Source organism: Streptomyces sp. NPDC051286, from assembly GCF_044455345.1.
Lineage (GTDB): Bacteria > Actinomycetota > Actinomycetes > Streptomycetales > Streptomycetaceae > Streptomyces.
The window spans coordinates 57917-172727 of sequence record NZ_JBITER010000014.1 but is presented as its reverse complement, the minus strand read 5'-3'; the positions used below and the strand labels follow the sequence as shown (position 1 = coordinate 172727).

Here is a 114811-nt window from a genome sequence, read left to right as displayed (position 1 = left end):
TAGGTGTGCGTCGCCGTGGCGCCCTCGGGCCCTGCGGGCTTGACGTTGTCGCCGAAGTCCCAGTGGTAGGAGGTGATCGTGCGCCCGGCCGCCGGCTTGACCGCACTGCTCAGCGAGACGGCGAGTGGCGAGCTGCCGGTGGCCGGGTCCGCCATCACTGTGACTCGCGTGCCGGGATTCTTCTCGACGGCGGACCCGTTGAAGTGCAGCCAGTCCACGGCGAACAGGTCGGCCTTGTCGCTCGACCACTCCGGGTTGGTGAACACCGCGTACAGCTTCACGCTGCTCCCCGGGTCCTCCAGGGCCGTGGTCGGCGAGACGACCTTGCCCCAGTCCCCGGTGTTCGGCACGGTCACCTTTCCGAGCAGCTGCCCCGTCGGGGAACCGGCCCGGAACTCGACACTGCCACCGATCCCGCCGGAGGCCGCGCCTACCGTCACCGAGTCGATGTTCTTCAGATGCACCGGATCGAAGCTGATCCAGTCACCGTCCTCGATCTCCGTCAGCCGCTTCCCGCCGGACGCGTCGGTCCTGTTGCCGACCACCACTCCGCCGTGCGCGCCGCCTGTCGCCGTGAAGTGTTCCGCCTCACGGAACGCGGTGCGCAGCGTCAACGAGGTCGAGCCGGTGAGCGCCGGGGCGTCCGGGGCGCCCTTGTCCTCGTAGCGGGCGGTGATCCCGTAATACAGATTCTGGCCCGGGCCGTGGCTGTCCCCGGCATCCGTGACGATCTCGCCCGCGCAACCGGTGTAGTTGTCGAGCGGATGCAGATGCGAGTCATGGCCGAGCTGTGACTGCACGACCACCCGCGAGCAGTCGATCGGCAGTCCGTTCCTCCCGTCCTCCTTGTCCTTCACCTGCACCGTGAACGGGATGGTGTCGCCGAAGCTGAACATCCCTCCGTTCGGCGGTTGTTTGATCGTCACTTCGGGCCGGGCGTTGCCGACGGTGATGTCCCGCACCGCCTGCGCGGTCAGACCACCGGGCCCGGTGACGGTCAGCCGGGCCGTGGTGAGACCCTTGGTGCGGTATGTGTACGAGGGGTTCGGTTCCGTCGAGTCCGTGGTGCCGTTGCCGTCGAAGTCCCAGGCATACGTGACCGCCCGGCCGTCCGGAAGCCCGGAGCCGGCACTGGAGAACGCGACGGTGAGCGGCGCCGGACCGTTGTCCTGGCTCGCGGTGATCTTCGCGTCGGGCAGCCGTCCGTCACCGACGTAGTCGATCCGGTAGATGCCCGCCCCCTCGTTGCTGCCGCCGCGGCCGGTGCCGCTGCCGCGCCCGAAGTCGATGACGTACAGCGCCCCGTCGGGACCGAAATCGGCATCGAACGGCTGATTCCACTTCATTTCCGCGAAGACACCGTTGATCGACTGGAGTTCACCGGCCTTGACGGGAGCGAACCGCGGATCGGTGAAGGTCTGGTCCTTCTGCTGGAGGGAGAACGTCTTGAACCACTGCCGGGTCAGCTCGTAGGTGAACCACTTCCCCTCGAAGTACTCGGGGAACTTGGTGCGGTACGTGTTGTCGGGGTCGTAGTCGTAGACCGGACCGCTCATCGGGCCACCGCCGCCGGTCCCGAGCTCCGGGAACTCGGCGGATGCGGAGTAGGCGTACCAGACCGTCGCGGGCTGCGCGGGCGGCAGATTCCGCAGCCCGGTGTTGTTCGGCGAATCGTTGACGAGCGCCGCACAGTCGAACTTCGGACCGGAGGTCCTCGTTGTGAAGTCGTAGTCGTTGAAAGGGGTGTTGTTGCCGATGCAGTACGGCCAGCCGAAATTCCCCGCCTTGGTGATCCGGGTGTACTCGACCGTGCCTTCCGGCCCGCGATCGGCGACCGCGGCCGTGGCGTCCGGGCCGTAGTCGGCGACCATCAGCGCGCCGCTCAGCGGATCCGTGGTGATCCGGAAGGGGTTGCGCATCCCCATCGCGTAGATCTCCGGACGGGTCTTCTCCGTACCGGGCGCGAAGAGATTGCCCTCGGGGACGGTGTATGTGCCGTCGTCCTTCGGGGTGATGCGCAGGATCTTGCCACGCAGATCGTTCGTATTGCCCGCCGTGCCCTGGGCGTCCCAGGCGCGACGGCCCTCGCGCTCGTCGATCGGGCTGAAACCGTCCGAGGCGAACGGGTCGGTGTTGTCACCCGTCGCCGCGTACAGATTCCCGTCCTTGTCGAAGGCGAGCGAACCGGCCATATGGGAGTTGGCCCGGCCCTCGCCGCGCCAGGTCGGAATGGTCAGCAGCCTCTTCTCCGAGGCGGGGTCGACCGTGTTGCCGGTGGCCGTGAAGCGGGAGAGGTTGAGCCGTTTCTCGGTTTTGTCGGAATGCAGCAGATAGAGCCAGTTGTTCGTGGCGAAGCCCGGATCGAGCGCGAGACCGAGCAGCCCGTCGGACTGGCTGGTCATCTCCGGCGCGTACGCGAAGTCCAGCGCCGTCGTGACCTTCATGGTCTGCTGGTCGATGACCTTGAGCTGCCCGGTGCGCTGGGCGAAGAACACCCGGCGGTCCGGGGCGACCGCCAGCTCGAACGGGTCGGCGAGGTCGCTGGTGGCCAGTGCCGTGCGCTGGAAGGAACCGGTTCGAGTTGCCGTGCAGTCACCGGACTTTGCGCCCGCGGCCCACTCGATGCCGCCCAGCAGATGCTTGACGAAGCCCTCCTCCTGGAAGGCGGACGAGGCATGGCCGCCGGCGGTGAACCAGGAGCGGCCGCCGTCGTAGTTCTGGCACCAGGACCATGGATGGTCCACACCCTCGTCCAGACCGGTGATGCCGTCGCGTACCTTGATCTGCGCGAGCGTGTGCACCTTGGAGGTCGGATTGGTGCGCCAGTTGTACCACTCCTCCGTACGCTCCCAGAGGTCCGGAAGGCCCTTGGTGGAGGGGTGCGCATGGTCGAGCACCTTGACCCGGCCGGTCTGCACGGCGGGATGCTGGTCGAAGATCGCGCCGACCAGGCCCTCGTACCAGTCCCAGTCGCGCTCACTCGCCGAGGCGGCATGCAGCCCGACCCAGCCGCCGCCCGCCCGGATGTACTTCTGCAGGGCGGCCCGCTCGTCGGCATTCAGCAAGTCACCCGTCTGCGGAGTGGAGTTGGTGTTGTTGAAGACGATGGCCTGGAAGCGGGCGAGATCGGTGTCATTGAAGACGGCCGAGTCGTCGGTGGCCTCCACGTCGAAGCCGTTCTCGGCACCGAGCTTCTTGATCGCTTCGATCCCTGCCGGGATGGAGTCGTGCCTGAAGTTGGTGACCTCGGAGTAGACCAGGACCCGGAACGGGGCCGCGTGGGCGCGAGGCGGCGAGGCCACCAACAGGCCGAAGATCAGGGCGAGAAGTGCGGTGAGGGCGAGGACAGGTGAGGGTAATCCTCGCGACGGATCTCTGCTGAACGGATGGTGACTCATGGGCGCTCCCTGTGCGGTAGATGCCGGCTGCGGGATATAGAAAGCGCTTTCTGGAGTACGCCGTTCAGAGTAGGTTCTCGTCTTCCGCGGGGTCAATGGGTCGGCAGGGCCCTCTGTGACTCTGCTGTGGGGCAGGTGCGGCTCCGCTGCGGACTGCCCGGCCCCGGTCAGGCGCCCAGGAATCCGGTGATCCGCCCCCGCAGCCCGTGCGGATCGAGTCCGTGTGCGGCGAGGTGTTCGTCCATCTGTCCGTACCGGCGAAGCTCCGCCTTACCCACCCCGAGCCCCAGCACCCGGTGCGGCAGATCGGCGAGCGCATCGTTGGCGGCGCCCGTCGACGTGCCCGCCAGGTACGGCTCGACGATCACCACATCCGCCGTCTTCCGGCCGCCGGCCGCGCGCCGGAGTCCCGCCGCGTCGAAGGGGCGCACGGTTGTCGCGTACAGCACCGTCACATCCAGGCCGTCCGTCGCTGCCAGGACGTTGTCGAGCATGGGGCCGACGGCGATCACCACCCCGCTGCTCCCCTCCCGCACCGGCGTGAACCCGGCACCGGCGCCGACCGCCCGGGCCCGCTCGTTCTGCTGGAGCGAGAGCCGCAGATAGACCTTGTCCTCCCCGGAGGCAGCCTGCCGCAGCAGCGCCTCCGCCTCGTCGGGGTGGCCCGGCACCTGCACCGTCCAGCCGTCGAGGGTGTCCATCAGTGCGACATCGCCGGGGGCCATGTGGGTGACGCCGCCGGCGGGCCAGTCGTACGAACCTCCGGCGCTGACCAGCACCCCGGACACGCCCTGATGCCCGAAGTCGAGATTCACCTGCTCGAAGGGCCGCTCCACCAGGAACGGGGCGAACGTATGCATGATGGGTCGCATCCCGGTCAGTGCCAGTCCGGCCCCCGCGCCGACCAGCAGCTGCTCCCGGATACCGACATTGATCACCCGGTCCGGATGGGCGCGCGCGGCGCGGTCGAAGCCGTCCCGGCTGATCTCGGCCAGCACCACGGCCAGCCTGGGGTCGTCGTCCAGCAGCCGCGACGCGGTGGTGATGAAGCGGTCACGCATGGTGTCCATGGGTCGGTTCTCCCTTGTTCTGAATCGCCGATTCGTTGGTGTGCGGTGGTGCGGGGGTCAGTTCTTGGGGGAGACGCGGGCGACCACGGCCCGTGGCTGGCCGGGATGCGGTGCCGTGTATGCCGCATACAGCGCCTCGTGGTCGCGGCCGTCCACGGTCGCGGCCGACCAGCCGGCCGCCTCGAACCGGGACGCGATGCCGCCGGGCCACCCGAAGGTGGCGGAGGCGTTGTCGATCACCAGGGTGTGCAGCTGCTCGAGTCCGGCCGGTCCGGCGTAGGCGATCGCCTCATGGTTGCTGCCCTCGTCCAGCTCGGCGTCCCCGATCAGCACCCAGACCTGGGGGCGGGTCAGCCCCTGTGCCCGGAGCCCGAGCACACTGCCGACAGCAAGCGGCAATCCGTGTCCCAGCGAACCGCTGCCGATCTCGGCGCCGGGGACGAGCACGCGGTCCGGGTGATGCCCCAGCGGTGAGTCGTACCCCCCGAACCCGGGCAGCAACTCCTCGTCGAGGAAGCCGTGTGCGGCGAGGACGGCGTAGTACGCCATCGGACCGTGCCCCTTGGAGAGCAGGAACCGGTCCCGGTCCGGGGCGTCGACGGTGTCGGGGGTGACGCGCAGCACCTGGTCGTACAGAACCCAGAGGGCGTCGAGGGTGGAGGTGGCGGCGGGCCCGTGCTTCTCGTCGCCGGTCATCAGGCTCATCAGGCGGTTCAGGTCACGGTATGTGTGCGCCGGAGCGGTGGTCTTGATCGTCATGCGTCCAGAATTCAACCTCAAGGATGGTTGAGGTCAAGCGTGGAAACGGGTTCGTGAGCACCCACTCAAGTGCGGTATTGTTCTCATGCGCGTTCGGCCAGGGGAAAGCCCAGGTCAGGCGAGCATCGGGACGTGGCGCAGCTTGGTAGCGCACTTGACTGGGGGTCAAGGGGTCGCAGGTTCAAATCCTGTCGTCCCGACTGGAGTTCGCTCCATTGTCGCAGGTCAGAGGCCGTTTTCTCCTTCGTGAGGAAGCGGCCTCCGGCGTGCTCCGGGGTCTGCCTCTCACACTCGTCTCACGGTTTCATGGTTCGACGCCGGGCTCGGGGGCTGCGCGGCGTTGTGAGCTGGTGACGATACGTTCCTTTCCTTCCTGCATGTCCGATCTGTCGATTACTGCATGAGATCAATGGTTGCTCGCCGTGATCACAGGTTCTGGCCGGCGGGTTTGCACTTGACGCTTTTGCCAGCGATCAAGTGCGCGCCAGTCAGGTCGAGCGGCTGCCTGAACGCCGGATGAGTCGGGCTACGGGGTGGTATCGCTGCGGTCGCGCAGGGTCCGTTCGAACAGCTCGGCTCCCGCCAAGAATGACCTTCTCGAACCGGGTTGTGCCGCCGGCAAGCGCACGCGAAAAACCGGGTGCCGTGCCATGTCCGCTGGGCACAATCATCGCCGATGCCTCAGCTGATCGCCGACCGGCTGCTCGCCGCCGTCGAACCACTACCCCACCCACTCCGGCTGCGCGAGGTGGCCCGCACCGCCGCCGTCCTCGCCTCCTCCGACCTCCTGGTCCTGTTCGCCGAGCTGGACGGCCGTGGCCTGTATGAACGTCGGTTCGCCGCGCTGGCCGCCTTCGCCGGACGGCAGGTACGCCATCTGATCGACCGGATCGACGACCCCGACCCGCTGGTGCGTCGCTACGCGCAGCGAGCGATCGGGGAGCTACCCTTCCCGGGCGACGACCTCGAGTTCACGATGCTCACCGCCCCGAAGGCGGTCCGCGACGAGTTGGCCCGCGCCATCCTGCGGGCCGGGCGCACGGCGGTGGCCGAGCGGTTGGTGCCCGTCATCCGCAGACGCTGGGGCGCCGCCGAGGCGGCCCGTCTGCTGCCGGTGTGCTCGGCCGAGGTCGTCGCCGCCGAACTGCCGATGCTGGGACACGCGATCACCTTGGACTCGCTCCCGGCCTGTTCGCCGTAGCACTGACAACGGCCGGGGCGCAGCTCGGCTGGCCCACCGCCTGGCGGGAGGTGCTGCACACGCTGCGCCGCCATCCGCGGCCGGTGGCCACAGCCCACCAGGCGGGCTGGACGGCTGTCATGTCGCACCGCTCGGGCGAGACGGAGGACACCACCATCGCGGATCTAGTGGTGGCGACCGGCTGCGGTCAGATCAAGACCGGCTCGCTCTCCCGCTCCGAGCGCACGGCGAAGTGCAACCAACTGATTCGGATCGAAGAGGAGTTGGGCGACTCGGCGTGCTTCGCGGGCCACTCCGCGCTGCGTCGGGCGTGAACAGCAGGCAGAGGTAGAGGCCACGCGGGCCCCCGATCACGATCGGGTGGCCCCTCGCGTGGCGGGAGAGTCCTTCGATCCCGCCGAGCAAGCCCTGTGGGTGCCGATACATCATCCGCGCAGGTAGGCGGCTTGTGAGCTGTCAACTTCGGGTGTTCGCCCGATGGTGAAATCGAACGTGTTCGGCCATCGAGTTGCGAGTCGCTGAACGCGTTCAATCTCTACCTGTGTCACGCACCGCCGTCAGCCGTTCACAAGCCAGTGATCTGCGCGGATGAATTTTCGGCAGGCGCAGTGTCCATCTGGTTGGCCCGTCGCGGGCAGCCTGTGCGGGCCGGCAGTCGATGTGCGGTGCCGGTGGATGTCACAATCGCGGGCCCTGCGCCGTCTTGATGTGCGAAATGCACACGTGCAAGGAGGAAGCCATGGCGCAACGCGTTCCGAAGACGGAGCCCGGCACCGAGACGAGCGAGAACGTGATCTCATGCGACGGTGCCGTGCCCGAGCCGGTGGTGCCGCAGGGCGAGTCCGCAGTGCGCGCGCCACTGCCGACCGCGTACCCGCGACGGGCAGTGTCGCAGGCCGGTATGCAGCTTCCGATCTGTGCTACGTGCGGTGTGCAGTATGAGGCACCGCGCGACGACTGCCCGGTTTGTCTCGATGAGCGTCAGTACGTCGGCTGGAACGGCCAACAATGGACCACACTGGCCGAGTTGAGCGCCGGCGGCCGCCGCGGTCGGCTCGACGAGGAAGGCCCCGGCGTGATCGGGGTCGGCGCGGAGCCGTCGGTGGCCGTGGGCCAGCGTGCGCTGCTGATCCGCTCGCCGTCCGGCAACGTGCTGTGGGATTGCGTGGGGTACCTCGACGACGATCTCGCCGCCGAGATCGAGGATTTGGGTGGAATCAGCGCGATCGCCGTCAGCCATCCGCACTTCTACGGCGTGATGACCGAATGGGGTCGGGTCTTCGATGCTCCGGTGTACATCCACGCCGCGGACCGCGAATGGGTCGGGCGGCCCGATCCGCTGATCGAGTACTGGACAGGCGACACCCACCGGATCGCGCCGGGCATGACGCTGATCAATGCGGGCACGCACTTCGCCGGGGGCACCGTGCTGCACTGGGCCGACGACCCGGAGGGGAGCGGTGCGCTGTTCAGTGGCGATATCTTCATGGTGGTGATGGACCGCCGGTGGGTCAGCTTCATGTACAGCATCCCCAACTTCATTCCCGAGCGGCCGAGCACCATCCGCCGCGCACTCGAACTGGTCGAACCGTTCGAGTTCGACCGCATCTACGGGGCGTTCTGGGGACGCGTGGTCAGCGCCGACGGGTCGGCCGCGGTGCGCCGTTCCGCGGACCGCTACCTGCGCTTCGTGCGGGACGAGGGGGCGTAGCGGAGCAGGGCTGGAAGGGCGCCCGCCGGGCACGCCAAGACGGCCGGAGGGGCCTGTCCGCACGATCCGCGGCAGGGGTGGCCGTCTCACGCCCCTGCCGCGATCCGGCACCCGCATCGAAGCCATCGATCACCGCGGGGCGGTCCGGGGCCGGAAGTCGCGGGGACTCGGTGGGTTTGTCCGGGGCGCCGATGCGCGGCCCGTGTGACGCGGGCTTCTGATTGAGCGTCACATCGCCGGAATCGGTGCTCCCACAGAAGGAAGAACTTGCTCGGCCCATATGATCTTGCCGCCGCGGTCGTAGCGGGCGCCCCAACGGGAGGCGAGCTGGGCCACGAGGAACAGACCGCGTCCGCCCTCGTCGCCGGTGCGCGCGCGGCGCAGATGCGGGGCGTTGAGGCTGCCGTCGGAGACTTCGCAGATGAGGGCCGTGGCGCGGATGAGACGCAGGGCGATGGGGCCGCGCGCGTGCCGGATGGCGTTGGTGAGCAGCTCACTGACCATCAGTTCGGTGCTGAAGGTGAGTGGTTCCAAGCCCCAGGTGGCAAGCTGACGGGTGGTGAGCGCGCGGGCGTGGGCGACCTGCGCGGGGTCGACCGGCAGCTTCCAGGAGACGACCCGGCCTGCTTCCAGTGCACGGGTGCGGGCAAGGAGCAGGGCAGCGTCATCGGATCGGTGCTCCGACAGCAAGGGGGCCACTACGGCATCGCAGAGCTGTTCGAGCGGTCGGGTGGGGCCGGCCATGGTGCGGGACAGTTGGTCGAGTCCGGCGTCGATGTCCCAGCCCGGTGCTTCGACGAGGCCGTCGGTGTAGAGCGCCAGGACAGAGCCGTCCGCGAGACGGCGTTCAGCGGTTTCGAAGGGGAGACCGCCCAGCCCCAGGGGCAGGTTGGGCGGGATGTCGTCGAGGACCTCCACCGCACCATCGGGCTGCACAAGGACGGGTGGGGGATGGCCGGCGCGCGCGAAGGTGCAGATGCGGGAGATGGGGTCGTAGACGGAGTACAGACACGTGGCGCCCTCGCAGTCGGGATCCTCCTCGGTGAGGCGGATGACGAGGTCGTCGAGCCGGGTGAGGACCTCGTCGGGAGGGAGATCGAGGCCGGCCAGTGTATGGACAGCGGTGCGCAGCCGTCCCATGATGGCCGCGGCGTGCAGGCCGTGGCCGGTGACATCTCCGACGACCAGAGCGACACGGGATCCCGACAGGGGCACGACGTCGAACCAGTCCCCGCCCGCTCCGGCATGGGCGGCAGCGGGCAGATACCGGTGGGCGGTCTCGACGGCGGGGAAATCGGGCAGATCGTGCGGCAGCAGGCTGCGCTGCAGGGCCAGGGCGGTGTTGTGCTCGCGGGTGTAGCGGCGGGCGTTGTCGATGCATACCGCGGCGCGGGACGAAAAGTCCTCGGCGAGGAACAGGTCCCCTTCGTCGTAGGGTCGCGGATCCTGGTGGCGGCCGAAGGTGGCCACACCCAGCGTGATGCCGCGGGCCCGCAGCGGCACTGTCATGTACGAGTGGAAATGGAACTCGCGGACTTTCTCGGCCCGCCGGGCGTCGTGGGCGAACCACTCGTCCGCGTCCAGGTTCCGCACCAGTACCGATTGCCCGGTGGCCAGGCTCCGGACCTGTGGCGTGCCCGGGTGGAATGCCACCGTCTCGCCCGTCACGAACACGGCCTCCGGGGCGTGCTCGCGTACGGAACGGAGTCCTGATCGGCGGGTCTGCACCTCCCCGGCCACCGGCCCGGGGGCCGGTTCCTCGCCCCGCACCGTCGCCTCCAGCAGGTCGATGGCGACGAAGTCCGCGAGTTCGGGAACGGCCGCGTCAGCCAGTTCCTGCGCCGTGCGCATCACGTCCAGTGTGGTGCCGATGCGCACGCCGGCCTCGGTCAGCAGCGCCAGCCGTTGCTGGGCCTGATAGCCGTCGGTGACGTCGATGTACATCTGGCACATCCCCAGGACCCGGCCGGCCGGGTCGGTCAGCCGGGAGGAGGAGGTGGAAAACACGTGCTCGCGGTCCGGATCGGATGCCAGGCGGATGTGCAGCTTGAAGTCGACCACCGGCTCGCCGGTGTCCCGCACCCGCCTCAGGACCCGGTCGATCGTCGGGGGCGAGTCCGGTGATTCATCGCCGATGCGCCGGCCGATGAGCCACTCGGCGGGCAGGGCGGTCGCGCGCTCCGTCGCGGCATTCACCCACAGGTACCGCAGCTCGGTGTCCGTGACGGTCACCGGGATCGGGGACTGGCTGAAGAGCGCCTCCAGGATCGCGCGATTGACCTCCTCGCGTTCCACCTCGCGCGCGTCGGCGGCGCTTACGGACCAGCCGGCCTGGCCCTCCCTGCTGAGCACGGGCCGCACACGCACCGCTACCGACACCTCGTGCCCGTCGCGGTGCCTCATGCCCAGTACGCCGTCCCAGCTCTGCCCGGCTTTATGCCGTACCTGGGCAGCCACCGCCGCTTCCCGGTCCTTCCGGGTGGTCAGCAGATCCACCGCCGGCTTTCCGCAGACGTCTTCCGCGGGGTATCCGAGAAGTGCTTCCGCCTGCGGGCTCCACAGGGAGATCGCGCCGTTGCCCGCCACATATGCGATGGCCGTGCACGCACCCGGCAGTGAGTCTCCCGCCCCTGCGTCGAGGCCCCCGGAAACCTTGGTTACGCGCACCGGCACCACCTCGTCCCAGGCCTCTCCCTGCCCATGATAGGGACCGGGGTGGCGCCTGACTCCTTGAGCGCACCGTGCCCGGCGGGCCGTGGCCCGGGGGCCGGGCCGGTCGGTGGGTGCCAGGGGGACGGATCAGTCGCCGGCCGGCGCGCCCCGGTGGGTTATGACCTCGGCCGCGCTCCGCACCGCGGAGTACATGGCCGCTCACCGCTCCGCAGAGGTGGCATCGCGATGACCGACCAGAGCACGCCCACCACTGCCGCCGAGCGGCAGATCCCGCGCGGGCCGCTGTACATCCAGGACCTGACCCTGTGGGACGGCATGCATGCCGTAGGCCACCGCTACACCGTAGAGCAGTCGAGCAGGGTCTATGCCGCGATCACCGCGAACATCCTGTCCAACCTCGTCTCACCCGGCCCAGACGATGTGATGCTGCACGCCGCATCGCTCATCCACACCAGCGGCACCTTCGTGCTGCCGTACTGGGTGCGCGGTGGAGCCTCCGTCGTCCTCGGCGGCTTCGACCCGGACGAGTCCCTGGCGGCCATTGCCCGCTACGGGATGACCGCAGTCAACCTCGTCCTCACCATGCTCTTCGCCGACGGGAACGCCGAGCGTGCCGACCTCGCCCGGCTGCACACCGTCGTCTACGGGGCCAGCCCGATGCCGCGCCCGCTCATCGAGCACGCACTGGACGCCTGGGGCCCCAAGTTCGTCCAGTACTTTGGACAGACCGAGGCGCCGTTGTGTCTGACGGTGCTCGACAAGGACAACCATGCCGAGGGCGGTGAACTGCTCGGCGCCGCCGGACACCCGGCGGTCGGCCCCGCGCCGCAACGTCGAAGTGTCCAAGACCGTGCACTTCGTCGAGACCATCCCGTACTCGCCCGTCGGGAAGATCCTTCTCCGGGCCCTGCGCGACCCCCTGTGGGAGGGAAAGTGACGACCGAACACCCCACCGTACGGATCGAGCGCGACGGCCGCGTTTTCACGGTGATTCTCAGCCGCCCCGAGGTCCGCAATGCCGTCGACAGACCGACAGCCGATCAACTCGCGGATGCCTTCCGCGAGTTCGAGTCAGACCCGGACGCAGCTGTCGCCGTGCTGTGGGGCGAGGGCGGCACCTTCTGCGCCGGAGCGGACCTCAAGGGCATCGGCACGGAACGCGGCAACAAGGTCCACGCCGAGGGCGACGGACCCATGGGTCCCACCCGGATGCGGCTGAGCAAACCCGTCATCGCCGCGGTCTCCGGCCACGCGGTGGCCGGCGGCCTGGAACTCGCCGTCTGGTGCGATCTGCGCGTCGTCGAGGAGGACGCGGTCTTCGGTGTCTTCTGCCGCCGCTGGGGCGTGCCTCTGGTGGACGGCGGCACGGTGCGGCTGCCGCGCCTGATCGGTGTGAGCCGCGCGATGGACCTGATCCTCACCGGCCGCCCGGTCTCGGCAACGGAGGCGTACGACATCGGGCTCGCCAACCGGCTCGTCCCGACCGGTGAAGCACGTCGCGCGGCGGAGCAACTCGCCCGGGAGATCGCCTCGTTCCCCCAACTCTGTCTGCGTCACGACAGGCTCTCCGTCCGCGAACAGCACGACCTCTCCGAACCGGACGCCCTGGCGGCCGAGTACCGACACGGCCTGGTTCCGCTGACCGCGGGGGAGACCCAGGCCGGTGCCGACCGGTTCGGCGGCGGCGCCGGTCGTCACGGGTCGTTCGACGAGTGAGCCGAAACCCGGCTGACACCGGGAACGGGCTGGCCCTACGCTCGCCGGATGATGACACCCAGCTACCCGGACAAGCCCCGCCCCGGCGACCGCGTCGCCGTCATCTCCCCGTCCGCCGGGCTGCCCGGAATCCTGCCTCTGCCCTACGAGTTGGGGCTGCGCAGACTCCGCGAGGAGTTCGAGCTCGAAGTGGTGGAGTATCCGGCGACGCGCACCATGGGGTCGACCCCGGCCGAGCGGGCCGCCGATATCCACGCGGCGTTCGCCGACCCCGAGATCAAGGCGGTGATCGCCAGCATCGGCGGTGACGACCAGATCACCGTCCTTCCACACCTGGACCACGAGCTTTTGCGCGCCAACCCCAAGCCGTTCTTCGGGTACAGCGACAACACCAACCTGCTGGCCCTCCTCAGGAACCTGGGCATCGTCGGCTACCACGGCGGGTCGGTGATGGTCGAACTCGGACGCCCCGGCGCGTTGCACCCCCTGACCGCCGACTCCTTGCGAGCGGCCCTCTTCACCCGTGGCACCTACGAACTGACTCCCGCCAAGGAGACCGACCACGTCAACCGCCCCTGGGAGGACCCGCGAACCTTCGACTCCGAGCCCGAGATGCGACCCGCCGACGGCTGGTCCTGGCACAACGCCGACCGGGTCGTCGAAGGGCCCGGCTGGGGAGGCAACCTGGAGATCCTGGCGTGGCTGCTCATGGCTGACCGCGAGATGCGGCCGGTCGGCGACTACGCAGGCAGCGTGCTCTTCCTGGAGACGTCCGAGGAGATGCCCTCTGCCGACGAGGTCTACCGGATTCTGCGGAGCATGGGAGAGCGTGGGCTCCTGCAGCAGTTCCCGGCGCTGATCATGGGGCGGGCCAAGTGCTGGTCGTTCGCACAGCCGCTCAGCGCCGAGGAGGGGGACCGGTTCCGTGCGGAGCAACGGCAGGCGGTCCTGCGCGCGTTGAGCGAGTACGCCCCCGACACGATGGCCGTCCTCGATGTCGACCTCGGCCACACGGACCCGCAGGTGGTGATCCCGTACGGCGGACACATCCGGGTCGACGGGACCGCCTGCCGCATCGTCGTCACCTACTGAGGCCTCACCTGCTGAGGTGGGCACCTTCCCCTTCGGCGAAGTACGCCGAAGGGGTCGTGCCCAGCGCTCGGCGGAACATCGCCGTGAACGCACTGGGTGTCGCGTAGCCGAGGCCGGTGGCGACCGCGGTGACCGGGGTGTTCCGGGCGAGCAGTGTCACCGCATGGACGAGCCGGGCCTGTTGCACCCAGCGGGCCAGGCTCAGACCGGTCGCCGCGGTGAACCTCCGTTGCAGACTCCGCGCGCTCATGTGCGTGTACGCCGCGGCCTCCGCGGTCGTCCACGTCCGGCCCGGCGCCTGTCGGATCGCCTCGCACAGCCCGAGCAGCTGGGGATCGGCGCAGGCCGGCAGATGCAGCGCGGGGACGGGGTGGGGTGCGAGCAGCAGGAGCAGCAGGTCCATGACCTTGCCGTCCCGGCCCTCGCGTTCGTACGCCACGGGGAGCCGGGTCGCCTCGTCGATGAGTTCACGCAGCAGTGGGGAGACCGAGACGACGGTGGGGTCGGCCGGCAGCCGCCAGTTCCGCTGCGGCTCGATGTAGAGGGTGCGCATGGCGACCGCGCCCGCGCAGGTCATCGCATGCGTGAGACCGGCCGGGACCCAGACACCGCGGGTGGCGGGAACCACCCAGGCCCCATGACCGGTGACGACCGTGATGGCGCCGGTCGTGCCGTAGATCAGCTGCGCGCGCCGGTGTTCGTGCGGCGGGATGTGGTGCCCGTCGAGCAGATCGCGCGCCATCGCGGCAACCGGCCTGGGGACATCCTGGTAGTCGTCGCGCTGCTCGCTCTTTCCGTACATTGGCGCACTCTCGACAGATATTGGCACTCCGGCGAAAGTCTGCCAGTGCGGGGTCCGCCTAGCGTCGGCGCATGTGACCCGGAAACTGACTGTCCTGCTTGCCACCACCAGCGCCGTCACGGCGGCGAACGTCTATCTCAACCAGCCGTTGCTGGGAGCCGCAGCCGCCTCGTTCGGCCTGGCGCCCGACGCGCTCGGGACCGTACCCACCGCGACCCAGCTCGGTTACGCGGCAGGCATCCTGCTGCTCGTGCCCGCCGGTGACAGCCATGACCGGCGGCGGCTGATCCTCGGCCTCGGTACGGCATCCGCGCTCGCCCTCGCCGCCTGCGCGCTGTCGACCGGTGCGGCGGCGCTGACCGTGGCGAGCTTCGCCGTCGGGTTGCTCTCCCCGGTTCCGCAGCTCGTCACCCCGCTGGCCGCCGCGTTGGCCGGCAAAGACGGTGTGGCAGCCGGCCGGGGGCGGATCGTCGGCGTCGTGCAGGGCGGGCTGCTGGTCGGTGTGCTCGCCTCCCGTGCCTACGCGGGGGCACTGGCTGAAATGGTCGGCTGGCGGGCCGTGTACGGGTGTTCCTGCGTACTGACCCTGCTGCTGATGCTCGTCCTGCGAAGGAGGCTGCCGTACGTCCCCGTCGTGGGCGGCATCGGCTACCGGGCCGGCCTTGTCTCCCTGCCGGGGCTCTTCGCCACCTATTCGCTGGTCCGCCGGATCACCGTCTCCGGTGCGCTGGCCGGGATCGCGTTCGGCGCGTTCTGGACCGCGCTCACCTTTCTCCTGGAGGCGGAGTACGGTCTCGGGCCGAGCGCGATCGGGCGTCCGGGCCTCGCGGGCGGCGGCCGACAACGGGGGCAGCCACGGTGCGCCGAATCTTTGGTCCGACCACATGGCGTGTGTGACATAGTGGGAGGAAATTCGAGGCAGGGGGTGAACGGTGCCTGTCGAGTGGCAACCCGTACGGCAGTCCCGAACGCATGAGCTCGTGCTCCAGAGCATCGAGGAGCGGGTGTTCGCGGGAGAGCTCAAGGCGGGGGACCGTCTGCCGCCCGAGCGTGAACTCGCACCGGTGCTGGGAGTCAGCCGATCCGCCCTGCGTGAGGCGCTGCGGGTGCTGGAGACGATCGGGGTGCTCGTCGCCCAGCCCGGGCGCGGCCCGGACGCGGGGGCGCGGATCGTACGCAACCCCGACGACGCTCTCGGCCGGTTGCTGCGGCTTCACTTCGCCCTCGGCAGCTACAGCCTGGAGGACGTCCTCGAGGCGCGCGTCGTGCTCGAACGGTCCAGCTTCGAAGCGGCGGCCACCCACGCCTGTGCCGAGGATCTGGATGAGGCGGAGCGCCTGCTCGTACGGATGGGGGAGCCGGATGTCGGAGTCCTTGAGTTCAACGACCTGGACACCCGGTTCCACGTGCAGATCGCCCGCAGCTCCGGCAACGAACTGACCTCCACCCTCACCTCGGCCGTGCGCGAGTCCGTACGTCCGCTGATTCTGCGGGCGCTGGAGGCGGCCGAGGACTGGCCGGCCATGGCGGGCGGGCTCAACGCCCAGCACGCCGAGCTGCTGCGGCTGGTGCGCGCGGGCAAGGGTGCGAAGGCGGCCGATCTGGTCGAGCGGCACATCCGCAGCCTGCACGGCACGCTGGTGGACGAGAAGGAATAGCCCGCAGGGTGTCGGGCGGCGAGTGGGGCGGTGCGCAGGCGCACCGCCCCCCTCGCGCGTGTCCTTCCTGTCCCTTCCGGACCGAGGCTAGTATGGTCCGACCATACAAAGGCCAGAGAATCGATCGGAGAGGCTCCATGCGCATCGGACTCTTCGCCACCTGTCTGGGAGACACGCTCTTCCCCGAGGCGGTGAAATCCACCGCGGTCCTGCTCGCCCGGCTGGGACATGAGGTGGTGTTCCCGCCGGAGCAGACCTGCTGCGGCCAGATGCACGTCAACACCGGCTACCAGCGCGAGCCCGTCCCCCTGGTGCGGAACTTCGCCGAGCAGTTCGGCGACCCGTCCATCGACGCCGTCGTCATGCCCTCGGGATCGTGCGCCGGATCGGTCCGCCACCAGCACGAGATCGTGGCCGAACGGTACGGCGACGCGGCGTTGCGCGCGGGCGTCGCCACGGTCAAGGCCAAGACGTACGAGCTTTCGGAGTTCCTCGTCGACGTCCTGGACGTCACCGAGGTCGGCGCGTACTTCCCGCACCGCGTCACCTACCACCCCACCTGCCACTCCCTGCGGATGCTCCGCGTCGGCGAGAAGCCGCTGAAGCTGCTGCGCGCGGTCGACTCCATCGACCTCGTCGAGCTCCCCGAGGCGGATTCCTGCTGCGGGTTCGGCGGTACCTTCGCCGTGAAGAACGCGGAGACGTCGACCGCGATGCTCCAGGACAAGATGCGCGCCATCGGCACCACGGAAGCGGATGTGTGCACCGCCGGGGACTCGTCCTGCCTGATGCACATCGGCGGCGGACTCTCCCGTATCAAGTCGGGCACGCGCACCCTGCACCTCGCGCAGATCCTCTCCTCCACCCGCACCTCGCCGTACGTCCTGACGGAGGCCGTCCGATGAGCAGCACCTTCCTCGGCATGCCCGCCACCCCGCCCCGCTCCCCGTACGGGACCGGAAATCTGCGAGGCGACCGCACGTTTCCGGCGGCCGCCCACGACGAGCTCCGCAACGAACAACTGCGCCGCAACCTGGGCAGGGCCACCCACACGATCCGCGCCAAGCGCCTGAACGTCACCGGCGAACTTCCCGACTGGGAGCAGTTGCGCGACGCCGGCTCGGCCATCAAGACCGACACCATGAACCGGCTCCCCGAGCTCCTGGAGCAGCTGGAGCAGAAGGTCACCGAGCGCGGCGGCACCGTTCACTGGGCGCGCGACGGCGTCGAGGCCAACGAGATCGTCACCCGGCTCGTCCGGGCGACCGGGTCCACGGAGGTCATCAAGGTCAAGTCGATGGCCACCCAGGAGATCGGTCTCAACGAACACCTGGAATCGGCCGGCATCACCCCGTACGAGACGGACCTCGCCGAGCTCATCGTGCAGCTCGCCCACGACCGACCGTCACACATCCTGGTGCCCGCGATCCACCGCAATCGCGACGAGATCCGGCAGATCTTCCTCAAGGAGATCCCCGGCGTCGACCCGCGGCTCGACAACGTGCCCGCCCATCTCGCCGCCGCGGCCCGCGCCTATCTGCGCGAGAAGTTCATGACGACGAAGGTGGCGGTCTCGGGCGCCAACTTCGGGATCGCCGAGACCGGCACGCTGTCCGTCGTCGAGTCCGAGGGCAACGGCCGGATGTGCCTGACCCTGCCCGACACCCTGATCACCGTCATGGGCATCGAGAAGGTGCTGCCGCGCTATCAGGACCTCGAAGTCTTCCTGCAGTTGCTGCCCCGCTCATCGACCGGGGAGCGGATGAACCCGTACACCTCGATGTGGACGGGTGTGACCCCCGGCGACGGACCGCAGGAGTTCCATCTGGTTCTCCTCGACAACGGAAGGACCGCCGCGCTGGCCGACCGGATCGGACGCGAGGCCCTCAACTGCATCCGCTGCTCGGCCTGTCTCAACGTCTGCCCGGTGTACGAACGGGCCGGCGGTCACGCGTACGGATCGACCTATCCCGGACCGATCGGCGCGGTCCTCACGCCGCAGCTCGCCGGGATGCACGCCGCCAAGGACGACCCCAACAGCTCCCTGCCGTATGCCTCCAGCCTCTGCGGCGCCTGTTTCGACGCCTGCCCCGTCAAGATCGACATCCCGTCACTGCTGGTCGAGCTGCGCCACCAGCACACCGAACAGTCCGGTACGACAGCGGAGAAGCTGGCCATGAAGGCGGCGGCCGGCGTGATGAAGCGGCCGAAACTGTTCACGGCCGCGCAGAAGGCTGCGGGGCTCGGCCGGGTGCTCGGCGGGCGGGACGGGAAGATCTCGCATCTGCCGCCGCCGTTCAGCGGATGGAGCGACAGCCGTGACACCGCGGCGCCGCCGAAGCAGTCCTTCCGGTCGTGGCTGGCGTCGGAGGAGGGTGCCGCGACCATGCGGGCCGCCGCTGACGAGTACGACAGGAACCAGCAGAAGGAGGAGAAGTGACGACCGCTCGCGCCACGGTGCTCGGCCGGGTCCGGGACGCCCTGGCCCTCGCCCCCACCCCGGACACCACCATTCCGCGCGACTACCGGACCGGCCGCACGCTCCCCGACGACGAGCGACTCGCACTCTTCACCGACCGGCTCGTCGACTACAAGGCGCAGGTGCACACCTGCACGGCCACCCGCACCGCCGAGGTGATCGCGGAGGTGCTGGACGGGCTCGGTGCGCGGAGGATCGGGGTGCCCGCCGGGCTCGACGAGCAGTGGCTCTGCGCGTACGACGGTGCTGTCCAGCAGGATTCCGCCGGCATTCCGGCGCCCCGGCTCGACGCGCTGGACGGAGTGGTCACCGCGTCGGCCGTCGGCTGCGCCGAGACCGGCACGATCTTCCTCGACGGCTCGCCCGACCAGGGGCGGCGGGCGCTGTCGCTCGTCCCCGACCTGCATGTGTGTGTCGTCGATCTGTCGGCCGTCGAGGTGGGGGTGCCGGAGGCGGTGGCGCGTTTGGTGCCGGAGCGCCCGACGACGCTGATCAGCGGGCCGTCGGCCACGTCGGACATCGAGCTGGAGCGGGTCGAAGGGGTACACGGTCCGCGCACGCTGGTGGTCGTGATCCGCGTCGACGCGTAGGTCCTGTCCTGCCGATCTTCGTGGGCCCGGAACGCCTGGCACGGCACCTCGCTGGGTTGTCGGAGTCGCCCGAGTACGTCCAGTACGAGGACGATCCTCCGCCTTGCGATGCGCCGCACCAGACGCCCCGGGCTGATCCACGAAGATCGACAGGACAGGACCGAGGAGGCGTGGGGGGGGGGGGGGGGGGGGGGGGCGCGGGGCCGGGGGGGGGGGGCGGGGGGGGGGCCGCACCGCGGCGGGGCCAAGAGCGGGGGAGGCCCCCCCCCCCCCCCCCCGGGGTTCACCCACTATCTGCCCCCGCCCCGCCCGGGGGCGGCGCCCCCCGCCGGGCGGGGGGCCGGCCGGCCGGACCGCACGTTCAGCGGTGCTCGACCGTCAGCGGTTCGAAGCCGATACGGGTCGTCGACCCGTCGTCGGCCCAGCCGACCTCGACCGTGTCGCCGTTCACGTTCACCCCGCTCACGGCCACCGCGAGTGCCGTCGGCTCCGGCTCCGCCGTCAGCGACGCGAGCGACACCAGCAGAACCGTTCCCTCCGCGTCCGCGCCCAGCCTCGGCAGCACCGCCCACCGGGCGTACGCCGTGCCCTGCGGAGCCCGTACCTCGTCCTGGGTCTCCCAGCCGTGCAGGCCGTGCAGGCCGGACCGTACGGAGTCGTCCGGGCCGGTCGCCCAGCCCGTCTGCTCCACCCGTGCCCCGGCCGGGGCGCCCAGCACTCGGTGCACCCGCAGCTCGTACCGGCCGCGGACCACCGTGACGCTCTCCACCCGCATCCCCGGCACCATCGGCGGACCGGAACTGAAGACAGGGCGGTGCCAGGACGCCGCCCAGCCCCAGCCGTCGCCCTCTCCCGCGCCCAGCGGGTGGATGCTGCGACGGCTGCTGCGTACTCCGTCGACGACGACGGCCAAGTGGTTGTCCGCAGCGTTCATCCTCGACGTGGGGCCGGTCACCGTGGAGTACGACCAGCGGCTGTACAGCGGGTCGTCCTGGACACCCGACTCGCCCTCGTGCGGCCGGACATGGTCGCTGCCGTGGTTGTGCAGCCGCACGATGCCGTCCGTCCGGGTGGACTGGATCAGCAGGCCGGGGGCGGGCAGCGCCAGCACGCGGTCGGGGCCCTCGCTGGGCGCGGGCTCCTCGGTCGCCGTCCACAGCGGATGGCCGTCCGGGGCGAGCAGCGCGACGAACGCCTTGGACGCCCAGTACGGCGACGCGGGGCCCGAGTAGTGCTGCAGCGTCGCCTCGTGCGGGCCGTGCCAGCCCAGGCTCAGCAGCCTGTCCGTGCCTGTCGCGCCGCGGTCCAGGAAGTAGCGCAGCGATCCGCTGATCACCCGCCGCGAGGCGCCGGGGGAGAGCGGGGTGTGCCCGGTGACGGCGCCCAGCGCGACCGCTGAACCGGCCGCGAACCGGTAGGTCAGCGAACGCCCGAAGTGGACCGGGGCACCGTCGCCGCCGAACAGCAGCGTGTAGTTGTCCAGGTGCTCGCGCAGCCGGGAGCCGTAGTGCGCGGACAGTTCCGGGTCGCCCGACAGATGCGCGTCCAGCATCGGGTAGAGGTGCAGCGCCCAGCCGTTGTAGTGGTCGAAGGCGCGGTGGTCCCCGTCGGAGTACCAGCCCTGTCCGCGGTACCAGCCCTCCAGCAGGTCCAGCGCCCGTTCCTTCGCCCGCGACGTCTCGGCGTCACCGCGGCCCACCGACTCGAGGAACGCGGCCACGGAGTAGGGGAACAGGTACCAGTTGTTGGGCGAGGGCGTGTGCCGCAGCGCGCCGCGCAGCCACTCCTCGGCGCGGTCCTGCACACCGGCGTCCAGCCGGTCCCACAGCCAGGGACGGGTCAGCCGCAGCCCGATGGCGACCGAGGCGGACTCGACCATCGGCTGGCCCTGCACATGGTGGTCGAGGATCAGCGGCCAGGACTCCAGGTCGTCCCGGCCCGGCGTCCGTGTACCGGCCGTGAGACCGTCCGCGTACCGGTCGAGCCAGCCGTGCGGGTCCTTGCCGTCCGCGCCCGCGACCCGGAACGCGGCGGCGAGGAACGTACGGGCATAGCCCTCCAGACCGTCCGAGCGCACCCCGGAGGCGGATGGCCGCCCCGGCAGGTCGAGCAGGGCGCTGCCGGGGGTGGACCACTGCCAGGCAGCCCGCAGCATCCCGTCCGCCGCCGCCTCCCAGTGCGCCCGGGTGTAGCCGGTGTGCGGGCTCAAGCCGCGTTCTTCGGAGGGGAGTTCAAGAGGAGAGGTCATGCGGGGAATGCCAGCCTTTCGCGTCGTACGAGGTGGGCGAAGCCGTCGCCCGCGGTTCAGCGGTCCATCTCGCCGACCGTCAGGTCGACCAGCCGAGTGCGGCCAGGGCTCCGGGGGTGAGGACGGCGGCCGCGGCGTCCGGCTTCATGGCGACGGCGGTGCGTGGCGTGCGGCGTGCGGCGGGGGTGGTCGGGACGGCAGGGATGGCGCTGGGCATCATGCTCCTGGTCGGGGAGTGGTGCGGACCTGATCCGGCCGGCCCGCTGCTTGACGGAGCCCGCGGTGAGCCCCGACTTCCAGAACCGCTGGAGCAGCGCGCTTCGCACCGGTGCTGATGGCGTTGCTCGTGCTGCCCGACTGCGATGCGCCGTCGCTGCTGCAGGCGTTGAGCGCGCCTGTCAGAGGCAGGGCCGCGATTGTGCCGAGCACGGATCGACACGGCATGGGTGCCTCCCGCGGCTCCTGATTCAAGACACGGGGAATCCTGATCGATTGATCGGTCTGGGTCAATAGATCGCTCAGAAGAAAATGAAAGCGGTCAAACGCTCAATCCTTGACGGGGGATGACATCCTGGGCCGAACCGCGCACCGTCAGCGCGGGCAGCAGCTCCGTTCGGCGCACCGGTCCGGTCGTACCGGCGGGCCCGGTCAGCCGGTGCAGCAGCAGTTCGGCCGCCGCCCGCCCGATCTCCGCTTTCGGCGGCGCCACCGCGGTGAGCGACGTACTGCCAAGGGCCGCGACCACGTCGTCGTACGGCACCACCGAGCAGTCCCGCGGCACTTGGACCGATCATGTCCGTCGCGTACGCGCCACCAGCCCTGCGGCATCATTGCGAGCTCTGCTCGACGACCGCACCCCATGGCATGACGAAACCCTCCTGGACCGGACGGTCCAGGAGGGTTCGAGGCGAAACCTGAGGGGAGCGCGGAAGCCGTCGTGTCAGACGATGTCCGCGGCGATCTCCGCCTGTTCACGGGCGTTCCCGTACGCCGACGGCGTGCTGTAGGAACGGCGCGCGACGAACCACCAGACGGTGGCCAGAACCAGTACGGCGACGAGCGCGACCGACGCGTAGTTCATCGAGTCGATGGTCACCGGCGACGACTGCGGGAGCAGGAACAGTACGGTCACGATGGCCACCCACACCACGGCGATCCAGCCGATCGGCTTGGACCAGCGGCCCAGGTGCCAGGGGCCCCGCTCGAAGCGGTCCCCGGCGCGCAGCTTCAGGAAGATCGGGATCGCGTAGGCGGGCGTGATACCGATGACGTTGATCGCGGTCACCGCACCGTAGGCGGTGGCCGAGTACAGCGACGGCAGCGCCAGCAGTCCGGCGACGGCGACCGACAGCCACACGGCGGGGACGGGCGTCTGGGTGCGGGCGCTCACCTTGCGCCAGAGCGCCGAACCCGGCAGCGCGTTGTCGCGGCTGAACGCGAACACCATCCGGCTCGCGGCGGCGACCTCGGCGTTTCCGCAGAACAGCTGGGCCGCGATCACGATCAGCAGCATGGCGGTGGCGCCCGAGGTGCCGAGCGCGTCGATCAGGATCTGGGCCGGAGGCACACCGGTGGCACTCTCCTGGGTGCCCACGTAGTCCTGGATCGCGAACGTCAGACCGGCGAGCAGCACGAAACCGGCGATCCAGGAGACCCAGATCGCGCGGACGATGCCGCGGGCCGCCGACACCGAGGCGTTCGAGGTCTCCTCCGACAGATGGGCGGAGGCGTCGTAGCCACAGAAGGTGTACTGCGCCAGCAGCAGGCCGATCGCCGCCACATAGAGCGGGTTCTCCCAGCCCGTGTCATTGACGAACTCGGTGAAGACGAACGACGGCGACTGGTGGTGGGAGGGAACGATCGCCAGCACGGCGACGATCACGGCGACGCCGGCCAGGTGCCACCACACGCTGATCGAGTTGAGCACGCTGACCAGACGTACCCCGAAGAGGTTCAGTACGGCGTGCAGCAGCAGGATGCAGAGGAAAATGATCATGGTCTTGCCGGGGGTGGGGGTGAAGCCCCACTGCAGGTTCATCAGCGCGCCGGTGAACAGCGCGGCACCATAGTCGATACCCGCGATCGCACCGAGCAGGCCGAGCAGGTTCAACCAGCCCGTGTACCAGCCCCACTTGCGGCCGCCGAGCCGGTCGGCCATGTAATACAGCGCCCCGGACGTGGGGTACGCGCTGGTGACCTCGGCGAGGGCCATGCCGACGCAGAGGACGAACAGGCCGACACCGGCCCATCCCCACAGCATCACCGACGGGCCGCCGGCCGACATGCCGAAGCCGTACAGGGTCATGCAGCCGGACAGGATCGAGATGACGGAGAAGCTGATGGCGAAGTTGCCGAAGCCGCCCATGCGACGGGCCAGCACCGGCTGGTAGCCGAGTTCGCGCAGCCGCTGCTCCTCGTCCTTCTGGGGAGCGGCCTGCGCTCCCGGCTGGGTCGAGGTGGATATGGACATGAGGGAGGCCTCCGTGAAGGGGAAGGGGAAGGGGAAGGGGAAGGAAAGGGGGTCGGGGACGGTTTGTGGTCGGGGAGAGAACGTGCCGGGGTCAGTCGTGCGGCCCCCGGCCCGGTGCGGGTGCCGCGGCGAGACAGCGGGTCCGGGCGCGGAGATACACGTCCTCGGCGCCCGAAGGGTCGCGGGGGTCGGGGGCGCGACAGGCCCAGGGAAGCGTGGTGTAGTACGGGCCGAGTGCCCGGAACACCGGTGCCGCGTCGGCGAATTGCAGGGCACCCCACAGGGCGTGGGCGAGATGGTTGACGTCGAGCAGGGAGTGCCTGGCCGGATCCGTTCGGTGGAACCAGAGGCGGAGGGCCCGTGTAGCGTCCCGCTCGGCGTCCTCGGTGACCCAGTGGAGATCCAGCGCCTTCTCGTGACCGTGCTCACGGCGGTAGCGCTCGACCCGCACGTACAGCGGAAGAGCGTGGAGCGCGGATCCTTCAGGCGCCGAAGATACCGCCCACTGTGCGAAGTTGACCGCCTCGGAGAGGGTTCCGCCGGCCTGTCGCGCGTACACGAACTGGAGCATCCGGTGGTAGGCCTCGCGGTTGCAGGGATCGCGCCGGTCGGCCTCCGCCAGCAGCCCCCACGGGCCGGGAAAGAGCATGGGCCCTGGTGGATGCAACCGGTGCTCCTGCAGTTCCTGCCGCTCGTCCAACTGGGACAGGGCCAGCAGACACACCCAGGGCACCGGGTCGGCGGGGGTGGTGTGGGCGGCCGACCTACAGGCATCCCAGGCCTCCCGCCACAACTCCTGTGCCCGGCGATGCCCCTCGCGGTGGGCGCGCATGGCACGCTCCACCACGACCCGTGCGTGCATCACGGCAACCGCGGCACTCCGGGGTTCCTCGGCCCGCCAGGCCTGCACCGCGTCGGAGCCTGCGGCGACGGCGCCGAGCACCTGGGTGCGCTGGGTCCACAGCGTCCAGTCCTGGGTGCTTTCCAGCAGATTCCGCATGGATACCCAGCGGCCGGTGCGCAGGTCCTGTAACGCCGCACGTAATTCGTTGTCGTGCCCGGCCGGGTGATAGACCGGCCGGAAATCACTGGTCGCCATGGAATCGCCCCGCCCCCGTGCACGGCAGTGTATCCGGGCATAAGCCGATGGCCCGGGACGTGCGATGTCGGCGCACGCGGGATGGTGTTGGTCTCATCAATCCTCAAGGACGGGGTGAAGCGGCTGTTGAAAGATGAACTGCGGGAAGCGTCGTCCGGTTGTTGCTCGGCGGTGAGTGTAGAGCGCGCTTCGTCGATCTCTCGGCCGATTCGCGGATCTTACTCAAGTCTTTTGAGATGGAAGGATGTTGACCATCATTTGGCCATTCCGCAAGGTGTGGAATGCAGGCGCTTGACGTCCGCGGTGGTCTGCACCAGTCTGTGCGTGAGAAACCGTTGATCACGATTCCGTTCAAGCCGCAGAACTTCCGCACAGCAGGAGTGTCGATGACAGGCCCGGTGCTCGCCGTGGACCAGGGCACGTCCGGCACCAAGGCGCTGGTGGTCTGCCCGGAACGCGGTGTGATCGGTTCCGGTGCGGCCCCGGTGCGGCCTCGATACGGGCCCGGGGGAGTGGTCGAGGCCGACCCCGCCGAGCTGTTCGGATCAGTCGTCGAAGCCGGCCGGCAGGCGGTGCGCGAGGCAGGTGAATCGGTGGTCGCCGTCGGGCTCGCGAACCAGGGCGAGACCGTGCTCGCCTGGGACCCGGCAACCGGCAAGCCGCTCACCGACGCAATCGTCTGGCAGGACCGCCGGGCCGAAGCGGTCTGCAGCGAACTCGCCGGACATGACGACGAGTTGAGACAACTCACCGGGCTTCCGCTTGACCCGTACTTCGCCGCCCCGAAGATGGCCTGGATCCGCCGTGAGTTGACCCGCGAGGGTGTCGTCACCACCAGCGACTCCTGGCTGGTCCACCGGCTGACCGGGGCGTTCGTCACGGATGCCGCGACCGCCGGCCGTACCCAGCTGCTCGACCTGGACCGAGTCGGCTGGTCACCCGCGGCTCTGGACATTTTCGGCCTCTCCGGCGAACAGCTCCCCACTGTCGTCGACGCCGCCGGCCCGGTCGGTACGACGACAGTGTTCGGCGGCGAACTCCCCCTGACCGGACTGCTCGTCGACCAACAGGCCGCCCTGCTCGCCCAGGGCGCCCTGCAGGCCGGCACCGCCAAATGCACCTACGGCACCGGCGCCTTCCTGCTCGCCCAGACCGGGCCCACGCCCCGCCGCGGCTCCACCGGACTGGTCAGCTGTGTCGCCTGGCGGCTCGGCGGCCGTGCCAGCTACTGCCTCGACGGGCAGGTCTACACCGCCGCGTCCGCCGTCCGCTGGCTCACCGACCTCGGAGTGATCTCCGGTGCCGCTGAGCTCGACCCCGTCGGCGCGGGCGTCCCCGACTCCGGCGGTGTCACCTTCGTACCGGCGCTCGCCGGACTCGCCGCACCGTGGTGGCGCAGCGATCTGCGCGGCTCGGTGACAGGACTCGGACTGGACACCACCTCCGGCCACCTGGTACGCGCCCTGTGCGAGGGCATCGCCGCCCAGGTCGTCGAACTCGCCGACGCCGTCGCCACCGATCTCGGCGAACCGCTGACCTCGCTCCGTGTGGACGGCGGCCTGACCCGCTCCGCGCTCCTCATGCAGACCCAGGCCGACCTGCTGCAACGGCCGGTCGAGGTGTCCGCGCTGCCGGACGTCACCGCACTCGGGGCCGGGGCCGTCGCCCGCCTCGGCGTCGACCCCAAGCTGTCGCTCCAGCAGGCCGTACCCGCGTGGGAGCCGGCCGCCGCGTACGAACCCAGGATCGGTGCGGACGAGGCCGCCGAACGCCTCGCCCGATTCCGCACCGCAGTGGAGACCCTGCTGGACCGCGCATGACACCGCCGGTCACCACGGCCGGAGACCTGGTCCACAGCCTGCCCGACGGCGGCGTACGACGTCACCGTCATCGGCGCAGGGGCCGTCGGCACCGCCCTCGCCCGTGAGCCGGCCCGCTACCCGATCCGTACCGCCCTCGATGCTCGACCCCGACGGCGCCCGGCCGCTCCACGGCCGCTTCATCCTGCGCACCGCCCGGCGACTGGCCCGCCCGCACCTCGTCGTCGGACAGGACGGACACGTACTCCACCGGCAGCGACTGCTGCCCGCCGAACCGCACCGGCCGTTCCGGCTGCGCGCCGACCGGGTCGACCGCGTCGATCCGCACGGCGGAACCGTGCGGATCACAGCAGTCTGAACCGGCGGGACGTCAGGGGATCAGCAGCCAGTCCGAACCGATCGCCGCCACCAGACCGACGGTCAGCAGCCAACTCCCCAAGCGCGTACGGCCGTTCCGGCTGAGCTCGATCACGATCCCGCACAGGATCAGCGCCAGCCCGTACACCCCGACGACCAGAACGGACGACCGGCTCGCGATCCGCAGCGCCAGCACGACCGCCATCGCCGCCATGCCGACCGAGGAGAGCACGACCCGCAACCGTCTGGCCTGACGCGGCGTCAATCTGCGGTCCCCGGCCCCCGCCCCCTCGACCTCGGCGGCGGTCTCGGCCCCGGCGTCGGTCTCTGTGCCGTTCGTGTCGCTGTCGGGGGCGGCTATCGGGGTGTCCACGGACTGGTCCTGGTCAGAAGTGCTCATGACGCGGGATGGTAATAGTTTCGCGGCGCCGTGTTCACCGCTCCTCCCGACGGTTGCCGAAAACGAACGCCGCCATCCGGCTCATCCACCCTCCCGTCGCAGCCGGGGCGACTCCTCGGCCGCGTCCACCGTCCGCCCGCCGCCCGTCTCCACCCGCCCGGCCAGCTCCTCCGCCCAGCCGGTCAGCGCATCGATCCCGATCCCGTGCGCCGACGCGTCCCCGTACGCCGAGAGGGCCGCCGCGCCCCGACGCAACAGCCGCGCCCCACCCGTCGCATTGCCGCGCGCGGCGTGCGTCAGCCCCACCGCCAGCTGCGCGAGCCCGCGCCACAACTCCCGTTCCGCCTCCGGACCCGACTTCCACGCGTCCTCGAACACCTCGTGCGCGTGGAACGGCATCCCCGCGTCCAGCAGCCGCTGGGCCTCCCGCAGCGTCTCCTCGGGGGAGCGCACCACACCCTCCGGCTGCCGCGCCACCCCCGGAACCCCGTACGGCAGGGGGCGCCCCAGCCCGTCACGGGGGCGCGCACTGCGCGCCCGGCCCTCGGCATCGCGGTCCCTGCGAGTCTCGTCCACCCCTCGATTGTGCCCCGCACCTGCGGCGAGCTGTCCGAACCACTGTCCGTGGGCCGCCGCGCACGACTAGTGTCGGCAGTAATCCGTACCACTAGGGGAGGGTAGGCATGAAGCCGTCCCGGCCGCTGTATGAGCGCGAACCGGAACTCGCTGCCGCCGCACACGCCGTGGACGCCCTTTGCGGCGCCCAGGCAGTCGGCGGGCTGCTGATCTTCAGCGGTGAGGCAGGCATCGGCAAGACAGCTCTGCTCACCGAGATCCAGGCCATGGCCGCGGACCGCTGCACCGTCTGGTCCGCACGCGGCGGCGAGACGGTCACATCCGTGCCGTTCCACGTCGTACGCCAACTCCTGCAGCCCGCGCTCGACCAGTTTCCGCCCGACGAGGTACGCGAGCTTTTCGGCGCGTGGTTCGAGATCACCGCACCCGCCCTCGGACTTGCCGAGCCCAGCGGTCCGCAGCCCGACCCGCAGGGCGTGCGCGACGGACTCGACCACGTCGTGTCGCAGCTCGCCTCCCGGCTGAGCCACCGTCCGCCGCTGCTGATCATCGACGACGCGCACTGGGCGGACGGCGAATCCCTTGCCTGGCTCGCCTCGTTCACCGCACGCCTCGGTGAACTGCCCGTCCTCGTCGTCCAGGCGCACCGCCCGGAGGAACTGGCGGCGCGCGAGGGGGGCGGCGGCAGCCACCCCGCCCAGGCCCGGGTCGCGCTGCGCGCGCTCACCCCCGAGGCCACCGCGGAACTGGTCCGGGCCATTCTCGGCAATCACGCCGACGACCCGTTCTGCCGCGAGGTGTGGGCCGTCACCGGCGGCAACCCGTACGAGGCGGTCGAACTCGTCGCCAAGGTGCAGGACCACGAACTGGCACCCCTGGACGAGTCGGCCGGGCTGCTGCGCGAACTCGGCGCCTCGGCCCGCGGCAGCGGACTCGTCGCCCGGCTCGAACGGCTCGGCACCAACGCCAACCGGTTCGCCTGGGCCGCCGCCGTCCTCGGCACCGAGATTTCCCAGGACCTCGCCGCCACCCTCGCCGGAATGAGCCCCGCGGAGGCCGCCGACTGCACCGCGCGGCTGCGCGGCGCCCGTATCGTCAGCGGCTTCGACCCACTGGAGTTCGTCCACCCGCTGATCGCCACCGCCGTGTACCGCTCCATCCCGCCGGCCACTCGCACCGCCATGCACGGCCGCGCCGCCTGGGCGATCACCCGTGCCGGACTCGGCGCCGCCGCGGCCTCCCGCCATCTCCTGGAAGTCCACCCGGACGACGACCAGGAACTGGTCGAGCAGCTCCGCGAGGCGGCCGGCCAGCATCTCGCGGTCGGTGCCCCCGAAGCCGCCCGCCGCTGCCTGGAACGCGCCCTGCAGGAACCGCCATGCCACCAGATGCGGGCCACGCTGCTGTACGAGCTGGGCTGCGCGACGCTACTCAGCTCCCCTCCCACCACCGTCCAGCATCTGCGGGCCGCCCTCGATCTGCCCGGACTCGCCGACGAGGTGCGCGTCGACGCCACCTTCCGGCTCGCCGCCGCCCTCTCCCACAACAACCAGCTGAAGGAAGCGGCACTGGCTCTCGCCGCCGAGACCGGGCGCACCGCCCCCGGACCGGGCCGGATGCGGCTCCAGGCCGCGCACTTCATGTGGGAGGGCATGCAGGCCGCCGAGGACGACGGCCCCGGCCGCTCCCGAAGGCTCGCCGCCAACGCCGACCACCTCACCGGCCGCGACAACGCCGAACGCGCCCTGCTCACGCTCCGCGCCTTCGACGCCATGCTCCGGGGCGAGGACTCCCAGCTCGTCGTCGATCTCTGCGAACGCGCCCTGGTCGACGGTCGCCCGGCCCGCGGTCTCGGGTGGACCGACACCGAATGGGGCTTCGAGTTCCCCACCACGGTAGGGATCACCTATGCCTTCACCGACCAGCTCGACCGGGCCGAGGCACTGTTCAGCGAGGCCGTCCGAGCTTTCGAGATCTCCGGCTGGAGCGGCGCGCACCTCGCCTTCGCCCACACCCTCCTCGGTCTCGTCCACCGGCGTCGCGGCAGGCTGGCCGAGGCAGAGGGCTTCCTGCGCGAAGGACTGCGGCTCGCCGACCGTGTGGGCAGCGGCCTGCCCGTCAACTGGATCGCCGCCTGCCTGCTCATCGACACGCTGCTGGCCCGGGGCAGGGTCGCCGAGGCCCGCACGATTGCTGACCGGTACAACTTCGGGATGCCCTATCCCAGCGCGATGGTCATGCCGGACGCACCGTGCGTTCGTGGCCGTCTCCTGCTTGCCGAAGGCCGTACGAAGGAAGCCGTCGCCGAACTCGAAGCGGCCGGCCAGGCTCTTGAACCGCGCGGCCGGTTCAACGGCATCTGGGCTCCATGGGCGGGCGACCTCGCCCGCGCCCTGGCCGAGGAGGACCCGGGCCGCGCAGCCCAGCTCGCCGCCTCGGCCCGGGTGCACGGCGAACGCTTCGGCACGGACACCGCAATCGGCGAGGCCCTGCGCTGCGTCGCCCTGTTCGCCCGCCCCGAGGAAGCCCGCCATCTGCTGGCCGACGCGGTCCGGCACCTGGAGGCGTCCCCGTCCGCGTACGAACACGCTCTGGCCCGTGTCGACTACGGCATCGCCATCCGCTCCACGCGCGAGCTCGCCCGGGCCCAGAAACTGGCCACGGCGTGCGGCGCCGAAGCACTCGCGACCCGCGCCCATCAGGCACGGACGTCGATCTGGTCCGCGGAGTGAGGTAATGTTTGTCCTGCGAGGCCGCCCGGGAACACCGGGAGGGAATCGCATCGGGACGTGGCGCAGCTTGGTAGCGCACTTGACTGGGGGTCAAGGGGTCGCAGGTTCAAATCCTGTCGTCCCGACGTGAGTCGGAAAGGCCGTTGGCCGGGTTAACGCCCAGGTCAGCGGCCTTTTGTGTGACGCCACGTCAGAACCGGGGGAATTGGTTCGCATACTGGCCGGGACCAGTTGGGGACCAGGCTGCCCATTCTGAGGCCATACCCTTTCCCAAATGCCCGATTTGCCCGAATTTTCAATCACCCTCAGTGACTGAGATCGGATCGTAATAAACGATGATTTTCGGCCACGTTTTCGCGTGAATCCAGCCGGGTGCGGCGAGAGTTGGCCACAGGTGATGGCTGCACAGATGGCGGGCTTGTGTCCGGATCGACACCTTTATCGTTTCGTGGACCTGACGGCGCCCCAGCTGAGGCCCTCAGTTCCCTGTGCCTGCGGGGCCGGCGGAGACCACCCATCCGTGCCGCTGGCCCTCGACGTGTCCGACCGCGAGGCGGTGTTCGCCGCCGTAGCTGCGGCGCACGAGGCGTTCGGCCGACTCGACGTCGTCGTCAACAACGCCGGCTACGGCCTGTTCGGCGCGATCGAAGAGGTCGGCACGGAGCAGTTCCGGCAGCAGCTGGAGGTCAGTGTCCTCGGTCCCTTCCACGTGACCCAGGCAGTCCTGCCGGTCCTGCGCGAGCAGGGCCACGGGCACATCACCCAGATCTCCTCCATCGGCGGCGTGGTTGCCTTCCCCCTGCTCGGCACCTAGGGCGTGTTTCGAAAGGAGCGTCGTCCGCCCGTAGGGCGGGCTTGGCGGCGTCTGGTGCGTGCGATCGCAAGGCGGAGGGTCACCCCGATGCCGGGCGTATCGGGGTGAGCCCGACAACGCGGCGAGCGTGCGTGCCAGGCGTCGCCAGGCAGGCGGGACTTTCGAAACACGCCCTAGCACGCCTCCAAGTGGGCACTCGAAGCCTTCAGTGAATCCCTCGCCCGGGAGGTCGCCGGCTTCGGCGTCAAGGTGACCCTGGTCGAACCCGGCGTCTACGGGACCGATCGGAGCGGCCCCAGCGCCGTCTGGGCCCAGGGGCAGCCGCAGTACAACCCAGCTCGCAAGGCGATGACCGCAGCCGCGGCCGGCTCCACCCGCAGCAATCCCGCCCACGTGGGAGCCGCAATCCTCGTCCTCGCCGACAGCGACGAGCCGCCTTGAAGGGCCTGAGAGACAGGCCGGTCGGGCCGCCTCGGTCAGGACACGACACCCACGTGCGCCAGCGCCTGCTTCAGCAGCACCCCGTGCCCGCCCGGCATCTCGTTCTGCACGGCCTCCGAGGCCGCCTCCTGCGGGCTGAACCACACCAGGTCCAGGGCGTCCTGCCGGGGCCGGCAGTCACCGGTCACCGGGACGACGTAGGCGAGGGACACCGCGTGCTGGCGCGGGTCGTGGTACGGCGTGACGCCCACCGTCGGGAAGTACTCGGCGACCGTGAACGGCTGAAGCGAGGCGGGCACCCGGGGGAGGGCCACCGGGCCGAGGTCCTTCTCCAGGTGGCGCACCAGGGCGTCGCGGACCCGCTCGTGGTGCAGGACGCGGCCGGATACCAGCGTCCGGCTGACCGTTCCGTCCGGGCCGATGCGCAACAGCAGTCCGATGCTGGTGACTTCGCCGCTGTCGTCCACGCGCACGGGCACGGCCTCGACGTACAGGATCGGCATGCGCGCCCTGGCCATTTCCAGGTCGTCCGTGGTCAGCCAGCCGGGCGTGGTTTCGATCATGTCAGACATTGCTTGATCATACTTTCCGGGTGGGGCGCCCGCTGGGGTCGCGGGCCGGTTCGGTTTCGGGCAGTCCGTACAGTCGGCGGGCGTTGTCGCGGCTCGTCCAGGCTGCGATACGCAGGGCGTCGGGCAAGCTCAACTCGTCAGTGTCGAGCCGGGCTTGGAGTATCGAGGTCAGCCCCTGCCGGAAGGAGAGCGCGCCCAGGTGGTGGAACTCGGCCACACCGTAGGCGTCGGAGCTGTACAGCAGTTTGCGGAACGGGGTGATCTCCAGTGCCTCCTCCAGGATCGCCCGGGAGCGGGCCGGACCCGCGTAGTGCAGGGCGAGTCCGACGTCAAGGTGGACCTGCTCGAATACCGTTGCCAGATAGGCGGCTTGGCGCTGATAGGGCCAGCAGTGCAGCAGCAGGACCGGGATCGTGCCGACCGTGAGGTGCAGCCAGTCGGTCAGCAGGGACGGGTCGGCGCGGTGAAGGCGTACGTCGAAGTCGCCGAATCCGGTGTGCAGTTGGAGCGGCAGCCCGAGGTCGACGGCCGTCCACAGCAGGTGTCGTACGAGGGCCGGGTCGGTCAGGCGGCCGCCGTGCGCGAGCCACTGGCCGGCCGCGGACGTCACCTCGGCGTCAGTGGGGCGTGCCGGGTCCAGGGAGAAGCCGGTGCGGTAGGCCGCCACCGACTTCACCGCCACCACGCCGGGCCGTCGTACGGCCTGTTCGGCGGCCGCCCGGAACGCCTCCGCGTAGGCGCCCGCCTCCACACCCCGCGCGGCCACCGCCTCCGCCACCTGTTCCAGGCGTACGACTTCGTAGGCGGTGGCGCCCGCGGCCTCGGCCAGCTCGGCGGGGGAGGTGACGGGGTGCGGGGCGTAGCCGGTGTCCACGCAGAACACCTCGGCGCCGGCGGCGGTCAGGAAGCGGCGGTTGACCTCGCGCCAGCCGAGCGCCGAGCGCCGGGCCAGGTAGTCGGCCGGGGAGGCGTGCCGGGGGAGGTCCAGCAGGGGCGCGCAGTGCCGGCGTACGGCCACGCCAACCGGGCTGTCGAACGGGGAGACGCCCGGCCATGCCTCGCCCTCGGTGATCAGCGACTCGAACTCCCCGGGGGTGAGGTCCGAGGTCACGGCGCCGTGGCAGTGGTGGTCCACGAGCGGCTGCGCGGCGAGTGCCTCGTGGAGCGGGCCTGGTCGGGTCATCGTCAGTACGTCCAGCGGTAGGCCGCCGCCACCCGCGCGTCGTCCAGGCCCTCGACGACCGCCGTCTCACCGAGCCGTACGGCGGTCACCGCGTCCGCCAGGACCGGGCCCAGCGCGTCCCACAGCACCTGGTCGGCGCGGAACTCCTCGACGGCCTGCGGCAGCGACTCCGGCAGCCGCCGCACCCCGAGGGCGGCCGCTTCGTCCGGCTCGTACCGGGCCGGGTCCCCGGTGATCTCCCCGGACAGGGGGCGGCCGGCCGTGATGCCGTCGAGGCCGGCGGCGATGACACAGCCGAGGGCGAGGTACGGGTTGGCGGCCAGGTCGACCGGCTTGACCTCCAGGTTGGCGTCCTGGTCCTGGCGGCCCGCCGTGCCGGTGACAACCCGCAGCGCGGCCTCGCGGGTCTCGCGGCCCCAGGCGGTGAACACCCCTGCCCACTGGGAGGGTTTGAGCCGCAGATAGCTCGCCGGGCTCGGCGCGGTCACCGCCGTCAGCGCGGGCAGATGCGCGAGCACTCCGGCCAGGAACGACTCCGCCTCGGCCGTCATGCCGTACCGGCCCTCGCCGCCCGCGTGCAGGTTCGCCCCACCGCGCCAGCAGGACAGATGGAGATGGCCGCCGTTGCCGACGCCTTCGGCGAGGACCGCCGGGGCGAACGACACGCGCAGGCCGTGCCGCGCGGCCACCGCCCGGATCGTCTGCCGCACCAGCACGCTCCGGTCGGCGGCCGCCACCGGGTCCAGCGTGCCCACAGAGATCTCGAACTGCCCGGCCGCGTACTCGGGATGGATCTGGTCCACCTCCACGCCCTGCGCCGCGAACGCCGCCAGCAGATCGGCCGTGCAGTCGCTCAACTCGACCTGCCGGACGGCGCCGTACGCCGGACCGGTCACGGCCGGCACGAACTCGCCGTCCGGCGCGGAGGCCAGGCCCACCGCCCACTCGACCTCCACGGCCGCCTTGAAGGCGAGGCCGTGCCGCGCGGCGGCGTCCGCGACGATCCGGCGCAGAAAGGTGCGGGAGCATCCCGGGTGCCGGGCGCCCTCCTGGGTGATCCGGTCCACGGGCGCCCACGCCCAGCCGGGCTGCCCGGCCAGGACGGTCAGCTGGTCGAGGTCGGGATAGAGGCGCAGGTCGCCGTCGGGGGAGCCGAGGACGTCGGTGGTGACGATGGAGTCGTGGGCGAGGAACGTGTCGAAGACCGGTGACATGCCGATCCCCCAGGTCACGGCCGACTCCAGCCGCGCCGTCGGGATCGTCTTCACTCTGGAGACGCCCGCGGTGTCCACGTACGCGAGCACGATCCCGCGCACGCCCCGCGCGGCCAGGTTCGCGGTGAGCTCGGCGACCCGCCGCAGGTCACCGGGGCGGCCGCCGGGCACGGGATCGGCAAGGGTGGTCATACGTCCTCCTCGACGGCTCGGCTCCCGCGTGGTCGGGAACGGACCCGGGCCCCTGTGGTGTCGGGGTCAGCGTTTCACGGCCACTACGCCGAACTGCGGTATCACGGCGGCCGAGTCGAACGCGGCGCGCCACCGCGAGCACGGCACGGGACCCGGCTCGACCAGGTCGAGGCCGTCGAGGAAACCGGCGATCTCCGCACGGGAGCGGGCGGTGATCGGCGGGGGCACGTGCGCGTTCCAGAACTCCATCGCGGCGATGCTGCCCTCGCCGCCCAGACCGGCGTCGCCCAGGACTGCGCCAGGGACGTGACGTCCGCGGTAATCCAGCCGTCCGCGGTGCACGCTGCGTTCCCTTCGTCCCGGTGGACGTCGCGTACTCCGTTCCCCGGGTCGGCTGCGCCGTCCAGCGGCTCGGGGTGGTGGCGACCGGCGTGGAGAAGCACTCAGGATGTGTTCAGGTTCGCCGTGCCAGCCTCACCTTTCATGACGAACGAAACAGCTGCGTTTCCGGCACGCGCCGGGGCTCGGCAGATGCTGAACAAGGTCCCCGAAGTCACGATCTACTTCTGGGTGATCAAGGTGCTGTGCACGACGGTGGGCGAGACCGCCGCCGATCTCCTCAACGAGAACCTTGGTCTGGGGCTGACGAACACGTCGCTGGTCATGACCGTGCTGCTGATCGTCACGCTCTGGTTCCAGTTCCGGGCCAAGAGGTACGTCCCCGGGCTCTACTGGCTCGCCGTGGTGCTGATCAGCGTGGTCGGCACGCTGGTGAGCGACAACCTCACGGACAATTTGGGGGTCGCGCTGGAGACGACGACGGCCGTCTTCGCCGTGGCGCTCGTCGCGGTGTTCGCCGCTTGGTACGCGAGTGAGCGGACGCTCTCCATCCACTCCATTCACACGGTCCGCCGTGAGGCGTTCTACTGGGCCGCGATCCTCTTCACGTTCGCGCTCGGCACCTCGGCGGGCGACCTCACGGCGGAGCGGATGGACCTCGGGTACTGGGTGTCCGCACTGCTGTTCGCCGTGCTCATCGCGGCCGTGGCCGCCGCCCACTACGGGCTCGGCCTCGCCGCCGTCCCGGCATTCTGGATCGCGTACATCCTCACCCGACCGCTGGGCGCCTCGTTCGGCGACTACCTCTCGCAGGCGCGCGCCGACGGCGGTCTCGGCCTCGGTACGGTCGGCACCAGCGCGATCTTCCTCGTCCTGATCCTGGCCCTCGTCAGCTATCTGACGGTGACCCGGCGGGACGCGAACCCCGCTCCCGTCAGCCCGTCGGAAGGCTGACCACGAACCGTGCTCCGGTGGCGGCCGGGTCCCACTCGATGTCGCCGCCGGAAGCGCGGGCCAGCCGCCGGGCCAGGGCCAGCCCGAGACCGGCCCCGTCATGACCGTCGTCCGGGTCGGCGCGGCGGCCCGGCTCGAAGACGTCCGCCCCGGTCTCCGGGGGCACACCCGGGCCGTCGTCGGTCACGGCGAGCTCGACACCGGCCGGGGTCTGCGTGTACGTCAGGGTGACGGCGGTGGCGGCGTAGCGGCGGGCATTGTCGAGCAGCGGCATGAGCATGCGTTCCACGAGCGCGGGGGAGACCCCTGCGGTGACGTCGGCGCCGCCCCGTACGGACAGCGGCGGGGCGTCGGGGTGCTGCTGGGCGTACTGCTCGGCCACGTGATGGGCCAATGCGGGCAGCCGGCAGCGGCCGGGCGGCTGCTCGGTGCGCGCGCGGGCTTCGGACAGCAAGGTCTCGCAGATGTGCCGCATGCTCGTGGCGGCGGCAGCGATCGCCTCGTGGGAGGCGTGCTGCCCGGCCGCGTCCCGTGGCCGGGCGGTGAGCCAGTCGGTCTCGGCCACGATGCGGGCCAGCGGGGTGCGCAGCTCGTGCGAGAGCTCGGCGGTCCGCAGTTGTTCGTGGCGCAGTACGGCGGCCAGCCGGTCCAGGAGTTCGTCGAGGTTGGTGGCGAGCGAGGCGAGCTCGTCCGGGCGGTGGCCGGTGCCGAAGCGTTCCGCGGCGCCGAGCTCACTCCAGCGGGCCGCCTGGGTGCTCATCTCGGCGACCGGGCGCAGGGCCCGCTCGACGATGGTGCGGGTGAGCAGATACACCCCGGCCAGGAGCAGCAGCCCGAGGATCGCGGAACCGGCGAGGGCGGCGTGGGCGGTGCTGCGGTACGGGTCGAGGGAGACAGCGACGACGACGGTGCCGGTCTGCCGGTTGCTGGCGCGCACCGGCAGGGCGTACAGCCGGGAGGGATTCCGGCCGCCCGTTTCCTGGTGTCTGATGCCCTGGCCGGTGAGCCCGTCCGCCTGGCGCTGGAGCGCGGCGGGCGCGCTCGGCCGTTCGACGGCCGTGCTGCCGCGGTAGATCCACGTGCCGACATCCAGGGCACGGTCGTCGGCCGGTTCGTGGACGACGATCCCGCCGTCCGGGCGCGCCTCGATGGTGGCGGCCACCGCCGCGGCACGGGTCTGCAGCAGGTCGTCGGCCTGGCTGCTCAGCCGTCCGGCGAGGACTATGTTGAACGCGACGGTGAGCGCGGCGACCCAGGCAGTGGCGGAGGCCAGGGCGAGCAGGGCGAGGCGGCCCCGCAGGGTGCGAGGCAGTGCAGCGCGGAGTCGTCCGATGACGCGGAACCGCCTCATATCAGTCGGTACCCGACACCTCGTACCGTACTGATCTCCTGTGGGCTGTCCGCCTCGCGCAGCTTCCGGCGCAGCCGGGTCAGGTACTGGTCGAGCGTGTTGTCGCTGACCTGAGCCCCGTCGGGCCAGGCCGCGCGCAGCAGTTCCCGTCTGCGTACGGTGGTTCCGGGCGCCGCCATCAGTGCGGCCAGCAGGCGGAACTCGGTGGGGGTGAGCGCCACCGGCTTGCCGTGCACCTCCAGGAGGTGGCGTACGGGATCGAGCCGCAGCTCCGCCAGCTCGACCACGGGGTCCGGTCCGGCGCGGCGCAGCGCCGCGCGGATCCGGGCGGCCAGCTCGGCCAGGTGGAAGGGTTTGGCGAGGTAGTCGTCGCCGCCCGCCGAGAAGCCCGAGAGCCGGTCGGTGAGCGTGTCGTGCGCGGTGAGGAAGACCACCGGGGCCTGCAGCCCCGCCGAACGCATGGCCTGGCACACGTCCCGGCCGTCCGAGTCGGGCAGCCCGATGTCGAGGACGACGGCATCCACTCGGTCGTCGAGAGTGCGCAGGGCGCCGGCTCCGGTGGCGGCGGTCACGACGGCGAAGCTCTCCTCGCGCAGTCCGCGGGCGAGCACGTCGCGCAGCCCGTGGTCGTCCTCGACGACCAGGACGCGGCGTTGCAGAAGTTCCGTCACGGCAGTCGAGTCCTTCGTCGGGGGCCCGCAGCCCGGTCGCAGCACTTTCGTCTACAGGAATGTAGACGAAACCGGTCGGCTCATGTTCCGCCGTGATCGTCACCGGCACCGCCGGTCTCCAGACGGTAGCCGTGTGCTCGCACTGTGGTGATCCGCGGCAGGCGCAGGGCCGCCGCCGCGGCGGCGGCCGCGTGGAGCCGACTGCGCAGCGAGGCCATCGTCACATCGAGGTTCTTGGTCGGACCGAACCAGTTCTCGTTCGCACCTCCGAGGCTGTTGACGGTGGGGTTGTGCCGGCCACCGGGGCGGGATCGGCCGTGGACGGACTCGCGCGGACGACTGCTCGGTCGCCCCGTGGCCCGAACAGGTGCAGGATTTCCACGGCGCTCGTGCTCGCCGGACCGAACCAGTGGGGTTCTCCGGTGTCGAACTCGGCCACTTCGCCGGGGCCGAGGGTGAATTCGTGTTCCCCGAGAACGAGGCGTAGCTCACCTGCGAGGACGTAGAGCCACTCGTAGCCGTCGTGGGTGACCAACTTCGGTTCGCGGGGAGCCAGTACCTGCTTGAACACCTGCACTCGGCCCGGGTACTGCGTCAGGGGCACGAGGGTGCTGCCGTGCCCTTTGCGCAAGGGGGTGAGATGCACCCGTGGGTCACCGCTGGCCGGTGCGGCCACCAGTTGGTCGAGTGCGATTCGGTGCGCACGAGCGAGCGGGATGAGCAACTCCAGAGTCGGGCGCCGTTTGCCTGACTCAAGACGAGACAGCGTGCTCACCGAGAACCCGGTCATAGCGGCAAGCGCCTCCAGCGTGAGTCGACGGTCCCGGCGCAGCGCGCGCAAGCGGGGCCCGATGCCGTCGAGTATCTGCTCCAGTTCTTCGTCCATGGAGACCATTTTGCGGTCTTCGCAAATCTGCTGGGCAGTGGTCGTCCTCCGGCCCGAGCATGGCCGGGCAGATGCTTCCGGACTTGAGAGGTAGGCCGTGACCGCGACGATCCACGCTGTTCAGCCCGTTCTGAGCGCACGTAGGCGCTGGACGGTGCTGGCCGTCTGCTGCTTGAGCATGTTCCTGGTGGGTCTGGACACCACCATCATCAACGTGGGCCTGCCGGCCATCGGCCGCGGCCTGGATGCCGGGACTCGCCGGCTCGAGTGGACGGTGGACGCCTACACCCTGGTCCTGGCCAGTCTCCTGATCTCCTCCGGTGCGCTGGCGGATCGCTTTGGACGCCGACGGGTGTTCCAGTTCGGGTTGGTCGTGTTCGGCGTGGCCTCGCTGGTCTGCGCGATCGCCCCTTCGGTGGGCGTGCTCATCGCTGCCCGTGCTCTCCAGGGAATCGGCGCCTCGATGCTCAGTCCCGTGGCTCTCGCGATCGTGGTGAACGCGATGCCCGACCCGCGGGAGCGAGCGCAGGCGATCGGTGTCTGGGCGTCGGTCTTCGGGCTCAGCATGGCCGCTGGTCCTGTCACAGGCGGCGCTCTCATCGCGGGTATCGGCTGGCGCTCGGTGTTCTGGGTCAACGCGCCGGTCATCGTAGTCGCCCTGGCGCTGAGCGCGGTGTTCGTGCCGGAGTCCCGGGCGAAGCGGGCGCAGCGGCTCGACATACCAGGTCAGGTCCTGCTGACAGCGGTCATCGGGGTCTCGGTCGGTGTCCTCATCGAGGGGCCACACATCGGTTGGACGTCGCTCGCGGCGCTTTCCGCGTACGTGATCGCCGCCGTGGCGGCGGTCGGATTCGTGTGGGTCGAGTCCCGCCGGCGCGAGCCGCTGATGGATCCGGGGCTCTTCCGGAGTCCGGTCTTCAGCGGTGCGGTCCTGGGCGCCGTGGCGGTCTTCGTCGCCTTGAACGTGACGCTGCTGCTCAACACCCTCTACCTGCAGCACACCCGGGGATGGACGCCACTGGCCGCCGGGGTGGCGACTTTGCCCATGGCTGCCGGAGCGACCGTCTGCGCACCCCTGTCCGGTCGGCTGGTCGGTCGTCTTGGAGCGCGGACGCCGCTTGTCCTGGCCGGTGGCTTCATCACGGCAGGCGGACTCTGCCTGGTCAGGCTCGACCTGCACACGAGCGTGCCACTGCTCCTGCTTGCCTACTTGCTCATCGGCATCGGGTTCGGGTTCGCCAACGCCCCGATCACCAACACCGCAGTGAGCGGACTGCCTGCGACCCGTGCCGGCGTGGCCGGAGCGATCACGTCCACCGCACGGCAGTTCGGCTCTGCGGTCGGCATCGCCATCGCCGGCGGACTGGTCGCCGGTACAGGCCCGGCAGGGCTGGCACACGCATCCCGTCCGGGCTGGATCCTGGTCGCTACCTGCGGACTGTTCCTGGTCCTCGTGGCCCATGCATCGCGGCTGCCATCACGCTCGTGACCCGGCGCCTCACCCGGCGAACCACCCGCCTGCCAGCAGTGGTTCTCCGGCCGACCGCCGACCGTACCAGCGAGTGGTCCGGAACCGCTGCGCTCCACTCACACTCCGGAAGCCCTTCATCGCCCGTTCACGCTGCCGGGTGGGCTGGTGGGAATTCTCCGCCCGGTTGTTGAGACCCTTGTGGGAGCGGTGCTCGACCGAGGGCATGACCTCGGTCGGGGGCGCCATAGGAGCGGAGATTGTCCGTGACGACCACCCTGGGCACCGCGCCCGTGTTCTTCAGCAGGCGGCGGAAGAACCGCCTGGCCGCGGCGGTGTCCCGGCGGTTCTGCACGGGGGTGTCGAGGACGCTGCCGTCCTGGTCGACGGCCCGCCACAGATACTTCTGCTCGCCGTTGATCTTGATGAAGACCTCGTCCAGATGCCACGTGTCCCCAGACCGGGGCTGCCGGCGGCGCAGCGCGTTGGCGTAGGTCTGCCCGAACTTCACACACAGCGGCGGATCGTTTCGTGGGAGACGATCACGCCGCGCTCAAGCATGAGCTCCTCTACCTCGCGGAACGACAGCGGGAAGCGGAAGTACAGCCACACGCAGTGCGAGATCACCTCGACCGGGTACCGGTGTCCCTGGCACCACGGCGACGCGCTCCCCACCGACGATCCCCTCCACCATGATCAACCCGACGATCCTCCCACGCCATCCGCCAACGTGACAGTGCCCTTTCCACGCTTCAGTGTCGTCCACCAGCTCCACCAGCTCCAGGAGCTCGGGGACGCGATCAGTCTCGAAGCGGCAGTCGCGTATCTGCGCCCAGTTCACCACTTGGGCATTGAACCGTCCTGAGGCGGCCAGGGGCGACTCCGCATTCCCGGATCTGTCCTGGGCGCCACCTCCAATCGGCCCACTGGACAGGCCCCAGGCCCATCTTCTGGTGAGCGGTGGCCTGGCGGCAGCCGGGGTCGCGAGGCTGCTCGTCGTCCGGCCCGCCAACCCTGCGCTTGACAGCAGGCGGGATGCAGATCCGGCAACGCGCAGGACGGAGGAGGGAGCGGCCCGGTCGTGGGCGTCCCCTGAACCCCTCCCGCTATCGGCCCTTCGCGGCGAGGAACCGGGCCGGCACCTCGCCGCCGCCGTGCACCGCCAGATCGGCGCCGTTGACATACGCCGCGAGATCGCCGGCCAGGTACAGACAGGCGCGTGCGACATCGTCCGGCACCGCCATCCGTCGCATCGGGATGACATCCGCCACCGCCGCATCCCCGTCCTCGCCGTACACCGACGCCGCGCTCTCGGTGCGGATCAGTCCGGTCGTGATGTGGTTGACGCGCACCTTCGGCGCCCATTCCAGGGCCAGCGCCCGGGTCAGTGCCAGCAGCCCCGCCTTCGCCGCCGAGTAGGCGGCGGTACCCGGCTGCGGGGTGTGTGCGGAGACACTGCCGATGTTGATGACCGAGCCGCCGCCGTCCTGTCGCTGCATGACCCGGTTCGCCGCCTGCGCCACATAGAACGGCGCCAGCAGATTCAGTGCGACGACCTTTTCGACGAATCGCGGCGACACGGTCGCCGCGTCGGCGTCGGGGGAGCCGCCCGCATTGTTGACGAGCACATCCAGCCGTCCGTACCGCTCCACCGCGGCGTCGACGAGTGCGGCGGACGCCGCCGGGTCACGGACATCGACCGACCGGAAGCGAGCGGTCCGCCCACCGGCCGCAGGCAGCTCCGACGGTTCATTGCGCCCGCAGACCAGCACCTCCGCGCCCGCGGAGAGGAAGGCCTCGGCGATCATGGCGCCGACTCCCTTCGTGCCACCGGTGACGATCGCCGTTCGGCCGGTGAAGTCGATGGGGCTGCCGATGTCCATGGTCCGCCTCTGCTGGTGCCGAACTCGTCGTCGAAAGTAATCTACCAATCGTTTGTTTGGTGGACTAGCCGGAAGCGCCCCCGGAGCACGGCCGGCCGGTGACTCCCGAGGAAGTCACCGGCCGGCCGGACGGTGCGCCACCCCCGTCCCCACGGTGCGGCGCAGGCGGGCCCTCGTCATCCGCTCGGACGGCGGCCCACGTTCATCAGGACCCGGTGTCAGTCGGGTCCAGTCCCAGTGCGGGGAAGATGGCGCTCTCCACGAAGCGGGTGAGATATGCCTCATCCGCGATCTTCGCCTCCAGCAAGGGCCTGGCCCGCACCACGCCCAGCAGCTGCGCGGAGACGAACTCCGCCGCGGGGTTGTCCATGGGGATCTCGCCACGCTCCATGGCCCGCCGGACCATGACGTCGATCGCTGCGATCTCCGGCAGGATCAGCGCCTCGCGCAGCGCGCAGAGCAGCTCCGGGCTCTGCAGTGCGGCATGGCTGAGTGCGTGCAGCAGCGGGGTGTCCCGTCCGGAACCCGCGCTGATGGCCTGGGCCGCCAAACGCAGGTCACCGGCGAGCGAGCCCGTGTCGATGTGCGAGAGCAGCATGCGCTGGGTGCTGTGCAGCGCCGCGACGACCAGCTCCGGCTTGGAGCCCCATTGCCGGTAGAGCGTGGACTTCCCGCACCGGGTGCGGGAGGCGACCCCCTCCATGGTGAGCGATTCGTATCCGCTCTCCCTGAGTATGTCGAGCACAGCCGTGTAGAACTCTTGCGCCCGCTCCGGCGTGATCTTCGAGCGACGCGAGGTGTGGGCCTGTTCCTGCACGGAATCGTGCGACGACATGTGCTTTCCCTCTCTGCGGCTCTGCGACGAGGTCTTCCGATACGCCAGTGTACCGAAACGCGCGTGTACCGATACGTCAGCGTATCGGTACACTGGCGTATCGATTTGGCATGGGCTGGACCATGCCGCGTAACACCGCTTCGTCAGCAAAGGGGCACCGGGTGATGTATGCCCGTAGCGAGCCCGCAGATCGGGAGCCGGACACTTCTGCCCGACCGCCCCTCGTCCGCGAGCTCCTTCTTGTCGTAGGGCTCTTCGTGGTCTACAAGTTCGGCCGGCAGGCCGCGAACGGTCACGTCGAGGAGGCGTACCGCAACGCCGGACACGTCTGGGACTTCGAACGCGCGGCGCACCTGCCGAGCGAGGGCGCCGTGCAGGGAGCGCTGCTGCACAGCGAGACGCTGGTCCGCCTCGCGAACACCTACTACGCGACCGTGCACTTCCCGGCCACGCTGCTCTTCCTGGCCTGGCTGTACTGGCGCCGCCCGCGCCACTACGTCTGGTCGCGCCGGATCCTCGCCGCGCTCACCGGTGCCGCTCTCGCACTCCACCTGCTGTTCCCGCTCGCCCCGCCGCGGATGCTCGACGCCGCCGGACTCGTCGACACCGGCCAGGTGTACGGGCCGACGGTGTACGGAGACACTCCGGAGACCGACTCGATGGCGAACCAGTTCGCCGCGATGCCCTCGCTGCACTTCGGCTGGGCGCTGATGGTCGCCGTCGGACTGATCGTCGCGACGCGTTCGCGGTGGCGCTGGCTGTGGCTGCTGCACCCGCTCGTCACCCTGCTGGTGATAGTCGGCACCGCCAACCACTACTGGCTCGACTCGATCGTCGTCAGCGCGCTGCTCGCCGTGGCGCTCGCGGTGCTGCGGCTCCAGCCAACGGAGCCGATCCGAGGACGTCTGCCGTGGCCTTCCGGCGCAGGGGGCGAGCCCGCGCCCGCCCGTACCGCGCCGCCGGTGCCCCGTGTTCCCGACCCGGCCGCCTCCCAGGCGTACGCCTCGTCGTCCGGGGGACGGCCATGAACGCCACGCTGATCGCCGTCGCCCTCTCCCTGGTCTCCGCCGTCGCGTACGCCTCGGCGGCGGTGGCTCAGGCCCGGCTCGCCGGACGCACCGATCCGGGCACCGGAGTGCTCCGGATGCTCGGGCGCGGGGCGTGGTGGTCGGCGGTCGGACTCAACGCCGGTGGCGCGCTGCTGCATGTCGCGGCGCTGAAGTACGGGCCCCTCACCCTCGTCCAGCCGCTTGGCGCGCTGACCCTCGTCGCCGCAGTACCGTTGGGTGCGCGCGCCGCCGGGCGCCGGGTGACCAGGACCGAATGGCGCGGCACGATCCTCACCCTGCTCGGCCTGGGCGCCCTGCTGCTGACGGCCGGCGGCTCCGCACCGCACGACACGCTCAGCCCGGCCGAGGCGCTCGCGGTCGGTGCGGCGACCATGGCGGTCGTCGCCGGACTCAGCCGGCCGGGGGCCCGCCCCGGACTGAGGCACGCTGCGGCATCCGGCATCACGTCGGGCGTCGCCTCGGCGCTCACCCAGACACTGACGGTGGCGGTCACGGACCACACGGGCCCGTTGTTCAACTGGCGCCTGGTGACAGTGGCACTGCTCGTCTCCGCCTTCGCGATGGGAGGCCTGCTGCTCTCGCAGACCGCCTACCAGGGTGGTCTCGGCGCGCCGCTCGCGGTCCTGACCCTCGCCAATCCCGTTGCCGCCGCGGTGATAGGTGTGGCGCTGCTTGGCGAACGCCTTCAGGGCGGGACGATCGCGCTGGTTCCGGCGCTGCTGGGGTCGGCGGCGGCGGTGCGGGGAGTCATTCTGCTCAGCCGGGCGCAGGACGGGGCGACGCCGACGGCGTACCGGGCCAGGATCGAGGCGGAGCTGGCGCCGAGTGTGCCGTCGAGGGTCGTGATCAGCAGCCCCCGGACGACGGACCAGCTGACGCTGCGACCGGAACTCGGCAGGACGCCGGTCGGCGGGTCATAAGGGGGACCGGCGCCGGGGCATCCGGTGGCAGTTTCCTCCTCGGTCTCCCCCGTGACCCCAAGGACATGGGGGAGATCCCTCGTGCTGTGACCGGAAAGGTTCACCGGCTCGCGGCGTCCGGCACGGCACCTCGCCGTGTTGTCGCATCGCCCGAGTACATCCAGTACGCGGGCGATGCTCCGCCTTGCGATGCACCGCACCGGACGCCGCGAGCTTTACGGCAAACCTCTCCGGTCACAGCACTATCCCGCTGACGCGCCCGGCCCGGTGGCCGGGATCCCGTCCAGAGCGCGGGTCAGCCAGCCGATCCAGAAGTTCTCCAGATCGATGCCGCCGCGGAGTACGAGATGCCGCAGCCGGTCCTCCTCCGAGTTCCGCTCCGGCGGGAAGTCCCGCGCCTCGATCGCCAGATACTCGGCCAGCTGCTTCCGGTGCAGCTCCAGGTGGCGGCGGAGTTCAGCGTCCAGGCCCGGTGCGCCGACCACCGCCGCCGCGCGCATTCGCAGCAGCAGCGGATCGCGGACCTGCTTCGGGTCCTCCCGGAGCGCCACCCATGCGGACAGTGCCGCGCGGCCGGCGGGCAGGACCTCGTACTCCTTCTTCTGCCCCCGGGCCGGCTGCGCCGACGGCAGGGCCCGGATCTGCCCGGCCTGCTCCAGCTTTCCCAGCTCGCGATAGATCTGCTGGTGCGTGGATGACCAGAAGTAGCCGATCGACCGGTCGAACCTGCGGGTCAGCTCCAGCCCCGACGACGGCTTTTCGAGCAGGGCGGTGAGGATCGCGTGCGGGAGTGACATGGAGAGCATCCTAGGGACGGCCCGGGCGTCACAGGGCTGCCGCGAGCTCCGTTCCCTGCCGGATGGCCCGCTTGGCATCCAGTTCGGCGGCCACGTCGGCGCCGCCGATCAGGTGCGGCGTACGACCCGCGGCGATCAGCTCCTCGTACAGTTCGCGCTGTGGCTCCTGACCGGCGCAGAGCACCACCGTGTCCACCGGCAGGAGGTGCTGCTCGCCGTCGACCGTCAGGTGCAGACCGTCGTCGTCGATGCGGTCGTACGTGGCGCCCGCGATCATCGTGACGCCTCGGTGCCGCAGTTCCGTACGGTGGATCCAGCCGGTCGTTTTGCCCAGCCCCGCGCCCACCTTGCTCGTCCTGCGCTGCAGGAGATGCACGGTGCGCGGCGGCTTCGGGCGCTCGGGCAGGCGCAGGCCGCCACGCTCCTGGTATGCGGTGTCGACCCCCCAGTGCCGGAAGAACACCTCCGGGTCGAGGCTCGCCGCATCGCCGCCGTCCGTCAGGAATTCGGCGACGTCGAAGCCGATTCCGCCCGCACCGATGATCGCGACCCGCTGTCCGACAGCCGCCCCGTCGCGCAGGACGTCGAGGTAACCGACCACGCTGGGGTGATCCAGGCCCGGGATCGCGGGGGAGCGGGGTGTCACGCCGGTGGCGAGGACGATCTCGTCGAAGCCGTCGAGCGTGTCCGGCGTCGCCTTCGTCCCGAGCCGGAGGTCGACGTGCTGCTCCGCGAGCCGGGTGCGGAAGTAGCGCAGCGTCTCGTCGAACTCCTCCTTGCCGGGGATCCGGCGCGCCACATTCAGCTGGCCGCCGATCTCGTCGGCCGCGTCGAACAGCGTCACCTCATGCCCGCGCTCGGATGCCGATACGGCGCACGCGAGTCCGGCGGGACCCGCGCCGACGACCGCGACGCGCTTACGGGTCCGGGTCGGCGACAACATGAGTTCGGTCTCGTGGCAGGCGCGCGGATTGACCAGGCAGGAGGTGATCTTTCCGCTGAACGTGTGGTCGAGGCACGCCTGGTTGCAGCCGATGCAGGTGTTGATCGCGTCAGCACGCCCCGCGCTCGCCTTGGCGACGAAGTCCGGGTCGGCGAGGAACGGCCGGGCCAGGGACACCATGTCGGCCCGCCCCGAGGCGAGGATCTCCTCGGCGACCTCGGGGGTGTTGATCCGGTTACTGGTCACCAGCGGTACGGAGACGGCCCCGCGCACCTTCTCGGTGACCCAGGTGTACGCACCGCGCGGCACGGACGTCGCGATGGTGGGGATGCGGGCCTCGTGCCAGCCGATTCCGGTGTTGATGATCGTGGCCCCGGCCGCCTCGATCTCCCGGGCGAGCTGCACGACCTCCTCCAGCGAGGAGCCGCCGGGCACCAGGTCCAGCATCGAGAGCCGGTAGATCAGGATGAAGTCGTTGCCCACTCGCTCGCGGACCCGGCGCACGATCTCCACGGGGAACCGGATGCGGTTCTCGTACGAGCCGCCCCAGCGGTCGGTGCGGTGGTTGGTCCCGGCTGCGATGAACTCATTGATCAGATAGCCCTCGGAGCCCATGATCTCGACACCGTCGTAGCCTGCCTGCCGTGCCAGCTCGGCGGTCCGCACGAAGTCCTCGATGGTCTCCTCGACCTCGCCGTCCGTCAGGGCGTGCGGGGTGAAGGGGCTGATCGGGGCTTGGATCGCGCTCGGCGCCACCAGATCCGGATGGTGCGCGTACCGGCCGAAGTGGAGGATCTGCATCGCGATCCGGCCGCCCGCCGCATGCACGGCGGCGGTGACCCGGGCGTGCTGCTCGGCCTCCGCCTCGGTGGTCAGCTTGGCGCCGCCGGGATAGGGACGGGCTCGGTCGTTCGGCGCGATGCCCCCGGTGACCATGAGCCCGACTCCGCCGCGGGCGCGGGCGGCGTAGAACGCCGCCATCCTCTCGAAGCCGCGCTCGGCCTCTTCCAGGCCGACATGCATCGACCCCATCAGCACCCGGTTGGGAAGGGTGGTGAACCCGAGGTCGAGCGGGCTCAGCAGATTCGGGTACGGGGTCATCCGGCGGCTCCTCGCGCAGTGTCGTTGCGCCAGTTGTAGACCACCGGAACGCCATTATGCAACAAGTTGCATAATGGCGTTCGTCGCACCGGGCCGACCATCCGGCACCGTCCCCCGGACGGAGTAGTACCGGGGTACGTCCACCCGCCGAGGCGCGGAGAGTGGATCCGTAGCCCGGATCACCCCCACTACCCCGCGGAGACCCCCCATGACCTGCGTCAACCGGCGTGACCTCGGCCTTCTTGTCCTGCGCGTCGGCACCGGCGCGGTCCTGGCCGCGCATGGCACCCAGAAGCTGTTCGGGTGGTTCGGCGGCGGGGGCATCGAAGGAACCACCGCGAGCATGGAGGCCATGGGCTTCCACCCGCCCAAGCACAGCGCCGTCGCCGCCGGACTCGGCGAGGCGGCCGGCGGGGCCCTGCTGGCGCTCGGCCTCGCCACCCCCGCCGCCGGCGCGGCGGCGGCGGGCGCCATGGCGGGCGCCGTCGCCGTGCACGCGCCCGCGGGCTTCTTCGCGCATCGCGGCGGGTACGAGTACCCGGCGTTCCTCGGTTTCACTGCCGCAGCGATCGGACTGACCGGCCCCGGCCGTTACTCCCTCGACCATGCCACTTGGTATGTGTTCAACCAGCCGTGGATGGTGGCGCTCGCCTTCGCGGGCAGCGTCGCCGCAGCCGCCGCAGTGGTAGGAAAGCGGGCCAGGGGGCAGCGAAAGGGCGCCGACGAGACCTGACGGCCTCCCCCACGATGGGGAGTGGGCTCCCGACGCCCTGCGACTGCTCCCCCAAGCTCTCGGCTTCGCTCGAGCAGGGAGGGGCCCCTGCGGCGTTGTCGTCGGTCACCGACGCTCCTCGTCGACTCCGTCCTCCGCCCTGCCATCGAAGCCGCACAACGCCGCTCGCTCATCCACTCCCCATCGCGGGGGAGGCCGTGAGCCGACAAGCCGAGCGGGCCGGCCCCGATGCGCTGTCGCTCCCACGGCCTGTGCTCCGGCCGTCGAGTGGCCGCAGGGCGTTCCCTTTCGAGTGACTCCGCCGCCCCGGCGCCCGCGGAGCCCGTTCCGCGTGTCCGAGGCTTGCAGCCGGCCGGACCTGCTCCGGCCGGGAGCCGTAGAACCGCTGGGAGTCCGCCGTGCACATCCTGCTCGTCGCGAGTGCGTTCAACAGCCTCACTCAGCGCGTCCACGCCGAGCTGCGGGACCGCGGCCACAACGTGGCGGTCGAACTCGCGCTCTCCGACGGACATGTGCGGGACGCGGTCCGGCGGTTCGCACCCGAACTGATGGTGGCTCCGATGCTCAGGACGGCCATCCCGCGGGACGTGTGGTCGGTGCACACGTGCCTCATCGTCCATCCGGGACCTGCGGGTGACCGCGGTCCGTCCTCGCTCGACTGGGCGATCCATGAGGGCGTCAGCCGCTGGGGTGTGACGGTTCTGCAGGCCGACGAGGAGATGGACGCCGGAGACGTCTGGGCGTCGGTCGGGTTCTCCGTACCACCGGTCGGCAAGAGCGACCTGTACCGCAACGAGGTCTCCGACGCGGCGCTCACGGCCGTGCTGCTCGCCGTCGACCGGTTCGCCTCGGGGACGTACAGACCCCGGCCCCAGGACAGCACACGGGCCACGGGCGGTACCCGGCCGTACTTCCGCCAGGAACGCCGGCGGATCGACTGGCGGTCCGACTCCACGAAGACCGTGCTGCGCAAGCTGCGCGCAGCCGACTCGCACCCCGGTGTACTGGACGAACTGCTCGGCGGCGAGTGGTTTCTGCACGGGGGACACCCCGAGGACCGGCTGCGCGGCCGCCCCGGCGAGCTGCTCGCCACGCGGGCCGGAGCGGTCTGCCGGGCGACGCCCGACGGCGCCGTATGGATTCCGGAGCTGCGGGCCAGGCGGCGGCCGGGAGAGCCCGCCCCGCTCAAACTTCCCGCCGTCCTGGCGCTCGGCGACCGCTTGCCTCCGCTGCCCGAAGACCCGGTCCCGCCGGAAGCACCCGGGCGCCGCGGAACCTGGACCGACATCCGCTACGAGGAGACCGGCGCCGTCGGACATCTCACGTTCTCGTTCCCCGGCGGGGCGATGAGTACCACGCACTGCACGCGCCTCCTGGACGCCTACCGGAGCGCCTGCTCCCGGCCCACCTCGGTCCTGGTACTGGGCGGCGGCCGGGACTTCTTCTCCAACGGCATCCACCTGGGTGTCATCGAGGCGGCGGCCGACCCCGCCGAGGAGTCCTGGGCCAACATCAACGCGATGAACGACCTGGTGCAGGCCGTGCTGACCACCACCGACCGGCTGGTGATCGCCGCCGTGGGCGGCAACGCCGCAGCCGGAGGAGCGATGCTCGCCCTGGCCGCCGACGAGGTCTGGTGCCGCAAGGGATCGGTCCTGAACCCGCACTACCGGCTGATGGGGCTGTCCGGCTCGGAGTACTGGACCCGCACGCTGCCGCACCGAGTAGGACCCGAGGTCGCCGAACGGCTCGTCCATGAAGCGCTGCCGCTCGGCGCCGAAGCCGCCGAACGGCTCGACCTGGTGGACCGGACGGTCGCCTGCCCACCCCAGGACTTCCCGGCCGAGGCCCTCCGACTGGCCGTCCGGCTGGCCTCGTCGACGGACGTACAGGCCAGGATCGCCCGGAAGAAGCCGGCGCTGGAGCGTCAGGAGGCGGTCAAGCCGCTGGCCGTCCACCGACAGGAGGAACTGGCCGCGATGCGGTCCATCTTCTTCGACCCGGACGCGCCCTACCACTCGCTGCGCCGCGCCTTCGTACGCAAGGAACCCCCGGCCCGGACTCCGCGCCACCTCGGCACCGGTGTTCCCGCCACGCGCACGGCGGACCCTTCCGCCGGACGGTACCGCAATGTCACCGCAACGGCCGCGCTCGCCGTAGCACCCGAGCCGGCTGACTGTTAGCTGGACATGAACGCCGAAACGCGGGCATTCATCGCAGACCTCTCCAAGGAGGCATCCCCATGGGTGCAGCAACAGCGAACACCGTCGGCGCCCAGGCAGAAGGTGCGGCCGCCGACGAGGAGTCCCCGATCCACATCCTCTGGATCAATGCGGGGCTGAGCTGTGACGGCGACTCGGTGTCGCTGACCGCGGCGATGCAGCCCAGCATCGAGGAGATCGTGCTCGGTGTGCTGCCCGGGCTGCCCAAGATCCAGGTCCACTGGCCCCTGATCGACTTCGACAGCGGTCCGGTAGGCGGTGCGGACACCTTCATCGAATGGTTCTTCAAGGGCGAACGCGGCGAGATCGATCCCTTCGTGCTGGTCGTCGAGGGATCCATCCCCAACGAATCGATCAAGCAGGAGGGTTACTGGTGCGGCTTCGGCGACAACCCCGAGACCGGCCAGCCGATCACCACCAGTGAGTGGATCGACCGACTGGCGTCCAAGGCCCTGGCGGTCGTCGCCATCGGAACCTGCGCCACCTACGGCGGCATCCACGCGATGGCCGGCAACCCCACCGGCGCCATGGGCGTACCCGACTACCTGGGCTGGGACTGGACCTCGAAGGCCGGCATCCCGATCGTCTGCGTGCCCGGCTGTCCCATCCAGCCGGACAACTTCTCGGAGACCCTCACCTACCTGCTCTACCAGGCGGTGGGATCCGCGCCGATGATTCCGCTGGACGACAAGCTGCGCCCGGCCTGGCTCTTCGGAGCCACCGTGCACGAGGGATGCGACCGGGCCGGCTACTACGAGCAGGGCCAGTTCGCCACCACGTACGACTCGCCCAAATGCCTGGTCAAGCTGGGCTGCTGGGGTCCCGTCGTCAAGTGCAACGTACCCAAGCGCGGCTGGATGAACGGCATCGGCGGCTGCCCGAATGTCGGCGGCATCTGTATCGCCTGCACCATGCCCGGATTCCCCGACAAGTTCATGCCGTTCATGGACGAACCGCCCGGCGGCAAGGTCTCCAGCGCCGCCAGCGGAGCGTACGGGGCGGTGGTCCGCAGGCTCCGGTCGATCACGGCGAAGACCGTGGACAAGGAGCCGAGGTGGCGTCACAAGGGCTCCAAGCTGACCACCGGATACCGATCGCCCCGGTGACGGGCGCGGCGTCCGCCGGGTGCCCCGCACCCCGCGATCGATGAACGTCCCGATTCCGCTCCGCTCCCTCCTCCATCAACTCCCACTCCCCAGAAGGGTCATGGCACACACAATGGCACCCACGACGAAGACGGCCGGCGACGGCAGTGGCCTCGTCGAGATGGCCTGGGATCCGATCACCCGGATCGTAGGCAGTCTCGGCATCCACACGAAGATCGACTTCAAGCAGAAGCGGGTCGCGGAGTGCTACAGCACCTCGTCGGTCTTCCGTGGCTACAGCGTCTTCATGCGGGGCAAGGACCCCCGGGACGCCCACTTCATCACCAGCCGCATCTGCGGGATCTGCGGCGACAACCACGCCACATGTTCCGTGTACACACAGAACATGGCCTACGGGGTGAAGCCGCCGAACCTCGGTGAGTGGATCATCAACCTGGGCGAGTCGGCGGAGTACATGTTCGACCACAACATCTTCCAGGAGAACCTGGTCGGGGTCGACTACTGCGAGAAGATGGTCCGCGAGACCAACCCCGGAGTCCTGGAGCTCGCCGAGCGTACCGAGGCGCCGCACGCCGGGGAGCACGGCTACCGCACAATCGCCGACATCATGCGCTCCCTCAACCCCATCGAGGGAGAGTTCTACCGCGAGGCTCTTCAAGTGAGCCGCTACACGCGGGAGATGTTCTGCCTGATGGAAGGGCGCCATGTGCACCCCTCCACGCTCTACCCGGGCGGCGTCGGAACGGTCGCGTCCGTCCAGCTCTTCACGGACTACCTCAGCCGCCTCATGCGGTACGTGGAGTTCATGAAGCGGGTCGTTCCCCTGCACGACGACCTGTTCGACTTCTTCTACGAGGCGCTGCCCGGGTACGAGGAGGTCGGCCGCCGGCGGGTGCTGCTCGGTTGCTGGGGAGCGCTCAACGACCCCGAACACTGCGACTTCACGTACGCGAACATGACCGACTGGGGACGGAAGATGTTCGTCACCCCCGGCGTGATCGTGGACGGCAAACTGGTCACCAACGACCTCACCGAGATCAACCTCGGCATCCGGATCCTGCTCGGCAGTTCGTACTACGACGACTGGGAGGGCAAGGAACAGTTCGTCACCCACGACCCGCTGGGCAACCCGGTGGACCCCCGCCACCCGTGGAACCAGCACACGATCCCCGCCCCGCAGAAGCGGAACTTCGACGACAAGTACAGCTGGGTGATGTCGCCCCGCTGGTTCGACGGCAAGGACCACCTGCCACTGGACACCGGTGGCGGCCCCATCGCCCGCCTCTGGTCCACCGCGCTGTCCGGGCTCGTCGACGTCGGCTATGTGAAGGCGACGGGCCACAGCGTCGTCATCAACCTGCCGCGCACGATGACCAAGCCCGAGACCACCTTCGAGTGGAAGATCCCGAAGTGGAGCAACGCGCTGGAACGCAACCGCGCCCGCACCTACTTCCAGGCGTACGCCGCCGCGATCGCGCTGCACTGTGCCGAGAAGGGGCTCGAGGAGGTCCGCGCCGGACGCACCCAGACCTGGGAGAAGTTCGAGGTGCCGGACGAGAGCATCGGCGTCGGCTTCACGGAGGCCGTACGCGGCGTGCTCTCCCACCACATGGTGATCAGGGACGGCAAGATCGCCAATTATCACCCCTACCCGCCCACCCCGTGGAACGCCAGCACGCGGGACTCGTTCGGTACCCCCGGCCCCTACGAGGACGCGGTGCAGAACACACCGATCTTCGAGGAGAACACCCCGGAGAACTTCAAGGGCATCGACATCATGCGGACCATCCGCAGCTTCGACCCCTGCCTGCCGTGCGGCGTCCACATGTACGTGGGCGGCGGCAAGACCGTCAAGCAGATGCATGTGCCCACCGGGCTGAGCGGACTGGCCGGATGAGCGCCGCAGCGACGTTCGTCGCACCGCCGAGGGCCCTCGACGCCGTGGAGGCCGGGCAGCGGGTCGAGGACCTGCTCGACCGTCTGAGCACCACCGGCGACCAGGAAGTGTGCGCCGCAGCAGAGGAGTTGGTGCGGGTCCTGATGGACTTCTACGGCGCCGGCCTGGCCCGGATCGTCGGCCGCCTCGGCACCCCCGCGGACCGCGGAACCGGCGACGGACCGCTCGCCGCGCTGCTCGACGACGAACTTGTGTCGAGCCTGCTGGCCCTGCACGATCTGCACCCGGAGGACATCGGCACGCGTATCGCGCGCGCCCTGGACTCCGTACGCGATCCCGTCGAGGTCGTGGGCTTCGACGAGGAGACCGGCATCCTGCGGCTGCGCTCCTCGGCCGGGGCCGGTGACGGCGGTGGCTGCGGCTGCCCGAGCACAGGCGCGGCGACGCAGCGCAGCGTCGAGGACGCGCTGGCCTGCTTCGTACCGGAAGTGGAGCAGGTGGTGATGGAGCCGGTGACCGTCGACCGGGAGCCACCCCTGCTCCAGATCGCCACGCGCCCGCCGGCCGGAACTGCCGGAGCCGGCACGACCGTTGCCGCGACGGCACCGTGAACGCCCCCCCGACCAGGGCCGCGCGTCGCTCGGCGCCCGTTGCCCGCGCCCGAGGCCTGCGCAGATTCGCCGCGCCGCCGGAGCCCCGGCAGGAACGGTGCGAGCTGTGCGGCGTGCCCGTGACCGAGGGCGGTCATCGGCATCTCGTGGACACCGAGAAGCGTGCGCTGGCCTGTGCATGCACCCCGTGTGCCCTGCTGTTCGAGCGGCCGGGCGCAGCCCACGGACGCTTCAGAACGGTCCCGGACCGCTATCTGTCCGATGCGGAGCACCGTCTCGACGACGGTGCGTGGGAGCTGCTGCAGATCCCGGTCGGCGTCGCGTTCTTCTTCCGCAACGCGGCGCTGGACCGGCTGGTCGCGCTCTATCCGAGCCCGGCCGGAGCGACCGAGAGCGAACTCGACCCGGAGACCTGGCAGACCGTGCTCGGCGCCAGTCGCCTCGCCGCCCTCCTCGAACCCGACGTCGAGGCACTGCTGATGCGTCGCACCGGGGGCCAGGCCGAGTGTTACCTCGTGCCGATCGACATCTGTTACGAGCTGGTGGGGCGCATGCGCCTGCTGTGGCAGGGCTTCGACGGCGGCGCCGAGGCGAGAGCCGATCTCCAGGCGTTCTTCGCGCACGTCGAGGGACGCGCCCGAACCTGGGAGAAGGGGCAGCCGCGGTGACGGAATTCGCCTTCACCTGCACCGGAGTCCACGCCGACGCGTACGCGGCGGGCCCCACGCTGGTCTTCCGGCTGCGCATCGCCGCGTCCGCGGAAACCCGGGTGCACGCCCTCGCGCTGCGCTGCCAGATCCGTATCGAACCGGCCCGGCGAGGCTACGAGCAGGGCGAGGCGGACGGACTGCACGACCTCTTCGGCGACCGCTCACGCTGGGGAAACACGCTGCAGCCGCTGCAGTTCGCCCAGGTCTCCCTCACGGTTCCGTCCTTCACCACGGAGACCGAGGTGGACCTCGTCGTGCCCTGCACCTACGACCTGGACATCGCCGCGACCCGGTACTTCGACGCGCTCCAGGACGGCGAGGTGCCGCTCCTCCTGCTCTTCTCCGGCACCGCCTTCACCGGGGACGGCGGCTTCCACGTCGAGCCGATTCCCTGGGACCGCGAGGCGCCCTTCCGGATGCCGGTGTCGGTGTGGAAGGACATGATCGAGCAGCACTTCCCGGGCTGTGGCTGGATCCGGCTGCCGCGCGACACCATGAACGCGCTGCTCGCCTTCCGCTCGCGGCAGGCCCTGCCGTCCTGGGAGGCGACCGTCCAGGCCCTGATCGACCTGGCCGGAGACACGGGTACTCCGCCTGCGGGGTCCCCAGGGCGCCCGCTGCACCGGGCCGTACTGCCCCGCGTCACCGAGAGGACGGCGCCGTGACCTCATCCCTCCTCACGCCCGCACTTGAGTCCCGGTTCGCCACCGCACGGCAGGTGGCCGACGCCGTCCTCTTCGAGGGCTATGTGCTCTACCCGTACCGGGCCTCCGCGGCCAAGAACCGGCTCCGCTGGCAGTTCGGGGTGCTCGTGCCGCCCAGCTGGGGCGCCGACCGCGAAGAGCACGACTTCCAGCACACCGAGTGCCTGATGGAGCCGAAGCCCGGCACGACGCTCGCCGTCGAAGCACGGTTTCTGCACGCCCAGCGGCGCACGGTGCAACAGGCCCGCGACGACGGCACGTTCGAGGACGTGGCTGAACTCGACCTCGCCGACCGGGTGCTGGTCCCCTGGGACGAGGGCGACGAGGAACGCGTCGAAGTGGTCGTGGACGTCGCCGAACTGGCCGGGGACGGTGTCACCGTCCCCTTCACCAGGCCCGCCCGCGAGGAGACCGAACCCGTCCTTGACGCGGACGGGCGGACAGTGGGACGCCTGGTCCGTCGCTGCGAGGAGATCAGCGGCATGGTGCGGCTGTCCGCCCGCGAACTCGACGGACCCTACCGGGTCGTGCGGCTCACCGCCGTGGTCGAGAACACCAGCACCTGGACGCCCGACTCCGCCGCGGCCGACCGGGACGCCGCGCTCCCACGGTCGCTGGTCGCCGCCCACCTCCTGATGGGGATCAGCGCGGGCTCGTTCCTGTCGATGACGGACCCGCCCGAGTGGGCGAAGGGCGCGGTCGCGGACTGCCGCAACCTGCACACCTGGCCGGTGCTCGCCGGGGAACCCGGGCGCGCGGACCTGATGCTGTCGTCCCCGATCATCCTGGAGGACCATCCGGCCATCGCCCCCGAGAGCCCCGGAGCGCTGTACGACGCCACCGAGATCGACGAGATCCTCGCCCTGCGGACGGCGGCCCTGACCGACCAGGAGAAGCGCGAGGCCCGTGGCACCGACGCCCGGGCGGCCGCGGTCGTCGACCTGGCCGAATCGATGCCCCCCGAGGTCCTGGAGCGGCTGCACGGCGCGGTGCGGTCCCTGCGCGAGATCACCGGACCCGACCCGTCCCCGCCCGCCGCCCGGGACCCCCTCCCGGACGGCGCCGACCTCATCGACGCCCGCGGCGTGCTCCGCCCCGACACCCCGTGGTGGGACCCCGCGAGCGACGACACGGCCGACCCGGCCCGGGACCGGATCCTGGTGGACGGCCGGTCCGTGGGTGTGGGCAGCCGCGTCCTTCTGCGACCGGGACTGCGGCGCACCGATGCCCAGGACCTGTTCCTCAAGGGCCGCAGCGCACAGGTCGAAGCAGTGCTCCACGACGTCGACGGCGGAGTGCACCTCGCGGTCACCGTCGAAGGCGACCCAGGTGCAGACATCCGCCGTGAGCAGGGGCGCTTCCTGTACTTCCAGCCGGACGAGATCGCCCCCCTGGAGGATGCGTGAACGCCCCCGTCCAAGAACGCCCGAGAACCCTGGTCGCCGGGATCGGGAACATCTTCCTCGGCGACGACGGCTTCGGCGTCGAGGCGGTGCGCGCACTGTCCTCGCACCGTCTCCCGGACCACCTCGAGGTGGTCGACATCGGCGTACGGGGCGTCCATCTCGCCTACCAGCTCCTCGACGGATACGACACGCTCGTCCTGATCGACGCCACCGAGCGCGGCGGCGCCCCCGGAACCCTGTACCTGATCGAGGTCGACGAACCCGGCGCCGTCGAGCCGCAGAACGCACTGCTCGACGGCCACCGGATGTCCCCCGACGCCGTCCTGGCACTGCTCGGCACCCTGTGCGCGGGCACCGGAGCCGTACCGCCGAGGCGCACGCTCGTGATCGGCTGCGAACCCGACAACGTCGACGAAGGGATCGGACTGAGCGCCCCCGTGGCCACAGCAGTGCCACAGGCCGTACGGATGGTCCTGGACCTCGTACAGGAAGAAGACCACAAGGCCGCCGCCCAGCGGACGGCGGCCGGTCCCGCCATGAACTGAGCAGAAGGAACCCACCCCCATGAAGAAGACCCTCATCTGCGGCCTGACCGCCGCCGCTCTCGTCGCCGTCGCCGCGCAGGTCCTGCCCGACGTCAGGCGCTATCTGCGGATGCGCTGCATGTGACGGCGCCCGCCACCCGGTCCGGGCCCCTGGCTGCACCGAATGGTGTATGTGCCGTACGGGTACCGGCGAGCCGGTCCGCCGGCCCCCGTCACCCGCCGCTGTAATGACGCACGGCAGGACGGAGACGCAATGCATGAGATGTCGATCGCCATGGCCGTCGTCGACCAGGTGGAGGAGGCGGCTCGGGCAGGCGGAGCCGCCTCGGTCGGGTCCGTCCGGCTTCAGGTCGGCGAACTGGCCGGAGTCGTTCCCGACGCCCTGTCCTTCTGTTTCGGACTCGCCTGCGCCGGGACCGTTCTGGAAGGCGCCGAACTCGTCGTCGAACCCGTGGCGGCCCGCGCGCGGTGCGAGCCCTGCGCGGACGAGTGGGCGGTCGGCATGCCACCCCGGCTGTGCTGTCCGGCCTGCGGCGAGCCGACCGCCGAACTCCTGTCGGGGCGCGAGTTGCAGATCGTCAGCGTGCACTGGCAGGACGGACCCGAACACGAACACACCCGCGAACCGATCTCCCAGGAGCGCTGAACGATGTGCCGTGAAGTCGACCTGCAGCAGGCGGTACTCGCCAAGAACGACGCGACGGCGCACAGCCTGCGAGCCGCGCTCACGGCGCGCGGCACCACCGTCGTCAACCTGCTGTCCAGTCCCGGCAGCGGCAAGACCGAACTGCTGGAACGCGAACTCGGCCGGGCCCGGGAGAGGGGAGTGCCCGTCGCCGCGCTCACAGCCGACCTCGCCACCGAGAACGACGCGGTCCGCCTGGCCCGGTCCGGAGCCCCGGTCAAGCAGGTGCTGACCGACGGACTCTGCCATCTGGAGGCCGGGATGCTGGGCCGCCACATCGACGACTGGCTGCCCGACGGGACCCGGATCCTCTTCGTCGAAAACGTCGGCAACCTGGTCTGTCCCGCTTCGTACGACCTCGGGGAGACGCTCAGGGTCGTCCTCGCCTCCGTGACCGAGGGCGAGGACAAGCCGCTGAAGTACCCCACCGCGTTCGGACTTGCCCAGCTCGTCGTGGTCACCAAGACCGACATCGCGCAGGCCGTCGGATTCGACGAGGCCGCATTCCGTGCCCATGTCCAGCAGGTCAACCCCGGTGTGGACGTGCTGCTCACCGCCGCCCGCCGCGGTGAGGGGGTGGGCACGCTGCTCGACCGGGCCCTGGCCGCCGGGGAAGGCGCCCCGGTCCACACACCGGTGATGGCCCGGCAGCACCCGTCCCACCAGCACACGCACCCCCACCAGGACCACCGCACGCACGGAGGCCAGCACACCCACACCCACACGCATACCGGCGTGCATACGCACACGCATCCGGACCTCGGAACCCACGATCACCCGCACACCGGCCCGCACGTCCACGCGCACCCCGACGAGCCGCTCGTCGTGACGACAGCACCCGCCTCCGCGGCACAGCACCGCCCGTGACGACCCCGCAGCCCGGGACCGCCGTCCCGGGAGCCGTGCAACGGAGGCGGGTCGTGGTCCGCGGCGTTGTGCAGGGTGTGGGCTTCCGGCCCTACCTGTACGCCCGCGCCACCGGGCTCGGGCTGGCCGGACACGTCACCAACACCACCGAAGGCGTCGTCGCCGAGGTCGAGGGCGCCCCCGCCGCTGTGGCCCTGTTCTGCGACCGGATCGCGGCGGACGCCCCACCGCTCGCCCTGGTGGACTCCGTCGACCACAGCGAAGTCCCCGCCGCCGGCGGATCCCGCTTCAGCATCGAGGACTCCAGGACCGGCGGACCGGCCCGCACCCTGGTCTCCCCGGATGTGGCCACCTGCGCCGACTGCCTCACCGAACTGGCTGATCCGGCCGACCGGCGCCACCGCCACCCCTTCATCACCTGTACGCACTGTGGGCCCCGCTTCACCATCGTCACCGGAGTGCCGTACGACCGCGCACACACGACCATGGCCCGCTTCCCGATGTGCGCCGACTGCGCCCGCGAGTACGCCGACCCCGCCGACCGGCGCTTCCACGCACAGCCGGTCGCCTGCCCCGACTGCGGCCCCCGGCTGCGACTGCTCGTCGGGCAGCCGGACCGCGCACTGCCCGCACAGCCCGCAACCGGGCGCGACCCGGTCGCGGAGGGCCGGCGGCTGCTGTCCGACGGCGCTGTCCTCGCGATCAAAGGACTCGGCGGCTACCACCTCGCGTGCGATGCCGAGAACTCCGCCGCGGTGTCCCTGCTGCGCCGCCGCAAGGCCCGCGGCGACAAGCCGTTCGCCATGATGGCCCGCGGCATCGACGACATCGCGCACCTCGTGCAGCTGGGCGGCGAGGAGCGGGCCCTGCTTGTCGGCGCTGTCCGGCCCGTCGTCCTGCTGCGACGCCGCACCGACGCCCGCCCGGGCCCGGACACCCCGTGGCCGTCCGACGCAGTCGCCCCGGGCAGCCCCGACCTCGGGGTCATGCTCCCGTACACCCCGCTGCACCACCTCCTGCTGGGCCTGCCCGGTGACCCGCCGGGACCGCGCCTGCTGGTCATGACCAGCGGCAACGTGGCCGGTGAACCGATCGTCACGAATGACGACGAGGCGCTGGAGCGACTGGCCCACCTCGCCGACGCCTGGATCACGCACGACCGCCCGATCCATGTGCCGTGCGACGACTCCGTCGTGCGCGTCTGCGACGGGGAGCGGCTGATCGTACGGCGCTCACGCGGCTACGCCCCGCTGCCGCTCGCCCTGCCGCATCCGGTACCGGCGACCCTCGCCACGGGCGGCGACCTGAAGAACACCTTCTGCCTCGCCGAGGAACACCGGGCCTGGCTGTCCGCCCATGTCGGCGACATGGACGACCTCGCCACCCAGCACGCCTTCGAACGCGCCGAACAGCACGTGGAGACCATCACCGGAGTGCGCCCCGGCATCCTGGCCACCGACCGGCATCCCCGCTATCGCACCGGCCAGTGGGCCCTGCGCCGGGCCGACGGCCGGCCGGTCGTCCGCGTACAGCACCACCACGCGCATATCGCGGCCGCGATGGCCGAGCACGGAAGGGACGGCAGCCGCCGAGTGATCGGCGTCGCGTTCGACGGCACCGGTTACGGGGACGACGGTGCGGTGTGGGGCGGCGAGATCATGCTGGCCGACTACGAGACGTACCACCGCTTCGCGCACCTCGCGTACGTTCCGCTGCCCGGCGGCGACGCCGCCGTGCACCGGCCCTACCGGATGGCGCTCGCTCATCTTTACGCGGCAGGTATCGGCGCGGCGGAGGATCTGCCCTGCGCGGCAGCCTGCCCGCCTGACGAACGACACGTGGTGCTAAGGCAGTTGGAGCGAAACTTCAACTGCGTACCCACCTCCAGCATGGGCCGGCTGTTCGACGCCGTCTCCTCGCTGGCCGGCGTCTGTCACCGGGCCGGGTACGAAGCCCAGGCCGCCGTCGAGCTGGAGGCCGCCGCGGTCGGCGCAACCGCGGACCTCGGACCCGGTTACGGCTTCGCGCTGCGCCCGGCGGGCACGGCCGACGGGCAGCGGTTGATCATGGACCCGTCGCCAGTACTGGCAGCCGTCGTCGACGACGTGCGCGCCGGCACGGCGCCGACGCTTGTCGCCGCGCGCTTCCACGCGGCCGTCGCGGACCTCGTGCTTCAGGCGTGCACCTCGGCCCGCGAACAGCACGGCCTGCACGAAGTCGCTCTGACCGGCGGTGTGTTCGCCAACACCCTTCTCTCCTCCCTGTGCGCCAGGACGCTGACCGAGAACGACTTCACTGTCCTGCGCCACCGGAAGGTCCCCCCGAACGACGGCGGACTGGCGCTCGGCCAGCTCATGGTGGCCGCCCGTACCGGAGCGGCGCACACGAGCGCCGCCGACTGACGTCCTGCCCGGCGGAGCCGGGCAACGCCCCCCACAGCAAGGAGCAGCCATGTGCCTGGCGGTACCCGGCAGAGTGATGGACATCGAGGAACGCGACGGTACCCGGATGGCCACCGTCGACTTCGGTGGCGTGGTCAAGGAAGTGTGTCTGGAATATCTGCCGGACCTTCAGGTCGGTGAATACGCCATCGTCCATGTGGGGTTCGCCCTGCAGCGACTCGACGAGGATTCGGCGCGGAAGACGCTCGACCTCTTCGCCGAACTCGGTCTGCTCCAGGAGGAGTTCGGAGATCCGTGGGAAATGGCGGCAGAGGCCGGAGGAACGTCCCCGGCCGGTGGTGCCCAGGCGCCGCAGGAGGTTCAGCGGTGAAGTACATCGAAGAGTTCCAGAACCCGGACCTGGCGCGCCGACTGCTGGACGACATCCACTCCATCGTGACCCGTCCGTGGGCGCTGATGGAGGTCTGCGGCGGACAGACGCACACCATCATCCGGCACGGCATCGACCAACTCCTGCCGGACCAGGTCGAACTGATCCATGGTCCGGGCTGCCCCGTCTGCGTCACACCGCTGGAGGTCATTGACAAGGCGCTGGAGATCGCCTCCCGCCCCGAGGTGATCTTCTGCTCCTTCGGGGACATGCTCCGGGTCCCCGGAACCGGCCGTGACCTGTTCCGGGTGCGCAGCGAGGGCGGCGACGTGCGGGTCGTGTACTCGCCGCTCGACGCCCTGAAGGTCGCCCAGCAGAACCCCGACCGCGAGGTGGTCTTCTTCGGGATCGGATTCGAGACCACCGCACCGCCCAATGCCATGACGGTGTATCAGGCGCGCAGGCTCGGCATCCCGAACTTCAGCCTGCTGGTGTCCCATGTGCGGGTCCCCCCGGCCATCGAGGCGATCATGCAGTCGCCGAGCTGCCGGGTGCAGGGGTTCCTTGCCGCCGGCCATGTGTGCAGCGTGATGGGCATGCGGGAGTACCCGGAGCTGGCCGAACGGTTCCAGGTCCCCATTGTGGTCACCGGTTTCGAGCCGCTGGACATCCTCGAAGGCGTACGGCGGACCGTCCTGCAGCTGGAGCGCGGTCAGCACACCGTGGAAAACGCGTACCCGCGCGCTGTGCACCCGGACGGGAACCCCGCGGCGCTCACCATGCTGGACGACGTCTTCGAAGTCACCGACCGCGCCTGGCGCGGCATCGGCACCATCCCCGACAGCGGCTGGCGGCTCTCCACCCGCTACCGGGACTACGACGCCGAGTACCGCTTCTCCGTCACCGGCATCGACACCGAGGAGCCCGCCGAATGCCGCAGCGGTGAGGTCCTGCAAGGACTGCTGAAGCCCCACGAGTGTGAGGCGTTCGGCACCACCTGCACCCCGCGCAACCCGCTCGGGGCCACCATGGTCTCCAGCGAGGGCGCCTGCGCCGCGTACTACCTCTACCGGCGCCTGGACATCAGGACCGCACCCAGGGAGACGAGCCCCGTTGCCTGAGACCACCGAAGCACTGAACACCGCCGTCACCGCGACCGCGAGCGTCCCCGGCGAGGCGCCCGTACTCGACCTCACGGCGTGGACCTGCCCCGCACCGCTGCGTGACCAGCCGCGGGTGGTGATGGGCCACGGCGGCGGCGGCGCACTCTCGGCCGAACTGGTCCAGCACATCTTCGCGCCCGCCTACGGGGGCGACGTGCTCGCGCAACTGGCCGACTCCGCCGTGGTGTCGCTGGGTGGCGCCCGGCTGGCCTTCTCCACGGACTCGTACGTCGTGCGGCCGTTGTTCTTCCCCGGCGGCAGCATCGGCGACCTCGCGGTCAACGGCACGGTCAACGATCTGGCCATGAGCGGTGCCAGAGCCGCCTACCTCTCCTGCGGCTTCATTCTAGAGGAGGGTGTCGAGCTCTCGGTCGTCGCACGCGTGGCCGACGCGCTGGGGGCAGCGGCGCGCACGGCGGGCGTCGAGGTGGCGACCGGCGACACCAAGGTCGTGGACGCCGGTCACGGCGACGGCATCTTCATCAACACCGCCGGGATCGGCCTCGTCCCGGCCGGCGTCGACCTGCGTCCCCAGCGAGTGGTCCCGGGCGACGTCGTGATTGCGAGCGGTGCGATCGGCGTGCACGGCGTGGCGATCATGAGTGTGCGCGAGGGCCTCGAGTTCGGGGTGGAGATCGAGAGCGACTGCGCGGCGCTGGGCGGGCTGGTGGAGACCATGCTTGCGGTCACCCCCGACCTCCATGTCCTGCGCGATCCCACACGTGGCGGACTGGCCGCGGCGCTCAATGAGATCGCGGTGGCCTCAGGCACCGGTGTCGTCATTCAGGAACGTAGCGTTCCGGTCCCGCCGGCCGTGGCCAACGCCTGCGCCGTCCTGGGCCTGGACCCGATGTACGTGGCCAACGAGGGCAAACTCGTTGCGTTCGTCCCCCGTGAGCACGCCGAAGCCGTTCTGGAGGCGATGCGGGCGCATCCGCTGGGAGCGGAGGCGACCGTGATCGGCGAGGCCGTGGAGGCGCATCCCGGCATGGTCGTGGCTCGCACCGGGCTCGGCGGGACGCGCGTGGTCGACCTGCCGATCGGGGAGCAGCTGCCCCGGATCTGCTGATCCGGCGGTCTGGCGGACCGCTCGCGCGGATGCGGGAGCGGCGCTGTGTGGCGACCCTGGAGAGGTGGGGGTGACTCGCTGAGGAGGACCCATGTCCATGATGGACAAGATCAAGCACATGCTGAAGGGCCATGAGGACAAGGCGGAAAAGGGCATCGACAAGGCGGGCGACGCCATCGACGCCAAGACGCAGGGAAAGTACACCGGCCAGGTCGACACGGCCCAGGACAAGCTCAAGGACGAGCTCGGTTCCGAGCGGGGCGAGGACCGGCCGCCGCAGCCCTGACCACGCCGCCGTGCTCCTGCGGATCGCGCAGACGCCCGACGATCACACGGTCCTTTGATTCCCGTGCCCGCTGCCGTTGAGGACGCGTACGAGTCGTAAGCGGGCGCCGGCTCCAGGGCGACGATGCCGCAGCGGGCTCGCACGAGCCCGATGCGGCGTCACGCGCCCGGACGCCGAGTGAAGCCGGTGGTCGGGCGTTCCAACCGCTCGCCGTCCACGATGATGTCGACGGCTTCGTTGTAGAACGCGATGAGGTCCTTGACCGCACCCGCGGCCGGGACGGGATCCGGGTAGCTCCACGCCACATGTGCCGGTGTCTCGCTGTCCGGGTCGGTCAGTGACCAGTACTGGGCCGTCCCCTTGTACGGGCATCCCGTACGCAGGTCGGTCGGGGTGAACAGGTCGAGGCGGACGTCCTCGCGGGGGATGTAGTAGCGGACAGGCAGGCGCGTCTCGAAGAGAAGCACCGGGCTGCGGGTGTCCGCGACGAGCGTTCCGTCGATCTCGATCTGCACGTGCCGAGAGCTGCGGAGCGCGTCCACACGCGCGTACGGGTCGCGGGGATGGACAAAGATCTCTTCGTCCTCCTCGTACCAGTGATCGGGGCCCACGCCGACGCGTCCGAACCACTCGAAGGCGATGTGTCCGGCGAGCTCGGCGCCCGGAAAGGTCCATGCGGCGTTGGGCTCCGCGACGCCGTCCACGACGAGGTCGTAGAAGACCGTGGAGCCGGAGTGCGCACCCACGTCGGGGTCGGCCGCGGGGCGGAGCAGATCGGTGCGGACGTCGTCCCGGGGGAAGGCATAGAGCGGTACAGCGTGGCCGGGTTCCCACACGAGGACCGGCCGGCGGCTGTCGACGACGACGGTCGTGCCCTTCTTCCCGCGTACTCGGCGCTCGCTCGGCTCCCAGGTGAGGGCGGCGTCCGGTACCGGGTGATGGCGCTCGACGGGAGGGGCGGGTGGGGTGGTCACGAAGTCCTCCTGCACGAGGGGGCTGATCGAGGTGCCCGTCGGGGGCTCTGCGGCGGTCCACCGGTCACCGGGCGCGTGAGCCGGCCGGGGCCAGTGGGCGTTCCCTTGCAACCGCAGCCCAGCAGGTACGGGACTTGGCTGTCTCAGCGTACGTACGTCCGCATGCGGGCGCCTGCAGAGATACCGGCAGGGGACGAGGCGCGAGTACTTCGGCGCGTCACGGAGAAGCCGGACCCCTGTCCGGGGAGACTTTCGACATGACCAATGCGACGAAGGCAGTGCTTGAGGGCGGCCCCGACGACCTTCCTGAGCGGATCGTTCCCCTCACCACACCCGTGCCGGACCTCAAGATCCCGTTCCGCGGCGGGTACGAGCACTTCAAGGCGACCACGCGTCACCAGGATACCGCCGAGGGACAGTTGCCCGTCTACGAATGGTGGGAACGCACGGAAATCCCGGGGTAGGCGCCACGCCGGTACGGGCTTCCCGCGCGCCGGATACATACGCACTGTCCGCCCGACCGACGCGTACGCATGTCCCGGCCGGCTCCCTGCTGGGCCTCCTCGTCGTCGCCCTGGCGCCGCTCTTCGTAGCGGCCGACATCGCGGCGGAGCTGGTCTTCCCGGGCCTGGTCCCGGATCGTCAGCGCCAGCGTTCTCGCGGCCAGCCGCACCACCGGGCCCGATGCGGCGACCGCGTCCCGACCGCGGTACCAGCCTCACGGGCCCGCGGGTGCTCACTCCTTCGGCTCGTCCGGGCGAGCGCTGACCCCACCGGTCCTCCGATGCTGGCGTGGGGGAGATGACCGCCGTCCAGGCGCCCCCGCAGAGCACGCGCGGGCGATGCCGGACCGGGCCGCCGGAAGGGGCGGATCGTTGATGAGGCTTGTCGTCGATCTCAACAAATGCCAGGGATACGCGCAGTGCGTGTTTCTCGCGCCGGACGTCTTCGCCATGCACGGCGACGAGGCGCTCACCTACAACCCACGGGCCGGCGAGGAACAGCGCGAGAGCGTGGCGCGCGCCGTCGCGGCGTGCCCCGTCCAGGCCATTCTGGTCGACGCACCGGACGCGCCGGGCGAGGAGGCGTCCCATGGCTGCTGACGACTTCCTGGAGAAGCTCAGGCACGAGGGCCGGATCGTGATCGTGGGCGCCTCGCTGGCGGGCCTCCGGGCGGCCGAGACGCTCCGCGACGAGGGCTTCGAGGGTTCGCTCACGATGATCGGTGACGAGCCGTACGAGCCGTACGACCGGCCGCCGCTCTCCAAGTCGGCCCTGCTGGGCAACGCGTCGCCCGAGCACACCGAGCTGCCCCGGCGCCGATCGGTGGAGGCGAAGTGGCGGCTCGGTGTCGCGGCGACCGGGCTGGACATGGCGGCCAAGCGGGTGCTGCTGGCCGACGGCGACGAGGTGGAGTACGACCGGCTCCTCATCGCGACCGGTGTACGGGCCCGGCCGTGGCCGCACGAGGCAGAGGCCGAGCTGGACGGCGTCTTCGTCCTGCGGACGCGTGACGATGCGGCCGGGCTGCAGCGGCGGCTGATGGACTCGCCCCGGCGGGTGTTCGTGATCGGGGCCGGCTTCACCGGCTCGGAGATCGCGTCCGCCTGCCGCGCGCGTGGTCTCCCGGTCACGGTGGCGGAGCGGGCCGACGCCCCCCTGGTGGGCGCGCTCGGCGGGGTGGTCGGTGCGGTGGCCGCGGAGCTGCACCGCGAGAACGGGGTGGACCTGCGCACCGGCGTCATGGTCACCAGCCTCGAGGGCGACTCGGCGGGGCGGGTGCGCGCCGCTCATCTGTCCGACGGCAGCACCGTCGAGACGGACGTGGTCGTCGTCTCGCTCGGAGCGACCCGCAACACCGAATGGCTGGCCGGATCCGGGCTCGGAGCGGGACCCCGCGGGATCGCCTGCGACGCGGGATGCCGGGCCTTCGACTTCCGGGGCATCGTGACCGACGACATTTTCGTCGCCGGTGATGTGGCCCGGTCCCCGCATCCACTCTTCGGCTACCAGTTCCTCTCCCTCGAACACTGGGGCAACGCCGTCACCCAGGCCGAGGTGGCGGCGCACAACATGATCAGCGCCGGCACGGATCGCCGCCCGCACATGTGGGTGCCGGCCTTCTGGTCGTCCCAGTTCGGGGTGAACATCAAGTCGGTCGGCGTCCCGTCCATGGGCGAGGAGATCCTCATTACGCAGGGGGCGCTCGCCGAGCGTCGCTTCAGCGGGGTGTACGGCTATCAGGGCCGCGTCATCGGTGCGGTCACCTTCGACAACGCACGGTGGCTGCAGTTCTACCAGGGGCTGATCGAGACGGCCGCGCCGTTCCCACCGGCGTTCCGGACCGTGGACCGCCGTCCCGAGGGCAGGCGGCCCGTCCCGGCCGACTTCCCGGACCCGTCGCTGCCCACCCACGGGCCGACCGTCACCCTCAGCGGCTACTCGCCGGCCGACCGCCGGCTGGTCTTCAAACCCGCCCACTCCTGACCACCGGCGGGGCGCCCGACAGCCCACTGCGCGAGGCCGAAACGGCCTCTTCTGCTCCCACGCTCCCAAGGACCTGCTATGACGCAAGCGCCGCTCCTGCGCCAGATCACCGACTACGCCAACCGTGCCAACCCCTATCCGCTGTACACGGAACTGCGCAAGACCCCGGTGCTGCACGAAGAGGACGGCGGCCCGTACGCCATCAGCACGTACTGGGACATCCAGAGCCTGCTCCATGACCCGCGGATCAGCTCCGACGCCTCCAATCTCACCGACCATGGCGGCGACGAGTTGTCCGAGCAAGCGGGGGAGACGACTCTGCCGCCCAGCTTCCTGCGGCTCGACCCGCCGGAGCACGACCGGCTGCGTCGGATGACCAACCGTCCGTTCGGCCCCCCGCACAGTCCTCGACGCATCCACGCCATGCATGACGAGCTTGCCGGGATCGTCTCGGACCTCATCGCCGGCTTTGGGGACGCGGACCGGATCGATGTGGTCGACCAGTTCTCGTACCCCTTTCCCGTGACCGTGATCTGCCGGCTGCTCGGGGTGCCGCGGGAGGACGAGGCGCGCTTCCACTCGTGGGCGGACACCATCGCCGCCGGCCTGGATCCGGCTCCGGGCGATGACCCCACCGAGCGGAACCGCGTCACCGAGGAGGCCAGGATGCAGCTGGGCATGTATCTGGCCGGGCTGGTCGAGGAGCGCCGCAGGACACCCGGTGGCGACATGCTCTCCGAGCTGGTGACCAGCCATGGACCGGACGGTCCGATGACCACGATGGAGGTGCTCAGCACCGCGGTCCTGCTGCTGATCGCCGGCCATGAGACGACGGTCAACCTGATCACCAACGGGATGCTCACCCTGCTGCGCAATCCGGAGGTCCTCCAGCGGCTCCGGGACGACCCGCGCCTCGCCGCCAACATTGTCGAGGAACTGCTGCGTTACGAGCCTCCGGTGCAGTTGGTGCCGCACCGTACGTGCATCGCGGACATCGAGGTCCGCGGGGTCACCATCCCGAAGGGCTCGTCGATCTGGCTCGTCCTGGCCGCCGGCAACCGAGACCCGGAGCGCTTCGAGGATCCCGATCGGTTCGACCCGGACCGCAAGGACATCCAGCATCTCGGTTTCGGCAGCGGCATCCACAGTTGCTTCGGCGCGCCGCTCGCCCGGCTGGAGGCGCAGCTCGCCCTGACGACGCTGGCCCGCAGATCGAGAGGGTGAGTTTTTCTCCGGAGCGGAGCATCGGTGGCGGACCGGTAGGAGAGGGGCCTATTGGGGATTTGCTCGAGCCGCCTATGCCGGCAGCCATGAAACCTGGGGCTACTTGGCAGAGCCATATCTCTTCGCGTGGCCTGGCATCGTTTTTTCCGTTCCTCTGCCTCAAGGTTCTGGGATTCCGGACGAACGTCACCTTTCCGGTTCACCAGAGCGTTCCGGCAGAGTCCATCTGCCTGGTCCGCGGCGCGGACGGGAGGACAGGACCTGAGGGATGTCCCGTCCATCCTGGCATGCGACGACAGCTACAGTGCCTCGCCGCGTTGTCGGAACGCCCGAATGCATCCAGTATCCGGACGCTCCTCCGAGGCTGGCTGAAGCGCAGCGCGTTGCCGGAGGGGTCGCGGAAGGCGCAGTCGCGGACGCTGTACGGCTGGTCGATCGGCTCCTGCAGCACCTCGCCACCCCCGGCGCGGATGCGCCCGAGGGTGGCGTCGCAGTCGTCGGTCCTGAAGATGACAGCGCGCAGCAGGACCTTCGCCGGCAGTGCTGCCCGACTGACCGGAAACGATCGCTATCGGGCACCAAGTGGGGCGAGTTCAAACAGATGAGAGAACTCGTCGCACAGTGTCCGTGAGGGCCTCGGTCAGGTGCCGACGTAGGCCGCGAGGTGCTCGCCGGTGAGGGTGGAGCGGTCGGCGACGAGGTCGGCGGGTGTGCCCTCGAAGACGATCCGGCCGCCGTCGTGACCGGCACCGGGGCCGAGGTCGATGATCCAGTCGGCGTGCGCCATGACCGCCTGGTGGTGCTCGACGACGATGACCGACTTGCCGGAGTCGACGAGCCGGTCGAGCAGGCCCAGCAGGTGCTCGACGTCGGCGAGGTGCAGGCCGGAGGTCGGCTCGTCGAGGACGTAGACGCCGCCCTTCTCGGCCATGTGGGTGGCCAGCTTGAGGCGCTGCCGCTCGCCGCCGGACAGCGTAGTGAGCGGCTGGCCGAGGCTGAGGTAGCCGAGCCCGACGTCGGCGAGCCGGACGAGGATGCGGTGCGCGGCCGGCGTGTGCGCCTCGCCGGCGCCGAAGAACTCCTCGGCCTCGGTCACCGACATCGCCAGCACCTCGCTGATGTCGCGGCCGCCGAGGTGGTAGTCCAGCACCGATGCCTGGTACCGCTTCCCCTCGCACTCCTCGCAGGTGGTGGCGACGCCGGCCATCATCGCCAGGTCGGTGTAGATGACGCCGGCGCCGTTGCAGTTGGGGCAGGCGCCCTCGGAGTTGGCGCTGAACAGCGCCGGCTTCACGCCGTTGGCCTTCGCGAACGCCTTGCGGATCGGGTCGAGCAGTCCGGTGTACGTCGCCGGGTTGCTCCGTCGCGAACCGCGGATCGCGCTCTGGTCGATCGACACCACACCCGCGCCTGCGGGGATCGACCCGTGCACGAGTGAACTCTTTCCGGAGCCGGCGACGCCGGTGACGACGGCGAGCACCCCGAGCGGGATGTCGACGTCGACGCCCTGCAGGTTGTGCGCTGTCGCGCCGCGGATCTCCAGTGTGCCGGTGGGCGTCCGCACGGTGTCCTTGAGGGCGGCCCGGTCGTCGAGATGGCGGCCGGTGATGGTGCCGCCGGCCCGCAGCCCCTCGACGGTGCCCTCGAAGCAGACGCTGCCGCCCCCAGTACCGGCGCCGGGGCCGAGGTCGACAACGTGGTCGGCGATCGCGATCGTCTCCGGCTTGTGCTCCACCACGAGCACCGTGTTGCCCTTGTCCCGCAGTCGCAGCAGCAGGTTGTTCATCCGCTGGATGTCATGGGGGTGCAGGCCGATGGTGGGCTCGTCGAAGACGTAGGTGACGTCGGTCAGCGAGGAGCCGAGGTGGCGGATCATCTTGACGCGCTGCGCCTCGCCCCCTGACAGCGTGCCCGACGGTCGGTCGAGCGAGAGATAGCCGAGGCCGATCTCCACGAACGAGTCGAAAGTGTGGCGCAGAGCGGCGAGCAGCGGCGCCACCGACGGCTCATCGAGGGCGCTGACCCATTCGGCCAGGTCGCTGATCTGCATCGCGCAGGCATCGGCGATGCTGATCCGCTTGATCTTCGACGACCGGGCCCCCTCGCTGAGCCGGGTGCCGTCGCACTCGGGACAGGTGGTGAACGTGACCGCGCGCTCCACGAACGCTCGGATGTGCGGCTGCAGAGCCTCCTTGTCCTTGGACAGGAACGACTTCTGGATCTTGGGGATCAGCCCCTCGTAGGTGAGGTTCACACCCTCGACCTTCACCTTGGTCGGCTCCCGGTAGAGGAAGTCCTGCATCTCCTTCTTGGTGTACTTGCAGATCGGCTTGTCCGGGTCGAGGAGGCCCGACTCGGCGTAGACCCGCACGGTCCAGAAGCTGTCCGACTTCCAGCCGGGGATGGTGAACGCGCCCTCGGCGATCGACTTGGAGTCGTCGTAGAGCTGGGTGAGGTCGATGTCGGAGACCGTGCCCCGGCCTTCGCAGCGCGTACACATGCCGCCGGTGCGGGTGAAGGTCGCTTTCACCGCCTTCTTGGCGCCGCGCTCGACGGTGATCGCACCGCTCGCCCGGACCGAGGGGACGTTGAAGGCGTAAGCGCTGGGTGGGCCGATGTGCGGTTTGCCGAGTCGGCTGAAGAGGATGCGCAGCATCGCGTTGGCGTCGGTGACGGTGCCGACCGTGGAGCGGGGGTCGGCACCCATCCGCTGCTGGTCGACGACGATCGCGGTCGTCAGCCCTTCGAGTACGTCGACCTCGGGCCGCGCCAGCGTCGGCATGAAGCCCTGCACGAAGGCGCTGTATGTCTCGTTGATCAGCCGCTGTGACTCCGCGGCGATCGTGTCGAACACCAGAGAGCTCTTGCCCGAGCCGGAGACGCCGGTGAACACCGTCAACCGGCGCTTCGGGATCTCGATGCTGACGTCCTTGAGGTTGTTCTCGCGCGCGCCGTGCACGCGGATCAGATCGTGGCTGTCCGCACCGTGCAGTGCGGTCGACCGCGTGTCCGTCCTCTTGGCCATGCTTATCGTGTCTCCATCTGTTGTATGGGGCCGCCTTCGCGGTCGCCGTCGCCTGGCTCGATCTGACCAGCTTCGAGGAGCACTCCTGGTTCTCCTTCGTCGGCGCGGTTGGGCAACCGTCCGCTGTCTACCAGATCAGCGGCGTCGGCCGGGGTCACTCTTGGCGCAAGAACCACGGCATCCACGCCGCTTCGGCCCGTGGCGCCTCTGGGCCTCGGCCACGCGGCGCGTCCGGCCGAGGAGCCGGACCAACCAGCGGCCGTCGCACATCACCCTGCGTTCGGGCATCTCGTTCCCTTCGCGCCCAAGGGTTGTCCCGTCATCCCTGGCGGAACAGCGCGCGGCGTCGGATGCGGTGCATCGCAAGGCGGAGGGCGTCCGCATACCGGGTGTATTCGGATGTTCCGGCAACGCGGCGAGGTGCCGTAGTTGTCGTCGCGCGCCCGTCAGGGATGACGGGACAGCCCTTGCCTTGGACGCGGCGCGGGGTTCGCCTGCAGGGTAGCGCCCGGTTCGCGGGACCGGAGCTCACCGCCTGCGCGGCTGGCTGAAGCGCAGCATGTTGCCGGATGGATCGCGGAAGGCGCAGTCGCGGACGCCGTACGGCTGGTCGATCGGCTCCTGCAGCACCTCGCCGCCTGCGGCGCGGATGCGCTCGAAGGTGGCGTCGCAGTCGTCGGTCCTGAAAATGACACCGCGCAGCAGGCCCTTCGCCAGCAGTTCCGCCATGGCCCTCTTGTCAGCGGGCGAGGCGTTCGGGTCCGCGAGCGGCGGCTCGAGGACGATTTCCACGTCCGGCTGCGACGGCGCGCCGACGGTCACCCAGCGCATCCCCTCGAACCCGACGTCGTTGCGCACCTCCAGGCCGAGAACGTCCTGGTAGAAGCCGAGTGCCTTGTCGTGGTCGTCGACGGCGATGAAGCACTGTGAAAGTTTGATGTCCATGCGTTTCACGCTACGGACGGGGTGCAGGCTTCGCTTCTCCATTCCTGACCGGTCGCGTGGGGATCTTGGCGACGCAGGCCGGGATGGCGGCGGCCTCGCCTCACCGTGGAGCTTGGCGGGCCCTCGTTCGCGTGTTCCGTGGCAGGAGCGGATGGGCGGAATGCCGCGCACCAGCGGCTCGAAGGCCTGGCTGTCGTGGAGATTGACACCGGAGACCTGTGCCAAGGCGCAGCCCGTGGTCGCGGCCAGTACCTGCCGGTCCCGGTACCGGCTCCGGCCGCCGCCCTGGGGGCGCTTCGGCGCCGCCGGCACCACCCGGCGGCTACGCCCTGCGCGTCACTTTCTTGACCAGCCGGGCAAGACCGGAGGATCCGCCGCTGGGCTCGGCCGCGTTCAGTGCTTTCTCCAGCAGGCGGGCGTTGCAGAGCACCGCCCGGTGATCGCCCGTCCCCTGGCCGGTAATCAGCGAAGGAAGCCTTCGTAATCGTGCTGCTGGAGCTGGCTGTTGATCTGCTTTACCGTTTCCAGACCCACGCCCACGATGATGAGGATGCTTGTTCCGCTGAGGCTGCTGGCACCGCCATAACTGGCAAAGGCAACTGTTGGTACCAGTGCGATCACCCCCAGGTAAAGAGCTCCCGGCCACGTCATTCGATTGAGGACATAGCCCAGATACTGGGCGGTGGGTCGGCCGGCTCGGATTCCTGGGATGAAGCCACCATATTTCGTCATGTTATCCGCGACTTCCACGGGGTTGAACGTGATCGACACGTAAAAGAAGGCGAAGAAGACCGTCAAAAGGAAATAGGTGATGACGTAGTAGGGGTCGTCGCCCTTGACGAAGTTTCCCTCGATCCATGCCTTCCACCCCGAGGTCGAACTGGAGAACTGCGCAATGAGCTGCGGAATATACAGCAGCGACGATGCGAAAATGACCGGAACTACACCCGCCTGGTTGACTTTTAGTGGGATGTACGTGGATGCGTGACCGTAGGATTTTCGGCCGATCACTCGTTTTGTGTACTGCACCGGGATACGGCGCTGGGCCTGCTCGACGAAGACGACCAGGCCCACCATGACGAATCCGACGGCAATGACGCTGCCGAAATTGATCCAGCCACCGGCGATCTTGCCGTTCTGTTTGATGGCCCACAGTGTGCCGGGCAAAGTGGCTGCGGTCGAGACGAATACCAGGATTGACATGCCGTTGCCTACACCGCGGTCCGTGATCAGCTCGCCGAGCCACATCACGCAGGCCGTCCCTGCGGTAATCGTGAGCACCATGGTGGCGGTGATGAAGATCGACTTGTCCGGCACGATGTCCGCGGCGACTGGGCAGCCGCTGAACAGGGCGCCGCTCCGGGCGGTTGCGACCAGGCCCGTGCCCTGCAGTACGGCGAGCGCGACCGTGAGGTAACGGGTGTACTGGGTGATCTTCGCCTGCCCAGCCGAGCCCTCTCTTTTGAGCGCCTCCAATTTCGGGATGACGACGGTCAGCAATTGAAGAATGATGCTGGCTGTGATGTACGGCAGAATGCCGAGCGCGAACACTGCGATATGGAGCAGTGCCCCGCCGCTGAACAGGTTCAACAGACCGAGTAGACGGCTGTTGGCGGCCTGTGCCGCGTTGACGCAGGTCTGGACGTTCCCGTAGTTCACCCCGGGAATCGGGACGTGCGCCCCGAAGCGGTACAGGAGGATCATGCCGAGCGTGAAGAGCAACTTGTTGCGCAGTTCGGGTGTCCGGAGAACGCGGACGATCGCGGTGGGCAAAGTGCCTCCTTCGCCTCTGCGCCGACGAGTCAGAGATGACGGTGTTGAGCGATGGCCGCATCACCACCTTGCGACCGGGGAAAGCCTCGCCGGAATGGCAGATGGCTGCGTCAGTGCGAAGCGTGCCACGACCACAAACTCGGCACCACTTGAGTCCAACTCGACTTGGGTAAGCCAGTGACGGCCTCAAGGCATGGGGTGGCGCAGAAGGTTGCACATCACATCGCGCAACTCGAGGGTTCCGTCAGGGCAACGATGTGGGATCCTCGCACCGCTCGGTGATCTGCGCGCATGCGTCGGGCCGGACGATGGGCGGCTGAGACCTCACATGCGTCGTATCAGGAGGGTCTGGCGGTTTCCGGCCACGGAGCGATCACCATAGAGCTGGTCCCGGTCGACGGGCTCCTTCGTGATGAGCGACCGCGCGGTCCGTTGCCCTCAACGATCGACTGATCCCTCTTCGCCGGGAACTCCTGCGAATGGCTCGTAGGTTTTGGTACGAACGGCTGACACGCTGCGGTTCAGCGGTGAGGCGAGGCGGTCACTCCAGGTGGCGCGATCACAAACCGTCGACTTCGACGACCGATTCGGCGAAGTCTTTCGGGGGTTCCTGCGGCACGTTGTGGCCGATGCCCTTCAGGGTCCGGTGGGCGTACGGGCCGGTGAAGTGGCTGCGATAACTGGCGCCGCCCCCGGGAGGAGTGAAGGGATCCCACTCGCCGTCAAGGGTGATCGTGGGCAGCGAGATGGCGGGGCTCTGGGCAAGTCGTTCTTCGAGACGGTCGTATCGGGGGTCGCCCTTCGCCAGGCCAAGTCGCCAGCGATAGTTGTGGATCACGATCGAGGCCCAATCCGGATTATCGAAGGCCGCCGCAGTGCGTTCGAACGTTGTGTTATCGAAATGCCACGTCGGGGAGACGTTCTGCCAGATCAGTTTCGCGAAATCATGCGTGTACTTCGCAAGCCCGAGCCGCCCCCTTTCTGTGGCGAAATAGTACTGATACCACCACGCCCAATCGGCCTTCGGTGGCAGCGGCTTCTTGTTGCTTTCGCGGTTGATGATCAGATAGCCGCTCACCGAGACCAGCGCCTTGCAGCGTTCGGGCCAGAGCGCCGCGACGATGTCAGCCGTCCGTGAAGCGAGTTCGGCCAGTTCGTCTGCGTCCGCGACGTGCGTGATTCCCCCGGGTCTCGCAGGCCGTGTACGACATCCATGCCCCCGGGCGAGTCGCCGGCCTCTGGCACTGGCCCGCCGGCCTGCCTCAAGGTGTTCAGGCCGCTCCTGCGGGTGGGACTGGGCTGTTTCCGGAAGTCATTAGTCTGCCCGTCGGCCGTCCGGGGGAGCTCTCCAGGGCGGCCGGCGGTCTGCTCTCCGGTCGCCGGGAAGCCGCCGTGCCGCTGGCCTCGCAGTGACAGCACACGGGCACCGTTGACGCCGCCGCACGCGATCCAAACCCCCTTACCTCGCATCGCACTACCCAGTGGCGCGAGCAGGGATGTCGCATATATTCCGGTTTATGGGCGGTTGTGCGGCTGGCGGTTCTTCAGGCGCTGGTTGGGAACTGCCGTCTACGGTCGTGCCCTGCTGGGCCGGCCGGTACGCGGAATCCGATCGTGGCAAGAGCGTACGGCTTGCCACCTGGCTGCTGACTGAAGGGGAACGAACGATGGCTGACGAGACGTTCGCGACCCTGGAGGAAGGGTGGAGCGGCGAAGGGTGTCCGGTGAGTGCGTTTGCCCGGCGGTCGTTTCTTCACGCCGCCGCCGCGGGCCTGGCCGGAGCGGCGGGCGGGGTCGCCTTGGGCAGCGGTGCGGCGCGCGCCGACACGGTGGCTGTTCCCAAGATGGGGCCGGCATCTCGTGCGATTCCCTTCCACGGCTATCACCAGGCGGGCATCGCCACTCCGCCCCAGCAGGTCGCGATTATCGTCTCGTTCGACGTGACCGCCTCCAGCCGGGAAAAACTCACCAACCTGTTCCGCACGCTGACCTCGCGAGCCCGTTTCCTCACGGCGGGCGGCAGACCACCGAAGGCGGCCTCGACCGCACCGCCGACGGACAACGGCATCCTGGGACCCGCGGTCGTGGCGGATGGTCTCACCTTGACAGTCGCAGTGGGCGCATCCCTCTTCGACGACCGCTACGGACTCAGCGCGCGCAAGCCGGTCCAGCTCGTCAAGATGACACCCTTCCGCCATGACGACCTGGACCCCACGCTGAGCCAGGGAGACCTTCTGATCCAGATCTGCGCCGATCACCGCGACACGACGGTCCACGCACTGATCGACATCCTGACCCACACCAAGTCCGCGATGAAGCTGCGCTGGCGTATCGACGGCCAGCGCAATCCGGAACGTCCGGTCGGTATCCCTCGCGACTGGTTCGGCTTCAAGAACGGCATCTCCAACCCGTCCGTCTCCGACGACGTCCAGATGAATCAGGTGGTCTGGGTCCAGCCGAAGAGCGCCGAACCGGCCTGGGCCGCGGGTGGCACGTACCACGTGGTGCGTATCGTGCATTTCGCTATCGAGGCGTGGCAGAAGGTACCCGTTGCCCAACAGGAGCGGATCTTCGGCCGCCGTAAGGCGAGCGGCGCTCCCATGTACGCAGTGGGCGAGAACGCCCCGGATCTTTTCGACCCCGTCTACACCAACGACCCGCTGGGCCTGGTCACCCCGCTGAACTCTCACATCCGCCTGGCCAATCCCCAGACTCCGCAGACCGCGGCGACGAGCACCATCCTGCGTCGCAGTTACGAGTACGACCGGAGCCCCAACCTGCCGGAACTCGACATGGGGCATGCATTCGTCTGCTTCCAGCAAGAACTCAACACCTACATCGCCATGCAGACCCGGCTGGAAGGCGAAGCACTGGTGCCGTACATCAGCCCACGGGGCGGGGGCTACTTCTTCGCACTTCCGGGCGTCCAGGACGAGAAGGACTACTACGCCCGTCGGCTCCTGACCTGATCCGACCCCGCTGCCGGGCAGCCGTCGGCGGGATGTCGCCCGGTCCCGGACCGAACCATCGCGATGCGCACAGGAGGCGAGATGTTCTCTGCCCTGCGGACCCGAGCCGGCAGCGGCCGCCGACGACCCGGCAGGATGCTCCGGCCGGCACTCGCCGCGGGCATGGGGATCCTGTTGATCTCCTGCACGCCCAGCCCCTCGGCCAAAAGGGAATCGGGTCCTGCGCCGATTGCGCCGATTGCGCCGACTGCGCCGACTGCGCCGACTGCGCCCGTTGCCGGCGCCAGTGGCCGCGTATATGTCACGAACCAGCTGGACAACACACTCTCGGTGATCGACGCCCGTACGTACAAGGTCGTCGCGACCGTGCCGGCCGGCACGGCGCCGGAAGGCGTCGCGGTCACCAAGGACGGCAGGCACGTGTACATCGCCAACAGCGGCTCTGCCCGGGTCTCGGTCCTCGACGCCCGGAACAACAGGATCGTCACAACCGTGCCGGTCGGGAAGAGCCCCACCGGTGTCGAACTCAGCCCCGATGGCAAATCCCTCTATGTCACCAACGGCAAGTCCAACACCGTTTCGGTGATCGACACCCGAACCAGCCGAGTGGCCGCGACCATCCGGGTCGGAAAATCACCGGTGAACGTGGCGTTCAGTCCAGACGGTGGCAGTGCCTATGTGGCGAACGCCGGGTCGGGCAACCTGTCGGTCATCGACACCCGCACGCGCCGGGTCGCCCGGAAACTTCCCGCGGGGCGCTCCCCGGTGGGCGTCGCCCTCACCCCGGACGGCGAGTGGGCCTATGTCGCCGACGAAGTGGGACAGCAGGTCCTTGCCGTCGCAACCCGTACCGGCAAGGCGACTGCCGTGCCCGTCGGGGAGGGCCCCTTTGACGTGGCCATCGGGCCCGACGGCCGCTTCGCCTACTCCGCCGATCTCGGCCCGGGCAACGTATCCGTGATCGACACCGGCAGCCGTCGCGTCGCGGCGACCATTGAACTGGGCCCTCCAGGCACCGACCCGTTCAACCTGGAAGTCACCAGCCGCGCTGTCTACGTCACGAACCAGGGAGCGGGCACCCTCACGGTCATCGACCCGACCTCGCGCAAGGTCGTCGCCGCTGTCACCGTCGGTGCCAGCCCCTACGGCGTGGCGGTGAGCTGAACCCCCGACGCGCCCGGCACGCCCCGAGGGAGACGGGCCGACTTGCCGTCGGCAGTGGTCCGTGGCGGAGTCAGAAGAAGCCGCCGTCGGCCTCGATGGTGCGGCCGGTGATGTAACAGGCGTCGTCGGAGACCAGGAAGGCGGTCACGGCGGCGATCTCCTCAGGACGGGCCAGGCGGCCGAGGGCGCAGTGCATCTTCTCCCACTCCGGCAGCGGTACGTCGAGCAGCGGGTGCCGGTAGTGGACGGCGTTGGTGGCGGCCATGTCGGTGGCGGTACCGCCCGGGGCGATGGCGTTGATGGTGATCCCGCGCTGTCCCAGTTCGGCGGCCAGGTTGACCACCATGCTGTTGACCGCTGCCTTGCTCGCCGCGTACAGCGTGTGGTGGAAGACCGAGCGGGTGGCGCTGACTGACGAGGTGAGCACGATCCGGCCGCCCGGGCGGAGGTGACGGGCCGCCTGCTGGGCGGCGAAGAGCTGCCCCTTGGTGTTGACGGCGAACACCCGGTCGAAGTCCTCGGGGGTGATTTCCCCCAAGGGGGCGAAGTGCTCGATCCCGGCGTTGCTCACCAGGATGTCGAGCCTGCCGTAGGTCTCGACGGCCTGCTCGACCAGACGCTTGGTCTCAGCCAGGTCGGTCACGTCCGCCCGGATCGCGACCGCCTGGCCGCCGCGTTCCTCCAGCTCCGTCACCAGGTGCTCGGCATCGGCCGCGCTGCTGCGGAAGTTGACCGCCACGGTGGCGCCGTCCTCGGCCAGCCGTAGGGCGACGGCTCTGCCGATGCCTCGGCCGGCCCCGGTGACCAGGGCGACCTTCCCGCTGAGTCTCGTCATGCTCCGCCATTCCATCCGACAACCAGGCCCTTCGGAGGGCGCACTCCGACAACCATGGCAGCGCGTCGGCGAACCTGCCTTTCCATATCGCCGCACGGGTGGCGGACCGTTGCTGCTTTCGATCACATCCTTCCTGCCCGTGGCCGTGGGCGACCGCGGCCACGCCGCTCAGGGCTGGCCGGAGTCGCTGTAGCGTCCTCCGGTGGACTGGTTCCAAACCCGCCGGTTCACCATCTCGGAGATGTAGGGCCTGTTCTGAGTTCCCCGCCTGCGCCCCGACGCCCGGCACGCACGCTCGCCGCACGGCCCCGCAGGACAGGTGGCTCCGCCACATGACCTGCGACACCGCACGCCGATCGCACGCACCGACCGCCGCTGCGCCTGCGCTTCGCGCGAACGACGGGGAACTCAGAACAGGCCCTAGTCGACGTGCGCCTGCAGTGGCCAGGAGATGCGCTTTCAGCCGCCGATGAGGCGGGTGGCAGCTCGGCGGCAGACGGCCGCGCCGGTGACCTGGCGTCCGCAGCTGCGAGAGGTCGCTGGGACCAGTAGGAAGGCGTACGTCGACCGACCGTGTTCGACGACGGCCGACCGCGCTTCGCCGTGCTGAGCAGGCCACCCTCCAAGAAGCGCTGGAGCGGCGCGCGCCGACGACGGCCAGAGGTCACTCTTGGTGTGCGGCTCCAGGGTGAGCCGCACGTCACGGAGGAGAGCTGAGCGATATGCACGCAATCTGGCACGCACTGTCGATCACCGGGTCCATGACCTGGGAGATCACCTGGGCCCTGATCCTCGGCTTCGCCCTGTCCGCCGTTGTCCAGGCCGTGGTCCGCAAGTCCACCGTTGTGCGGATGCTGGGCGACGACCGCCCGCGGACCCTTGCCATCGCCGCCGGCCTGGGGGCTGCCTCCTCCTCCTGTTCCTACGCCGCCGTGGCCCTGGCTCGCTCTCTGTTCCGCAGGGGCGCCAACTTCACCGCCGCGATGGCCTTCGAGATCGCCTCGACCAACCTGGTGGTCGAACTCGGGGTGATTCTGGCGCTGCTCCTGGGCTGGCAGTTCACCGCCGCGGAATTCGTCGGCGGCCCCATCATGATCATTCTCCTTGCGGTGCTGTTCCGGCTGCTCCTGCGCGACAAACTGCTGCGCGACGCACGCGAACAGGCCGACCGAGGTCTGGCGGGATCCATGGAGGGGCACGCGGCCATGGACATGTCCGTCCAGTGCGAAGGCTCCTTCGGGCGGCGGCTGCTGTCTCGCCAGGGCTTCACGTCGGTCGCGCACGTCTTCGTCATGGAGTGGGCGGCGATCCTGCGCGACCTGGTCATCGGGCTGCTCATCGCCGGCGCCATGGCGGCCTGGGTGCCCGACTCCTTCTGGCGCACCTTCTTCTTCGACGGCCACCCCTTGGCGTCCAGGCTTTGGGGGCCGCTGATCGGCCCACTGGTGGCCATTGCCTCATTCGTCTGTTCCATCGGTAACGTGCCGCTGGCCGTCGTGCTGTGGAAGGGCGGCATCAGCTTCGGCGGCGTCGTGGCGTTCGTCTTCGCCGACCTGTTGATCCTGCCGATCCTCAACATCTACCGGAAGTACTACGGCGCGAAGATGACCCTCTTCCTCCTCGGCACCTTCTACGTGGCCATGGCCACCGCCGGATACATCGTCGAGTTGGGCTTCAGTGGCCTCGGCCTTGTCCCCGACCGCGCCGACGCCACAATCCCCATGAACGGCGTCACCTGGAACTACACCACCTGGCTCAACTTCGCATTCCTCCTCCTGGCCGCCGCCCTCCTGGTGAGGTTCTTCCGCACCGGTGGCCTGCGCATGCTCCGCATGATGGGCGGCTCACCCGACTCCGGCCACGACCACACCGGCCACCGTGACGGCCAAGCTGCCATGCAGCACGGACACGACACCGGGCACCCACACGGCAACCACCACCGCTAAGACCGACCGGGCCGAGGCGGCCCGTGGTCCGGCGGTGTGCCGCACCACGGTCAGCGAGGGTGGTCGCGTCCCCCGTTCGCCGCACCTCCGCCCCGAGGTCGTCGGCGTACATGATGATCTGTTGGGGCACGGCCACCACTCAGGCCGACTGCCCGGCCTGAGTGACGGATCCGGATCGTGGCCGAGGTTGACCCTCGACCTTGTCGAGGGCTCAGAGTTCCGGGTGTGGAGAACGAGATGCGCAGCATTGGGGAGATGGCACGGGACGGCGGGCTGAGCGTGAGTGCGCTTCGGTTCTACGACCGGGCCGGTGTGCTGGCCCCCGCCTGGGTCGACCCGGTCAGCGGCTACCGCTGGTACGAGCCCGAGCAGCTGGAGGAGGCCCGGTTGCTGGCCCGGCTGCGCCGGGCAGGCATGCCCCTGGCCGACATCCGGCTCGTCCTGGCCGCCTGGTCCGGCACGGACACGGTTCTGGTGCGCGGTCTGCTTCAGGCGCACCTGCGCCGTCTCGAACTGGGGCTGTCCGATGCCCGCAGTGAGTTCTCCACGCTCCGAGCTCTACTCGACCACAGGGAGAACCCCATGACTTCGCTTCGCACCGCCAGCGCCCGCCTGTCCGTCCCCGCGCCGGAGCTGGCCGCCGCACTGGACGCGGTCCGTTTCGCGGCCGGTACCGACGCGGAACTGCCGATGCTCGGCGGGATCCTGTTCGACATCGAGGGCGAAGGACTCCACCTCGTGGCCACCGACCGGTACCGGATGGCCGTCGCGCAGGCCCGTACGACGGGGTACGGCGGCTCTCGCGTGCAGGCAGTCGTGCCCCTTCCGCTCGCCGACGCGATGCGGGCGCTGCTGAACGGCGAGGAGTCCGTCCAGCTGGCAGTGGACGGTGACCGCGTGACGCTGGAGACCGGGGACCGACAGGCGGCCGGGCAGAGCCTCGGCCACGACTTCCCCGACTACCGTCGCCTCGTCCACCTCCCGGCCGGTCACCGGGCCCACGTCGATACGGCGGCCTTCCGGGAGGCGCTGGAGACCGGTCCCGTCCGCGCGAGCGAGACGCGCAAGCAGGACGGCGAGCCCCAGGACCTCAGCGTGCTCAGGGTGACGGAGAACGGGACCGTGATCCTCTGCGACGACGGTGACGACGACCAGAACATCGTCGCCGTCAACCGCGAGTTCCTGCTGCATGCGCTCGCCGCCGGAGCCCGGGACGAACTGGTCCTGGAGCTCGGCGCTCCCACGGCACCCCTCGCGATCCGCCGCGCCGACGACGAGGACAGCTTCTCGATCCTGATGCCGGTCCGCCTGGAGAACTGACCTCCGCGCGGGCCGGGTTGGCCCTTGCCTCCGTCCGCCTGTCTCGGCCTCGCGCCGGTGTCACGGCACCTCGTACCGTACGAGTGCCCGTTCTGCCGACGCCGGAGCTGCCAGGACCGGGGGCCGGCCGACCTGCTCCGCCTCGCGTGCCAGGTCGGCGGCCGCCTCCGGGACATGCCCATCGGTGAGAATCTTGGCCCAGACCGTCTTCGTGTACACGTCGCGGACCGTGCAATCCCCAGCGGTCCGCGCACGCCTGGCCATTGGGCGCGTCGCGCGGCGTCGGAGGTTGTCCGGCTATCCCCGCATGAGGAGGCGTATCCGATGCCATCGTGAAAAAGCGGTGCGAGATCGGCGGCGTCTCATCCCCGTGGTGCCGGTGCCTGCTCACCGCCTGCTCGCGGCGCGCGAGCAGCGGCCTGGTCACGAGGGCTGAAGTGGGTGGTGCTGGCCCGTACGACGAGTTCCGGTTCCACCGACGCCGGTACGGTCGCCCCACTTGGGTCGGTGATATGCCGTAGCAGGTGCGCCACCGCGAGGGTTCCCATATGGGTGAACGGTTGTGCGACGGTGGTCAGCGGCGGGCTGCAGTACGCGGCCAGGTCGATGTCGTCCATGCTGACCAGGGAGATGTCCTCGGGTACCGGTCTGCCGAGTTCTCCCAGCGCCCGGACCACGCCGAAGGCCATTTCGTCGCTGGCCACGAAGACCGCGGTCGCGTCCGGGATGCGGCCGAGGATGAGTCCGTTGCGGTAGCCGGAGGCGGGTGACCAGTCGCCTTCCAGCGGGGGCGGCACGGTCCTGCCGGCCGCTTCCAGCGTGGCGCGCCAGCCGTCGCGCCTGCTCGCGGCTTCCAGCCACTGCTCGGGGCCGGCGATGTGCCAGACGGTGTCATGGCCGAGGTCCAGCAGATGCTGGGTCGCCAGGCGAGCCGCGAGGGCCTGATCGACGGCGACGACCTCGGTCGCGTCGGTACGCGATCCGTCGATCGTGATTGTGGGCGTGGAACGGGTGAGCTGCTCGATCCGCGGACTGCTGTGAATGAGTGGCACCGAGAGGATGACGCCTTCGACGCCCTGGTCGGCCAGCCGGGACAGCGCGGCTTCGATCGCGGAGGTGTCCAGGGACGTGGTCGTGGCCGTGCTGACCGTGTATCCGGCGGCCTGGGCCGCGTTCTCGATGCCGGAGGTGACGGCGGCCCGCGAGTAGAAGGCCGTCTGGAGAGTGACCACTCCGATCGTGCGGCTGCGGCCCGAGGACAGCATGCGCGCCGCGTTGTTGCGGCGGTAGCCGAGCTGGTCCACTGCGGCCAGCACCTTGGCGCGGGTGTGCTCCTGCACGTTGGGGTGTCCCGAGAGAACCCGCGACACCGTCTGCGCCGACACTCCGGCGACCCGGGCCACGTCCGCCATGCCCGGCGGACGTGATCCGGCGTCGAGACCCTGCTTTGCCATGGGTTCCTTCCCTGATGCAGCCCGCCGATGATAGCGCCTCCCATGGTTTTGAACTGAGGCCTGCCAGGCCGGAAACCAATTCTGCTGCACCTGTTGGCATCGATAACATTCTCTGCCATAGTTCCGGCGATCAAGGTGCGCCGGCCCTGGGCTTGGCAGCGCGCCGGCCAATCCAAGGGCCCCTTCAAAGCCCCCTGCTTGCTCTGCCGCAGTACACAGGAGGAGCTGTGAAGAGGACTGTCGTTCGCGCCGCGGGTGCCGTCGACGCGCTCGCACTCGTGCTCACCGCCGCCGGATGCTCCGGGCCGGGCAAGGGGGCGGCGGCCTGCGGTACGTCATCGATCACATTTCCCTGAGCCCTCGTCCGGTGCGCGGGCCGAACCGCCCCGCGCACCGGACCGGCCCGGACGGGCTCGGCCGGACAGGAGCGGCTATGCCCTCACAGGCGGCCTTCCCGAGGGCTCGGCCGGCCGTCGCACAGAACCTCTCGACTGACCGGATCAGCGTGACCTTGGGCGGCGACTTACTTCACCGGTCGTCGCCGGACGACGAATCAGAGGAGCGTATTCGTGATCGAAAACATAGGTGGTGTGAAACGCCGGGGCGTGCTTGCAGCAGGCTTGGCCGGTGTGGGCGCCGCATTGGTGCCTGCCGGACGGGCCGACGCCGAGCCGGCCAGTGCGGCGGCCTCAGCCCTTGAGAAATCCGCCGAGGGCGGGCGCCGAGTGCTGAACTTCAACACCAACTGGGCATTCTGGCGTGACGATGCCCCAGATGCTCACCAGCCCGGATTCGACGACTCGGCGTGGGCCGCGGTATCGGTGCCGCACACGATGCGACTGGAGCGCAAACGGCCCTCGGTGTACGACGCCTTCGCGGGAATCGGCTGGTACCGGCGGTACTTCCGGGTCGATCCGCAGGACCGGGGGCGGCGGCTGACCGTGGTGTTCGACGGTGTTCAGACCAACTCCGTCGTCTACCTGAACGGGGAGAAGCTCGCCGAGCACTACGGCGGCTACCTGGGCTTCGTCGTGGACATCACCGACAAGGTCCGCCACGACCGCGACAACGTCCTCGCGGTCCGCGTGTCGAACCTCGACGACCCGCTCACCCCTCCCGGCAAGCCCCGGAACCAGCTGGGCTTTCTCACCTACGGCGGTATCTACCGCAACGTCACGCTCCGCGTGACGGACCCGGTCCACATCTCCGACCCGCTGGAGGAGGACGTGGTCTCCGGGGGTGGCGTGTTCGTCTCCTACCCCCAGGCGAGTGCGACCAGAGCAACGGCTCAGGTCAAGACGCACGTGGTGAACAGGACGGCAGCCGCCGCCGAGGTCAGACTGACCACGGTCCTGTACGACGCGCAGGGCACAGCGGTCGCGCGGGCCAAGGCCACCACGTCGATCCCGGGGGATGGCGGTCACGCCTTCGCACAGACGCTCAGTGTGACGCGGCCGAACCTGTGGCATCCCGACTCCCCCTACCTGTACAGGCTGGTCAGTGAGGTCTTCGTCGACAATCGCCTGGTCGACACGGTGACCACACCGACCGGAATACGGCGGATCGAGTACAAGGCGGACGGGTTCCACCTCAACGGCGAGCGGATCTACCTCCGCGGCGCCAACTGCCACCAGAACTACGCCTACGTGGGTGACGCCGCGCCGCCGTCGATGAAGTACCGCGAGGCGCTGCGGCTGAAGCTCGGCGGGTTCAACGCCGTACGGGCGGCGCACTACCCGCATGACCCGGCCTTCCTCGATGCCTGTGACGAGATGGGTCTCCTCGTCGTGGCCTGTCAGCCGGGCTGGCAGAACTGGAACGGCGACCAGACCTTCGTCAAGCGCACCTACCGTGACATCGCCACGATGATCCGACGGGACCGCAACCGGCCCTCGGTGATCCTGTGGGAGACCTCGCTGAACGAGACCGGGTACCCGCAATGGTGGGCAAAGGAGGCCAACACCACCGCTCATGCGGAGATGCCGGGCGACCAGATGTTCACCTCGGCGGACTACGGCACCTGGGGCAGTGAGTACGGCGTCAACTACAAGGTCGTCAATACCGACGGCTCGGATCCCGCGCCGGCCAAGCCGTTCCTCACCCGCGAGTGGGGCGACTGGGAGGACCCGTCCCGGTCCGGCCGGGACGACGGCGAGAGCGCGATGGTCAGCCAGGTTGTCACCCGTCAGGGTTACCTCGACGGCACCGGCTACTGGGACTGGGGCGGGCTGGACGCCAACGGCCGGATCGGCGGCTACTTCTTGTGGGTCTTCGAGGACTACGGGACCAATGACGTCTACCAGAAGTCCGGCGCGGTCGACATCGACCGGTACCCCAAGTACTGCTACCACTGGCTCAAGGCCATGCAGCCGGCCACCAACCCGAACCACGGCGGCCCGACGGTGTTCATCGCCAGCTCCTACACGGCTTCCTCCAGCCTGCAGGTGATGGTCTTCAGCAACACCGACAGCGTCCGGTTGTACCAGAACGGCCGCCTCATCGGGGAAGAGACCCGGACGGACAACGCCACGACCGCGCCGCACGTAGCAGCCAAGGGCGGCAGCCCTTACTACACGTTCACCCTGCCGTCGTTTGCCGCTGGAGAGCTCAAAGCCGAGGGCTACCTGGGCGGCAGGCTCGCCGCAACCCACCTGGTCAACACCCCTGGCGCCGCCCACCACCTGGAGATCGTCGCCGACGATGCGGGCGGACGGGCCGTGCTGACCGACCTGCTGGCCTCCGCACTGGGCGACAGCTCGGCACAGGGGAAGAAGGCCGCGCAGAAGCTGCTGGATCAGATGGAGCCCGGCGGAGTGGAATCGCTCATCGACCGGGCCGGCCAGGCCGGCGGTCGCGCACTGTCGGCCCAGGACGCCAAGGTGCTGCGCGGGTACGCCCGGCTGCTCGAACGCATCCAACCCGTCGCCGACGGTTCGGACCTGATCCCGGTGTTCGTCAAGGTCGTCGACGCTCACGGCACGCTGGTCGCCGACTCCTCCGCCTCCCTCACCCTCGAGGTGACAGGAGCCGGCACCCTGGTGGGCGACAACATCCCGCGCATCGCGGTGCAGACCCAGAAGGCCCAGGCCGGCATCGGCTACGCCCTGATCGCCACCAGTACCTCCAGCGGCCCCGTCACCCTCACCGCGAAGGCGACCGGACTGGAGAGCGGCGAGTACGCCGTGCAGACCGCGCCCTACACCGGTTCTCACGTCGCCGACGGCACTCACCCCGAGTGGAAGAACATCTCCACGCTGGAGAGCCAGGGTGCCCAGAACCTGGCCCTGTTCAAGCCGGCGACCGCCTCCACCTCGCAGTCCGGTAACTGGCCGGACAATGCGGTGGACGACGCAAGGGACACCAAGTGGGTCGGGAACGGCCCCGCCACCCCGGCCTGGTGGCAGGTCGATCTCGGCACGTCGGCCGACATCGAGCAGTTCCAGATCGTCTGGGAGACCGACCAGACCAGCTACAAGTACCAGATCCTGACCTCTGACGACGCCAGCGTGTGGACCACGGTCGTCAACGCGGAGGACAACACCGCCAAGGTCGCCACCGCCATCCACCCGGTGCAGACCAAGGCGCGTTACGTACGCGTCAACATCCTCTCCGCCGGCACCTGGTGGCCGTCCATCCGTGAGTTCCGCGCGGTACCGCCAGGTGGCAGCGGCGGCGTCCCCCCGGCCGATCCCGGCCCCAAGATCGCACGCGACCGGATCAAGACGGTCACCGCGTCCAGTTACGCCGCCGGCTTCGAACCCGCCAAAGCCTTTGACGGGGACATCACCTTCGGCACCGGGTGGAGCGCCTCCTCCCCAGCAGTTCCCCAGACACTGACCGCGGAGCTGGACGCTGCTCACCACCTCGACGGGGTGCGCATCCACTGGGGCAAGGACAGCAGCTGGTACACCTTCGACCTGCAGACCTCCACTGACGGAGCCACCTGGAAGACGGTGTTCTCCGGCTTGACCCGAAGCGGGCAGTACACCCTTCCCGAAGTCTTCACCGCAACGAACGTGAGCCAGATCCGTGTGGTCGTCACCCAGGTCAGCGGCGGGGGCGCCCAGACCATCGCCGGTATCGCCGAGGTGATCCTCTACGGCACACCGGCATAAAGGCGCTCACGCCAGGTCCTCGTTCACATAGACCTCACCTGTCGGCCGCGACGTCGGAGACCATCTCCTCGTCGGCGGGCACGTCAAGCAGTTCCTGCGGCTGCCGCCACGGATGCGGGAGCCTCGAAGAACTGACCGGGGTGCGGAAAGCGACCGGCTGCTCGGCTTCCCCGGCCACGTCCTAGCGGGCGCGGACGCCTGCGGCGGGGGCAAGAGAGATGTCGAGCCACCGAGGGGCCGGGCCCCGCACGCGCGCGGGGCCCGGCTGGGCGAGGACGGACCAGCCCTCGTTGGAACGCTGGTCGTCCTGGCTGCTGGGCCGGCGGTGTCGCACCTGCGTGCTCGGCGGGACGGTGCGGGCCTGTGTGGTGAACAGGGCGCGTACCTGCCGCATTTGCTCGGGGTTCTCGGGGGCGACGTCGAGGTCCTGGCTGAGCCGGTTGACCAGCCCGTGTGCGGCGCCAGCCTTGATGACCTCAGCTGCGCCAGTCTGATCGGGGCCATCGGGTACCCCCTCCGCAGCCAAGGGGCCCGCGGCTTCGTGCAGGTCCGTGCCGATGCGCCCCCTCACATCGAAGGCGGGTGCGCTGCTCGCGTTTCTTCACGGTCGCTATCCAGCGCCAACTGACTTGGACCCGGCGGTTCTCGTCCCCTGTCCCTCCGTCACCTGCGCGCCCCCGAGGTCTATGGCGCCGCCGCATGATCTTGGGCGAGTGGGTTGTCGCCGGGGGAGCGGTCTACGACTCGTACGACGAGCCGCGGCACGTCGTCGACGAGCTGCCCCCGATGCGCCGGTACAGGCTCGGCGTGACACGACGGCACGAGCAACCCGCCCTCGGCACATGGTGGCCCGCGGTGCTGCGTGTCGAAGGCCGATGCGGCCCATGCAGTGCGTGCACGGGGGAACGCCGCCGACTGCAACCGATGCCCTCGGCGTATGCGGACGATTCCGTCCGCATATCCAGCCATGTCGTCGACCATGCAGGTCATTCGCGGGCACGTCACATTTCGCCGGGCTGTCTCGTCTGAGTAGGTGGGGCAACTCGCATGGACTTCCTCGGACGGGATCAGCCGTCCTCGTGCCGGGGATGTGGGAGAGAGAGGAGAGGTGCACCTCGCATGAGTGCACAGGAATCGACCGCCAAGGTCGGCAATGGAGCAGAGCCTGCCGGCATATCCGTCCGGGACAGCAAGGGCGTGCGCGTCGCCGACGCGCTCGACGAGAGATTGGGGATCTACCGGCTCGGCGGAAAGTACATCCGGAAGGTCTTTCCGGACCACTGGTCCTTCATGCTGGGTGAGGTCGCGCTCTACAGCTTCATCACACTGCTGTTGACCGGCGTCTACCTGACGTTGTTCTTCCATCCCAGCGCACAGGAGGTCGTCTACGACGGCTCCCACGTGCCGCTGCAGGGTGTTCACATGTCGCAGGCGTACGCCTCGACGCTGGACATCAGCTTCGACGTCCGCGGCGGATTGTTGATCCGTCAGGTCCATCACTGGGCGGCGCTGATCTTCATCGCGGCCTTGTTCGTGCACATGTTCCGACACTTCTTCACCGGATCGTTCCGCAAACCGCGCGAGATCAACTGGCTCTTCGGGTTCCTGCTGCTGGTGCTGGCGATGCTCAACGGCTTCGCCGGGTACTCGCTCCCCGACGACCTGCTCTCCGGCACCGGTCTGCGCATCGCTGACGGCGTTGTCCTTGCGATCCCTCTGGTCGGGACCTATCTCCAATTCTTCTTCTTCGGCGGGCAGTTCCCGGGCGACGACGCCATCCCGCGGCTGTTCACCCTGCACGTCCTGCTGGTGCCCGCACTCATGGTCGGTCTGGTGACGGTCCACCTCATCTACGTCTTTTACCACAAGCACACGCAGTTCCCCGGACCTGGGCGCACCGAACGCAACGTCGTCGGCCAGCCGCTCATGCCGGTCTACGTCGCCAAGGCGGGTGGCTTCTTCTTCCTCATCTTCGGCATCACCGCCGTGCTCGGCGGCCTGGCCCAGATCAACCCGATCTGGTCGTACGGGCCGTACAGGCCGGAGCGGGTCGCCGCGGGATCCCAACCCGACTGGTACCTCGGGTTCCTGGAGGGATCCCTGCGCATCATGCCCGCCTGGGAATGGACCGCCTTCGGCCACACCATCAGCTTCAGTCTCCTGATCCCCGCCGTGATCGTCCCGGGCATCTTGTTCACCCTGCTTGGTGCGTACCCGTGGATCGAGGCGTGGATCACCGGCGACACACGCGAACACCATCTCCTGGACAGGCCGCGGAACATGCCGGTCCGCACCGGACTCGGGGCCGCCTGGATCGCGGCCTACGGTGTGCTGTGGGCGTGCGGCGGCAACGACATCCTCGCTACCCACCTCCACCTGTCGATCAACACGATCACCTGGGCGGGACGCGTCGCCTTCTTCATCGCTCCGGTACTCGCCTACATGGTCACCGTGCGCTGGTGCAAAGGCTTGCAACTCCGCGACCGCGACAAGGTCCTCCACGGTCGAGAAACCGGAATCATCAAGAAACTCCCGAGCGGCGGGTTCGTCGAACGCCACGAACCCCTGGACGCCGCGGCGCGCCACATCCTGACCGCCCACGAGCAGTACGAGCCCCTCGAACTCCCGCCGCCCGTGGACGACAACGGCGTCACCCGCAAAGCCACCCCTGGACAGCGGCTGCGTGTCAGCCTGTCCCGCTGGTACTTCGCCGACCAGATCCGCAAGCCGACCGCTGCACAGGCCCTGGTCGGTGCCCCGTCTCGGGACCACCCCGGCGAGACCTCCGGCGAACACGGGCCGCACGCATGAGACCCGACCCGGGAGGCCTCGACATACGCTCGACCACGCCCAGGGGGCCACGCGACGACGGTCCTGCCCGTGATCCACGGATCGACCTCCTGCTGATCCACGCCGTCCACGACGCCCTGCGCAGAGACCTGCGCCGGCTCGTCACCTGGTCGCGCACCTGCGTTCCGGTCGTCACCTGGGGCTGGATCGACTTCCTGCGCTACCTCACCACCTACCTCGACGCCGACGCCGACGTGCTGCGGCCGGTCCTGCTCGGCAGGAGCCTTTCCGGTCCCGGCCCCGAGCGCACTGCGGCCGAGATGGCACAGGCACGTCGCCGCGTCACCCTCCTCGCGGCGACCGTCGACGACTGTCTGACCGGCCGCGGGCCCGGAAGCCGTACGGCCGAGTACATGACCCGGCTGGACGCCGAACTGACGGCATACCTCGACTACGAGCAGTCGGTCGTCCTGCCGCTTGTCGCGACCTGCATCACCACCAGTGAATGGGCGGACTTCGACGCCGCCCAACGCCACCCCCTCGGACTCAGAAGCGGAGTGGCGCTGTGCGCCTGGCTCATCGACGGCACCCCGCCCGACCGGCAGCAGGCGATCCGCCGGCTGTTCCCGCCCGCTGTCCGGCTCGCCCACCGGTGGTTCGGAGCCCGCCACGCACTTCGGATCCGCTGGGGCGAACCGGTACCGCTCACAAGCTCACAGCTCGGGCACGCAAGACGTCGGGTTCGCTGAGCGGACGGCCGCGGCGCCACGCCCTTGCCGGCTTCGTAGGGCGTGGGCGCGGCGGGCGGAACCACCCTGTGGCTGTGTCAGGCCGGCGTTTTTGACGTACAGGCCGTCACCGGCGATCGCGCCCCGCTGCTGCCGACCGCCGGACATCCCATGGGGCGGCGGTCCCGGTAGGCGGCGACCTGGAGCAACTCCACCAGTTCCAGGGCACGTTCGACCCGGGCCCGGGCCCAGGAGCGGCGTCGCCCGCCCGCCACCTGGAGGGCAGGGCGACGTTCTGGGCCGCAGTGAGACACGGCAGCAGGCTGCGGGAGGCCTGCTGCCAGGTGCGGGCGAGGGCCGCCAGGGTCTGGGGCCGGGGTCGCCGAGTCCGCCGGGGTCAGGGGCCGGAGTCGCCGGAGCTACCCGAGCCCTTGGGATCTGGTGCCGTGACCGGAGGCACCGGAGCCCCCAGGGTCTGGCGCTGAGGCCGCCGGGCTTTGTCGACGGGGCCGCCGGGGACAGGGTGCGCTGCCCTTCTCACCTCGTGTCACCTGCTCTCAACTCCCGCACCGCTCCTCTCCTCCCCGCCCACCACGCCTGCACCCCGGCGATTCCCACCGTCACCGCCACCACGGCCAGCGCCGGCACCGTGAGCGACCAGGCGTCGGTGCGCAGCGGGGCCTGTTCCAGGGGAGTAACCGAGGGCGGTAGGGCCACTGCGGTCAGGTCTATGCCGGGGGAGAGCAGGCTGATCGCGGCCCAGCCGGTCAGGACGCCGCCTGCCGCGGCGAGCATGGCCTGGGGCAGGGACTCCAGGACGAGCAGGCGGCGGCCCTGCGGACGGGTGAGGCCCATGGTGCGGAGGCGGGCGAGCAGCGCGATGCGCTCGGGAGCGGCGCGCAGGAGTGCCAGGAGCAGCGCGAGCACGGCGTAGCCCGCGCCTGCAGCCACCGCCGCCGTGTAGAGGTGCTCCACACCGGACTGGAGGGGGGAGTCGACGTACCGGGCTCTCTCGTCGGCGCGGAGGCGGACCAACACCGCGTCCCCGGCCGCCTCGCGCAGGGCACGGCCGTCCGCTTCCGGGCCCGTCACCAGCAGCGTCGTCGGCCTGGCCACCGTGGTGCTGAGGCCGGCGCGGTCCACCACCAGGAAGTCGGCGCCCGTCACGGCCGGAGTGATGTCCCGGACGAGGACGATGCGGACAGTGACACTGCTGCCGTCCTCCATGGTGACGGGGAACGGAGCCGAGCCATGGGCGTCCGCCACGCTCGGGGAGGCCACGGCGGGCAGCACGGCGCCGGCCCCCAGGTCGCCCCGGCCCTTCTTCAACACCCCTTCGGAGAAGGCACCGAGCCCCGTCCGCCTCGTCAGTTCCGAGTAGCCGCCGGGATCCACACCCACCACTGGCACCGTCTGGCGCCCGTCGTTCGGCTTCGCCCGGTACGCGACGCTCACCGCCGCCACGTCCCGCACGCCGGAGACCCGGCGCACCCGGTCGGTCAGCCCCGCGGGCAGGGAATCCACCATCGACTCCAGCCGGGCGTCGGCCCCGACGGCGAGGAGCGCCGAGTGGTCCCGGGCCTCGGCGATGCCCGCCAGGACCGAGCCGCCGAACGAGGCCGTGGTGAGGGCGGTGAGCAGGGCGAGCAGCGGCAGCACCGCGGACGCGGAACTGCGGCCGGCCCGGGCCAGGGACAGATGGCCCACCACACCGCGCAGCCGCCGAGCCGGGCCGGCCATGCCACGCAGGGGAAGGGGGTAGAGGCGGACCAGCAGCAGCGCGGCGATCACTCCCACCAGCACGGGCGCCGCCGAGGTCAGCTGATCGCCGGACCCGCCGGACGTGCCCTGCTGGCGCAGGGTCACCACCGCGGCGGCGGCCACCGCCACCAGCGTCAGCTCCGCGACCGTACGTCGCCGGGACGGTCGTACGGACGTCACGTCCTGGCGGAGCGCGGGGACGCGGACGAGCCGGTGGGCGGCCGCCGCGCGCAAGGGGAGGGCGGCGCAGGCGACGACCGTGACCGCGAGGGCGGCCAGTACGGCGGGCAGGGCCCGGGCGCCGGGGAGGGCCCGCACCGCCACGGCCAGGCCCAGCGCCCCGGCCGGGACGGCGATCACCGCCGTCTCCGCGAGCAGGCGAGCGGCGAGGCCCGGCAGCGAGGCGCCGCGGGCGCGCAGCAGGGCCAGTTCGGTGCGGCGGCGGTCGGCGGCCAGACCACCCATCATCGCCAGGACGATGGCGACGACCGTACCGCCGCCGAACGCCGCGACCGAGATCGGCGCAGAGACGCCGGAGTGCAGGCGGGAGTAGGAGGCGAGCACGTCGTCGAGGTCGGTGTTGGCGTCCGTGAGGGGGTCGGTGGCCGCGCGCGCCTGTTGGAGGCTGGGGCCCGACTCCAGGGCGGCGAGCACGGACTTGAGCGCGCCCAGGTCACGGTGGTGCAGGGTGTTCGGGGCGGGGGCCAGCCGCCAGTAGCGGTAGGGCCGCCCCTCGGTGCCCAGGAGTGCGGGGGCGGCCTCGGGTGGCAGCAGCAGGGCACCGAGCCAGTACTGGGGCGAGTCCGGCTCGGCCGGCGATACCCGCATCAGCGCGGGCGTGCGCAGCAGCGTGTCCGTCGCCCAGTAGGCGCCGTCCCGGTCGCGCGGGGCGACGATGCCGGTGACCCGGACGGCGAGCGCGTCCCGACCCGCGCCGGGGACGTGCAGGACCGACCCCACCTTGATGCGCAGGATCTTGGCGGTGTCCGCGCTGACCGCAGCCTCCACCTCAGGCGTTGCCGCGGTGACCGTGCCGGAGGCGTGTGGCAGACGGCCCTCGCTCAGCCGGGCGTGGTCGGCCAGGCCCGCCTGCGCGACGAGGGCGACCTGGGCGGGCAGCCCGCTCGGCCGGGGCAGCCAGGGCTCGGGCACCGCCTGGTTGACGGAAGTGGTCACGCCGTACGACGACTGGCTGGGGTCGGTGACGAAGGGGCGCCGGACCGTGCCGAGGATGCTGTCGTAGTGGCGCTTCACGGTGGCGGCGCGCAGTGCCTGCTCGCGCTGGTCCTGCGGCAGGTTCGGCAGGGGAGCCGGGGCGGACAGACTGACGACGCTCCGGAAGTGGGGCGCCTGTTCGACGGAGTGGCGCAGGCCCGCGTCCTCGTACCGCTCCAGCGCGCGCGGGAACGTGGCGGCCAGACAGGCGGTCACCGCCACCAGTAGGGCGAGGGCGAGAGCGGCACCGGGGGCCGACCTCAGACGGGTGCGGACCCAGGGGGCGGCGGCACGTTCCGCACGCCTGAACGGGATTACCATGTCACTCCCCCTCCCGCAGCACCTGCACCGGATCGGCCTGTCGCACCGCCAGCAGCGCCACGACGACGACCGGGACGGCGGCCACGGCCGCCAGCAGGGCGGCCACCCGCAGCGGTGGCAGTTCCACAATGAGATCCGGCACCGGGCGGGTGGCCTCGCCGGTCAGGATGATGAGCGGCAGCACCGCGCGGGTCAGGGCGATGCCCAGGACCGCGCCCACGGCCAGCGCCAGCGCGACCAGGACGCCGTGCTCGGCGGCGACGGCACGGGCCAGTCGGCGGCGTGGGGCGCCCAGGGCACGCAGGATCGCGAACTCGGTGTTCCGCTCCCGCAGCGCCCCGGCCGCGCTCACCGCGAACCCGAGCGCGGCCAGCACCGCCGCCGCCGCGGCTGCCGCGGTGAACGCGGCCTCCGGGCCCGCCCCGAACGGGTCGTCACGCAGCTCGGCGGCGATCTCGTCGCGCACGACGATCTGCCCGGGATCGAGGTCGGGCCGGGCGCGCAGTGCGGTGGCGATGCCCGCGCTGTCCGAGGGCGAGTCCGGCCGCAACCACCACTCGGTGGGCGCGAGGGCGGTCCCGTAGCGAGCCTGGAGGACCCGGTTCACGGCGTGCAGATCGACGAGCACGGCGCCGCCGTCGCCGTCTCCCTTCCCGCCCTGGGCCGTTGGCAGCTGCCGTAGGGCGCGCTCGATCCGCACGGGCACGTTCTGCCCCTCGAAGGCGATGTCCATCGTCTGACCGGGGCGCGCGCCGGCGGAGGCGAGGAAGCGGTCGGTGGCGACGGCGGCCACCGCGGTGGTCTTGGGCTGTGTCACCTGCATGCGCAGCGTCAGTGACGGGCCGAGCCAGGGCTGGTCGGACGGGACGTAGCCCGTGCCGTACACCAGGGTCGGGTGCGCGGCGGGGCGGACGCGCGGGCGGGTCGGCGAGGTTCTGGGGCCGTCCGGGCCCTGCCCGCCGGTGTCGGAGGCCGCCGTCCAGGACGCCGGCAGGGGCACCCGCTGTGCCGTGCCGGCGGCGGTTGTCGCGGTCAGGGCGTCGAGGGTCAAGGTGTGCTCTTCGGCGTGGTAGGACGGCATGGGCAGCACGAGCTGCACCCCGGTAAGCGTCAACGGTCCGTGGTGGCTCGGCAGTTCGATAGACAGTGTGTGTGGGCGCCCGTCGGCGGGAAGGTCGCCGGACGGCAACAGGTAGGGGACGCCGTGGTCGTCCTCCAGCGTCTGGGTCACGGTCGCCGCGCTCTCCGTGCCCCGCACCGAACTGAGCAGGGTCGCCGTCAGCGTCAGCCGGGTCGCCCCGGCGGGCACGCGCGCGCCCGCCGACTCACCCGACGGACCCAGCCCCGCCAGAAGCCGCTTTATCGGGGCGGGCGCCAGGTCGGGGCGCAGCAGGACGGTGTCCGCCGCGTGCGCGGTGTCCAGCGCCAGCACCGTCGCCGTGCGGCCGCCGGACATCGACAGGGTCTTCCGCGCGGCGGGGACGGCCTCGCGCACGTGGGGCACGGCCGCGTATTCCTGCGTGCGGCCGAGCTCGCCGCCGCCGGCGCCCAGGACCCGCACCGGCGCGCCCGCAGCAAAGTCGGCCTGGTCGTCCTGCGAGCGCTCCCAGGAGGAGCCCTGACCGATCGCCAGTACGCCGAGCGCGACGGCCAGGACGAGCAGCAGCACGGGACCGGCGCCGCGCCCCGGGCGGCGGCTGAGCTGCCAGCCGGCCAGCGCCGCGGCCAGCCCCCGCCCGCCCGTCGCCCGGCGCTCGGCGAGCCGGGCGGCCGACGGAAGCAGACGCAGCGTCAGGACCGCCCCGGCCAGCAGCGCGAGGGCGGGCGCGGCGACCAGTAGTGGGTCGATGCCCAGGGCGCCGGTCGTGTCCGCGCTCACCGCGCCCGACGTGCGGTGGGCCAGCTGCCAGTAGGCGACCCCGGCCACCGCCACCAGCCCCAGGTCCGCCCCGGCCCGCAGCGGAGCGGGCAGGGCACGGGCGCGGGACGTGCGGAACCCGGTCGGCGCGACCGCCGGCAGGGTCGCAGCCAGCGCGCATCCCAGCGCCACGCCGGCCGCCGTCAGCCACACCCCGAGCCGTCCGCCGGCCGGCATCTCCAGCTCCAGTCCGAGCCGGGCCAGCGCCCCCTGCCCGGCCAGCAGCCGGACCAGTGGGCCTGCCAGCAGCGGGGCGATCAGCAGCGCGGGCCCGGCCAGCAGCAGTGCCTCCCGGGCGGCGAGGCCGGCGAGGGCGGCGCGGGAGGCGCCGCGGGCGCGCAGCAGCCGGGTCTCGCCGGTGCGTTCGGCGGCGAGCAGCCGGGCCACGAGCAGCAGCGCGCAGGCCGCGAGCAGGGCGAGCTGGAGCGCGACGATCAGGAGGGTGGAGCGGGAGACGAGCAGGGAGCGCTCGACCCGGTCGAGAACCTTGGGGAGAGCGGTGCTCGCGGCCGTACCGCCCACGCTGCCGTCCCCGGTGCGCAGCTTGAGCAGGGCGGCCGGCCCGGTGCGCGCGGAGGTGCGCAGGGCGTCGATGCGGTCGGCGGTGAGGCGGGCGAAGTCGGCGGAGGCGAGCCACGCCGACGGTCCGCCGCTCACCCGGCCGCCGGTGACGACGGAGGATGCCGTCAGCAGGGGGCCGTACGTGGTGAAGCTGGACGTCCGTACGCCCCGACCGCCCAGTTCGTCCAGCAGCCAGTAGGGGGAGGCCGGGTCGGCGGGCCGGTACACGCCGGTGACGAGGATCCGCACGGGCGGCCCGTCGAGCCGGTCGGTGACAGTGAGGCGGGCGCCCGGCGCCAGCCGCAGCCGCCGCGCGGCGGTCTCAGGCATCGCCACCTCGACGTCCGGCGTGCCCGCGCGTGGCATGCGCCCCTTGCTGAGCCGCACCTGCGTGGAGTCGAGCGCCGCGAAGTGCGTGAGGTCGGGCTCGCCGCCGGGCCGGGTGGCTGCGGCCCGGGTGGTTGCGGGCAGGGCGTACGGGCCGGAGCGCACCAGCGTCCGCACGGTCACCGGCAGCCCGTCGAAGGTACGGCGTGCTCCGTCGCGTACGGCGGTGTCGGCGCCCCGGCGACGATCGGCCGCCACGTCGGCCCTGACGACCAGCGCGGCATCGGCAGCGTTGCGCGGCTCGGCCAGCGAGTGGCGCAGGGCCGCGTCGCCGATCGCGGTCGAGTAGGCGGCCAGGGCCGCCAGCACGGACGTGGTCAGCAGGACGGTGACGAGCGCAGCGGCGATCAGCGGGCGATGCGCCTGCGCCCTCGCCAGGACGAGCGTTGCACTCCCCGAACGCACCCTGAAACGCCCCCCGTACGTCGTCACCCGGCTTCCCCCAAGCCTCTGTTGGCACCGTTGCCAAGAACTTCCGGTGATGTTGTCAGAGCGGATGGGGTGGGGTAAGCGGAAGTGAAGCGAGCTTGACCGGATTGTGACCGGGAATCGGCGTTTCATGACCGGAATCCGGGCTGTGGAGCGCAAACTCGGACGCGTTGATCATCGACGCCGGCGCGTACGTCAGGTAGTTCCACGGAGCAGCAGTCGTACGTCGCCGGCGAGGTCGCCCACGCAGAGGAGTCGCGACGGGGCAGAACGGCACTCTCATGATCTTCCCAGCCCCTCTCTCACCCCGATGCGAAAAACCGGGATCTCGATGCGGCCCAGGGGTGCCGTCCATACTCGGGGTCACACTGATCGGTCCCGGGTGAGGTGGAAAGGCCCATGAAGAGCCCTCAATAGCTGACTGGTGACCTGCCAGGAACCTCAGCAATCGATCAGCGTAAAACCTCCATGAGTGGCCAGTGCTAGACGGAGGGCGAGCCGTTGTAGGCTGAGAGAACAGCCCTTGACCTGCAGAAAGTAGGCAGGGAGCGGATTTTGGGAGCACTGAATGCTGCGTACTCTTTTCAAGTCGAAGATCTAGCATCTGGGCGTTTGCGCAGGTCAAAGCCGTGAACGTAGCCTCCGGGTCAGCAAATGGTCAGCATCAGGCCGGACGGTGTCCGGCGCGCTGACCTACGCCCGTGGTGGGGGGCCACTGCACGGCCCCACCACCTTCGCGAAGGTGCCCGTCGCCGACGCGACCGACGAACCGGGCTGTCTCGGCGCCACCGAGGCCGTGGCTCGTCGACATGACAGTGCTGGATCCGCGCAGCTCCCGGTCGGAGCGGGTCGCCCCGACGGAAGCCGCCGGTATGGGTGATCGCCGTCGTGATCGACGAGCGCGGTCACGGTTCACTGCCGTGGTGTGCCGGCCGGCGTACGGACCCGAGGCGGACGGTACGGCGGCCGCGTCACCGGGGTCGGTCACCCACGATGGTGGTGCGTTCCATCACTCGCTTGTGGGGGTAGTAGTCGGCGCACGCGTAGTGCTGGGTGACCCGGTTGTCCCAGAACGCGACCGTGCCGCGACGCCAGCGCAGACGGCACTGGTACTCCGGGTGTAGAGCCTGGCTCTGGAGGAACTCCAGGATCTCCCTGCTCTCCTCACGAGACAGGCCCTCGATGTGGTCGGTGAAGATGCGATTGACGTAGATGAGCTTGCGACCGGTCTCCGGATGGGTACGGACGACGGGATGAGCGACCGGGGGGTGTTCCCGTTGCCGGCGGGCGAGTTCGTCGGGGCTGAGGTTCCGGCCGAAGGCCAGTGTGAAGTCGTGCACGGCCCGCAGTCCTTCGAGGCGCTCCTTCACGTCATCGGTCAGGCCGTCGTAGGCCGCGGCCATGTCCGCCCACAAGGTGTCGCCGCCCACCTCGGGCACCTCCACGGCACGCAGGATCGATCCCATCGGGGGAGTGGTCTCGAAGGAGACGTCCGAGTGCCAGATGTTCTCCGTGCCCGGGGACTGTGCGTCGTGCGCGAGCTGTACCACCTCGGTGACATCGGCCTTCGTTAGGAAGGGGTGCACCTGCGGGGTCCCCCAGGCGCGGGTCAGGTCCCGGTGCTGCCGCGCCGTCATGTCCTGATCACGGAAGAACAGCACCTTCCACTCCAGCAGCGCGCGGTGCAACTCGGCGTGCAACTCCTCGGTGAGGGGCTGTGCGAGGTCCACGCCCTGGATCTCGGCGCCGATCGTGGGGCTGCACGGACTGAGCGAGAACAGTTGGTAGGGATCGCTCGGCGTCCCGCTGCCGGTGGGGCTCAGTTCCCGTACGGGTACGGGCCTCCAGCCGTTGCGGAACACCGTTCGTCCGTTGTCTTCCGTGCCCTCGGTGTTCCTTCGGGGGGTTTCCATCGGACGCCTCCTGGGTGGATGGGGTATGTGGAGTCAGTGGTCCGGGAGCGCGCCGCCTGTGGCGGGTGTGCGCCCATGGTGCATGCGTACGGCGATCAGGACGCCTGCGAGGCCGACAGCCGCCGCGATGAGAAACGAGAGCTGGTAGGCGGTGGCGGTGAACACGATCTGTCCGGTCCCCGCCTCGGTGCGAACGGTGTGGCGCATGGTCACAGCCCCCATGACGGTCGCCGCCGTCGTGGCACCCAACTGGCCGGCCAGGGGAACCATGGCCGTTCCGACGCCGCTGTGACGGGCGTCCGTCGCGTCGATCACGAGGTTGGGCAGCGCGGCGTAGTGCAGGCCGAGGCCGACGCCGACGGCCGACGCGATGAGAAGGATCTGCCAGCGGTGCCCGGGCAAGGACGATGTCGTCGCGAGGGCGAGGGTCAGGATGCACCCGGCCGCGATCAGTACGACGCGGGCGCCGAAGCGGCGCGCGACGGCCCCGCCGAGGGGGCCCGCCATCATGGTGAGCAGTCCCTGGGGAAAGGTCCACAGAGCAACGCCTGTGGCGGTGAGTCCCAGGCCGTATCCGAGGCCGGGCATCGCCGGGGTCTGGAGCATCTGCGGCATCAGCAGTGCGTAGCCGCCGATCAGGAAACCGACGCACAGAGCGGCCAGCAACGTCGGCCGCATCGCCGATCCGGTGATCAGGCGCAGGTCGACCGCGGGCACGGGCACTCTCCGCTCCCACACCGCGAACGCCGCCAGGGTGGCGACGCCGAGCGTGCCGGCGGCGACGACGCCCGCCGGACCCCACGCCCGGCCCTGGGTCAGGGCGAGGAGGATCAGTCCTATCCCGCTGCCCAGGAGGAGCACGCCCGCGACGTCGAGGCGCCGGCGCAGGCGCAGGGGGGACTCGGGGATGAAGAGCAGGGTGACCGGAACGAGCACAGCGGCATAGGCGAACATGAACCAGAAGACCGACCGGTATCCGTAGCAGTCGATGAGCGCGCCCGCCAGGAACGGAGAGGCGAGAGCGCTGACGCCGATCCCTGCCGACACGGCGCCCAGGGCGATGGGCACCACACGGCGGGGGAACACGTCCCGGATCAGCGCGTACGCCACGGCCGTGATGCCGCCGCACGTCCCCTGCAGCGCTCGGCCGGTGAGCAGCCACGGGAAGGTGGTCGCGGTCGCACAGATCACTGACCCGGCAGCGAAGAGTCCGCCGAGAGCGAGCAGGACGAGTCGCTTGCCGTACGTGTCGGCGAGCTTCCCGAGGAGCGGAATGGTCACCACGGCGGTGAGCCCCACGATGACGAGAACCCAGGCAGTGTGCGGGGTGTGGAATTCCAGCGCTATAGAGCGCAGCGAGGGGTAGACCAGGGTGAGTTCCATCGGTGCGAGTTCCGACATGAGGACGATGGCGGTCAGGGCGATGGCCAGACGGGCGCGGCTGGTGTGCGCCACCGGCCCGACCGGCGCCGGGAACGGACGTTCCGGTTCGCCGGCCGGCCGGGGAACCTTGTCGACGGCCATGGAGCCTCCTTGGCGGCAGCTGTGCGGAGAGGGCACCTGAGTGCCGGATCGCGGTGGCGCTGGACCGGAGGAGTGCGGTTGGCGGTGTGGTCGGCGTGGGAGACAGGCGGGTGGGCGAGGTCAGGTAGGGGAGAAGCCCTGCGCGGAGGGCATCGGCGTCGCGTTCGTCTGCCCGACCAGACGTAGGGTGGCGGGCCGAACCGGCGCCGTCAGGACTGCGACCGAGGTGTCGACGAGGTCGGAGACGAGCAGGCCGAACGAGTCGGCGCCTTGGGCGTCAGCGGCTTCGAGCCGCAGTTCGTGGTCGGCGAGCGCATGCACCGGGGAGCCGCTGAAACGGGCCCAGCGTTCCACCCGGAGCTGCTCAGGCAGACCCGCCAGGAGGCGCATGGCGCGGTCGTGCAGGATCACGAGGCCCTTCGTCCACGGCCTGACTCCTACTCCTTCGCGGTTCAGTACGGTGGTACCGGGCTCGACCGTGTACCTCGCCTGGACACAGAAGCGCAGGTACCAGCTCGTCCGTCCGGGGCGGTCGAGTATCTCACTGAGCGGCACGACGAACGCCTCGGCCAGAGCGTAGGGGTCGTGCGCCCTGCCCTGATCGTCGAGCTCCGTGATCAGTTCCATGCGCCGTGCGTTGATCGGCGCCATTCGATGCTCGAAGATCGCTGCGACGAGTGCCTGCTTGGAACCGAAGTGGTAGCGGACCGCCCCCGTGTTGCGCTGTCCGGCCTCGGCCGCGATCTCCCGGAGGGACACCCCGTGAACCCCCCGCTGTGCGATGAGCCGTTCCGCGGTCTCGACCAGGCGGACTCGTGAACTTGACTTCGGCGTGTCCATGGCCGGGAAATTAACTCAAGCGAGTTGAAGTTACAAGGCTCTTGTCGACCGATCCAGCACGGCCTCCGCTCAAAGCCTGGTCAGATGTTGCTGCAGCGAGAAGTGAAGTGGCAAGTAACTCAGATGAGTCATTCAGGCGTCTGTCGGCCGCACCGCCTCGGGGCCGACTCGGTGAACTTCCTGTGAATCGGGCCGCGATGGTGACGGTCCGGCCCGGGATCCGAGGCAGCGACCCCGACGTCGTGCCCGGATCTCCCAGGAAGTTCCCAGAATCTCTCCGGGGACGATCAGGCCCGGCTGACGGCGTCGGTGTCTGTTCCGATGAGCCTCGACCTGACGTGGAGCCTTTCTGTGGCCACATTCCTTTCCAGGCTGGGCCGGTTCTCCTTCCGGAGGCGCTGGCCGGTCACGCTGTTGTGGGTGGTACTGCTCGTGGGGACGGGGGTGCTGGCCGGGAGGGCTCCCGCCGCGCCGCCGAGCGAGTTCTCGATGCCCGGCACGGAGGCGCAGCACGCCTACGACCTGCTGGAGGAGAGCTTTCCGGAGCTGAACGCCGACGGGGCGACGGCCCGGGTGGTGTTCCGGGCGGAGGACGGCAGGATCACGGACCCGGAGGTGCGGAAGGCGGTCCAGGAGACGGTCCGGGAACTCGGGTACGATCCGCAGGTCGCGCGCATCACCGACCCGTACGCCACCCGGTCGGTGAGCCAGGACGGTTCCACCGCCTACGCGCAGGTCGCCTATGAGGTGCCCGCCCCGGAGCTGACGCAGAGCGCGCGCGACGCGCTGCAGGACACCGTCGCACGGACGGCATCGCAGAAGCTGTCGGTCGAGGTGGGCGGCAACGCCGTGAACGCGGTGGGCGGCGGGCACTCCTCCGAGGCCATGGGCCTCGCGGTGGCCGCGCTGGTGCTCGTCCTCACCTTCGGCTCGCTCCTCGCCGCGGGGCTTCCGCTGCTCACGGCCATGCTCGGCGTGGGCCTCGGCGTGCGCCCCGGTCCCACACCCGCGCCCACGGGGCGGCGGCCCCCTCCCGCCGCCCCGTGCCCCAGCCCACCCCAGCTCACCCCGCGTACAGGAGCCTGCCCATGCCCTCCGCTCCACCCGGTTCGCCCTGGCACCACGCCCTCGAAGGAGCCCTCGCCGCCGCCACCGCGGTCACGGCGATGGCCGGTCTGCACGCTTCAGGCCGGCTACGGCGAGGTCGTACGGTTCGCCGACCGCCTCACCGACGGGCTGAGCCCCGCGGAGAAGAGCAGGGTCTTCCACGCCAACGCGGCCGACGTCTACGGCCTTCGGCCGCCCGCACGCCCGTGACCCATCCTGCACGGACCGGAAAACCCGAGAGAGGCGAACGCGTGCCAGTCACCGACGAGGCGATCGACAAGATCAAGGCCGTGATCGTCACCGGTGAGCTCAGCCCGGGTTCCCGACTCCCGCGCCAGGCCGACCTGGCCGAGCGTCTGGGGCTGTCGCGCAACTCGCTGCGCGAGGCGGTGAAGGCGCTCTCGCTCATGCGGGTCCTCGACGTGCGCCAGGGTGACGGCACGTACGTGACGAGTCCGGAGCCCGACCTGCTCCTGGACGCGCTGACGTTCGTCGCCGACCTCCAGCAGGCCGACACCGTCCTGCAGTTCCTGGAGGTCCGGCGGATCCTCGAACCCGCCGCGGCCGCGTTGGCTGCCCGGGCGATGCCGGACGAGGAGATCGTGGCCCTCGGCGGGGTGCTGGTCAGGTTGGAGGACGGCGCCTCGCTGGAGGCACTGATCGACAACGACCTGGAGTTCCACCGCAGGCTTGCGGCGGGTTCCGGCAACGCGGTGCTCTGTTCACTGATCGACGGCCTGTCCGGCCCGACCGCGCGGGCCCGGCTGTGGCGCGGGCGGACGGAGGAGGGTGTGGTGGGGCGGACCAGGCAGCAGCACCGGGCGATCTACGAGGCCGTTGCCGCCCGGCGTCCGGAACTCGCCCAGGCCTGGGCGACGGTCACGTTGCGGAGGTCGAGCAGTGGCTGCGCGGGACGCTCGGCGCGCAAGCCTCCGGGCTCGCCTGAGCAAGGACGAGAAAACGGTGGCGGGGCCGGCTGAAGCCGGCCCCGCCACCCGCATGTGGTGATCCGCTCTACTCGGTGGTGAGTTCCAGCACCAGGCACTGCTCGGGGTCGAGAAGTGGCGCCGCCAGACCGACGCCGGCAAGCACCGCCCCCGGGACGCGGACCGACCCCTCGACGAGCCACGGCACCGTCGCGCTGGGATGGGCGGAGGCCGCCTGGAATTCCTGGCAGACCGTCACGGTGTAGGTCAGCTCGGGGGCGAGGCCGGAGATGCGGATCCGGGGGGCCACCGAGGCCGTCGAGGACGCCAGCTGGAACAGGGCGAAGACAGCGTGGCGACGGTCGTCCGCGACGACGCCGTGCAGCCAGGCCGCCGGGTCCGGATGATCGACGCGGACGGTCCGCCCGCCGTGCAGCAGCGGCCGGAGCCGCTTGTACAGGGCGGTCCAGGCGGCCAGGAGGTTGAGTTCCTCCGCGGTGCACGCGGTGATGTCCCACTCGATGCCGGCGTGGCCGAACAGGGCGGTCGCCAGGCGGATCGGCAGCGGGCTGGTGCGTCCGGTGGTGTGGGCGGTGGCCGCGCCGACGTGGCTTCCCGTCAGCTCCGGTGGTACGAACAGTCCGGTGTAGCGCTGGATGCGCTGGCGTTCGAGCGGGTCGTTGGTGTCGGAGGCCCAGATCCGGTCCGTACGCTCCAGGATGCCGTAGTCGATCCGGGCACCGCCGGAGGAGCAGGACTCGATCTCCAGCCCCGGATGGCGCTCGCGCAGTTCGTCCAGGAGGCGGTAGACGGCCAGGGTCTGGGCGTGGACGCCAGCGGCGCCCGTGTGGGCCGACTCCAGCAGGTCACGGTTGTGGTCCCACTTGAGGTAGGTGATGCCGTACTCGTCCACCAGGGCGTGCAGGCGGGCCGCGATGTGGGCGTACGCCTCGGGGTTGGCGAGGTCGAGCACCTGCTGGTTGCGGGCGGGTGGCGCGGTGCGTCCAGGGGCGGCCAGGATCCAGTCGGGGTGGGCGCGGGCCAGGTCGGAGTCGGGGTTGACCATCTCGGGTTCGACCCAGAGGCCGAACTCCATGCCGAGGGCCCTGACGCGGTCCACGAGGGGGTGGAGGCCGTTCGGCCACACCGTCGGGTCGACGGTCCAGTCGCCGAGGCCCGCGCTGTCGTCCCGGCGGCCGGTGAACCAGCCGTCGTCGAGGACGAAGCGCTCGACACCGACCCGGGCGGCGCGCTCGGCCAGCTCGGTGAGCCGGTCGAGGCGGTGGTCGAAGTAGACGGCCTCCCAGGTGTTCAGCATCACAGGTCGCGGGGTGCGCGGGTGGCTCTCCCGGGCGCGCAGGTGCTGGTGGAGTCGGTCGGACAGCCCGTCCATGCCCTCGCCCGACCAGGTGAAGTAGGCCCATGGGGTCCGGTAGGTGCCGCCTGGGGTGAGGCGGATCTCGCCGGGCGCGAGGAGCTCGCCCGCGCCCAGGACGGGCCGGTGTTCGGGGAGCAGCTCGGCGTAGTGCACGTGGTTGCCGCTCCATCCGGCGTGTGCGGCCCAGACCTGGCCGTGCCGGAAGCCGAATCCGGGCTCGCCGACCAGGAACAGGCCGGTCGCGTCGTGGCCGGTGCGACCGCGTCGGGACTCGCGGGCGGTCAGCCCGTGGGCGAGCGGCCGACGTTGCGGCGACCTTTCGCGGGCCCAGCGCCCGGTGAAGTCGAGCACCTCGCTCGCCTGGTCGCCCACCGGGAGCAGACAGGCCACGGTGTCGAGTGTGAACCCGTCCGGGCCTTCGTTGGTGATCTCGTGCCGCAGCCGGACCACGCCGAACGGGTCCATCTCGATGTGAGTGGTGACCGACAGGGCGGCGGCCTCGTCGCGGGCGCGTACCGTGAGCCGGCCGCCCTCGCCGGCTTGGCCGGCCAGGCTGACCGGCTCGGTCAGCGTCAGCCGCAGATGGGGCGGGACGCCCTCCCGGTGCCCGGCGAGACCCGGGCGCCCGACCCAGCCGTCGACCTGTTGGGGGATCAGCCGCAGCCGCACCGGGGCGTCCACGGAGGCCACCGGCCACGAGGGCCGCAGGCCGAGCAGCAGCTGGTCGGTGTCGCCCAGGTCGCCGGGGTCGGCGCCCCAGTGCAGGACGGCGGGCAGGCCCGGACCCGAGACGTCCAAGATGAGGGCGGTCCCGGCCGCGCGGAGCATGGCCGGGGCGGGGTGGTGCACTGTCATGCGTTCGTCTTCCGGAGGGGAGGGATCACTGGCCGATGACGTTCAGCTCGGCGCAGGAGGTCCAGGGGTTGCCGTTGATCTCCGACAGCGCCCGGAACCTTACGTAACGGCCGTTCTTGGCCGGGAAGTTGATGGTCTTGAGGGTCTGGTCGGCGGCGAAGGTCCCGGTGGCCACGGGGCTTCCCCAGGTGGTGCCGTCGGCGCTGACGCAGAACTCGTACTGGGCAACCGTACCGTTCTGGGAGGCGTCCTGGCGGGGCAGGTAGGTGAAGCCCGAGACGCTGTGTGCCGCCTTCATGTCGAGCTGGATCTCGTGCGGGCAGCCCGGCGCGGGCGTGACGTTCGACCACCGGGTGTGCCAGAAGGTGGCCATGCTGCCGTCCAGCACGTTGGTCGCCGGGGTGTTCTCCGCGGTCACCTCCTCGCTGTCGGTGTACGCCACGGTCCAGCCGGTGCGCGGCAGGATGCGCGGGCCGCCGCCGTCGAGCTGGACGTTGAAGTGCGCGGTGCCGTTCATGGTGAGGGGCAGCGCGAGGATGCTGGTGGCCGGATCCCAGGTCTGCTGCTGGGTGTACGGGCGGGACATGTCGGCGTAGTCGTCGAAGACGATGTTCGGCCACCCTTCCAGGTGCCGACGACGGTGAGGGTGACGTTGCGGACGTCCCGGGCGCTGCGGCCCGGGAGGGTCTTGCCGCCGACGGTGGTGATCGAGCTGTCCGCGTTCACAAGGGGTTGCCGGCGGCGTCGAGCCGGGGCGCCATGTAGTTCTGGCCGAACGGCACCGTGCTGGCCTGGTCGGGGACCAGAGAGAGGGCGTTGGTGAGGTCGAGCCGGTAGTTGAAGACGTGGACGCCCAGGTGCGACGGGTTCTCCTGGACGATGACGTTGGTGTGCTCGTCGGAGCTGATCTTCACGGACGCCGTGGGGACGTGGGTGGAACATGCCCTGCTGGCCGGCGACGTCGAACAGGCTGATCAGGTAGTTGCTCAGGTCCGGGCCGTTGTAGAGCTCGGCGGCGTTGAACCCCTTGAAGGTGTTCGGGTGGGTCTGCGCCCAGGTCTGCCACTGGCTCACCGGGATGAGGTTGGTGTTCCCGGTCTCGCCGTTGGCGACCTGTGCGGTGACCGGGATGTCGGCGGGCTCGGCGGCGTCCAGCTGGGACTGGATCCAGTCGGTCGTGGCCGGGACGTTCCGGAGGTGGTTGTCGCCGAGGAGGTTGATGTAGGCGTAGGGCTTGAGCCAGGCGGGGACGGTGTCCCACAGCTGCTGGAGGGTGCCCTGGAACTGCTGGTCACCCTGCCCGAGGTTGATCACGTGCGCGGGGTGGGTCGCGTCGATCGTGGCGCGCATGGCGGCGCCGGCGGGTTCCGCCGCCGTGGCGCTCGAGCCCAGTCCGGCGGCGTCCAGGATGCCGGGCGTGGCCAGGCCGGCGCCGAGGGCGGCGATCGAGCCGAGGAACCGTCGACGGCCGAGTCGGCTGCCGAGCTCGATGTCCGGTCTCGCGGAGGAGTCGTCCTGAGCTGCCACTGCTGTGCTCCTGCGGCTCGTGGGCCCGGCGGGGCCGTGTCGGTTGGGGCAGCGGCAAGGTAGACGATGCCTTCCGTGGCTGAAAAGCGTTCCAGAGGCCTTGGTCATGCGGCTCCATATCCGGCCGGCTCGGCTGCAGCCGGGGCGGAGGATGTCGCGCGGAGGTTCTGAAAGGCCAGGCCAGAGACTTGCGTAAGGCTTGTGTGCCTCGGGATGGTGGCCTACGGTCCTCGCAACCTGTTACGGAGAACAGATTCGAAACAGGCCTGTAATACCTGGAACACACTGGTCGGCCGGGCGGTGTCACGGGGCCGCCGCTTTACGGAAAGGCAAAGGGACCATTGGCAGCGCTCGCGCCCGGCGGCGACAGCTTCGGCAGGACGACCACCACAGCCTGTGTCGCCGCACTGCACACTCTGGGTGAGGCGACGCTCAGCGAGCTGGCCACCGCCAGCGGACTGTCCCGGCCCACTGTCAAGGAACGGCTGGCCGGCCTTGCGCACCTGGTCGAGGTCACCTCCGGCGCCGCGCACGGACAGTCGCCCACACCCAGTGGCGGCCGACCGGCCGCACGCTTCCGGTTCCGCCGCGAGTACGGATTCGTGATCGGCGCCGAGATCGGCAAGCACCACGAGCGGATCATCGCCTGTGACATCGGCGGACGCATCCAGCACGTCAGTGAGCACCGTGAACCGGTGCCGCTGCCGGGCCGGGAGCGGATCGCCGGACTCCATCGCCGCCTGGTACAGGTGGTCAGTCGCCTGCGGTCCACCCACGGCAAGTGGCTCGGCCTCGGCATCGCCCTGACCGGCGGAGTCGGCCCCGACGGGCGGATCTCCTACTCACCCCACCACCCCGATCTGGAGGGCTGCTTCCCGGCCGACGCCGGACTGGTCTTCGGCGACGTCCCGGTGATCGTCGAACACGACCTGAACGCCGCGGCGATCGCAGAACACGCCTACGGTGTCGCCCGCCACGCCGACACCTTCCTGCTGGCACTGGCCTGGCACCGGCTGGCGGCCGGAATCGTGCTGGACGGCCGGGTCCATCGCGGCAGCCGCAACATGGCCGGAGAGCTGAACCTCATCGACGACGGTCCGGCGGCTCCGCCGCACTGGGACGAGCTGGAAACCTTCCTGCCGGTCCTGGACGCCGCCGAACGGGGCGACCCGGACGGCGTGGCCGAACTCGACCGGTTCGCTGCCCGGGCCGCCCGCCAGATCGCCTATCTCACCCTTGCGATCGACCCACAGCTGATCGTCCTCGGTGGGCCACTGGCCCGCCGGCGCACTCTCACCGACCGCATCGACGCGCACCTGGCCACCTTGCTGCGCGACGCCTACCCCGTCGACCTCGCCGTCACCCGGTTCCCCACCCTCGGACCCGTGATCGGCGTGCTGCAGACGGCACTGACCAACGCGTTCGGCACGCTCCTCGGCGATCCGGCCTTCCCGGCCCGGATCGACATCGGACCGCTGTGCCCGGACGCGGCGCACACCAGGGCGCGGGCTCACTCGTCAGCCCGCTGAGCACCCCGCCATCACCCCCACGTCCGACCCCATTCCCTTCCCACCGCACCGAGAGGAACCTCGCCATGCCGAGAACCAGAATCGCCGCCGTTGTCGCAGTCGCAGCCATGGTGGCCGCCGCGGCGACCGGCTGCGCCGGCTCCGACACCACGACCGGCGCGAACGGCCACGTCACGATCACGTACATGCTCCCCACCTCGTGGGCGGGCGTGCCGGGCTTCCAGGAGAACGTCGACCTCTGGGAGAAGCAGACCGGCAACACGGTCAAGCTGACGCCCGTGCCCGACGCGAACTACGACTCCCTGGTGCAGGCTCGCCTGGCCGCCAAGAGCGGTGCCGACGTCTTCGCCGGCCAGGACTCGGCCAAGAACAAGGCCGCGATCATGAAGCCGGCCACCGGGCCGTGGATCGAGCGGCTCCTCCCCGCCGTCCGCAAGTCGATCACCTCCGCGGACGGCAAGATCTGGGGAACCCCGAGCGCCGACGGCCTCAACGCGACCGGGGTGATCTACAACAAGGACGTCTTCTCCAAGGCCGGGATCACGAAGACCCCGACCACCCTGGCGGAGTTCGAGGCAGACCTGAAGAAGGTCAAGGCCGCCGGAGCCACGCCGCTCTACCTCGCAGGCAAGGACGGCTGGACCCTGCTCCAGCACCGCAGCGCCGTCAACGCCGACTTCCTGGGCGCCGACCTCGACCTGGCGCCCAAGCTCGATGCCAACCAGGTCAAGTGGAACGAGATCCCCGGCTTCACCCAGGAGTACCAGGCACTGGCCGGCTGGGTGAAGCACGGTCTGACCAACAGCGACGCGCTGACCGCCACCTACGATTCGTCGACCGCCGCGATAGCGAACGGCAAGACCGGTGCCATCATCAACGGCACCTGGGCTCTGGGCGCCATCGCCAAGGTCAACCCGAAGGCGAACATCGGCTTCTTCCTGCTGCCGGGCGCCGACGGCAAGAGCACTGTGGGGCTGCAGAAGCCCAACCTGCTCAAGGTCGCCACGTTCTCCAAGGTCGGCAAGCAGGCCCAGGACTTCCTGAACTTCATGATCGCTCAGCCGCAGGCGCAGAAGTTCCTGGACGCCAACCCCGGCGTCTCCGCCTTCACCGACGCCAAGGCCGCCGGCGCCTCGGGCGGTGCCGCCGACCTGCAGAAGCTCGTCGACCAGGGCGACTCCGTCGTCCCGTTCGACGGGCAGTCCGTGATCCCGCAGCCGCAGGACGACCTCATCGCCGCGTACCAGGAGCTCCTCGGCAAGCGGATCGACGTCGCGAAGTTCGGCGAAATGACCCAGAAGGCCTGGCAGGGCGCGGGCAGCAAGGCCGGCGCGGCCGGATTCTGATGACCACGCCGCACACCTCCCGGCAGGGGATCGACCGCACCTACCGGTACGCCTACCTCGTACCGGCGGTGCTGGTCTTCACCGTGTTCTTCCTCCTGCCAGCCTTCTTCGGAATGTATCTGTCGCTGACCGATGCCTCGACGTACGTCCCCGACACCCACTACGTCGGACTGGCGAACTACCGCACGATGTTCGGCGACGGCTCGGTCCTGTGGAACGCCACCCGCAACCAGTTCGTCTACGCGGCCCTCGTGACCGTCGGCAAGACCGGCCTGGGCGTGGCGATCGCCTTCCTGCTCAACCGGGCGTTCAAGGGCAGCCGCGTCCTGCGCGCCGTGGTCTACCTGCCGATCATGTTCTCCACGATCGTGGTCGGTCTGCTCTTCAACTTCATCCTCAAGGCCGACGGGCCCGTCAACGCCCTCCTCGAGCCGTTCGGCCTGGCCCAGGACTGGTTCGGCAGCTTCGATCTCGCCCTCTACAGCGTCACCGCCGTGGACACCTGGATGGGCGTCGGCTGGACCGTCGTCCTGGTGCTCGCCGCCCTCCAGGCCGTGCCCAGCGACCTCATCGAGAGCGCGCAGCTCGACGGGGCCGGGCCGTGGCAGGTGGTACGGCACATCAAGCTCCCGTTCATCCGGCACGCGATCAACCTGGCCGGGCTGATCACCTTCATCACCGGCATGAAGACGTTCGACCTGATCTACGCCACCACCGGCGGCGGCCCGGGCACCGCGACCGAGGTGCTGACCAGCTACGTGTACAAGCAGCTCAACACCGGGGCCCTCGGCTACGCCGCCGCCGTGAACGTGTTCCAGTTCGTCATGATCACCGTCGTGGCGCTGGTCATCAACCGCTTCGTACGCAGGATGGAGGCGACACCGTGACCCGGCGAAACCCGCGGCTCCGACCCGGCAGGCTCCTGGCCCAAGCGGCCACCTACGTGGTGGCCGCCGTGCTGGCCCTGGTGTACCTGGCCCCGCTCTACCTGGTTCTGCTGACCAGCCTGAAGAGCAGCACCGAGGCCCAGACGATGAGCTTCTCACTGCCCCGCTCCTGGCACCTCGACAACTACCGGACCGTCATCGAGACCGGCAACGCGTTCCAGGCACTGCTGAACAGCGTGGTCATCTCCGTCGCGGTAACCCTCGGGACCGTGCTGGCGTGCTCGATGGCCGCCTTCGTCATCGCCCGTCGCCCCGGCCGGGTCACCGGCGGCGTCTACAGCTACCTGCTCACCGGTCTGATCGCCCCGTTCGCGTTCATCCCGGCGATCCGGCTGCTGCAGGAGATCGGCCTGGGCGGCTCCTACCTGGGGCTCATCCTCACGGACGTCGCCGTGCAGATCCCGTTCATCACGCTGATCTACGTCGGCTTCATCCGGCAGTTGCCTCGGGAGATCGACGAGGCGGCGCTCCTGGACGGCGCGGGATCGCTGCGTCTGTTCTTCACGATCATCTTCCCGCTGCTGCGACCGGTCAGCTCGACCGCGCTGATCCTCGTCTTCACCTACGCCTGGAACGAGTTCCAGAACGTGCTGTTCCTCATACCCGACTCAGACCGATGGACCCTACCCATGACGGTGTTCACCTTCCAGTCCACGCACAGCTTCGACTATTCGCTGGTCTGCGCCGACCTCGTCCTCACCATGCTGCCCGTCGTGGCGGTCTACCTGACCGCTCAGAAGTACATCGTCAACGGGATGGTCGCGGGAGCGGTGAAGGCATGACGAACACGAGCACGCAGGCGACGGACCGCCGCCGGCCGACCGAGGTCTCCGCGCGGTTCGCGCGCTCGGCCTGGTTCCGCCAAGACCGGTTCGGCATGTTCATCCACTGGGGTCCGTACGCCGTCCCGGCCCGGGGCGAATGGCTCCGCTCGCAAGAGCAGGTGTCTGTCGAGGACTACCAGTTCGCCGTGGACGGCTTCGGTGCCGAGGACTACGACCCGCAGGCATGGGCCGAGCTCGCGGAAGCGGCCGGCATGAAGTACGCGGTGCTGACCGCCAAGCATCACGACGGGTTCTGCCTGTTCGACTCGGCGCTCACCGAGTACGGCAGCATGCACAACGGTATCGGCCGCGACCTGGTCCGGGAATTCCTCGACGCCTTCCGCGCCCGGGGCATCAAGGTGGGGCTCTACTACTCCCTGCTGGACTGGCACCGCCCCGACTACCCGCACTACGGCGACTTCATCCACCCCGAGCGCGAGAACCCCGCCTTCGCCGACCACCGGCCCGACCTGGAGTCGTACCGGCGGTACAT

The 114811-nt window shown here is 70.1% G+C and carries 93 protein-coding genes, 2 tRNA genes and 9 pseudogenes (2 of these 104 cut by a window edge); 58 read left to right on the top strand and 46 right to left on the bottom strand.

All coding sequences use genetic code 11. From position 1 onward, the window contains the following. From ACIBB8_RS17085 to ACIBB8_RS17075, 3 genes are all read right to left on the bottom strand, one after another. A protein-coding gene (locus ACIBB8_RS17085; protein WP_398952804.1) for a ThuA domain-containing protein crosses the window boundary here: on the bottom strand, positions 1-3398 show its 5' portion. 91 nt of this gene lie to the left of the window's left edge; 3398 of the gene's 3489 nt are visible here — the first part of the coding sequence; the start codon lies at positions 3396-3398; the stop codon falls past the left edge of the window. Positions 3399-3565: 167 nt separating this feature from the next. Beyond that, a complete protein-coding gene (locus ACIBB8_RS17080; protein WP_398952802.1) occupies positions 3566-4468 on the bottom strand; it encodes a transketolase family protein in 903 nt (300 codons plus the stop codon). Positions 4469-4525: 57 nt separating this feature from the next. After that, positions 4526-5227 (bottom strand): transketolase, encoded by a 702-nt coding sequence (locus ACIBB8_RS17075; protein WP_398952800.1) that lies wholly within the window; start codon positions 5225-5227, stop codon positions 4526-4528. Positions 5228-5353: 126 nt separating this feature from the next. On the opposite strand from ACIBB8_RS17075, the gene ACIBB8_RS17070 reads away from it, so the two are divergent. The 4 genes and pseudogenes from ACIBB8_RS17070 (at position 5354) to ACIBB8_RS17055 (ending at position 8139) form a co-directional block, all read left to right on the top strand. Further along, positions 5354-5427: transfer RNA gene (locus ACIBB8_RS17070), tRNA-Pro, on the top strand. Between the two features lie 476 nt (positions 5428-5903). Next, on the top strand, positions 5904-6428 hold the full coding sequence (locus ACIBB8_RS17065; RefSeq protein WP_398952798.1) for a hypothetical protein: 525 nt from the start codon (positions 5904-5906) through the stop codon (positions 6426-6428). Positions 6429-6508: 80 nt separating this feature from the next. Then, positions 6509-6742 (top strand): annotated as a pseudogene (gene eno / locus ACIBB8_RS17060) (phosphopyruvate hydratase); the annotation flags it as partial. A 425-nt stretch (positions 6743-7167) separates the two neighbouring features. Next, on the top strand, positions 7168-8139 hold the full coding sequence (locus ACIBB8_RS17055; protein WP_398952796.1) for an MBL fold metallo-hydrolase: 972 nt from the start codon (positions 7168-7170) through the stop codon (positions 8137-8139). A gap of 228 nt (positions 8140-8367) precedes the next feature. Here the strand turns inward: ACIBB8_RS17055 and ACIBB8_RS17050 are convergent, their stop codons facing one another. After that, a complete protein-coding gene (locus ACIBB8_RS17050) occupies positions 8368-10806 on the bottom strand; it encodes a SpoIIE family protein phosphatase (protein ID WP_398952794.1) in 2439 nt (812 codons plus the stop codon). A gap of 33 nt (positions 10807-10839) precedes the next feature. On the opposite strand from ACIBB8_RS17050, the pseudogene ACIBB8_RS17045 reads away from it, so the two are divergent. The 3 genes and pseudogenes from ACIBB8_RS17045 to ACIBB8_RS17035 all read left to right on the top strand — a co-directional run. After that, a pseudogene (locus ACIBB8_RS17045) lies at positions 10840-11613 on the top strand (AMP-binding protein); the annotation flags it as partial. 132 nt (positions 11614-11745) lie between these two features. Beyond that, on the top strand, positions 11746-12528 hold the full coding sequence (locus ACIBB8_RS17040) for a crotonase/enoyl-CoA hydratase family protein (RefSeq protein WP_398952829.1): 783 nt from the start codon (positions 11746-11748) through the stop codon (positions 12526-12528). A 48-nt stretch (positions 12529-12576) separates the two neighbouring features. Then, positions 12577-13620: a S66 peptidase family protein gene (locus ACIBB8_RS17035; protein WP_398952792.1), complete on the top strand. Its 1044-nt coding sequence runs from the start codon at positions 12577-12579 to the stop codon at positions 13618-13620. A gap of 4 nt (positions 13621-13624) precedes the next feature. Here the strand turns inward: ACIBB8_RS17035 and ACIBB8_RS17030 are convergent, their stop codons facing one another. Continuing rightward, positions 13625-14422 (bottom strand): helix-turn-helix domain-containing protein, encoded by a 798-nt coding sequence (locus tag ACIBB8_RS17030; RefSeq protein ID WP_398952790.1) that lies wholly within the window; start codon positions 14420-14422, stop codon positions 13625-13627. 73 nt (positions 14423-14495) lie between these two features. On the opposite strand from ACIBB8_RS17030, the gene ACIBB8_RS17025 reads away from it, so the two are divergent. From ACIBB8_RS17025 to ACIBB8_RS17005, 5 genes are all read left to right on the top strand, one after another. Further along, positions 14496-15398: an MFS transporter gene (locus ACIBB8_RS17025; RefSeq protein WP_398952788.1), complete on the top strand. Its 903-nt coding sequence runs from the start codon at positions 14496-14498 to the stop codon at positions 15396-15398. Further along, positions 15355-16080 (top strand): FadR/GntR family transcriptional regulator, encoded by a 726-nt coding sequence (locus ACIBB8_RS17020; protein ID WP_398952786.1) that lies wholly within the window; start codon positions 15355-15357, stop codon positions 16078-16080. The genes ACIBB8_RS17025 and ACIBB8_RS17020 overlap by 44 nt, the downstream gene beginning before the upstream one ends. 137 nt (positions 16081-16217) lie before the next feature. Then, entirely contained in the window at positions 16218-16985 is a 768-nt protein-coding gene (locus ACIBB8_RS17015) for a (Fe-S)-binding protein (RefSeq protein WP_398952784.1), read from the top strand. Then, positions 16982-18520, top strand: a complete 1539-nt coding sequence (locus tag ACIBB8_RS17010) for a LutB/LldF family L-lactate oxidation iron-sulfur protein (RefSeq protein WP_398952782.1) — start codon at positions 16982-16984, stop codon at positions 18518-18520. The genes ACIBB8_RS17015 and ACIBB8_RS17010 overlap by 4 nt, the downstream gene beginning before the upstream one ends. After that, positions 18517-19149 carry a lactate utilization protein C gene (locus ACIBB8_RS17005; protein WP_398952780.1) on the top strand — a complete coding sequence of 211 codons (633 nt, stop codon included), beginning with the start codon at positions 18517-18519 and terminating at the stop codon, positions 19147-19149. The genes ACIBB8_RS17010 and ACIBB8_RS17005 overlap by 4 nt, the downstream gene beginning before the upstream one ends. A gap of 361 nt (positions 19150-19510) precedes the next feature. Here ACIBB8_RS17005 and ACIBB8_RS17000 read toward each other — a convergent pair whose 3' ends face one another. The 5 genes and pseudogenes from ACIBB8_RS17000 to ACIBB8_RS16980 all read right to left on the bottom strand — a co-directional run bounded on the left by ACIBB8_RS17000 (position 19511) and on the right by ACIBB8_RS16980 (position 24966). Next, positions 19511-21397: a DUF2264 domain-containing protein gene (locus ACIBB8_RS17000; protein WP_398952778.1), complete on the bottom strand. Its 1887-nt coding sequence runs from the start codon at positions 21395-21397 to the stop codon at positions 19511-19513. A 79-nt stretch (positions 21398-21476) separates the two neighbouring features. Next, positions 21477-21614, bottom strand: coding sequence for a hypothetical protein (locus ACIBB8_RS16995; RefSeq protein ID WP_398952776.1), 138 nt, complete (start codon positions 21612-21614; stop codon positions 21477-21479). 321 nt (positions 21615-21935) lie between these two features. Further along, positions 21936-22184 (bottom strand): annotated as a pseudogene (locus ACIBB8_RS16990) (substrate-binding domain-containing protein); the annotation flags it as partial. A gap of 153 nt (positions 22185-22337) precedes the next feature. After that, complete coding sequence (locus tag ACIBB8_RS16985; protein ID WP_398952774.1) at positions 22338-23867, bottom strand: amino acid permease; 1530 nt, start codon at positions 23865-23867, stop codon at positions 22338-22340. 91 nt (positions 23868-23958) lie between these two features. Beyond that, a complete protein-coding gene (locus ACIBB8_RS16980; protein WP_398952772.1) occupies positions 23959-24966 on the bottom strand; it encodes a hypothetical protein in 1008 nt (335 codons plus the stop codon). Positions 24967-25352: 386 nt separating this feature from the next. On the opposite strand from ACIBB8_RS16980, the gene ACIBB8_RS16975 reads away from it, so the two are divergent. Both ACIBB8_RS16975 and ACIBB8_RS16970 read left to right on the top strand, forming a co-directional pair. After that, positions 25353-26786, top strand: coding sequence for an FGGY family carbohydrate kinase (locus ACIBB8_RS16975; protein WP_398952770.1), 1434 nt, complete (start codon positions 25353-25355; stop codon positions 26784-26786). 103 nt (positions 26787-26889) lie between these two features. After that, the gene (locus tag ACIBB8_RS16970; RefSeq protein ID WP_398952768.1) at positions 26890-27144 is read left to right on the top strand and encodes a hypothetical protein; all 255 of its coding nucleotides are present in this window, start codon (positions 26890-26892) and stop codon (positions 27142-27144) included. A 12-nt stretch (positions 27145-27156) separates the two neighbouring features. Here ACIBB8_RS16970 and ACIBB8_RS16965 read toward each other — a convergent pair whose 3' ends face one another. Both ACIBB8_RS16965 and ACIBB8_RS16960 read right to left on the bottom strand, forming a co-directional pair. After that, positions 27157-27543 carry a hypothetical protein gene (locus ACIBB8_RS16965; RefSeq protein WP_398952766.1) on the bottom strand — a complete coding sequence of 129 codons (387 nt, stop codon included), beginning with the start codon at positions 27541-27543 and terminating at the stop codon, positions 27157-27159. 81 nt (positions 27544-27624) lie between these two features. Beyond that, a complete protein-coding gene (locus ACIBB8_RS16960) occupies positions 27625-28119 on the bottom strand; it encodes a DUF309 domain-containing protein (RefSeq protein ID WP_398952764.1) in 495 nt (164 codons plus the stop codon). A 107-nt stretch (positions 28120-28226) separates the two neighbouring features. On the opposite strand from ACIBB8_RS16960, the gene ACIBB8_RS16955 reads away from it, so the two are divergent. The 4 genes from ACIBB8_RS16955 (at position 28227) to ACIBB8_RS16940 (ending at position 32106) form a co-directional block, all read left to right on the top strand. Continuing rightward, complete coding sequence (locus tag ACIBB8_RS16955) at positions 28227-30851, top strand: ATP-binding protein (RefSeq protein ID WP_398952762.1); 2625 nt, start codon at positions 28227-28229, stop codon at positions 30849-30851. Positions 30852-30902: 51 nt separating this feature from the next. Continuing rightward, positions 30903-30976: transfer RNA gene (locus tag ACIBB8_RS16950), tRNA-Pro, on the top strand. A 395-nt stretch (positions 30977-31371) separates the two neighbouring features. Then, on the top strand, positions 31372-31665 hold the full coding sequence (locus tag ACIBB8_RS16945) for an SDR family NAD(P)-dependent oxidoreductase (RefSeq protein WP_398952760.1): 294 nt from the start codon (positions 31372-31374) through the stop codon (positions 31663-31665). A gap of 249 nt (positions 31666-31914) precedes the next feature. Continuing rightward, on the top strand, positions 31915-32106 hold the full coding sequence (locus ACIBB8_RS16940) for a hypothetical protein (RefSeq protein WP_398952758.1): 192 nt from the start codon (positions 31915-31917) through the stop codon (positions 32104-32106). A gap of 35 nt (positions 32107-32141) precedes the next feature. Here ACIBB8_RS16940 and ACIBB8_RS16935 read toward each other — a convergent pair whose 3' ends face one another. The 4 genes from ACIBB8_RS16935 to ACIBB8_RS16920 form a co-directional block, all read right to left on the bottom strand. Beyond that, positions 32142-32669: an NUDIX hydrolase family protein gene (locus ACIBB8_RS16935; protein WP_398952827.1), complete on the bottom strand. Its 528-nt coding sequence runs from the start codon at positions 32667-32669 to the stop codon at positions 32142-32144. Between the two features lie 16 nt (positions 32670-32685). After that, positions 32686-33861, bottom strand: a complete 1176-nt coding sequence (locus tag ACIBB8_RS16930) for an amidohydrolase family protein (protein ID WP_398952756.1) — start codon at positions 33859-33861, stop codon at positions 32686-32688. A gap of 2 nt (positions 33862-33863) precedes the next feature. After that, on the bottom strand, positions 33864-35267 hold the full coding sequence (locus ACIBB8_RS16925; RefSeq protein WP_398952754.1) for a glutamine synthetase family protein: 1404 nt from the start codon (positions 35265-35267) through the stop codon (positions 33864-33866). 66 nt (positions 35268-35333) lie between these two features. Further along, on the bottom strand, positions 35334-35609 hold the full coding sequence (locus ACIBB8_RS16920) for an SAM-dependent methyltransferase (protein ID WP_398952752.1): 276 nt from the start codon (positions 35607-35609) through the stop codon (positions 35334-35336). Positions 35610-35750: 141 nt separating this feature from the next. On the opposite strand from ACIBB8_RS16920, the gene ACIBB8_RS16915 reads away from it, so the two are divergent. Beyond that, positions 35751-36560 carry a hypothetical protein gene (locus ACIBB8_RS16915; protein WP_398952750.1) on the top strand — a complete coding sequence of 270 codons (810 nt, stop codon included), beginning with the start codon at positions 35751-35753 and terminating at the stop codon, positions 36558-36560. Here the strand turns inward: ACIBB8_RS16915 and ACIBB8_RS16910 are convergent. The 4 genes from ACIBB8_RS16910 to ACIBB8_RS16895 all read right to left on the bottom strand — a co-directional run bounded on the left by ACIBB8_RS16910 (position 36541) and on the right by ACIBB8_RS16895 (position 39468). Further along, positions 36541-37911 (bottom strand): sensor histidine kinase, encoded by a 1371-nt coding sequence (locus tag ACIBB8_RS16910; RefSeq protein WP_398952748.1) that lies wholly within the window; start codon positions 37909-37911, stop codon positions 36541-36543. The two genes, ACIBB8_RS16915 and ACIBB8_RS16910, sit on opposite strands and share 20 nt — an antisense overlap. Then, positions 37908-38570 carry a response regulator transcription factor gene (locus tag ACIBB8_RS16905; RefSeq protein WP_398952825.1) on the bottom strand — a complete coding sequence of 221 codons (663 nt, stop codon included), beginning with the start codon at positions 38568-38570 and terminating at the stop codon, positions 37908-37910. Before ACIBB8_RS16905 ends, ACIBB8_RS16910 begins: the two co-directional genes overlap by 4 nt. A 92-nt stretch (positions 38571-38662) precedes the next feature. Next, the gene (locus tag ACIBB8_RS16900) at positions 38663-38806 is read right to left on the bottom strand and encodes a hypothetical protein (protein ID WP_398952746.1); all 144 of its coding nucleotides are present in this window, start codon (positions 38804-38806) and stop codon (positions 38663-38665) included. Then, entirely contained in the window at positions 38803-39468 is a 666-nt protein-coding gene (locus ACIBB8_RS16895; RefSeq protein WP_398952744.1) for a helix-turn-helix domain-containing protein, read from the bottom strand. Before ACIBB8_RS16895 ends, ACIBB8_RS16900 begins: the two co-directional genes overlap by 4 nt. 97 nt (positions 39469-39565) lie before the next feature. Here ACIBB8_RS16895 and ACIBB8_RS16890 point away from each other — a divergent pair, with 97 nt between their 5' ends. Further along, positions 39566-40957 (top strand): MFS transporter, encoded by a 1392-nt coding sequence (locus ACIBB8_RS16890; RefSeq protein WP_398952742.1) that lies wholly within the window; start codon positions 39566-39568, stop codon positions 40955-40957. 81 nt (positions 40958-41038) lie between these two features. On the opposite strand, the pseudogene ACIBB8_RS16885 reads toward ACIBB8_RS16890, so the two are convergent. The 3 genes and pseudogenes from ACIBB8_RS16885 to ACIBB8_RS16875 form a co-directional block, all read right to left on the bottom strand. Continuing rightward, positions 41039-41611 (bottom strand): annotated as a pseudogene (locus ACIBB8_RS16885) (IS6 family transposase); the annotation flags it as partial. Between the two features lie 431 nt (positions 41612-42042). Continuing rightward, positions 42043-42819, bottom strand: coding sequence for an SDR family oxidoreductase (locus tag ACIBB8_RS16880; RefSeq protein WP_398952740.1), 777 nt, complete (start codon positions 42817-42819; stop codon positions 42043-42045). A gap of 205 nt (positions 42820-43024) precedes the next feature. Next, positions 43025-43654, bottom strand: coding sequence for a TetR/AcrR family transcriptional regulator C-terminal ligand-binding domain-containing protein (locus tag ACIBB8_RS16875; protein WP_398952738.1), 630 nt, complete (start codon positions 43652-43654; stop codon positions 43025-43027). Positions 43655-43818: 164 nt separating this feature from the next. Between ACIBB8_RS16875 and ACIBB8_RS16870 the strand changes: the two genes are divergently transcribed. Next, positions 43819-44682, top strand: coding sequence for a phosphatase PAP2 family protein (locus ACIBB8_RS16870; RefSeq protein ID WP_398952736.1), 864 nt, complete (start codon positions 43819-43821; stop codon positions 44680-44682). Next, positions 44679-45644, top strand: a complete 966-nt coding sequence (locus tag ACIBB8_RS16865; RefSeq protein WP_398952734.1) for a DMT family transporter — start codon at positions 44679-44681, stop codon at positions 45642-45644. Before ACIBB8_RS16870 ends, ACIBB8_RS16865 begins: the two co-directional genes overlap by 4 nt. Positions 45645-45886: 242 nt before the next feature. On the opposite strand, the gene ACIBB8_RS16860 is transcribed toward ACIBB8_RS16865, so the two are convergent. Together ACIBB8_RS16860 and ACIBB8_RS16855 are read right to left on the bottom strand one after the other, a co-directional pair. Beyond that, positions 45887-46441 carry a PadR family transcriptional regulator gene (locus ACIBB8_RS16860; protein ID WP_398952732.1) on the bottom strand — a complete coding sequence of 185 codons (555 nt, stop codon included), beginning with the start codon at positions 46439-46441 and terminating at the stop codon, positions 45887-45889. A gap of 28 nt (positions 46442-46469) precedes the next feature. Further along, the gene (locus ACIBB8_RS16855) at positions 46470-48485 is read right to left on the bottom strand and encodes an FAD-dependent oxidoreductase (protein WP_398952730.1); all 2016 of its coding nucleotides are present in this window, start codon (positions 48483-48485) and stop codon (positions 46470-46472) included. A 208-nt stretch (positions 48486-48693) separates the two neighbouring features. Here ACIBB8_RS16855 and ACIBB8_RS16850 point away from each other — a divergent pair, with 208 nt between their 5' ends. The 17 genes from ACIBB8_RS16850 to ACIBB8_RS16770 all read left to right on the top strand — a co-directional run bounded on the left by ACIBB8_RS16850 (position 48694) and on the right by ACIBB8_RS16770 (position 65261). Beyond that, positions 48694-49218: a DoxX family protein gene (locus tag ACIBB8_RS16850; protein ID WP_398952729.1), complete on the top strand. Its 525-nt coding sequence runs from the start codon at positions 48694-48696 to the stop codon at positions 49216-49218. 398 nt (positions 49219-49616) lie between these two features. Next, entirely contained in the window at positions 49617-51401 is a 1785-nt protein-coding gene (locus ACIBB8_RS16845) for a hydrogenase maturation protein (RefSeq protein WP_398952727.1), read from the top strand. Between the two features lie 59 nt (positions 51402-51460). Next, positions 51461-52546, top strand: coding sequence for a hydrogenase expression protein HypE (locus ACIBB8_RS16840; protein ID WP_398952725.1), 1086 nt, complete (start codon positions 51461-51463; stop codon positions 52544-52546). Positions 52547-52658: 112 nt separating this feature from the next. After that, complete coding sequence (locus ACIBB8_RS16835) at positions 52659-54443, top strand: nickel-dependent hydrogenase large subunit (protein ID WP_398952723.1); 1785 nt, start codon at positions 52659-52661, stop codon at positions 54441-54443. After that, positions 54440-55054: a hypothetical protein gene (locus tag ACIBB8_RS16830; protein WP_398952721.1), complete on the top strand. Its 615-nt coding sequence runs from the start codon at positions 54440-54442 to the stop codon at positions 55052-55054. The genes ACIBB8_RS16835 and ACIBB8_RS16830 overlap by 4 nt, the downstream gene beginning before the upstream one ends. Further along, the gene (locus ACIBB8_RS16825) at positions 55051-55722 is read left to right on the top strand and encodes a DUF5947 family protein (RefSeq protein WP_398952719.1); all 672 of its coding nucleotides are present in this window, start codon (positions 55051-55053) and stop codon (positions 55720-55722) included. The genes ACIBB8_RS16830 and ACIBB8_RS16825 overlap by 4 nt, the downstream gene beginning before the upstream one ends. Next, positions 55719-56429 carry a DUF6084 family protein gene (locus ACIBB8_RS16820; RefSeq protein WP_398952717.1) on the top strand — a complete coding sequence of 237 codons (711 nt, stop codon included), beginning with the start codon at positions 55719-55721 and terminating at the stop codon, positions 56427-56429. The genes ACIBB8_RS16825 and ACIBB8_RS16820 overlap by 4 nt, the downstream gene beginning before the upstream one ends. Beyond that, complete coding sequence (locus tag ACIBB8_RS16815; RefSeq protein WP_398952715.1) at positions 56426-57874, top strand: hypothetical protein; 1449 nt, start codon at positions 56426-56428, stop codon at positions 57872-57874. Before ACIBB8_RS16820 ends, ACIBB8_RS16815 begins: the two co-directional genes overlap by 4 nt. After that, positions 57871-58419: a hydrogenase maturation protease gene (locus ACIBB8_RS16810; RefSeq protein ID WP_398952713.1), complete on the top strand. Its 549-nt coding sequence runs from the start codon at positions 57871-57873 to the stop codon at positions 58417-58419. Before ACIBB8_RS16815 ends, ACIBB8_RS16810 begins: the two co-directional genes overlap by 4 nt. A gap of 19 nt (positions 58420-58438) precedes the next feature. Then, positions 58439-58543, top strand: a complete 105-nt coding sequence (locus tag ACIBB8_RS16805; RefSeq protein WP_398952711.1) for a DUF6893 family small protein — start codon at positions 58439-58441, stop codon at positions 58541-58543. 129 nt (positions 58544-58672) lie between these two features. Continuing rightward, positions 58673-59065, top strand: coding sequence for a hydrogenase maturation nickel metallochaperone HypA (gene hypA, locus ACIBB8_RS16800; RefSeq protein WP_366134330.1), 393 nt, complete (start codon positions 58673-58675; stop codon positions 59063-59065). Positions 59066-59068: 3 nt separating this feature from the next. Further along, on the top strand, positions 59069-59971 hold the full coding sequence (gene hypB / locus ACIBB8_RS16795; RefSeq protein WP_398952709.1) for a hydrogenase nickel incorporation protein HypB: 903 nt from the start codon (positions 59069-59071) through the stop codon (positions 59969-59971). After that, positions 59968-62373 carry a carbamoyltransferase HypF gene (gene hypF, locus ACIBB8_RS16790; protein ID WP_398952707.1) on the top strand — a complete coding sequence of 802 codons (2406 nt, stop codon included), beginning with the start codon at positions 59968-59970 and terminating at the stop codon, positions 62371-62373. Before hypB ends, hypF begins: the two co-directional genes overlap by 4 nt. Positions 62374-62422: 49 nt before the next feature. Further along, positions 62423-62743: a HypC/HybG/HupF family hydrogenase formation chaperone gene (locus ACIBB8_RS16785; RefSeq protein WP_398952705.1), complete on the top strand. Its 321-nt coding sequence runs from the start codon at positions 62423-62425 to the stop codon at positions 62741-62743. Further along, complete coding sequence (hypD, locus tag ACIBB8_RS16780) at positions 62740-63864, top strand: hydrogenase formation protein HypD (RefSeq protein WP_398952703.1); 1125 nt, start codon at positions 62740-62742, stop codon at positions 63862-63864. Before ACIBB8_RS16785 ends, hypD begins: the two co-directional genes overlap by 4 nt. Before the next feature lie 13 nt (positions 63865-63877). Further along, on the top strand, positions 63878-64975 hold the full coding sequence (gene hypE / locus ACIBB8_RS16775) for a hydrogenase expression/formation protein HypE (RefSeq protein ID WP_398952823.1): 1098 nt from the start codon (positions 63878-63880) through the stop codon (positions 64973-64975). A gap of 91 nt (positions 64976-65066) precedes the next feature. Continuing rightward, entirely contained in the window at positions 65067-65261 is a 195-nt protein-coding gene (locus ACIBB8_RS16770; RefSeq protein ID WP_398952701.1) for an antitoxin, read from the top strand. A 158-nt stretch (positions 65262-65419) separates the two neighbouring features. Here the strand turns inward: ACIBB8_RS16770 and ACIBB8_RS16765 are convergent, their stop codons facing one another. Further along, on the bottom strand, positions 65420-66235 hold the full coding sequence (locus ACIBB8_RS16765) for a DUF427 domain-containing protein (RefSeq protein ID WP_398952699.1): 816 nt from the start codon (positions 66233-66235) through the stop codon (positions 65420-65422). Between the two features lie 257 nt (positions 66236-66492). On the opposite strand from ACIBB8_RS16765, the gene ACIBB8_RS16760 reads away from it, so the two are divergent. The 4 genes from ACIBB8_RS16760 (at position 66493) to ACIBB8_RS16745 (ending at position 69946) form a co-directional block, all read left to right on the top strand. After that, the gene (locus ACIBB8_RS16760; protein ID WP_398952697.1) at positions 66493-66699 is read left to right on the top strand and encodes a DUF5988 family protein; all 207 of its coding nucleotides are present in this window, start codon (positions 66493-66495) and stop codon (positions 66697-66699) included. Between the two features lie 414 nt (positions 66700-67113). Next, positions 67114-67338: a ferredoxin gene (locus tag ACIBB8_RS16755; RefSeq protein ID WP_398952695.1), complete on the top strand. Its 225-nt coding sequence runs from the start codon at positions 67114-67116 to the stop codon at positions 67336-67338. Beyond that, positions 67328-68722 carry an NAD(P)/FAD-dependent oxidoreductase gene (locus ACIBB8_RS16750; RefSeq protein WP_398952693.1) on the top strand — a complete coding sequence of 465 codons (1395 nt, stop codon included), beginning with the start codon at positions 67328-67330 and terminating at the stop codon, positions 68720-68722. Before ACIBB8_RS16755 ends, ACIBB8_RS16750 begins: the two co-directional genes overlap by 11 nt. Before the next feature lie 78 nt (positions 68723-68800). Then, entirely contained in the window at positions 68801-69946 is a 1146-nt protein-coding gene (locus ACIBB8_RS16745) for a cytochrome P450 (RefSeq protein WP_398952691.1), read from the top strand. Positions 69947-70301: 355 nt separating this feature from the next. On the opposite strand, the pseudogene ACIBB8_RS16740 reads toward ACIBB8_RS16745, so the two are convergent. The 7 genes and pseudogenes from ACIBB8_RS16740 to ACIBB8_RS16710 form a co-directional block, all read right to left on the bottom strand. Then, positions 70302-70493: pseudogene (locus ACIBB8_RS16740) on the bottom strand (VOC family protein); the annotation flags it as partial. A 93-nt stretch (positions 70494-70586) separates the two neighbouring features. After that, positions 70587-72977 carry an ATP-binding cassette domain-containing protein gene (locus ACIBB8_RS16735; protein WP_398952821.1) on the bottom strand — a complete coding sequence of 797 codons (2391 nt, stop codon included), beginning with the start codon at positions 72975-72977 and terminating at the stop codon, positions 70587-70589. Positions 72978-73499: 522 nt separating this feature from the next. Then, complete coding sequence (locus ACIBB8_RS16730; protein ID WP_398952819.1) at positions 73500-73916, bottom strand: VOC family protein; 417 nt, start codon at positions 73914-73916, stop codon at positions 73500-73502. 10 nt (positions 73917-73926) lie between these two features. After that, positions 73927-74013: pseudogene (locus ACIBB8_RS16725) on the bottom strand (AraC family transcriptional regulator); the annotation flags it as partial. A 2-nt stretch (positions 74014-74015) separates the two neighbouring features. Continuing rightward, positions 74016-74129: pseudogene (locus ACIBB8_RS16720) on the bottom strand (IS5/IS1182 family transposase); the annotation flags it as partial. A gap of 249 nt (positions 74130-74378) precedes the next feature. Next, the gene (gene secY / locus ACIBB8_RS16715; protein WP_398952689.1) at positions 74379-75689 is read right to left on the bottom strand and encodes a preprotein translocase subunit SecY; all 1311 of its coding nucleotides are present in this window, start codon (positions 75687-75689) and stop codon (positions 74379-74381) included. Positions 75690-76248: 559 nt separating this feature from the next. After that, a complete protein-coding gene (locus tag ACIBB8_RS16710) occupies positions 76249-76767 on the bottom strand; it encodes an alpha/beta fold hydrolase (protein WP_398952687.1) in 519 nt (172 codons plus the stop codon). A 589-nt stretch (positions 76768-77356) separates the two neighbouring features. Between ACIBB8_RS16710 and ACIBB8_RS16705 the strand changes: the two genes are divergently transcribed. Both ACIBB8_RS16705 and ACIBB8_RS16700 read left to right on the top strand, forming a co-directional pair. Beyond that, entirely contained in the window at positions 77357-78658 is a 1302-nt protein-coding gene (locus ACIBB8_RS16705) for a Dyp-type peroxidase (RefSeq protein WP_398952685.1), read from the top strand. Positions 78659-78721: 63 nt separating this feature from the next. Further along, positions 78722-79822: a beta-propeller fold lactonase family protein gene (locus ACIBB8_RS16700; RefSeq protein ID WP_398952683.1), complete on the top strand. Its 1101-nt coding sequence runs from the start codon at positions 78722-78724 to the stop codon at positions 79820-79822. 70 nt (positions 79823-79892) lie between these two features. Here ACIBB8_RS16700 and ACIBB8_RS16695 read toward each other — a convergent pair whose 3' ends face one another. After that, positions 79893-80657: an SDR family NAD(P)-dependent oxidoreductase gene (locus ACIBB8_RS16695; RefSeq protein WP_398952681.1), complete on the bottom strand. Its 765-nt coding sequence runs from the start codon at positions 80655-80657 to the stop codon at positions 79893-79895. Positions 80658-81379: 722 nt separating this feature from the next. Between ACIBB8_RS16695 and ACIBB8_RS16690 the strand changes: the two genes are divergently transcribed. Beyond that, the gene (locus ACIBB8_RS16690) at positions 81380-82603 is read left to right on the top strand and encodes a permease (RefSeq protein WP_398952679.1); all 1224 of its coding nucleotides are present in this window, start codon (positions 81380-81382) and stop codon (positions 82601-82603) included. Between the two features lie 237 nt (positions 82604-82840). Continuing rightward, complete coding sequence (locus tag ACIBB8_RS16685) at positions 82841-83923, top strand: MerR family transcriptional regulator (RefSeq protein WP_398952677.1); 1083 nt, start codon at positions 82841-82843, stop codon at positions 83921-83923. Positions 83924-83983: 60 nt separating this feature from the next. Here ACIBB8_RS16685 and ACIBB8_RS16680 read toward each other — a convergent pair whose 3' ends face one another. Then, positions 83984-84142 (bottom strand): hypothetical protein, encoded by a 159-nt coding sequence (locus ACIBB8_RS16680; RefSeq protein WP_398952675.1) that lies wholly within the window; start codon positions 84140-84142, stop codon positions 83984-83986. A 143-nt stretch (positions 84143-84285) separates the two neighbouring features. Further along, on the bottom strand, positions 84286-85377 hold the full coding sequence (locus tag ACIBB8_RS16675) for a LacI family DNA-binding transcriptional regulator (protein ID WP_398952673.1): 1092 nt from the start codon (positions 85375-85377) through the stop codon (positions 84286-84288). A gap of 227 nt (positions 85378-85604) precedes the next feature. On the opposite strand from ACIBB8_RS16675, the gene ACIBB8_RS16670 reads away from it, so the two are divergent. Then, positions 85605-85733 (top strand): hypothetical protein, encoded by a 129-nt coding sequence (locus ACIBB8_RS16670; protein WP_398952671.1) that lies wholly within the window; start codon positions 85605-85607, stop codon positions 85731-85733. A gap of 213 nt (positions 85734-85946) precedes the next feature. Then, the gene (locus ACIBB8_RS16665) at positions 85947-89492 is read left to right on the top strand and encodes a discoidin domain-containing protein (RefSeq protein WP_398952669.1); all 3546 of its coding nucleotides are present in this window, start codon (positions 85947-85949) and stop codon (positions 89490-89492) included. 181 nt (positions 89493-89673) lie between these two features. On the opposite strand, the gene ACIBB8_RS16660 is transcribed toward ACIBB8_RS16665, so the two are convergent. Further along, a complete protein-coding gene (locus ACIBB8_RS16660) occupies positions 89674-90063 on the bottom strand; it encodes a hypothetical protein (RefSeq protein ID WP_398952667.1) in 390 nt (129 codons plus the stop codon). A 548-nt stretch (positions 90064-90611) separates the two neighbouring features. Between ACIBB8_RS16660 and ACIBB8_RS16655 the strand changes: the two genes are divergently transcribed. Continuing rightward, entirely contained in the window at positions 90612-92303 is a 1692-nt protein-coding gene (locus ACIBB8_RS16655; RefSeq protein ID WP_398952665.1) for a cytochrome bc complex cytochrome b subunit, read from the top strand. Continuing rightward, on the top strand, positions 92300-93031 hold the full coding sequence (locus ACIBB8_RS16650; protein ID WP_398952663.1) for a hypothetical protein: 732 nt from the start codon (positions 92300-92302) through the stop codon (positions 93029-93031). Before ACIBB8_RS16655 ends, ACIBB8_RS16650 begins: the two co-directional genes overlap by 4 nt. A 111-nt stretch (positions 93032-93142) precedes the next feature. Here the strand turns inward: ACIBB8_RS16650 and ACIBB8_RS16645 are convergent. The 6 genes and pseudogenes from ACIBB8_RS16645 to ACIBB8_RS16620 form a co-directional block, all read right to left on the bottom strand. Beyond that, a pseudogene (locus ACIBB8_RS16645) lies at positions 93143-93353 on the bottom strand (ABC transporter ATP-binding protein); the annotation flags it as partial. Between the two features lie 194 nt (positions 93354-93547). After that, positions 93548-96307: an FtsX-like permease family protein gene (locus tag ACIBB8_RS16640; RefSeq protein ID WP_398952661.1), complete on the bottom strand. Its 2760-nt coding sequence runs from the start codon at positions 96305-96307 to the stop codon at positions 93548-93550. A gap of 1 nt (position 96308) precedes the next feature. Beyond that, a complete protein-coding gene (locus tag ACIBB8_RS16635; protein ID WP_398952659.1) occupies positions 96309-99578 on the bottom strand; it encodes an FtsX-like permease family protein in 3270 nt (1089 codons plus the stop codon). Positions 99579-100573: 995 nt separating this feature from the next. Further along, the gene (locus tag ACIBB8_RS16630) at positions 100574-101515 is read right to left on the bottom strand and encodes a TauD/TfdA dioxygenase family protein (protein ID WP_398952657.1); all 942 of its coding nucleotides are present in this window, start codon (positions 101513-101515) and stop codon (positions 100574-100576) included. 33 nt (positions 101516-101548) lie between these two features. Next, on the bottom strand, positions 101549-103039 hold the full coding sequence (locus tag ACIBB8_RS16625) for an MFS transporter (protein WP_398952655.1): 1491 nt from the start codon (positions 103037-103039) through the stop codon (positions 101549-101551). A 120-nt stretch (positions 103040-103159) separates the two neighbouring features. Beyond that, on the bottom strand, positions 103160-103879 hold the full coding sequence (locus ACIBB8_RS16620) for a TetR/AcrR family transcriptional regulator (RefSeq protein WP_398952653.1): 720 nt from the start codon (positions 103877-103879) through the stop codon (positions 103160-103162). 351 nt (positions 103880-104230) lie between these two features. Between ACIBB8_RS16620 and ACIBB8_RS16615 the strand changes: the two genes are divergently transcribed. Then, positions 104231-105196, top strand: a complete 966-nt coding sequence (locus ACIBB8_RS16615; protein ID WP_398952651.1) for an MMPL family transporter — start codon at positions 104231-104233, stop codon at positions 105194-105196. Positions 105197-105237: 41 nt separating this feature from the next. Further along, positions 105238-105932: pseudogene (locus ACIBB8_RS16610) on the top strand (FadR/GntR family transcriptional regulator). Positions 105933-106000: 68 nt separating this feature from the next. Here the strand turns inward: ACIBB8_RS16610 and ACIBB8_RS16605 are convergent. From ACIBB8_RS16605 to ACIBB8_RS16595, 3 genes are read right to left on the bottom strand one after another with little or no spacing between them, the layout of a single operon-like run. Next, positions 106001-108145 (bottom strand): alpha-galactosidase, encoded by a 2145-nt coding sequence (locus tag ACIBB8_RS16605; RefSeq protein WP_398952649.1) that lies wholly within the window; start codon positions 108143-108145, stop codon positions 106001-106003. 25 nt (positions 108146-108170) lie between these two features. Then, positions 108171-108731 carry a discoidin domain-containing protein gene (locus ACIBB8_RS16600; RefSeq protein WP_398952647.1) on the bottom strand — a complete coding sequence of 187 codons (561 nt, stop codon included), beginning with the start codon at positions 108729-108731 and terminating at the stop codon, positions 108171-108173. Beyond that, positions 108659-109672: a hypothetical protein gene (locus ACIBB8_RS16595; protein ID WP_398952645.1), complete on the bottom strand. Its 1014-nt coding sequence runs from the start codon at positions 109670-109672 to the stop codon at positions 108659-108661. The genes ACIBB8_RS16600 and ACIBB8_RS16595 overlap by 73 nt, the downstream gene beginning before the upstream one ends. A 341-nt stretch (positions 109673-110013) precedes the next feature. On the opposite strand from ACIBB8_RS16595, the gene ACIBB8_RS16590 reads away from it, so the two are divergent. From ACIBB8_RS16590 to ACIBB8_RS16570, 5 genes are all read left to right on the top strand, one after another. Beyond that, positions 110014-111201, top strand: coding sequence for an ROK family protein (locus ACIBB8_RS16590; protein ID WP_398952643.1), 1188 nt, complete (start codon positions 110014-110016; stop codon positions 111199-111201). A gap of 65 nt (positions 111202-111266) precedes the next feature. Continuing rightward, complete coding sequence (locus ACIBB8_RS16585; RefSeq protein WP_398952641.1) at positions 111267-112547, top strand: ABC transporter substrate-binding protein; 1281 nt, start codon at positions 111267-111269, stop codon at positions 112545-112547. Further along, on the top strand, positions 112547-113434 hold the full coding sequence (locus ACIBB8_RS16580; protein WP_366693162.1) for a sugar ABC transporter permease: 888 nt from the start codon (positions 112547-112549) through the stop codon (positions 113432-113434). Before ACIBB8_RS16585 ends, ACIBB8_RS16580 begins: the two co-directional genes overlap by 1 nt. Continuing rightward, positions 113431-114276, top strand: a complete 846-nt coding sequence (locus ACIBB8_RS16575; RefSeq protein ID WP_398952639.1) for a carbohydrate ABC transporter permease — start codon at positions 113431-113433, stop codon at positions 114274-114276. The genes ACIBB8_RS16580 and ACIBB8_RS16575 overlap by 4 nt, the downstream gene beginning before the upstream one ends. Further along, positions 114273-114811 carry the 5' end (the start) of an alpha-L-fucosidase gene (locus ACIBB8_RS16570; protein WP_398952637.1) on the top strand. It continues 841 nt past the right edge of the window, so 539 of the gene's 1380 nt are visible here — the first part of the coding sequence; the start codon lies at positions 114273-114275; its stop codon lies off the right edge, out of view. The genes ACIBB8_RS16575 and ACIBB8_RS16570 overlap by 4 nt, the downstream gene beginning before the upstream one ends.

Excerpts from the sequence above, each read along its gene's own strand:
- ACIBB8_RS16705 (WP_398952685.1), top strand. The coding sequence starts at position 77,357 with ATGGCTGACGAGACGTTCGCGACCCTGGAGGAAGGGTGGAGCGGCGAA.
- ACIBB8_RS16925 (WP_398952754.1), bottom strand. The coding sequence starts at position 35,267 with ATGACCACCCTTGCCGATCCCGTGCCCGGCGGCCGCCCCGGTGACCTG.
- ACIBB8_RS16625 (WP_398952655.1), bottom strand. The coding sequence starts at position 103,039 with ATGGCCGTCGACAAGGTTCCCCGGCCGGCCGGCGAACCGGAACGTCCG.
- ACIBB8_RS16690 (WP_398952679.1), top strand. The coding sequence starts at position 81,380 with ATGCACGCAATCTGGCACGCACTGTCGATCACCGGGTCCATGACCTGG.
- ACIBB8_RS16910 (WP_398952748.1), bottom strand. The coding sequence starts at position 37,911 with ATGAGGCGGTTCCGCGTCATCGGACGACTCCGCGCTGCACTGCCTCGC.
- ACIBB8_RS16695 (WP_398952681.1), bottom strand. The coding sequence starts at position 80,657 with ATGACGAGACTCAGCGGGAAGGTCGCCCTGGTCACCGGGGCCGGCCGA.
- ACIBB8_RS16770 (WP_398952701.1), top strand. The coding sequence starts at position 65,067 with ATGTCCATGATGGACAAGATCAAGCACATGCTGAAGGGCCATGAGGAC.
- ACIBB8_RS16830 (WP_398952721.1), top strand. The coding sequence starts at position 54,440 with ATGAGCGCCGCAGCGACGTTCGTCGCACCGCCGAGGGCCCTCGACGCC.
- ACIBB8_RS16985 (WP_398952774.1), bottom strand. The coding sequence starts at position 23,867 with ATGTCCATATCCACCTCGACCCAGCCGGGAGCGCAGGCCGCTCCCCAG.
- ACIBB8_RS16855 (WP_398952730.1), bottom strand. The coding sequence starts at position 48,485 with ATGACCCCGTACCCGAATCTGCTGAGCCCGCTCGACCTCGGGTTCACC.
- ACIBB8_RS17035 (WP_398952792.1), top strand. The coding sequence starts at position 12,577 with ATGATGACACCCAGCTACCCGGACAAGCCCCGCCCCGGCGACCGCGTC.
- ACIBB8_RS16605 (WP_398952649.1), bottom strand. The coding sequence starts at position 108,145 with ATGACAGTGCACCACCCCGCCCCGGCCATGCTCCGCGCGGCCGGGACC.
- ACIBB8_RS16850 (WP_398952729.1), top strand. The coding sequence starts at position 48,694 with ATGACCTGCGTCAACCGGCGTGACCTCGGCCTTCTTGTCCTGCGCGTC.
- ACIBB8_RS16750 (WP_398952693.1), top strand. The coding sequence starts at position 67,328 with ATGGCTGCTGACGACTTCCTGGAGAAGCTCAGGCACGAGGGCCGGATC.
- ACIBB8_RS16760 (WP_398952697.1), top strand. The coding sequence starts at position 66,493 with ATGACCAATGCGACGAAGGCAGTGCTTGAGGGCGGCCCCGACGACCTT.
- hypA (WP_366134330.1), top strand. The coding sequence starts at position 58,673 with ATGCATGAGATGTCGATCGCCATGGCCGTCGTCGACCAGGTGGAGGAG.
- ACIBB8_RS16955 (WP_398952762.1), top strand. The coding sequence starts at position 28,227 with ATGAAGCCGTCCCGGCCGCTGTATGAGCGCGAACCGGAACTCGCTGCC.
- ACIBB8_RS16730 (WP_398952819.1), bottom strand. The coding sequence starts at position 73,916 with ATGGACATCAAACTTTCACAGTGCTTCATCGCCGTCGACGACCACGAC.
- ACIBB8_RS16935 (WP_398952827.1), bottom strand. The coding sequence starts at position 32,669 with ATGATCGAAACCACGCCCGGCTGGCTGACCACGGACGACCTGGAAATG.
- ACIBB8_RS16685 (WP_398952677.1), top strand. The coding sequence starts at position 82,841 with ATGCGCAGCATTGGGGAGATGGCACGGGACGGCGGGCTGAGCGTGAGT.
- ACIBB8_RS16580 (WP_366693162.1), top strand. The coding sequence starts at position 112,547 with ATGACCACGCCGCACACCTCCCGGCAGGGGATCGACCGCACCTACCGG.
- ACIBB8_RS16865 (WP_398952734.1), top strand. The coding sequence starts at position 44,679 with ATGAACGCCACGCTGATCGCCGTCGCCCTCTCCCTGGTCTCCGCCGTC.
- ACIBB8_RS17075 (WP_398952800.1), bottom strand. The coding sequence starts at position 5,227 with ATGACGATCAAGACCACCGCTCCGGCGCACACATACCGTGACCTGAAC.
- ACIBB8_RS16930 (WP_398952756.1), bottom strand. The coding sequence starts at position 33,861 with ATGACCCGACCAGGCCCGCTCCACGAGGCACTCGCCGCGCAGCCGCTC.
- ACIBB8_RS16675 (WP_398952673.1), bottom strand. The coding sequence starts at position 85,377 with ATGGCAAAGCAGGGTCTCGACGCCGGATCACGTCCGCCGGGCATGGCG.
- ACIBB8_RS16915 (WP_398952750.1), top strand. The coding sequence starts at position 35,751 with ATGACGAACGAAACAGCTGCGTTTCCGGCACGCGCCGGGGCTCGGCAG.
- ACIBB8_RS16655 (WP_398952665.1), top strand. The coding sequence starts at position 90,612 with ATGAGTGCACAGGAATCGACCGCCAAGGTCGGCAATGGAGCAGAGCCT.
- ACIBB8_RS16640 (WP_398952661.1), bottom strand. The coding sequence starts at position 96,307 with ATGGTAATCCCGTTCAGGCGTGCGGAACGTGCCGCCGCCCCCTGGGTC.
- ACIBB8_RS16600 (WP_398952647.1), bottom strand. The coding sequence starts at position 108,731 with ATGTCCCGCCCGTACACCCAGCAGCAGACCTGGGATCCGGCCACCAGC.
- ACIBB8_RS17030 (WP_398952790.1), bottom strand. The coding sequence starts at position 14,422 with ATGTACGGAAAGAGCGAGCAGCGCGACGACTACCAGGATGTCCCCAGG.
- ACIBB8_RS16650 (WP_398952663.1), top strand. The coding sequence starts at position 92,300 with ATGAGACCCGACCCGGGAGGCCTCGACATACGCTCGACCACGCCCAGG.
- ACIBB8_RS16840 (WP_398952725.1), top strand. The coding sequence starts at position 51,461 with ATGGGTGCAGCAACAGCGAACACCGTCGGCGCCCAGGCAGAAGGTGCG.
- ACIBB8_RS16755 (WP_398952695.1), top strand. The coding sequence starts at position 67,114 with ATGAGGCTTGTCGTCGATCTCAACAAATGCCAGGGATACGCGCAGTGC.
- ACIBB8_RS17080 (WP_398952802.1), bottom strand. The coding sequence starts at position 4,468 with ATGGACACCATGCGTGACCGCTTCATCACCACCGCGTCGCGGCTGCTG.
- ACIBB8_RS16700 (WP_398952683.1), top strand. The coding sequence starts at position 78,722 with ATGCGCACAGGAGGCGAGATGTTCTCTGCCCTGCGGACCCGAGCCGGC.
- ACIBB8_RS16875 (WP_398952738.1), bottom strand. The coding sequence starts at position 43,654 with ATGTCGTCGCACGATTCCGTGCAGGAACAGGCCCACACCTCGCGTCGC.
- ACIBB8_RS17000 (WP_398952778.1), bottom strand. The coding sequence starts at position 21,397 with ATGACCTCTCCTCTTGAACTCCCCTCCGAAGAACGCGGCTTGAGCCCG.
- ACIBB8_RS16745 (WP_398952691.1), top strand. The coding sequence starts at position 68,801 with ATGACGCAAGCGCCGCTCCTGCGCCAGATCACCGACTACGCCAACCGT.
- ACIBB8_RS16870 (WP_398952736.1), top strand. The coding sequence starts at position 43,819 with ATGTATGCCCGTAGCGAGCCCGCAGATCGGGAGCCGGACACTTCTGCC.
- ACIBB8_RS16965 (WP_398952766.1), bottom strand. The coding sequence starts at position 27,543 with ATGAGCACTTCTGACCAGGACCAGTCCGTGGACACCCCGATAGCCGCC.
- ACIBB8_RS16620 (WP_398952653.1), bottom strand. The coding sequence starts at position 103,879 with ATGGACACGCCGAAGTCAAGTTCACGAGTCCGCCTGGTCGAGACCGCG.
- ACIBB8_RS16995 (WP_398952776.1), bottom strand. The coding sequence starts at position 21,614 with ATGCCCAGCGCCATCCCTGCCGTCCCGACCACCCCCGCCGCACGCCGC.
- ACIBB8_RS17055 (WP_398952796.1), top strand. The coding sequence starts at position 7,168 with ATGGCGCAACGCGTTCCGAAGACGGAGCCCGGCACCGAGACGAGCGAG.
- ACIBB8_RS16975 (WP_398952770.1), top strand. The coding sequence starts at position 25,353 with ATGACAGGCCCGGTGCTCGCCGTGGACCAGGGCACGTCCGGCACCAAG.
- ACIBB8_RS17015 (WP_398952784.1), top strand. The coding sequence starts at position 16,218 with ATGCGCATCGGACTCTTCGCCACCTGTCTGGGAGACACGCTCTTCCCC.
- ACIBB8_RS16785 (WP_398952705.1), top strand. The coding sequence starts at position 62,423 with ATGTGCCTGGCGGTACCCGGCAGAGTGATGGACATCGAGGAACGCGAC.
- ACIBB8_RS16880 (WP_398952740.1), bottom strand. The coding sequence starts at position 42,819 with ATGGACATCGGCAGCCCCATCGACTTCACCGGCCGAACGGCGATCGTC.
- ACIBB8_RS17065 (WP_398952798.1), top strand. The coding sequence starts at position 5,904 with ATGCCTCAGCTGATCGCCGACCGGCTGCTCGCCGCCGTCGAACCACTA.
- ACIBB8_RS17010 (WP_398952782.1), top strand. The coding sequence starts at position 16,982 with ATGAGCAGCACCTTCCTCGGCATGCCCGCCACCCCGCCCCGCTCCCCG.
- ACIBB8_RS16805 (WP_398952711.1), top strand. The coding sequence starts at position 58,439 with ATGAAGAAGACCCTCATCTGCGGCCTGACCGCCGCCGCTCTCGTCGCC.
- ACIBB8_RS16980 (WP_398952772.1), bottom strand. The coding sequence starts at position 24,966 with ATGGCGACCAGTGATTTCCGGCCGGTCTATCACCCGGCCGGGCACGAC.
- ACIBB8_RS16835 (WP_398952723.1), top strand. The coding sequence starts at position 52,659 with ATGGCACCCACGACGAAGACGGCCGGCGACGGCAGTGGCCTCGTCGAG.
- ACIBB8_RS16895 (WP_398952744.1), bottom strand. The coding sequence starts at position 39,468 with ATGGACGAAGAACTGGAGCAGATACTCGACGGCATCGGGCCCCGCTTG.
- ACIBB8_RS16630 (WP_398952657.1), bottom strand. The coding sequence starts at position 101,515 with ATGGAAACCCCCCGAAGGAACACCGAGGGCACGGAAGACAACGGACGA.
- hypB (WP_398952709.1), top strand. The coding sequence starts at position 59,069 with ATGTGCCGTGAAGTCGACCTGCAGCAGGCGGTACTCGCCAAGAACGAC.
- ACIBB8_RS16860 (WP_398952732.1), bottom strand. The coding sequence starts at position 46,441 with ATGTCACTCCCGCACGCGATCCTCACCGCCCTGCTCGAAAAGCCGTCG.
- ACIBB8_RS16585 (WP_398952641.1), top strand. The coding sequence starts at position 111,267 with ATGCCGAGAACCAGAATCGCCGCCGTTGTCGCAGTCGCAGCCATGGTG.